Source organism: Ruegeria sp. THAF33, assembly GCF_009363615.1.
In the GTDB taxonomy this organism is placed as follows: domain Bacteria; phylum Pseudomonadota; class Alphaproteobacteria; order Rhodobacterales; family Rhodobacteraceae; genus Ruegeria.
In genome coordinates, this window is sequence record NZ_CP045384.1 from 102501 (window position 1) to 215282 (window position 112782).

Annotated in this window: 116 protein-coding genes, 2 tRNA genes and 2 rRNA genes (2 of these 120 running past the window's edge); 74 read left to right on the forward strand and 46 right to left on the reverse strand. The window is 58.2% G+C overall.

What is annotated here, in order from left to right:
- The 4 genes from FIU92_RS00490 to FIU92_RS00505 form a co-directional block, all read left to right on the forward strand.
- Positions 1-1391 (forward strand): 23S ribosomal RNA (locus tag FIU92_RS00490); it begins 1475 nt to the left of the window's first position.
- A gap of 186 nt (positions 1392-1577) precedes the next feature.
- A 5S ribosomal RNA gene (rrf, locus tag FIU92_RS00495) occupies positions 1578-1692 on the forward strand.
- Positions 1693-1809: 117 nt separating this feature from the next.
- Positions 1810-1886: transfer RNA gene (locus FIU92_RS00500), tRNA-Met, on the forward strand.
- Between the two features lie 517 nt (positions 1887-2403).
- A tRNA-Ser gene (locus FIU92_RS00505) sits at positions 2404-2493 on the forward strand.
- Between the two features lie 104 nt (positions 2494-2597).
- Here FIU92_RS00505 and FIU92_RS00510 read toward each other — a convergent pair.
- The 6 genes from FIU92_RS00510 to FIU92_RS23165 form a co-directional block, all read right to left on the reverse strand.
- A complete protein-coding gene (locus FIU92_RS00510; RefSeq protein ID WP_152456696.1) occupies positions 2598-3638 on the reverse strand; it encodes a tyrosine-type recombinase/integrase in 1041 nt (346 codons plus the stop codon).
- A 93-nt stretch (positions 3639-3731) separates the two neighbouring features.
- Positions 3732-4157 carry a helix-turn-helix domain-containing protein gene (locus FIU92_RS00515; RefSeq protein ID WP_152456697.1) on the reverse strand — a complete coding sequence of 142 codons (426 nt, stop codon included), beginning with the start codon at positions 4155-4157 and terminating at the stop codon, positions 3732-3734.
- A gap of 10 nt (positions 4158-4167) precedes the next feature.
- A complete protein-coding gene (locus FIU92_RS00520; RefSeq protein WP_152456698.1) occupies positions 4168-4383 on the reverse strand; it encodes a helix-turn-helix domain-containing protein in 216 nt (71 codons plus the stop codon).
- 81 nt (positions 4384-4464) lie between these two features.
- Positions 4465-5283 (reverse strand): hypothetical protein, encoded by an 819-nt coding sequence (locus FIU92_RS00525; protein ID WP_152456699.1) that lies wholly within the window; start codon positions 5281-5283, stop codon positions 4465-4467.
- On the reverse strand, positions 5284-6504 hold the full coding sequence (locus FIU92_RS00530) for a hypothetical protein (RefSeq protein ID WP_152456700.1): 1221 nt from the start codon (positions 6502-6504) through the stop codon (positions 5284-5286).
- Positions 6505-6786: 282 nt separating this feature from the next.
- Positions 6787-6921, reverse strand: coding sequence for a helicase associated domain-containing protein (locus FIU92_RS23165; protein ID WP_152459797.1), 135 nt, complete (start codon positions 6919-6921; stop codon positions 6787-6789).
- Positions 6922-7162: 241 nt separating this feature from the next.
- Between FIU92_RS23165 and FIU92_RS00540 the strand changes: the two genes are divergently transcribed.
- The 3 genes from FIU92_RS00540 to FIU92_RS00550 all read left to right on the forward strand — a co-directional run bounded on the left by FIU92_RS00540 (position 7163) and on the right by FIU92_RS00550 (position 9798).
- The gene (locus FIU92_RS00540) at positions 7163-7456 is read left to right on the forward strand and encodes a putative quinol monooxygenase (RefSeq protein WP_152456701.1); all 294 of its coding nucleotides are present in this window, start codon (positions 7163-7165) and stop codon (positions 7454-7456) included.
- Positions 7457-7497: 41 nt separating this feature from the next.
- Positions 7498-7956, forward strand: a complete 459-nt coding sequence (locus FIU92_RS00545; protein ID WP_152456702.1) for a GFA family protein — start codon at positions 7498-7500, stop codon at positions 7954-7956.
- Between the two features lie 249 nt (positions 7957-8205).
- Positions 8206-9798, forward strand: coding sequence for a GMC family oxidoreductase (locus FIU92_RS00550; protein ID WP_172978442.1), 1593 nt, complete (start codon positions 8206-8208; stop codon positions 9796-9798).
- A 183-nt stretch (positions 9799-9981) separates the two neighbouring features.
- Here FIU92_RS00550 and FIU92_RS00555 read toward each other — a convergent pair whose 3' ends face one another.
- The gene (locus FIU92_RS00555; protein WP_254705334.1) at positions 9982-10695 is read right to left on the reverse strand and encodes a DUF3626 domain-containing protein; all 714 of its coding nucleotides are present in this window, start codon (positions 10693-10695) and stop codon (positions 9982-9984) included.
- Positions 10696-11195: 500 nt separating this feature from the next.
- The gene (locus tag FIU92_RS00560) at positions 11196-12503 is read right to left on the reverse strand and encodes a tetratricopeptide repeat protein (protein WP_152456704.1); all 1308 of its coding nucleotides are present in this window, start codon (positions 12501-12503) and stop codon (positions 11196-11198) included.
- Positions 12504-12997: 494 nt separating this feature from the next.
- Here FIU92_RS00560 and gntH point away from each other — a divergent pair, with 494 nt between their 5' ends.
- The 8 genes from gntH (at position 12998) to FIU92_RS00600 (ending at position 20532) form a co-directional block, all read left to right on the forward strand.
- On the forward strand, positions 12998-14293 hold the full coding sequence (gene gntH / locus FIU92_RS00565) for a guanitoxin biosynthesis MBL fold metallo-hydrolase GntH (protein ID WP_152456705.1): 1296 nt from the start codon (positions 12998-13000) through the stop codon (positions 14291-14293).
- Between the two features lie 77 nt (positions 14294-14370).
- Positions 14371-15399, forward strand: a complete 1029-nt coding sequence (locus FIU92_RS00570; protein WP_152456706.1) for a GTP-binding protein — start codon at positions 14371-14373, stop codon at positions 15397-15399.
- A gap of 5 nt (positions 15400-15404) precedes the next feature.
- Entirely contained in the window at positions 15405-15752 is a 348-nt protein-coding gene (locus FIU92_RS00575) for a DUF1622 domain-containing protein (RefSeq protein WP_152456707.1), read from the forward strand.
- 20 nt (positions 15753-15772) lie between these two features.
- Positions 15773-16198: a YidH family protein gene (locus FIU92_RS00580; protein WP_152456708.1), complete on the forward strand. Its 426-nt coding sequence runs from the start codon at positions 15773-15775 to the stop codon at positions 16196-16198.
- Entirely contained in the window at positions 16198-17091 is an 894-nt protein-coding gene (locus FIU92_RS00585) for a bile acid:sodium symporter family protein (RefSeq protein WP_152456709.1), read from the forward strand. The genes FIU92_RS00580 and FIU92_RS00585 overlap by 1 nt, the downstream gene beginning before the upstream one ends.
- Positions 17092-17129: 38 nt before the next feature.
- Positions 17130-17789, forward strand: coding sequence for a hypothetical protein (locus FIU92_RS00590; RefSeq protein ID WP_216646553.1), 660 nt, complete (start codon positions 17130-17132; stop codon positions 17787-17789).
- A 40-nt stretch (positions 17790-17829) separates the two neighbouring features.
- The gene (locus FIU92_RS00595) at positions 17830-18939 is read left to right on the forward strand and encodes an HlyD family secretion protein (RefSeq protein ID WP_152456711.1); all 1110 of its coding nucleotides are present in this window, start codon (positions 17830-17832) and stop codon (positions 18937-18939) included.
- Positions 18940-18990: 51 nt separating this feature from the next.
- Positions 18991-20532: a phospholipase D family protein gene (locus FIU92_RS00600; RefSeq protein ID WP_152456712.1), complete on the forward strand. Its 1542-nt coding sequence runs from the start codon at positions 18991-18993 to the stop codon at positions 20530-20532.
- Between the two features lie 457 nt (positions 20533-20989).
- Here FIU92_RS00600 and FIU92_RS00605 read toward each other — a convergent pair whose 3' ends face one another.
- Positions 20990-22165 carry an integrase arm-type DNA-binding domain-containing protein gene (locus FIU92_RS00605; RefSeq protein ID WP_152456713.1) on the reverse strand — a complete coding sequence of 392 codons (1176 nt, stop codon included), beginning with the start codon at positions 22163-22165 and terminating at the stop codon, positions 20990-20992.
- Positions 22166-22597: 432 nt separating this feature from the next.
- Here FIU92_RS00605 and FIU92_RS00610 point away from each other — a divergent pair, with 432 nt between their 5' ends.
- Positions 22598-24580 (forward strand): hypothetical protein, encoded by a 1983-nt coding sequence (locus tag FIU92_RS00610; protein ID WP_152456714.1) that lies wholly within the window; start codon positions 22598-22600, stop codon positions 24578-24580.
- Between the two features lie 145 nt (positions 24581-24725).
- On the forward strand, positions 24726-25973 hold the full coding sequence (locus FIU92_RS00615; protein ID WP_152456715.1) for a hypothetical protein: 1248 nt from the start codon (positions 24726-24728) through the stop codon (positions 25971-25973).
- A gap of 7 nt (positions 25974-25980) precedes the next feature.
- On the opposite strand, the gene FIU92_RS00620 is transcribed toward FIU92_RS00615, so the two are convergent.
- The gene (locus FIU92_RS00620) at positions 25981-26922 is read right to left on the reverse strand and encodes a YcaO-like family protein (RefSeq protein ID WP_172978443.1); all 942 of its coding nucleotides are present in this window, start codon (positions 26920-26922) and stop codon (positions 25981-25983) included.
- Positions 26923-26990: 68 nt separating this feature from the next.
- Between FIU92_RS00620 and FIU92_RS00625 the strand changes: the two genes are divergently transcribed.
- Both FIU92_RS00625 and FIU92_RS00630 read left to right on the forward strand, forming a co-directional pair.
- Positions 26991-27302: a hypothetical protein gene (locus tag FIU92_RS00625; RefSeq protein ID WP_152456717.1), complete on the forward strand. Its 312-nt coding sequence runs from the start codon at positions 26991-26993 to the stop codon at positions 27300-27302.
- A 32-nt stretch (positions 27303-27334) separates the two neighbouring features.
- Positions 27335-28954 (forward strand): hypothetical protein, encoded by a 1620-nt coding sequence (locus tag FIU92_RS00630; RefSeq protein ID WP_152456718.1) that lies wholly within the window; start codon positions 27335-27337, stop codon positions 28952-28954.
- Between the two features lie 7 nt (positions 28955-28961).
- On the opposite strand, the gene FIU92_RS00635 is transcribed toward FIU92_RS00630, so the two are convergent.
- The 5 genes from FIU92_RS00635 to FIU92_RS00655 are packed head-to-tail and all read right to left on the reverse strand — an operon-like array spanning position 28962 to position 32934.
- Positions 28962-29345 (reverse strand): carboxymuconolactone decarboxylase family protein, encoded by a 384-nt coding sequence (locus FIU92_RS00635; RefSeq protein ID WP_152456719.1) that lies wholly within the window; start codon positions 29343-29345, stop codon positions 28962-28964.
- 17 nt (positions 29346-29362) lie between these two features.
- Positions 29363-30109 (reverse strand): sulfotransferase family protein, encoded by a 747-nt coding sequence (locus FIU92_RS00640; RefSeq protein WP_253283969.1) that lies wholly within the window; start codon positions 30107-30109, stop codon positions 29363-29365.
- Entirely contained in the window at positions 30106-30942 is an 837-nt protein-coding gene (locus FIU92_RS00645) for a hypothetical protein (RefSeq protein ID WP_152456720.1), read from the reverse strand. Before FIU92_RS00645 ends, FIU92_RS00640 begins: the two co-directional genes overlap by 4 nt.
- Before the next feature lie 19 nt (positions 30943-30961).
- On the reverse strand, positions 30962-32050 hold the full coding sequence (locus FIU92_RS00650) for an aromatic ring-hydroxylating dioxygenase subunit alpha (protein ID WP_152456721.1): 1089 nt from the start codon (positions 32048-32050) through the stop codon (positions 30962-30964).
- The gene (locus FIU92_RS00655; protein WP_152456722.1) at positions 32047-32934 is read right to left on the reverse strand and encodes a MurR/RpiR family transcriptional regulator; all 888 of its coding nucleotides are present in this window, start codon (positions 32932-32934) and stop codon (positions 32047-32049) included. The genes FIU92_RS00650 and FIU92_RS00655 overlap by 4 nt, the downstream gene beginning before the upstream one ends.
- Before the next feature lie 68 nt (positions 32935-33002).
- Between FIU92_RS00655 and FIU92_RS00660 the strand changes: the two genes are divergently transcribed.
- From FIU92_RS00660 to FIU92_RS00690, 7 genes are read left to right on the forward strand one after another with little or no spacing between them, the layout of a single operon-like run.
- The gene (locus tag FIU92_RS00660) at positions 33003-35456 is read left to right on the forward strand and encodes an FAD-dependent oxidoreductase (protein ID WP_152456723.1); all 2454 of its coding nucleotides are present in this window, start codon (positions 33003-33005) and stop codon (positions 35454-35456) included.
- Complete coding sequence (locus FIU92_RS00665) at positions 35456-36538, forward strand: alcohol dehydrogenase family protein (protein WP_254705335.1); 1083 nt, start codon at positions 35456-35458, stop codon at positions 36536-36538. The genes FIU92_RS00660 and FIU92_RS00665 overlap by 1 nt, the downstream gene beginning before the upstream one ends.
- Complete coding sequence (locus FIU92_RS00670) at positions 36535-37113, forward strand: dimethylsulfonioproprionate lyase family protein (protein ID WP_152456724.1); 579 nt, start codon at positions 36535-36537, stop codon at positions 37111-37113. Before FIU92_RS00665 ends, FIU92_RS00670 begins: the two co-directional genes overlap by 4 nt.
- Positions 37110-38216, forward strand: a complete 1107-nt coding sequence (locus FIU92_RS00675) for a mandelate racemase/muconate lactonizing enzyme family protein (RefSeq protein ID WP_152456725.1) — start codon at positions 37110-37112, stop codon at positions 38214-38216. Before FIU92_RS00670 ends, FIU92_RS00675 begins: the two co-directional genes overlap by 4 nt.
- Positions 38213-39319: a mandelate racemase/muconate lactonizing enzyme family protein gene (locus FIU92_RS00680; protein WP_152456726.1), complete on the forward strand. Its 1107-nt coding sequence runs from the start codon at positions 38213-38215 to the stop codon at positions 39317-39319. Before FIU92_RS00675 ends, FIU92_RS00680 begins: the two co-directional genes overlap by 4 nt.
- Positions 39316-40419, forward strand: coding sequence for a mandelate racemase/muconate lactonizing enzyme family protein (locus FIU92_RS00685; RefSeq protein WP_152456727.1), 1104 nt, complete (start codon positions 39316-39318; stop codon positions 40417-40419). Before FIU92_RS00680 ends, FIU92_RS00685 begins: the two co-directional genes overlap by 4 nt.
- Before the next feature lies 1 nt (position 40420).
- Complete coding sequence (locus FIU92_RS00690; RefSeq protein WP_152456728.1) at positions 40421-41692, forward strand: aspartate aminotransferase family protein; 1272 nt, start codon at positions 40421-40423, stop codon at positions 41690-41692.
- Between the two features lie 238 nt (positions 41693-41930).
- On the opposite strand, the gene hemC is transcribed toward FIU92_RS00690, so the two are convergent.
- On the reverse strand, positions 41931-42896 hold the full coding sequence (gene hemC / locus FIU92_RS00695; RefSeq protein WP_152456729.1) for a hydroxymethylbilane synthase: 966 nt from the start codon (positions 42894-42896) through the stop codon (positions 41931-41933).
- Positions 42897-43002: 106 nt separating this feature from the next.
- Between hemC and hemE the strand changes: the two genes are divergently transcribed.
- Positions 43003-44037 (forward strand): uroporphyrinogen decarboxylase, encoded by a 1035-nt coding sequence (gene hemE, locus FIU92_RS00700; RefSeq protein ID WP_152456730.1) that lies wholly within the window; start codon positions 43003-43005, stop codon positions 44035-44037.
- An 80-nt stretch (positions 44038-44117) separates the two neighbouring features.
- Here the strand turns inward: hemE and FIU92_RS00705 are convergent, their stop codons facing one another.
- The gene (locus tag FIU92_RS00705) at positions 44118-45212 is read right to left on the reverse strand and encodes a CaiB/BaiF CoA-transferase family protein (protein WP_152456731.1); all 1095 of its coding nucleotides are present in this window, start codon (positions 45210-45212) and stop codon (positions 44118-44120) included.
- A gap of 165 nt (positions 45213-45377) precedes the next feature.
- Here FIU92_RS00705 and FIU92_RS00710 point away from each other — a divergent pair, with 165 nt between their 5' ends.
- The 6 genes from FIU92_RS00710 (at position 45378) to uvrC (ending at position 52062) form a co-directional block, all read left to right on the forward strand.
- Positions 45378-46307, forward strand: a complete 930-nt coding sequence (locus tag FIU92_RS00710) for an ABC transporter ATP-binding protein (protein WP_152456732.1) — start codon at positions 45378-45380, stop codon at positions 46305-46307.
- The gene (locus tag FIU92_RS00715; RefSeq protein WP_152456733.1) at positions 46304-47065 is read left to right on the forward strand and encodes an ABC transporter permease; all 762 of its coding nucleotides are present in this window, start codon (positions 46304-46306) and stop codon (positions 47063-47065) included. The genes FIU92_RS00710 and FIU92_RS00715 overlap by 4 nt, the downstream gene beginning before the upstream one ends.
- A 114-nt stretch (positions 47066-47179) precedes the next feature.
- Positions 47180-47977, forward strand: a complete 798-nt coding sequence (locus FIU92_RS00720; RefSeq protein WP_152456734.1) for a S49 family peptidase — start codon at positions 47180-47182, stop codon at positions 47975-47977.
- Between the two features lie 171 nt (positions 47978-48148).
- Positions 48149-49108, forward strand: a complete 960-nt coding sequence (locus FIU92_RS00725; protein WP_152459801.1) for a calcium/sodium antiporter — start codon at positions 48149-48151, stop codon at positions 49106-49108.
- Between the two features lie 21 nt (positions 49109-49129).
- Positions 49130-49909 carry an SDR family oxidoreductase gene (locus FIU92_RS00730; RefSeq protein WP_152456735.1) on the forward strand — a complete coding sequence of 260 codons (780 nt, stop codon included), beginning with the start codon at positions 49130-49132 and terminating at the stop codon, positions 49907-49909.
- 290 nt (positions 49910-50199) lie between these two features.
- Positions 50200-52062: an excinuclease ABC subunit UvrC gene (gene uvrC, locus FIU92_RS00735; protein ID WP_152456736.1), complete on the forward strand. Its 1863-nt coding sequence runs from the start codon at positions 50200-50202 to the stop codon at positions 52060-52062.
- Here uvrC and FIU92_RS00740 read toward each other — a convergent pair.
- Positions 52059-52943, reverse strand: a complete 885-nt coding sequence (locus tag FIU92_RS00740) for a DMT family transporter (RefSeq protein WP_152456737.1) — start codon at positions 52941-52943, stop codon at positions 52059-52061. The two genes, uvrC and FIU92_RS00740, sit on opposite strands and share 4 nt — an antisense overlap.
- A gap of 173 nt (positions 52944-53116) precedes the next feature.
- On the opposite strand from FIU92_RS00740, the gene pgsA reads away from it, so the two are divergent.
- From pgsA to FIU92_RS00760, 4 genes are all read left to right on the forward strand, one after another.
- Positions 53117-53785: a CDP-diacylglycerol--glycerol-3-phosphate 3-phosphatidyltransferase gene (pgsA, locus tag FIU92_RS00745; RefSeq protein WP_152456738.1), complete on the forward strand. Its 669-nt coding sequence runs from the start codon at positions 53117-53119 to the stop codon at positions 53783-53785.
- A gap of 3 nt (positions 53786-53788) precedes the next feature.
- Positions 53789-54034, forward strand: a complete 246-nt coding sequence (gene moaD, locus FIU92_RS00750) for a molybdopterin converting factor subunit 1 (protein ID WP_152456739.1) — start codon at positions 53789-53791, stop codon at positions 54032-54034.
- Positions 54035-54037: 3 nt separating this feature from the next.
- Positions 54038-54481, forward strand: a complete 444-nt coding sequence (locus FIU92_RS00755; RefSeq protein ID WP_152456740.1) for a molybdenum cofactor biosynthesis protein MoaE — start codon at positions 54038-54040, stop codon at positions 54479-54481.
- A gap of 112 nt (positions 54482-54593) precedes the next feature.
- Positions 54594-55802, forward strand: a complete 1209-nt coding sequence (locus FIU92_RS00760; protein WP_152456741.1) for a PLP-dependent aspartate aminotransferase family protein — start codon at positions 54594-54596, stop codon at positions 55800-55802.
- A gap of 21 nt (positions 55803-55823) precedes the next feature.
- On the opposite strand, the gene FIU92_RS00765 is transcribed toward FIU92_RS00760, so the two are convergent.
- The 3 genes from FIU92_RS00765 to ubiA all read right to left on the reverse strand — a co-directional run bounded on the left by FIU92_RS00765 (position 55824) and on the right by ubiA (position 59104).
- A complete protein-coding gene (locus FIU92_RS00765) occupies positions 55824-56144 on the reverse strand; it encodes a hypothetical protein (RefSeq protein WP_117870533.1) in 321 nt (106 codons plus the stop codon).
- A gap of 1 nt (position 56145) precedes the next feature.
- Positions 56146-58077: an OmpA family protein gene (locus FIU92_RS00770; RefSeq protein WP_152456742.1), complete on the reverse strand. Its 1932-nt coding sequence runs from the start codon at positions 58075-58077 to the stop codon at positions 56146-56148.
- A 64-nt stretch (positions 58078-58141) separates the two neighbouring features.
- Entirely contained in the window at positions 58142-59104 is a 963-nt protein-coding gene (ubiA, locus tag FIU92_RS00775) for a 4-hydroxybenzoate octaprenyltransferase (protein ID WP_152456743.1), read from the reverse strand.
- A gap of 12 nt (positions 59105-59116) precedes the next feature.
- Between ubiA and FIU92_RS00780 the strand changes: the two genes are divergently transcribed.
- The 9 genes from FIU92_RS00780 to FIU92_RS00820 all read left to right on the forward strand — a co-directional run bounded on the left by FIU92_RS00780 (position 59117) and on the right by FIU92_RS00820 (position 68390).
- The gene (locus FIU92_RS00780) at positions 59117-59842 is read left to right on the forward strand and encodes a 16S rRNA (uracil(1498)-N(3))-methyltransferase (RefSeq protein ID WP_152456744.1); all 726 of its coding nucleotides are present in this window, start codon (positions 59117-59119) and stop codon (positions 59840-59842) included.
- Positions 59839-60684 carry a GNAT family N-acetyltransferase gene (locus tag FIU92_RS00785; RefSeq protein WP_152456745.1) on the forward strand — a complete coding sequence of 282 codons (846 nt, stop codon included), beginning with the start codon at positions 59839-59841 and terminating at the stop codon, positions 60682-60684. The genes FIU92_RS00780 and FIU92_RS00785 overlap by 4 nt, the downstream gene beginning before the upstream one ends.
- On the forward strand, positions 60681-61208 hold the full coding sequence (locus FIU92_RS00790) for a hypothetical protein (RefSeq protein WP_152456746.1): 528 nt from the start codon (positions 60681-60683) through the stop codon (positions 61206-61208). The genes FIU92_RS00785 and FIU92_RS00790 overlap by 4 nt, the downstream gene beginning before the upstream one ends.
- Before the next feature lie 66 nt (positions 61209-61274).
- Positions 61275-62645: a glutamate--cysteine ligase gene (locus FIU92_RS00795; RefSeq protein WP_152456747.1), complete on the forward strand. Its 1371-nt coding sequence runs from the start codon at positions 61275-61277 to the stop codon at positions 62643-62645.
- 70 nt (positions 62646-62715) lie between these two features.
- Complete coding sequence (gene pheS / locus FIU92_RS00800; RefSeq protein ID WP_152456748.1) at positions 62716-63789, forward strand: phenylalanine--tRNA ligase subunit alpha; 1074 nt, start codon at positions 62716-62718, stop codon at positions 63787-63789.
- A gap of 110 nt (positions 63790-63899) precedes the next feature.
- Positions 63900-64364 carry a hypothetical protein gene (locus FIU92_RS00805; protein WP_152456749.1) on the forward strand — a complete coding sequence of 155 codons (465 nt, stop codon included), beginning with the start codon at positions 63900-63902 and terminating at the stop codon, positions 64362-64364.
- A 228-nt stretch (positions 64365-64592) separates the two neighbouring features.
- Positions 64593-65387, forward strand: coding sequence for a PHB depolymerase family esterase (locus tag FIU92_RS00810; RefSeq protein ID WP_152456750.1), 795 nt, complete (start codon positions 64593-64595; stop codon positions 65385-65387).
- Positions 65388-65465: 78 nt separating this feature from the next.
- Positions 65466-67862, forward strand: coding sequence for a phenylalanine--tRNA ligase subunit beta (gene pheT, locus FIU92_RS00815; protein ID WP_152456751.1), 2397 nt, complete (start codon positions 65466-65468; stop codon positions 67860-67862).
- Positions 67863-67943: 81 nt separating this feature from the next.
- Entirely contained in the window at positions 67944-68390 is a 447-nt protein-coding gene (locus tag FIU92_RS00820; RefSeq protein ID WP_152456752.1) for a YtoQ family protein, read from the forward strand.
- Positions 68391-68440: 50 nt separating this feature from the next.
- Here FIU92_RS00820 and FIU92_RS00825 read toward each other — a convergent pair whose 3' ends face one another.
- Positions 68441-69139 carry a glutathione S-transferase family protein gene (locus tag FIU92_RS00825; protein WP_152456753.1) on the reverse strand — a complete coding sequence of 233 codons (699 nt, stop codon included), beginning with the start codon at positions 69137-69139 and terminating at the stop codon, positions 68441-68443.
- Between the two features lie 210 nt (positions 69140-69349).
- Between FIU92_RS00825 and FIU92_RS00830 the strand changes: the two genes are divergently transcribed.
- Entirely contained in the window at positions 69350-70162 is an 813-nt protein-coding gene (locus FIU92_RS00830; protein ID WP_371419725.1) for a mechanosensitive ion channel family protein, read from the forward strand.
- Positions 70163-70351: 189 nt separating this feature from the next.
- On the opposite strand, the gene ald is transcribed toward FIU92_RS00830, so the two are convergent.
- Entirely contained in the window at positions 70352-71470 is a 1119-nt protein-coding gene (gene ald, locus FIU92_RS00835) for an alanine dehydrogenase (RefSeq protein ID WP_152456755.1), read from the reverse strand.
- Positions 71471-71605: 135 nt separating this feature from the next.
- Here ald and FIU92_RS00840 point away from each other — a divergent pair, with 135 nt between their 5' ends.
- Entirely contained in the window at positions 71606-72064 is a 459-nt protein-coding gene (locus FIU92_RS00840; protein WP_152456756.1) for an Lrp/AsnC family transcriptional regulator, read from the forward strand.
- 3 nt (positions 72065-72067) lie between these two features.
- Here the strand turns inward: FIU92_RS00840 and FIU92_RS00845 are convergent, their stop codons facing one another.
- The gene (locus tag FIU92_RS00845) at positions 72068-72907 is read right to left on the reverse strand and encodes a CPBP family intramembrane glutamic endopeptidase (protein WP_152456757.1); all 840 of its coding nucleotides are present in this window, start codon (positions 72905-72907) and stop codon (positions 72068-72070) included.
- A 280-nt stretch (positions 72908-73187) separates the two neighbouring features.
- On the opposite strand from FIU92_RS00845, the gene ppk2 reads away from it, so the two are divergent.
- A complete protein-coding gene (gene ppk2 / locus FIU92_RS00850; RefSeq protein WP_371419726.1) occupies positions 73188-74105 on the forward strand; it encodes a polyphosphate kinase 2 in 918 nt (305 codons plus the stop codon).
- A 67-nt stretch (positions 74106-74172) separates the two neighbouring features.
- Here the strand turns inward: ppk2 and FIU92_RS00855 are convergent, their stop codons facing one another.
- The 3 genes from FIU92_RS00855 to rpsU form a co-directional block, all read right to left on the reverse strand.
- Positions 74173-75150: a CAP domain-containing protein gene (locus tag FIU92_RS00855; protein ID WP_254705336.1), complete on the reverse strand. Its 978-nt coding sequence runs from the start codon at positions 75148-75150 to the stop codon at positions 74173-74175.
- 83 nt (positions 75151-75233) lie between these two features.
- Positions 75234-75422 (reverse strand): hypothetical protein, encoded by a 189-nt coding sequence (locus FIU92_RS22660; RefSeq protein ID WP_172978446.1) that lies wholly within the window; start codon positions 75420-75422, stop codon positions 75234-75236.
- Between the two features lie 25 nt (positions 75423-75447).
- Positions 75448-75654 (reverse strand): 30S ribosomal protein S21, encoded by a 207-nt coding sequence (gene rpsU, locus FIU92_RS00860; protein ID WP_005614280.1) that lies wholly within the window; start codon positions 75652-75654, stop codon positions 75448-75450.
- A 111-nt stretch (positions 75655-75765) separates the two neighbouring features.
- Here rpsU and FIU92_RS00865 point away from each other — a divergent pair, with 111 nt between their 5' ends.
- Positions 75766-76458: a COQ9 family protein gene (locus FIU92_RS00865; RefSeq protein WP_152456759.1), complete on the forward strand. Its 693-nt coding sequence runs from the start codon at positions 75766-75768 to the stop codon at positions 76456-76458.
- A gap of 61 nt (positions 76459-76519) precedes the next feature.
- Entirely contained in the window at positions 76520-77506 is a 987-nt protein-coding gene (locus FIU92_RS00870; RefSeq protein WP_152456760.1) for an NAD(P)H-quinone oxidoreductase, read from the forward strand.
- A gap of 30 nt (positions 77507-77536) precedes the next feature.
- Here the strand turns inward: FIU92_RS00870 and FIU92_RS00875 are convergent, their stop codons facing one another.
- A complete protein-coding gene (locus FIU92_RS00875) occupies positions 77537-78394 on the reverse strand; it encodes a DUF2189 domain-containing protein (protein ID WP_152456761.1) in 858 nt (285 codons plus the stop codon).
- Positions 78395-78586: 192 nt separating this feature from the next.
- On the opposite strand from FIU92_RS00875, the gene FIU92_RS00880 reads away from it, so the two are divergent.
- Positions 78587-79570 (forward strand): quinone oxidoreductase, encoded by a 984-nt coding sequence (locus FIU92_RS00880; RefSeq protein WP_152456762.1) that lies wholly within the window; start codon positions 78587-78589, stop codon positions 79568-79570.
- 49 nt (positions 79571-79619) lie between these two features.
- On the opposite strand, the gene FIU92_RS00885 is transcribed toward FIU92_RS00880, so the two are convergent.
- The 10 genes from FIU92_RS00885 to FIU92_RS00930 all read right to left on the reverse strand — a co-directional run bounded on the left by FIU92_RS00885 (position 79620) and on the right by FIU92_RS00930 (position 86167).
- On the reverse strand, positions 79620-80153 hold the full coding sequence (locus FIU92_RS00885; RefSeq protein WP_152456763.1) for an outer membrane protein: 534 nt from the start codon (positions 80151-80153) through the stop codon (positions 79620-79622).
- A gap of 261 nt (positions 80154-80414) precedes the next feature.
- Entirely contained in the window at positions 80415-80891 is a 477-nt protein-coding gene (locus FIU92_RS00890; RefSeq protein WP_152456764.1) for a YHS domain-containing (seleno)protein, read from the reverse strand.
- A 183-nt stretch (positions 80892-81074) separates the two neighbouring features.
- Entirely contained in the window at positions 81075-81344 is a 270-nt protein-coding gene (locus tag FIU92_RS00895) for a hypothetical protein (RefSeq protein WP_152456765.1), read from the reverse strand.
- Complete coding sequence (gene plsY, locus FIU92_RS00900) at positions 81341-81946, reverse strand: glycerol-3-phosphate 1-O-acyltransferase PlsY (RefSeq protein WP_152456766.1); 606 nt, start codon at positions 81944-81946, stop codon at positions 81341-81343. Before plsY ends, FIU92_RS00895 begins: the two co-directional genes overlap by 4 nt.
- Positions 81946-83226: a dihydroorotase gene (gene pyrC, locus FIU92_RS00905; RefSeq protein ID WP_152456767.1), complete on the reverse strand. Its 1281-nt coding sequence runs from the start codon at positions 83224-83226 to the stop codon at positions 81946-81948. The genes plsY and pyrC overlap by 1 nt, the downstream gene beginning before the upstream one ends.
- Positions 83223-83675, reverse strand: coding sequence for a hypothetical protein (locus FIU92_RS00910; protein ID WP_152456768.1), 453 nt, complete (start codon positions 83673-83675; stop codon positions 83223-83225). Before FIU92_RS00910 ends, pyrC begins: the two co-directional genes overlap by 4 nt.
- A complete protein-coding gene (locus tag FIU92_RS00915; protein WP_152456769.1) occupies positions 83672-84058 on the reverse strand; it encodes a hypothetical protein in 387 nt (128 codons plus the stop codon). Before FIU92_RS00915 ends, FIU92_RS00910 begins: the two co-directional genes overlap by 4 nt.
- Positions 84043-84561 (reverse strand): hypothetical protein, encoded by a 519-nt coding sequence (locus FIU92_RS00920; protein WP_152456770.1) that lies wholly within the window; start codon positions 84559-84561, stop codon positions 84043-84045. Before FIU92_RS00920 ends, FIU92_RS00915 begins: the two co-directional genes overlap by 16 nt.
- Positions 84558-85493 carry an aspartate carbamoyltransferase catalytic subunit gene (locus tag FIU92_RS00925; protein WP_152456771.1) on the reverse strand — a complete coding sequence of 312 codons (936 nt, stop codon included), beginning with the start codon at positions 85491-85493 and terminating at the stop codon, positions 84558-84560. Before FIU92_RS00925 ends, FIU92_RS00920 begins: the two co-directional genes overlap by 4 nt.
- A gap of 59 nt (positions 85494-85552) precedes the next feature.
- The gene (locus FIU92_RS00930; protein WP_152456772.1) at positions 85553-86167 is read right to left on the reverse strand and encodes a scavenger receptor class F, member 2; all 615 of its coding nucleotides are present in this window, start codon (positions 86165-86167) and stop codon (positions 85553-85555) included.
- 83 nt (positions 86168-86250) lie between these two features.
- On the opposite strand from FIU92_RS00930, the gene FIU92_RS00935 reads away from it, so the two are divergent.
- The 6 genes from FIU92_RS00935 to FIU92_RS00960 all read left to right on the forward strand — a co-directional run bounded on the left by FIU92_RS00935 (position 86251) and on the right by FIU92_RS00960 (position 93742).
- The gene (locus tag FIU92_RS00935; RefSeq protein WP_152456773.1) at positions 86251-87018 is read left to right on the forward strand and encodes a uracil-DNA glycosylase family protein; all 768 of its coding nucleotides are present in this window, start codon (positions 86251-86253) and stop codon (positions 87016-87018) included.
- A complete protein-coding gene (locus FIU92_RS00940) occupies positions 87015-87614 on the forward strand; it encodes a metallophosphoesterase (protein WP_152456774.1) in 600 nt (199 codons plus the stop codon). Before FIU92_RS00935 ends, FIU92_RS00940 begins: the two co-directional genes overlap by 4 nt.
- Complete coding sequence (locus tag FIU92_RS00945; protein ID WP_152456775.1) at positions 87611-88231, forward strand: LysE family translocator; 621 nt, start codon at positions 87611-87613, stop codon at positions 88229-88231. The genes FIU92_RS00940 and FIU92_RS00945 overlap by 4 nt, the downstream gene beginning before the upstream one ends.
- 6 nt (positions 88232-88237) lie before the next feature.
- Positions 88238-88780, forward strand: a complete 543-nt coding sequence (gene moaB, locus FIU92_RS00950) for a molybdenum cofactor biosynthesis protein B (RefSeq protein ID WP_152456776.1) — start codon at positions 88238-88240, stop codon at positions 88778-88780.
- Positions 88781-88886: 106 nt separating this feature from the next.
- Positions 88887-90335: an efflux RND transporter periplasmic adaptor subunit gene (locus FIU92_RS00955; RefSeq protein WP_152456777.1), complete on the forward strand. Its 1449-nt coding sequence runs from the start codon at positions 88887-88889 to the stop codon at positions 90333-90335.
- Between the two features lie 5 nt (positions 90336-90340).
- Positions 90341-93742, forward strand: a complete 3402-nt coding sequence (locus FIU92_RS00960) for an efflux RND transporter permease subunit (protein WP_152456778.1) — start codon at positions 90341-90343, stop codon at positions 93740-93742.
- Here FIU92_RS00960 and FIU92_RS00965 read toward each other — a convergent pair.
- Both FIU92_RS00965 and FIU92_RS00970 read right to left on the reverse strand, forming a co-directional pair.
- Positions 93709-94158 (reverse strand): NUDIX hydrolase, encoded by a 450-nt coding sequence (locus tag FIU92_RS00965; RefSeq protein ID WP_152456779.1) that lies wholly within the window; start codon positions 94156-94158, stop codon positions 93709-93711. The genes FIU92_RS00960 and FIU92_RS00965 overlap by 34 nt on opposite strands.
- Before the next feature lie 4 nt (positions 94159-94162).
- Positions 94163-94975: a protein-disulfide reductase DsbD domain-containing protein gene (locus FIU92_RS00970; RefSeq protein WP_152456780.1), complete on the reverse strand. Its 813-nt coding sequence runs from the start codon at positions 94973-94975 to the stop codon at positions 94163-94165.
- A 145-nt stretch (positions 94976-95120) separates the two neighbouring features.
- Between FIU92_RS00970 and FIU92_RS00975 the strand changes: the two genes are divergently transcribed.
- Complete coding sequence (locus FIU92_RS00975; protein ID WP_152456781.1) at positions 95121-95675, forward strand: YqgE/AlgH family protein; 555 nt, start codon at positions 95121-95123, stop codon at positions 95673-95675.
- On the opposite strand, the gene FIU92_RS00980 is transcribed toward FIU92_RS00975, so the two are convergent.
- Positions 95676-96626 (reverse strand): L-threonylcarbamoyladenylate synthase, encoded by a 951-nt coding sequence (locus FIU92_RS00980; RefSeq protein WP_152456782.1) that lies wholly within the window; start codon positions 96624-96626, stop codon positions 95676-95678.
- A 138-nt stretch (positions 96627-96764) separates the two neighbouring features.
- Between FIU92_RS00980 and FIU92_RS00985 the strand changes: the two genes are divergently transcribed.
- The 7 genes from FIU92_RS00985 to FIU92_RS01015 all read left to right on the forward strand — a co-directional run bounded on the left by FIU92_RS00985 (position 96765) and on the right by FIU92_RS01015 (position 103269).
- On the forward strand, positions 96765-98468 hold the full coding sequence (locus tag FIU92_RS00985; RefSeq protein WP_152456783.1) for an acyl-CoA dehydrogenase: 1704 nt from the start codon (positions 96765-96767) through the stop codon (positions 98466-98468).
- The gene (locus FIU92_RS00990; RefSeq protein ID WP_152456784.1) at positions 98468-99514 is read left to right on the forward strand and encodes an MBL fold metallo-hydrolase; all 1047 of its coding nucleotides are present in this window, start codon (positions 98468-98470) and stop codon (positions 99512-99514) included. Before FIU92_RS00985 ends, FIU92_RS00990 begins: the two co-directional genes overlap by 1 nt.
- Positions 99515-99518: 4 nt before the next feature.
- Positions 99519-99971 (forward strand): DUF6173 family protein, encoded by a 453-nt coding sequence (locus tag FIU92_RS00995; protein ID WP_152456785.1) that lies wholly within the window; start codon positions 99519-99521, stop codon positions 99969-99971.
- A 56-nt stretch (positions 99972-100027) separates the two neighbouring features.
- Positions 100028-101869: a glycerophosphodiester phosphodiesterase gene (locus FIU92_RS01000; protein WP_172978447.1), complete on the forward strand. Its 1842-nt coding sequence runs from the start codon at positions 100028-100030 to the stop codon at positions 101867-101869.
- A complete protein-coding gene (locus FIU92_RS01005) occupies positions 101856-102395 on the forward strand; it encodes a hypothetical protein (protein ID WP_172978448.1) in 540 nt (179 codons plus the stop codon). Before FIU92_RS01000 ends, FIU92_RS01005 begins: the two co-directional genes overlap by 14 nt.
- Before the next feature lie 89 nt (positions 102396-102484).
- A complete protein-coding gene (locus FIU92_RS01010) occupies positions 102485-102619 on the forward strand; it encodes an aa3-type cytochrome c oxidase subunit IV (RefSeq protein WP_050604020.1) in 135 nt (44 codons plus the stop codon).
- A 17-nt stretch (positions 102620-102636) separates the two neighbouring features.
- A complete protein-coding gene (locus FIU92_RS01015; RefSeq protein ID WP_152456787.1) occupies positions 102637-103269 on the forward strand; it encodes a hypothetical protein in 633 nt (210 codons plus the stop codon).
- On the opposite strand, the gene FIU92_RS01020 is transcribed toward FIU92_RS01015, so the two are convergent.
- Positions 103258-103590: an AzlD domain-containing protein gene (locus tag FIU92_RS01020; protein ID WP_152456788.1), complete on the reverse strand. Its 333-nt coding sequence runs from the start codon at positions 103588-103590 to the stop codon at positions 103258-103260. The two genes, FIU92_RS01015 and FIU92_RS01020, sit on opposite strands and share 12 nt — an antisense overlap.
- Entirely contained in the window at positions 103587-104303 is a 717-nt protein-coding gene (locus FIU92_RS01025; protein WP_152456789.1) for an AzlC family ABC transporter permease, read from the reverse strand. The genes FIU92_RS01020 and FIU92_RS01025 overlap by 4 nt, the downstream gene beginning before the upstream one ends.
- A gap of 49 nt (positions 104304-104352) precedes the next feature.
- Between FIU92_RS01025 and FIU92_RS01030 the strand changes: the two genes are divergently transcribed.
- From FIU92_RS01030 to FIU92_RS01055, 6 genes are read left to right on the forward strand one after another with little or no spacing between them, the layout of a single operon-like run.
- A complete protein-coding gene (locus FIU92_RS01030) occupies positions 104353-105240 on the forward strand; it encodes a formate dehydrogenase accessory sulfurtransferase FdhD (protein WP_152459803.1) in 888 nt (295 codons plus the stop codon).
- Positions 105237-105773: a hypothetical protein gene (locus tag FIU92_RS01035; RefSeq protein ID WP_152456790.1), complete on the forward strand. Its 537-nt coding sequence runs from the start codon at positions 105237-105239 to the stop codon at positions 105771-105773. Before FIU92_RS01030 ends, FIU92_RS01035 begins: the two co-directional genes overlap by 4 nt.
- The gene (gene mobA / locus FIU92_RS01040; RefSeq protein WP_152456791.1) at positions 105770-106414 is read left to right on the forward strand and encodes a molybdenum cofactor guanylyltransferase MobA; all 645 of its coding nucleotides are present in this window, start codon (positions 105770-105772) and stop codon (positions 106412-106414) included. Before FIU92_RS01035 ends, mobA begins: the two co-directional genes overlap by 4 nt.
- Positions 106411-106902: a molybdopterin-guanine dinucleotide biosynthesis protein B gene (gene mobB / locus FIU92_RS01045; protein WP_152456792.1), complete on the forward strand. Its 492-nt coding sequence runs from the start codon at positions 106411-106413 to the stop codon at positions 106900-106902. The genes mobA and mobB overlap by 4 nt, the downstream gene beginning before the upstream one ends.
- 20 nt (positions 106903-106922) lie before the next feature.
- Positions 106923-108968 carry a gephyrin-like molybdotransferase Glp gene (gene glp, locus FIU92_RS01050; protein ID WP_152459805.1) on the forward strand — a complete coding sequence of 682 codons (2046 nt, stop codon included), beginning with the start codon at positions 106923-106925 and terminating at the stop codon, positions 108966-108968.
- Positions 108965-109558 carry a GNAT family N-acetyltransferase gene (locus FIU92_RS01055; protein ID WP_254705337.1) on the forward strand — a complete coding sequence of 198 codons (594 nt, stop codon included), beginning with the start codon at positions 108965-108967 and terminating at the stop codon, positions 109556-109558. The genes glp and FIU92_RS01055 overlap by 4 nt, the downstream gene beginning before the upstream one ends.
- Here the strand turns inward: FIU92_RS01055 and FIU92_RS01060 are convergent.
- The 3 genes from FIU92_RS01060 to FIU92_RS01070 all read right to left on the reverse strand — a co-directional run bounded on the left by FIU92_RS01060 (position 109555) and on the right by FIU92_RS01070 (position 111647).
- Positions 109555-110550, reverse strand: coding sequence for a hypothetical protein (locus tag FIU92_RS01060; protein WP_152456793.1), 996 nt, complete (start codon positions 110548-110550; stop codon positions 109555-109557). The two genes, FIU92_RS01055 and FIU92_RS01060, sit on opposite strands and share 4 nt — an antisense overlap.
- Before the next feature lie 14 nt (positions 110551-110564).
- Complete coding sequence (gene greA, locus FIU92_RS01065; protein ID WP_152456794.1) at positions 110565-111035, reverse strand: transcription elongation factor GreA; 471 nt, start codon at positions 111033-111035, stop codon at positions 110565-110567.
- Positions 111036-111266: 231 nt separating this feature from the next.
- The gene (locus tag FIU92_RS01070) at positions 111267-111647 is read right to left on the reverse strand and encodes a VOC family protein (RefSeq protein ID WP_152456795.1); all 381 of its coding nucleotides are present in this window, start codon (positions 111645-111647) and stop codon (positions 111267-111269) included.
- An 86-nt stretch (positions 111648-111733) separates the two neighbouring features.
- On the opposite strand from FIU92_RS01070, the gene soxR reads away from it, so the two are divergent.
- Both soxR and FIU92_RS01080 read left to right on the forward strand, forming a co-directional pair.
- Positions 111734-112201, forward strand: a complete 468-nt coding sequence (gene soxR, locus FIU92_RS01075; RefSeq protein ID WP_152456796.1) for a redox-sensitive transcriptional activator SoxR — start codon at positions 111734-111736, stop codon at positions 112199-112201.
- A 124-nt stretch (positions 112202-112325) separates the two neighbouring features.
- A protein-coding gene (locus FIU92_RS01080) for an electron transfer flavoprotein-ubiquinone oxidoreductase (protein WP_152456797.1) crosses the window boundary here: on the forward strand, positions 112326-112782 show its 5' end (the start). It continues 1190 nt past the right edge of the window; the window shows 457 of its 1647 coding nt (coding positions 1-457); its start codon is at positions 112326-112328; its stop codon lies beyond the right edge, outside the window.

Consider the following 112782-nt stretch of genomic DNA (forward strand, 5'->3'; position numbering starts at 1 on the left):
AAAGGCGTAGGCGATGGGAACTAGGTTAATATTCCTAGGCCAGGAGGATGTGACGGATTGCAGGTGTAGTTCAACCTTATCGGATTGGTTGGGCTGCTGAGCAGTTCCTGGAAATAGCCCTCCATCAGACCGTACCCTAAACCGACACAGGTGGACTGGTAGAGCATACCAAGGCGCTTGAGAGAACGATGTTGAAGGAACTCGGCAAAATACCTCCGTAAGTTCGCGAGAAGGAGGCCCGGTTCCTAGGCAACTAGGGGCTGGGGGCACAAACCAGGGGGTGGCGACTGTTTATTAAAAACACAGGGCTCTGCGAAGTCGCAAGACGACGTATAGGGTCTGACGCCTGCCCGGTGCCTGAAGGTTAAAAGGAGAGGTGAGAGCCTTGAATTGAAGCCCAGGTAAACGGCGGCCGTAACTATAACGGTCCTAAGGTAGCGAAATTCCTTGTCGGGTAAGTTCCGACCTGCACGAATGGCGTAACGACTTCCCCGCTGTCTCCAACATCGACTCAGCGAAATTGAATTGCCTGTCAAGATGCAGGCTTCCCGCGGTTAGACGGAAAGACCCCGTGCACCTTTACTACAGCTTCGCACTGGCATCAGGATTGTGATGTGCAGGATAGGTGGTAGGCTTTGAAACCGTGACGCCAGTCGCGGTGGAGCCTCCCTTGAGATACCACCCTTCGCACTCTTGATGTCTAACCGCGGTCCGTTATCCGGATCCGGGACCCTGCGTGGCGGGTAGTTTGACTGGGGCGGTCGCCTCCTAAAGCGTAACGGAGGCGCGCGAAGGTTGGCTCAGAGCGGTCGGAAATCGCTCGTTGAGTGCAATGGCAGAAGCCAGCCTGACTGCGAGACTGACAAGTCGAGCAGAGTCGAAAGACGGCCATAGTGATCCGGTGGTCCCGAGTGGAAGGGCCATCGCTCAACGGATAAAAGGTACGCCGGGGATAACAGGCTGATACTGCCCAAGAGTCCATATCGACGGCAGTGTTTGGCACCTCGATGTCGGCTCATCTCATCCTGGGGCTGGAGCAGGTCCCAAGGGTACGGCTGTTCGCCGTTTAAAGAGGTACGTGAGCTGGGTTTAGAACGTCGTGAGACAGTTCGGTCCCTATCTGCCGTGGGTGTAGGAGACTTGAGAGGAGTTGCCCCTAGTACGAGAGGACCGGGGTGAACGATCCACTGGTGGACCAGTTGTCGTGCCAACGGCAGTGCTGGGTAGCTATGATCGGACAGGATAACCGCTGAAGGCATCTAAGCGGGAAGCCCCCCTCAAAACAAGGTCTCCCTGAGGGCCGTGGAAGACCACCACGTCAATAGGCCGGAGATGTAAGCGCAGTAATGCGTTCAGTTGACCGGTACTAATCGCCCGATAGGCTTGATTTGATCCAGTAATGGAAAGACAAGACCAAAGCATACACCGACCTTGACAATGGATGATCGTGTCGCACCAAGCGACACTGTTGGTTGATAATTACAACCGTGCGGGAACGCGCATTCGCAAGCGAATACGCTGCCTCCCGCGCGTCGCCTTTTTGCAAAGCAAAAAGAGCGACGTGGGCTTTTCCTCGGTTTGGTGGTCATAGCGCAAGTGAAACACCCGGTCCCATCCCGAACCCGGAAGTTAAGCACTGCCGCGCCAATGGTACTTGGGCTTAAGCCCCGGGAGAGTAGGTCACCGCCAAACCTAGTAAAAGCCCACATCTCTCTAAACGATCAAAAAACAATACCCGGCCTTAAATAGCGCAAGCGATAGGCCAACCAAAGACCTCAAGTAGCGTAAGCGCTAGGTCACAAAAACTGTCGCGGGATGGAGCAGCCCGGTAGCTCGTCAGGCTCATAACCTGAAGGTCGCAGGTTCAAATCCTGCTCCCGCAACCAATAATTCCAGCAGACCGTTCGATCTATAAACAGTCCACTGGACTGTTCGCTAAACGATCAAACCTCGTCAGGCTCACAACCTGAAGGTCAGAGGTTCAAATCCTGCTCCCGTAACTAAAAATTCAAGTCAGATATCAAACATTTGGCCTCGCAACTCGCGGGACTTTTTATGTTGGGGTAATGTCCCTTAGCGAACAAGTGGGCATTTTCCAGGTTAGGCGTGGCAATGGGATCAAACTGTAACAAGAGAACTTCATCGCTTTCAGAAAATGATCTCATAATCGGCGCAACTATGCGGAACGGGGAATCGATATGCCGTGTCGCTTCGAACCTGAAGGTTTGGTGGCACCGCGTTGAATAAAGGCTTCAGAAAAAATTCTCCAAAACTGGCCCATGATCCATCTAAGTTGGCGTCTTTTACCGTGATTTCAACGGGTTCAGCAATTTTGCCAGAGAGGGGCACAAATCAGATATTTCGCCTTGTATTCCCGTCGCTTGCAAGGATATACCCGTCGATGGAGACGTGGCCGAGTGGTCGAAGGCGCTCCCCTGCTAAGGGAGTAAACCAGGAATGGTTTCGAGGGTTCGAATCCCTTCGTCTCCGCCATAAAAACTCATTAATGCATTGAATTTTATAGATAAAACTATAATTCAATATGCTGGTTCCCACATTTATTCCCACACTTTACTGTGCTTTACCCGCCTGGCGCTTCAATCACCCAAAACGTCATCATCTGCCTCGCCGGTAACAAGCGCGCGTTGGCGTTCGCGGCTGATTTGGCCGTAGCTGCGCAAAGTCGTTAAAACGTCTGTGTGGCCGAGGTTCTGGGATGTTGCGACAAGTTCGGCGACGGAGGTGCAGGTTTTGGCGACGTGGCGCGCGAGCATGTGGCGAAACGCGTGCGGGCCGAAATTTGGAAGATCTGCAGCCTTAAAGGCAGTGTTGACGATCTTGCGGACAGGTTCTGTGCTTTTCCAAGAGCGGCGATCGAAACCGGTTGCCTGAAATCCGGTGTTTGCACTGCAGGTCAGCGCGGTTGCAGGAAAAAGCGGATCGTCCGGGCCATAGAGAGCGGTTTCGTCCAGATAGGTCAGCCATGACGTCAGAACGGCTTCGGCCTCTTCAAAATCTTTCGCAAAGAACGTGTCGATAGGCTTGCCAAACTTTGTCGCAACCTCACGCGGGTTTTGGGTCACGGACTTCTCGGCAAGGTCGATGTGTTTGATGCGGAGAGAAATAAGTGCACCGACCCTGATGCCCGTCAGGCACAAAAGCGCGAAGACGGCCTTGTCACGCAACTCCTGTGGCGTGCTTTCGGGCAAAAGCGCCAAGGCGCGCTTGGCCTGCTTGATGCTCGGCGCGGGACGTGTCGTGGCGGCGCGGGCTTCGGCTTCATCACGGCGGGACAGATTGAAATACTCTGCATCCGCCGGTTTGATCCGGCTGCGGAAACCATCTTGTTGAGACAGCCAGAGCGTGAACTCGCGCAGCGTTGCCATGATGGCGCGGGTGGTGGACTTGCCGAGCGGTTTGCCCGCCTTGGTTTTGGCCTGCTCCAGATGCGTGCGAAACCCCATCGCCCATTCAATATGGAAGCGCGCAAAGTCCTTGCGCCCGTTCCAGATGTCGAACCGCTCCAAGGCAGCAAGTTCACGGTCGATTGTCTTCTCTGACAGCCGCTTTGCATATTTGCGAAACTCCAGAAAGCGGCGCTTGATCCGTTCGTTTTTCTCGTTTGGGCGTTTGGTCATGATGATCTCCTTTCTGCGTTGAAATCAGGGTTCCAAAAACCGGTCATTCGACAGGGGCCTGAAGTGGAAAAATAAGGGGCTCAGTGTCCACCACTATAATGTCGTCTCATGCCGCTTAATTGTGAGGGTGAGGGTCCGGCGAATTTCGGGGATACTCGCCTCGGTGATTGGCTTGGAAATGACCGTTTCGCAGACCTCGCAGAACGCGGTTAGTTTGACGCGGGCGCCAATGATCGTGCAATCGGCAAATCGCTCTGCCGCCTTGCGGGGTTTTCTGCAACTGACGCAATAGAACTCGTCTGGTGCGGTCTCGCATTTCCGTTCGGCGCGCTGGTTCTTGATAAACTTGCGCAGATCATCGCCCCGGATCAGCACTGGGCGTTCTCCGTCCATCACAAGCAAGCCGTTCGCGATCCAGTTACGGATCGTGCGGGGTGAGACGCCGGTAATCTCCGCCGCCTCTTGGATGGTGTAGGTGCGGAATGCCTTGATTCCGTTCAGTCGCGCTTGCTTTGGCATCTCGCGCCCCTTACCCGCCCTTCCCCTGTTCGTTGTTTTTCAACCAGTCACGCAGAGCATCGATTGTAATCAAGCGACGCGTGCCGATTTTAACGCTTTTGAGATCGCCTGAAGACAAAGCTGCATAGAGCGTGGTCCGCCCGATGCTGCACAGGCGCGCGGCCTCATTCGGGGAAACCGCAAGGATTTGTGCGGCGTGGTTCAGAAGTTCCGGTGTGTTCGTCATGGCTCATTCTCCTTTGTAAGAGCATGAGCGAACCGTGACGAATGCGACTTGGGCAGAAACAGACGACAGGTTTCTGACCAGTTATTGACCACTCCGAAACTTAGTCACGTAATACTGAACACTGGATAGAGATGGGGCGGCCTTATCGGGGTACAAGCGGCAAAACTGGTCACGGACGGCCTTTGCCTCTGCGTTGCGCCCTTTCAACGCGATGCAATCATTCACCCGGGATTGCAGGATTTGAACCAAAAGGTCCTGAAACCGATTTGGCGCCCCGCCGGGGTTTCTGCGCGGTGCTCCTGCAATGTCGTGTGGATCAGCGAGCACAGAAAACTCGGACCGATCAGCAGGAAATTCGACTACATCTATGAGTAATGCCGTTTTGGCGTATGGTAGCGGCAACGTGCCTGCCGCAGTCAGAATCACTCGAAACGCTGTTCTGACGTCTCGTGATAAGGCAGCGGACAACTCCAACGCATCCTGCTCGTCCGACAAACAAGGGTGAAAATATAGCGTGATGTCACCTCCCTCGGATGGCACCGTTCCTATGCGCCACGTCGAGCCCTGCAAGGGAGTGGATTTCCTGCGCCTGCACCCAAAGGCATCCGCAAGACCCGAAACGATGCGCGGCATATTGGGCTGCAGACTCATGATCTCGTCCCGTTCTACAGAGACAAAACCCACGTCGGGACAATGGTATCCGTACCGACCAGCTTCGTGGACGATTTCGGCATCATGTGTGGTATCGCATTCGAGGCAGTTGACAGACTGGGCCACCCCGCATTCCCGAATCAAACCTTTACGAAAGAGTGCTTGGAAGTCTTGTTGTTGATTGAAAAACGCCGCAGACGCCTTCGCCTTCAGAGTAATTATTTCACAAAGCAAATCGATTGCCGACAATCAGGCCACCTCGACAACATCGAAATCGGCGTGCGGCGCTGCTAGAAGGCCCCATCGCTCCAAAAGGTTAAAAACAAACTGACGGTCCTTCTCGGTTTTGTTGGGCAAGGTCGTGGTATTGGGCAAGCGTAAAGTAACCGTCAGCGTTCGGCGGCGCTGTCCATCTGTTGGAGTGAGAATGATACGAACAGTTGCTGCAAGAATTTGCCACCCTCCAGCGCGCAGGGGCGAATTGTGCCCGAACCGCCTTTCAATGAACTGGTAGACGGATTCACCTTCACCGCGTTTCTCAATGCGGACATATCCTCCACCAGTGGCATGGAACTCCAGCGATGAAACTTCGATCCGTTCAATCCCATCTGCAGGTTCAATATCAAAATCCGGAGCTTGCTTCAAAATATCAAGCATCACGTCCCGTCGCGGCATTTGCACAGGCGCTTCAGAATGTGGAGCAAAATGCTTGGAGAATGCTCTGGCATATTGATCACGCGCCTTTTTTCCACCCTTTGCGCTGATCTCAACGACGCGCGCTTGGACGTCACAAGCTATGCCCACTTCCAGAACCTTCGGTACAACATGACGCTCCAGAGTCGCGGATGGACCAAAACCCAATTCGCTCTCGGCGCGTTCCTCAACATAAATTGTTGCTTGGGTGAGCGTCGTCGCTTCTCCGGTGATCGGATGCACCCGGACGGTCTCAAACCAATCTGCAACGCGTTTGCGATGGTTGGGCAAGTCAAGAATTGCGACGGTATCGGTTAAAAATGCATCACGCGCAATTTGGCTGTTCAGGTCCCAGGGTTTTCTGTCATCGTCGAATTGAAAGGCTGCCCAATTCCTGCCCCCGTTTCTTCGAAGCATAGAGGCTTGTACCGAAACGCGATCTATCTCTGTGGGATGATCGATAGCTAAAAACAGCAAGACCTCCTGAATGCCCGCCAGCCCTTCAATGTCGATGTTTTGTCCAGCGCAAACCTGCTCCGCAGCAGTCATGCCATCCTTGTCAGCCAGACTGGCGAGCAGATCCAGTTCGGCCTTGACCGCATCTTGTTGCCGCTCCGGCAACCCGGCCAACAATTCCTCGACAGACTTTACCAGCGCAGTGCCGCGACCGTTGCTCGACCAGTCAAAATCATCGGGCACAGAAACGTTTCGCGTACTGAAAAAACGACGCAATCTGTCAGATGGAGATTTACGGATGAAACCGCCAAAACTTGCCATATGCTGTGCTCAAACTTTAGAATCTGCCTAAATATAGTGTTCAGCGGTGTCTCATTCAAGCCATGCGTGTGCAAATGGTTCTTTCGGCAGGATCGATAGGCCAGCCTTCAGACACTTGCTTAGCGCAGGTTGGCGGCTCCCAACGGGTTGCCGGATCGCATGACTGACGATGATCTGAATGCGGCGATTCTTGCGTGTCTCGGCAGAAGCGAATCTGATGGTCAGTTGGCAGACGGTGGAAGACAGGTCTTGACCTTTGCCTTGGTGATGCGCGGTACATCCCTATTCATCTATTGCAGTGGTCTTTAGGGTTCGACCCCAAAACCAGCCGGTCAATGCATCCAATCGGTCGTACTGTTCGGACGATAATTTATTGGACTTAGCATACTGCCTTTGTGTCTGGACCCAAGCGTACAGCTTAAATCCGTCGGGGCTGCAATATCCGAACGACGGCTCAACGGCGCTTAGCCGTCATCTGAGCAAAATACTAGGATGACCGAGTCGAGTCCAAAGCGGACCCTAATTTGACAGTACTGCGCCGCTCTGCAGCGAACGACCGCTCTGAGCCCAAAGCAGACAATCTCGGAACGAAATGATATGGTCGCGGAACCAGAGGCGCTCATACATTCAGGAACCGTACTTTACGGAGGTCGGATGAATGATCATGCGTATTTTTCAGGTCGTGACACGGCCGGGCAAAGAGGAAGAGTTCAGCAAGTTCTTCCATGAAACAGCTATCCCCTTGATGAGAGGTACCAAGGGCATCGTTCAAGTGTTTCCTGGTGCCGCACGTGCTGACACACCGCGAGAGTTCAGCTTTGTGATGATTTGGGAAAACCTGGAGTCACTAAAGGCTTTTGTCGGCGATAACTACCAGAGTCCGCATATCGATCCGGCGGAGGCCGAATTGGTCGAGTCGCGTTCGATCAAGCATTATGAACTGGTTCAATAAGAGCGATGGCTTGAATGCAAAGAAGCAATTAGGGGGAAACAATGATCAAGGGGAAATGCGGTTGCGGAGCCGTAACGTATCAAATGACGTCACCACCCATGTTCGTGCATTGCTGCCACTGCGGCGAATGTCAGCGACAAACCGGAGCGGCCTACGTCTTGAACGCCATCATTGAGGCAGATCGCGTGCAGTTTGAGGGGCCAATCACTGAACATGAGCTCTCTACTCCAAGCGGGAAAGGTCAGATCATTACGCGCTGTAGAGATTGTGGCGTCGCCGTTTTTAGCAGCTACATGATCCGCCTTGGCAAGCTAAGGTACGTGCGCGTCGGAACATTGAACAACCCGGATCAATGTCCTCCGGATGTACAGATTTTCACCAACAGCAAGCAGGCCTGGGTGCCACTCAGCAAAGACATTCCTATCTTTGAGGAATTTTACAAATTCGATGAGGTGTGGCCGCCCAATGCGTTGGACCGTTTGGAGATAGCTCTATCCTGACGGGCCAGTCGCTCGGGCCGAATGGCAGCTTTGTCCGCAATGCGGTCATTGGCACTGAGCGCAGCGAAGGTCTGCTTTCCGCCCTGGCGTCCCAAATTAGCAAGCGGCCCACAGCGGCCATTTGCGTCAGCCGCATCAAAGGTCTGGTTCGAGCCCAAAGCGGACATACCCAACCTCCGCAAAATGTGTTGCTTGATAAAGGGCAGACTGTCCGCCACTCTTTCCGGATTGGTAGTTTGGGGTTTTGTTATGACGGATAGTTTTGACGTTATTATCGTTGGCGCCGGAAGCGCAGGATGCGTGCTCGCCGCTCGTTTGACCGAAGATGTAAAGCGTTCCGTTTTGCTATTAGAGGCCGGTGGATCGAACGACGACCCCCGAGTTTCCACACCCGCAAAATTTGGCGCGCTCACTAATACACGCTTCGATTGGGCCTTTCGAACCGCCCCGCAGGGTGAACTTTCAGGGCGCCAGATCGCCTATCCGCGCGGTCGATGTATCGGCGGCACTGGTTCGATCAATTACATGATTTACCTGCGCGGGCATCCGAAAGACTACAACACGTGGTCCCAAATGGGTGCTAAGGGCTGGGGATGGGACGATGTGCTGCCCTATTTCAAGAAGGCTGAGAATTGGGAAGTCGATGGAGATCCTTCGATCCATGGAGACAGTGGTCCGCTAACTGTGACTAAGCCAGGCGAGCGGTCGCCCTTGACCGAGACATTTATCCAAGCCTGCCAGCAGGCCGGGATTCCGTTTAATGGCGATCTGAATGGCACGGAATTGGACGGCTGCGGTTATTTCCCCGCGACTTTGCAGGATAACCGGCGGGGCGGCACCGCGCAGACATACCTCTCCGCAGCGATGGGGCGTCCCAACTTAACCGTTGTGACTGGCGCGACTGTCATGTCGTTGCAACTTGAGGGCAGTTCTGTGACCGGTGTGAATTATGTCGCCAAGGGCGAACTCAACAATGCAACAGCACAGGAAACCGTCTTGGCGGCGGGTGCCATAGGTTCACCACAGATCCTGCAACTCTCAGGAATTGGCCCAGCAGACCTGTTGAACAATGTCGGCGTCCCGGTGAAGCATGACCTGCCCGGTGTGGGCGAAAATCTGCAGGATCATTTTCATTACCGCGCCCGTTGGGAAATCGATCAACCCTTGACCTTCTTTGGCCGAAGCTCTGAGCAAACTGCGGAAGTTGAGCGCCTCTACTCAGAGGAGTCGCGCGGGCCCCTGACAACGAACCACTTTGAGTCTGGTGCATTTCTGAGATCCGGACCTCATGTCGATATTCCCGATATAGAACTGCTTATGATCCCATATTTCATAAGCTTGGGAGCCCCGGAATATCGCCCACCGGATCGCCACGGTTTCACAATCTCTGGTTTTCCGACCCGTCCTTGGAGCCGAGGGCGTGTGACGATTGCATCAAGCGACCCATTGGATCGGCCCATTATCGATCCTGGATATCTTAGCGATCCGGCGGACGTCGATCTGATGCGCGCGATCATCAAAGAAGCGCGGAAGATTGTGTCACAGGAAGCCTTTGCGAAGCTCAATCCAGTTGAGATATCTCCGGGGGCGGACGCCCAGAGCGACGAAGAACTTCTTGCGGACATCCGCGAGATTTCGTCGACGTCTTTTCATCCCGTTGGCAGTTGCAGGATGGGGCAAAGCGATGATTGCGTCGTTGCTCCCAACTTGAAGGTGCACGGGCTTGAAGGGTTGAGTGTTGCCGATGCGTCTGTGATGCCGCAAATGAACACCGGACATCCCAACGCGCCGGTGATTATGATTGCTGAAAAAGCTGCCGAAATGATCGCCGCGCGGGTCTGAGTGAAAAACTGCTAGGCGTCAGATAAGAGGCATTTTTGCGAAAGGTTCACCAGTAGCTTTGTCCCGCTTATGGGGATTTGCAAAGTTTAGTTGGGAGTGTCCGGTTAGGGCTGCGACCCGCCAACCATGCAAACCGCAAAGAACGGCAATATTGAGCCCAAGGCAGACATTGTTAGTTGGTTTTCACAGAATGTGCGAACTGCCAAACTTTGCCACACAATGCCAGACACGTTTCAGCAATTGCTGATCTGCCCCATAGCTTTTCCGGGCCAACCCGATCTGTCTGGGAGTCAAAACACCATTTTCGACAAGAGAGGCGGCCATGTCAGCAGCATCCTGACCGCGAAAACTTACGCATTCAGAAATGCGGTTCGCGCACATCCGAAAACCGGAATGCCATTGAATGGGGCAACCTAATTTAGTCGCTGCCGTCTCAATTTCTGTGTCCCTGTAGCTTGAGTCGAACACTGCGGCCTCGACATCCTCAACCAAGATCAATGGCCCATGAACATGAGCTTCAATGTAGTTGTCGAGCTCGTCCAGTGATGGGTCATTCTCTGTTGCCAAGGTAATTAAGCCCATCCTGTCGGCCACACCAAAGTTGGTTGGATCGAAGTAGCTGTCCGGATAGCTAAAAGTTGATCGAGACAAGACTTGGTTCCGCATTCTTAGATGGCAGGAACCAAAGCGTGGCGAACCGCCCGTTGCATAACCCAGATGATTTAACGCACCGTATTTTGGTCGCTGTGATGACTCAACGTCGTCATAAGCCGCTCCAAAAATACGGCTCTCCCAATACCACCGATCTCCTCCGGGATGCGCTGTCAAACCACCATTGCTGTTACCAGTTTCGAACTGGGACCGATAAACCCCTTCTCGTGCAAGCGCCTCAATCATCCACTCATCTCCATGTAATGAGTCCGGGTGGAAGTTTATTGTTACCCGAAGACTATCCGGGACAGGAGGACCACTTGAACTTTGGCGCACATGGTCAATCGCATTTACGGCTCTTGGCGGAAGCATATTGTTTTTGAGCAAGTTGGATGAAATCGGTCAACGGGATACGCGCCCGAAAATTGAAATCCCATCAAATTGCGAATGTCAACTTTGTCCGCAATGCGGTCATTGGCACTGAGCGCAGCGAAGGTCTGCTTTCCGCCCTGGCGTCCCAAATTAGCAAGCGGCCCACAGCGGCCATTTGCGTCAGCCGCATCAAAGGTCTGGTTCGAGTCCAAAGTTGCCAGTGGTGCTCAGGGCGCGAAGGTCTGCGATGTGTAGATAGGAGCACTTACAGCCAAGTTGGTTGTAACAACGAGACTGAGGTTGATGTTATCGATTGGATGGAAGGTGGCGAGTTGGTCGCGCGGACTCCTTCAGCTAGCTGAACGTCTGCTGACTCAACTTGGTGAATAAAGATCAAGCACCGAAAGAACGCGCGAACGAGTTGCAGAGTCATTCACGAAAAACCGAGCTATAACTTCATGGGCAGGAAAGTCCGGCCAAGTGTCCAACATTTCGACGACTGCCTTCTCCGCCCCTGCAGTATTGCCTGTTTCGTGATAGGCGGTCGCGAGCAAAAAGAGGCTTGGAGGACTTACGGGATGGCCTCGCTCTGCTGCTTTGGAGAAGGCCTCTATGACTATGTCATAGTTCTCCAGCATTAGTTGTGAAGCACCGTAGATATTGTTGTATGCGAAACGGCCAACGCCCAGTCGAGACCGTTGTGGGTGAGACACTTCGGCCATAAACACTGGATCATCTACCACTAGGGCCGTGATGCCTATTAGATCCAAAGTGTGGCCGTCTTGAGGGCTAAGATCCAAGGCAATTCGGGCACGTCTAAGCGCTCCTTCACTATCTCCAGTCACAGCTAGGGTCCAGCCATGAGCGGCCTGAGACCAACCATCCAAGGGATCTAGCGTGGTAGCGCGTTCTGCCATTTCCAAAGCTTCGGAAACTAAAGCGGTTGATGCGTCAGCATCGCTTGTCAGAAGCGACTTAAGCGCGAGTACCTGGGCCGAACCTGCATAACCCGCAGCAAGTTGCGGATCGAGGTCAATCACATACCGAAACGTTTCCAAGTTAATGGCTTGCCGTCGGAGGTCGAATAGAGGAAAAAACACTCCCCGTGTTTGCTCAGCTAAGTTTGCAGCCTGAACACTGGTGAATGACCTCTCCCGAAGCGCAGCCAATTCTGCGGGTTTTTTAGCGGTTGCTAACTGCGTGTTCGATTGGGAACCGCGTAGTCCAAAATATCCTAGGACACATGCCAACAAAAGCGTTGTTGCGATGAGCGGTAGCAGGAATTTACGACGCCAGAAACCGCCAGAGTGCGAAGATGCCGACTGGCTTTGCCCGCTACTTGGCTTCGTCGCGACGGATGGTTCAAATTGTGGTCGATACCCCCCGGTTTGCATAGATATGCGTAAAGGGTCTGATTTGCCCGCGCCACTGTAGTAGTTCTCCAAGGCACGCCTAAGGCGACGGGCCTCAACCCGAACGAGGTTTAGTGCCCCACCGGTCTCGTCAAGCTCCTTTTCGTAGACATCAGTCGCGATAGCTTTGCCCTTTATGGAGCGCCCATGACCGTCAAGTTCCTGTTCGACAATGTATCTTAGGAAGGACTGCAGCCTGGGTGAACCAGCAAACTCTGCGGATGAAAGGACCCGCTCAAGTGCTCGACTAATTTCTTCAGCCTCTACCATTTCCCCAGAATCACATCCATTTTCTTGTTTTTTCAGTGCTTTAATGATCGCCCCACCTCTCTGAATCTAAGCTGAACTCACCCCTAGCTCACCGTAACTCACTTTCTTTCCGCTCCACCCACCTTCTAACATATTGGCTAAAGTGAATACAAAAAGGTCACATTCAACCATGGACTCTAGGGAACTCCACGCCCTCATACCTGAGCATTCCGAGGCGGCTCTGTCCCGAGCGCTAAGGAACGAAAATGTACGTGAGGCGGTGGAAGACCTTGATGAAGTTCTCAAGCATGTAGCCCTCTCACAAGAAAAGTCCCCTGTACGAAAAGAATGGGAGACTATTCGAGACGAGCTGCTGTCTGAAATTCGACGACTTACGCAGAGGCTCAGCGATGCTAGTTGATATCGGCGATGGTTTGGAAACACAGGTCCTTATCTTCAGGAACCAAGAACAAACAAAAAACTGCGCACCAAAATAACTCTCGGAGGATCCAAAAATGAGCCAATCACGCAACCCTTACGGGCAACGCCCCGGCGGTGGCATTACGCTGCCGGAGTATTTCCGGCCGACACCCGGCTGTACAAGCAACAACTTTTTCCCGCCCAACGAGCTTTTGCCAAAAGGCGAGATGCGGATTTGTTTTCCGGGTAGCACGCCTTGGCCTCCGACGATGGTACAGTCCGGTACATGCATTGTCTTGGAGCTGGGGAACGGTACTCCATTCCCGCGCCGCCTGTTCTTTGATTTCGGCAATGGCTGCGTAAGGAATATTATTCAGCTTGGCATTTTGCCGCCGATGGTGCGCGACATCTTCATCAGCCACTTGCACGTCGACCACTATGCAGACCTACCCTACTTTATGCCGTTCCGCGCATGGTCGGGAGGCTGGCGTAACGGTTTGCGCATTTTCGGCCCATCGGGTGACCGGCCAGAGACGGGCACCCAATATATGGTCGACAAGATGCATGAGATGATGACATGGCATCTTGAGAACTTTGACCACTGCCCGATTGGCGCCGGCTACGACACCGAAGTTGTCGAGTTCGACTACAAAGACGAAGGCGGTGTGGTTCTGGAAGAACCCGGTTTGAAAGTCACGCACTGGGCACGAAGCCACGTGAAAAGCGGTGCGTCAGCATATCGCGTGGATTGGGAAGAAGCCGGATTGTCCTTTGTCTGGACAGGCGACGGGCGCCCTGATGAAAGCACAATCGAGTTTGCGAAAGGATGCGACATTTTCGTGACCGAAGGACAAGCCGATCTACCGCAACTACTCAACTACAAATACGGCACGCCAAAAGAAGTTCTGGAATTCACTCTGGATACCTACCACACGCCTTACTATGCGGCGGGATATCTGATGAACGAAATTCAACCGCGGGCTGGTGTGATCTGCCACTACACCGAGGAATCGGCGGGCGAAGCCATCGCGGAAATTCGCGCGCATTGGGATGGTCTATTCCTCTTTGGTGGACCAGACACCAAGGTAATCAACGTCACAAAGGATCGTATCTGGGAACGCATGGCCCTGCGTCCGGAAATGCCGGCGATGCAACCACCAGATCCCAGAACGATACCGTTCCCGGATGGCGAGATGCCGGATTACATTCAGATTCCGAAACCGCGTTTGCCGCGTGAGGAACAACAGGATGCCTTCCTGCGGGAACGGGAACTAGATCCGGCTCTCTACATGCCTGAGGACGTACTCCGTCCACTGACGCAGCACTACGACGAAGAAACGTTCCGCTTCGACCTCCACGCCCTGATTGCTGCACGCGATCATACGGATTGATCTGGTTATTGACTAAAAATACGCGCCGCGTTTCTGAGCCACGCGGCGCGATCACAGTACTTGCCAAGGATGCAGCCATGAATAACGCCCCAAAAGAACCTGTCCCGCTGACGATCCTAACAGGGTTTCTGGGTGCGGGAAAAACCACGCTTCTTAACCACATTCTGACAGGCGATCATGGGTTGAAAGTCGGCATACTTGTAAATGACTTCGGCTCGATCAATGTCGATGCAGAACTGGTTGTTGACGTCGAAGATGGGATGATCAGCCTCGCGAACGGCTGCGTCTGTTGCCAGATCCGAGATGATCTCGTTGAGTCGGTCGCAGCGTTGATCGAGCGTGATGATCCCATTGAGTACATACTGCTTGAAGCCAGCGGAGTTGCAGATCCGGCAAGCATCTATATGACCTTCGTGGATTCAGCATATCGCGATCTGATACGGCTTGACAGTGTGACGTGTGTCGTCGACGCCGATCAAGTCTTTACTTATGACGACCCGGACCTTGCCAAGCTCAAGCTGCAGCAGATCGGATTTGCGGATCTTGTAATCCTTAACAAAGTTGATTTGGCAGGAGTCGAGGAAACTGCAAAGGTAAAGAGGTGGATAGACGGCTTCTTCTCAAGGGTTCGCATCGTTCCTGCCGTCAAATGTAACGTTCCACTCGAAATCCTGCTATCTGTCGGTCGTTTCGATGTTTCTCGCGCAATGGCTGATCAAGCGCATAGCCACGACCACGAACATCATCATAAGCACAATCACGGTTCTTTCTTTAGCACCTGGAGTTATACGCGCGACGCGCCATTGCAGCGCAAAGCACTGGAACGAATGATCAAGAGAGAACTGCCTTCAAACATCTATCGCTGCAAGGGATTTGTTTACCTGGATGACGACCCGAACAGCCGTTATTTGCTGCAAGTTGTCGGGCGGCGGGTCGAGTTGACAAAAGACCGCCCTTGGGGGGGCGAGGATCCGGCAAACCGGATCGTTGCCATCGCACACAAAACAACTCTTGATCAAGCGCACTTGTGTGAGTTGTTCGATGCTTGCTCTGGTTCGTCTGTCGGGAACGAAAATAGCGAAGTTGTAACTGTCGCAACAGGATAGTTACCATGCATGAGTTGGAAATCCTGATCGTTCAAGCGGCGAGTTACATCCAGGTTCTATTCGAAGCGGCGAGCGTCATCGTTGTTGCTGCTGGAGGCATCGCCTTTGCACGAGCGTTCATTATGCATCGAAAGTCGGATGCCGAGCCAGTCGCACGGCGCATCCTTGGAAAATACCTGATTGTGGCGCTCGAACTGCAACTAGGCGCGGATATTATTGCAACTGCAACAGACCCAACAATCGAAGAATTGGCGAAACTGACAGCCATCGCCTTCGTCCGAACCTTTCTCGACTATTTCCTCGTTCGGGAAATTCGCGAGGAGAGAGTCGAGGATAAACCAAGTGAAACCTGATTTTCTAACTGAGGCCTCCAATGGACTTTGACGACGAGGACATGCCGCAGCGTTCTAACAATCAGTTGGCCGGCGAACGAACAGATCTGGCGTTCGAGCGGTCCCGGCTCGCGTCGGACAGGACGACCATGGGATATATGAGAACGGCTACGTCGCTCGTTGGTTTTGGCTTCTCTATACCCGCACTATTCAGAATTTTGACTGATGTGCCTGGGTTGGAAGAGGTTCCGATAGAACATGCACGTTTTGTCGGATTATTCATGCTGATACTGGCTGTAATAATGCTATCTGTCGCCATCATACAGCAAATTACTTTTCTTAAGCGGATCTCTGATATCTCAGGAAAGCCATTTCCGATTTCACCTGCGCTGGTCTCAGCCGGGTTGATCTTGGCGGTCGCTATTTACGCTACAATCAGCATCCTTTGGAATGTGGAACCATTGTGATGGAGTCGCCGCTGCCCTTTGAGCAATCCGTCACCCTGTTCATCCATATCTTCATTACTCTGGCCATGCTTTGCATCGGGATGAGCGCAACGCTGCGCGAAATGGGTGCAACAGTTCTGGAACGCGAAAGACTAACGCGCCTTCTTGCTGCAAATGTCTTCATACCGCCCGTCATTGCAATCCTGATTATCGGGGTCTTCCCCCTACCACGATCAGTTAGCGCCGTCTTGTTTTTGTTGGCGGTCGCTCCCGGCGGCATCAACGCCGTCCAGTTTTCAACCAAAGCGCCAGGGCAAGTCAGCGCGGCCGGGGCCCTATTGGTCTTACTTTCAATTATCGGCTTGGTTCTTGCACCTTCGGCTGCACAGGTCGTTCTTCCAACCGCCGCGCTGGAACGTGTCGCTTGGGACCAGCTACTGATCCGCATCGTGGGTGTGATCGGAATTCCCTTGCTTCTGGGGATTTTGATCCGACGATTTTACCCGGATGTCGCCGAGCATATCTACAAACCGGCGATGCTGATATCGACAGTCTCATTCATTGCATCTGTCGTAGCAAGCATCAGCATCCGGCAGGAAGCGGCTGTTGGATTGGGACCTTCGAGCCTGATCGCCATATTGGTTTTCATTCTGTCCCTAATGGCGCTCGGCTGGTTTTTAGGCGGCGAGAATAAGGAGTATCGGCAGGTCCTTGCAACCTGCACAAACCTTCGCAATGTCGGTCTTGTCTATCTACTTGTGGATGCGTGCTGCTTTGATCCGGCCTATTCAGCGAGCGTTCTGGCCTGCATGATGCTGATGGTTCCAATCAACTTTGCATTCACTATTGCCTGCGCAGTGGCAAGAAAACGGCATAGCCAATCTGGTAGTGATGACAGAGGCACCAATACATGACGATTGGGCGAACAACATCGCGAAAATATCTTGCAACCATGCTCGCTATAGCTGCTTCCGCTTCTTGGGCGCAGACCGGAGAAAACGAAAAACTATCGGATGATCCGACCAAAATTGTTACGAAAATCGGCGTTCGTTATAGTGACTTTGGCACTCTTTTCGGTTCGGTTGCTTTTGGGCCTGTCATAAAGATCAATATATCGGTCTCAGAAGACGATCAGTTGCGCATTGGTGGCTCTTATCTCTTCGATTTTGGGATAGTTAATTTTTCAGCGTCCGAGCAGGAGCTGGAAAGCGGCGTCAAACAAACGCAATACGCAATAGGGACCTTCGTGCCGCTTGCCGCGTTTGGCGTTCAACCGAAAGGATGGCTTTTGTTCCCGGCACTTGGAGCAAACTATACCGACGGTCGGATCAGCAACAGCGACTTTGAATTTGCTGATGCCTTTCCCGCTGAAATTGCCAGCAAGGGCGGTTATATCGGAATACTTGGCCTCAAGCCGTTGTCTGAACGATGGGTTGTAAAGACCGGTGGTGTCCTATCTGCCGGTTCCAACGACTATTCTGGTTACACCATTGGTGCGGTTGTTACCTTCAATGCGTCGCCGGACGACAGCATCAGCGTGTTTGGCAGCCATATCGACAATAGTTTCGGAACACGTGATCTTGTTGGCATCAGCTACACGCACGAGTTTTGACGGCAACGGATCAAAAGAAACACAGTGAGGGCGATTAACGATGCTCATTATTCTCGGTCTTTACTTTGGCATTGTCTGGCTGGTTTTTGCGAAGCTCAAAATCCTGCCTTGGAACGGGTTCTTCAAGACAATCGTGTACGGTGGAGCTTTGGTCATCGCGTTGGTTGTTGTTGGAGCCTTAAACCACACGACACCATCCGGGACTGTGTCCGTGCAAGGTGCTGTCATCAACATTGCACCGAACGTATCCGGCCCAGTCACTGAAGTAGCGGTCACGGCAAACCAACCGGTGGCGAAGGGTGATGTGTTGTTTCGAATAGATGACACCACCTACGCGGCTGAAGTTGCCCGACTTCAAGCCTCGCTCGCATCAGCACATTCCGCAGCAGACCAGTTACAGACAGACTATGAGGCGGCGCTTGCAGAAATTGATTCTCTTGAAGCCCAACTTTCTTTCGGTGTGCAGCGTCGCGATGACATCGTCCAGCTTACCGGACGCGGTGCTGCAGCTGAGTTCCAATTGCAGGAAGCCGTTTCAACGATTGAGCAACTTGAAGCCGGGCTGCGAGCAGCACAAGCGCGTAGGCAGAGCCTTGAACGACGCATCGCGGCTCAGGTGGACGGAGTCGACGTCGGTGTCGTTGAAGTTCAGGAGACGCTGGCCCAAGCGGAGTGGGCATTGCAGCAGACGGTCGTTCGAGCGCCGGATGACGGTGTTGTAACGGCGCTCTCACTCCGCCCAGGCAATCGTGTTACGACGTTACAAGGCGCCGTGAATTTTCTACTCCCTTCAGATCGGCTGCTCATTGCGGCGTTGCCGCAAAGCAGCTATCCCAACGTGGCAGTTGGCGATACGATCCGGATTGCTTTGGGCACTATGCCAGGTCAGGAATTTGAGACCACAATACGGTCAATCCCTCCGGGAACACGAGAGGGCGCGTTGGATACGAGGGGCGGGCTGCCTAGCCTGCGCGAACTTACAGGCGCGTCGAGCTACATCGTAACTATCGATATCCCAGAAGGCCTTCCGTCTGATCGTGCACAGCTTGGTACATCAGGAACCGCACTGGTAGTCACGGAAGAGGCCGGTGCAATTTCAGTGCTGGCTGAAATCCTGTTTTGGATCAATAAGAAACTCAACTACATTTGAGCTCAAGTTCAACAAACCGGGCAACCCGGTGCACCAAATACAGGAAACTGAATGCGGCTGATCAGAATTTGTTTGATTTTGATAGCGGTGATTGCGCTAGCCGTTGTTGTGTTAAGGTTGGCTTTTCCACTGCCTGAGGAGAATTTTTCGCAGCAATCGCTTAAACAAGACGCCGATTGGGCTGGACCCTTGGGCGAAACCATTCAAAACTCGATTGAACGCAGCCGCGGACTCGATGGGGTGCGGACTTTGGGCGATGGACGCGCCGCATTTGCGGCCAGGGCTATCCTTGCGAGAGAAGCGACCTCCTCAATTGATGCGCAATACTATATTTGGCAAAATGACGTCACCGGCCTTATGCTTCTTGACGAGCTTAGGGCGGCAGCCGAACGCGGTGTTCGGGTCAGATTGCTGGTCGACGACAACGGTATCTCCGGGTTGGACGAACTGCTTTCAGAGCTAAACGCTCTTACCAATGCGAATGTGCGTATTTTCAATCCGTTTACGCTGAGAAAACCCAAGCTCCTGTCTTATGCATTTGACTTCAGCCGACTGAATCGGCGGATGCACAACAAATCAATGACTGTAGACGGGGTCGCCACGATTGTTGGGGGGCGCAACATTGGCGACATCTATTTCGACTATGGGGCTGGAACGCACTACCTGGATTTAGACGCGATAGCCATTGGCCCAATTGTGGACGAGGTTTCACAATCGTTCGACGCCTACTGGAACAGTGCCTCGTCTTACGATGCTGGACTATTTTTAGATCCTCCAGCGGTAGACAGCCTGCAATCCAAGGCGGATGCAGCACGGCAAACCGCCGTTGGCGCAGGTTACCAAAAGGCTATTCAGGAAAGTGAACTGGCCGACCACATCGCGGCACATAATCTGAAGTTTGATTGGAGCGAAGTCACCCTTTTTGTTGACGATCCCGCGAAGGGATTGGGCGAAGCTAAAAGTGAAGACCTGATGGTCGAACAACTGATCGAATTCGCTAAAAGTTCACAGACCTCACTGGACCTTGTTTCGGCATATTTTATTCCTGGCGAACGAGGTTCTAAAGTCTTGGAGGAATTGGCCAAGTCGGGCGTTAGGGTCCGTGTCTTGACCAATTCCTTGGACGCGACAGACGTGATGCCGGTTCACGCTGCGTATATGCGTTATAGATATGATTTGTTGAACAGCGGGGTAGAACTGCTGGAGCTGCGAGCCTTGCGGCGGGAACATCGCGACAGAAGCCTGCCAGAGATCCTGGCTGGATCGGCGTCAGGGCTGCATGCAAAAACCTTTGGCTCAGACGGTAAGCGGATCTTCATTGGCTCATATAACCTCGATCCAAGGTCTGCGCATCTCAACACTGAAATGGGCATCATGATCGAAAGCCCAACGATTACTGCATCACTGGCTGAGCAATTAGACAAACCGGAGTTTTCGTATCGCGTCGATCTGAAGGAAGACGATGAGATGATTTGGATTCAAGAAGAACAGGATGGGACAGTCACTGTGCATACCACTGAACCGGAAACCAGTGGCTTTCAGAGAGGGCTTACTGCAGTCGTCAGGTGGCTACCGGTCGAATGGATGCTGTGAGCGGTTTTTCGAATGTGGTAGTTTCATCATACACGGGCTGACTACCCATTCACCGGTCGGTTGGGCCGACGGAGACTTTGATTTTGGCCTTCACAATCTCCATCCTATGAGGAAGCGCCTGCTGCGTTCCTTGGGAGTACCATCCCAACCAAACTAGACAGCCCGACACATCACCAGACACTGCACCCCATAGGACCTAGTGGTTCGTGTTGCGGTTTGCGAAACCGCATAGTTCAGTTTTGAATGCCCGCTTTGAGCTGGGCAGCATTCATTCACAAGCACATTCCAAATGGCAGCTTCGTCCGCATGTGAGACATTCATGCCCGGTGCAGCGAACGTCCAGTGCTAGCCAAAGCGGCCTTTCAGAACCAAAACTCTGAGTTTCCAGTCGCGAAAGCGCAAATTTAAGCCTTTGGTGAGAGCTCTCGCAGTAGCAGAACGCTCCCCATTGGCTCTATCACGACAAAGTCACAACATTGCCGCCCAGTTCGCGTTTCATTGCGACCGAAGCCCACGCTTCCATCAGATCGCGCCGCTTGTCGAACAAATCTGATCGTGCGTAGGCTGCTTCGGCCTTGTCTTTTATGCCATGGGCCAGCGCCGCTTCAATAACTTCGCGTGGGAAGCCAGTAGTCTCGCCCGCCCAATCGCGAAAAGTGGACCGAAAGCCATGTACTGTGATGTCGTTGCGCTTCATTCGGCGCAGGACCGCTGTCATGCTCATGTCGGAAATGGGTCTTCCAGGCTTGATTTCGCTTTCAAAGGCCAGCACCGTATCATTACGGCGCGCACCAAGACACGCGATAGCCGCGTCGCTCAACGGCACACGATGTTCCTTGCCCGCTTTCATCCGTTCGGCAGGAATGGTCCAGAGTTGTGCGTCCAGATCGATTTCGGCCCACGTCGCCCCGCGTGTCTCGCCGGATCGCGCCGCGGTTAAGATAGTGAAGCCCAATGCGCGCGCGGCGACGCCACTCCGGGTGCCTAAGTCGGACATGAAAGCTGCAATTTCGGCATGAGGCAATGCTGGGTGATGCTTGACCGCTCGCACCTTTGTAGGTTTGGGCAAGAGGTGATCCAGATGGCCCCGCCAACGTGCTGGATTGTCTCCGGCACGGATGCCAAGGGCGGTCGCGTAGTCCAGAACTGACTCAATCCTTTGGCGCACACGGTTGGCGGTTTCGGGTTTTTCAGACCAGATCGGTGTCAGCGTGCCGATGATGTCAGCGGTTTCAATCTTGCTAACCTGTATTTGCCCGATCTTTGGAAACACGTAGGTTTCGAGTGTCGACGTCCATTGCGCGGCGTGCTTTGCATTCTTCCAACCGGACCTTTTGCTTTCGATCAGTTCCTGCGCCGCTTCTTTGAAAGTTTTGGCTTTGGTTTGTTGTTTCTTGGCGATCGGGTCTTCCCCCTCGACAATGAGCCGCCGGGCTTCCGTTGCGCGGTCGCGGGCCATTGCAAGGGTCACGTCAGGATACGACCCCAAACCCAGGTCGCGCCGGCGTCCTTGTACTTGATACCTCAACACCCAAGAGCGTGCGCCTGACGGCTTCACATAGAGAAATAACCCGCGGCCGTCGCCATGCCTTCCTGGCGGTGCCGATTTGACCTTTTGAACACTTAGCGACATTTCGTTCCCACGTTCGTTCCCACATATTTTCTTGATTTAGGATGAACGCGCGTGAACGTCAACGAGTGAGGATGAAACTAATGCACTATAAAACATGCGATAAAACGAATTGTAACGAATTACAGCGAACGCCAGAAAACAGGGATTATACGGACTTCGTCTCCGCCATCCAACTTTCTTTATCTTTCTGTTCGGGGAGATTCAGCCCGAAGATGGCTGGGCCCCAGATATCCTGTTTTGCATTGGATTCTGCGATTTCTCGAAAGATCGGAAAGCGGCGGCGGGGCTTGGTGTCCAGTGCGATCGAAGCCCTTTCTATCCCGAATATTCCCAATCTCTTTCAGAACAGGGCAAAAACCCTGTCGGAATGACCGGTCACGATCCGGTAACGGCGTCGTGCGAATCGTTGTCTTCGTCGATCGGGAGAGCAACATGCCGCAACATATCATTCCGTCTGAACCCTGGCAGGACCTGGAAAAGCCCAATCGTGGATTGAACCGGGATCAGTGTCATTCGAACACGCCGATTGGCGTCCGGGAGAGGGCTGCCGATGGACACAACGGCGAAGCAGACCTGTTTGCCGGGACTTGGCCCACGAGCTTTTCCAAGGGCTTGCGGCATGACGAAAATGGCATTGTCGACGCGCAGGTTTATACCGAATTTCTGGAAGAAGTGGCTGACCCTACCTGCACCGACAATCAAGGAAACAGGCTGACGCTGTTTGACACGCCAGCCTATTCCGGGCCCTTCCGCACCGCGCCATCAGCGGGTGGTGAATTTAGATGGCGTGCGTGGGAAGGGCCAATCCTGGGTCATCGGTTGGGGTTCAATGGATTGGACGCCGGCGGTTTGGGTATCGCGCCGGCGCCCAGGCTTGGGTCAGATGAATTGGCGGCAGAGATGGCCGAACTCTATGCGATGGCCTGTCTGCGAGATGTGTCCTTCGAAACCATTCGGGATGGTGCCGAGGGAACCGACAAGGTGCTTGGCGCCCTTGGCCGGTTGGAGTGGTTCCGCAAAGACGGTTTCCCAAAGGATGCCAGCGGCGTCGAGATCGGGAAAGTACCGGCGGCGCGCCGGGTCCGAGATGGCGAAGGTCTGTCTTCGCGAACTTTGTTCCGCGGCTCGAGCCAAGGCTGTTCGGACGGGCCTTACGTGTCGCAATTCCTTTTGCAGGGTTACGACCCGCTGACATCAGACGCGGCGCATGTGCAAGGGCGGTGGTTGGCAAATACAACTGCGCCAAGGGCAATGCCGTTTGGTTCATTTCGGGTTGACCAAAGAGTTGCCCCACAGGCCGTTGGCGTGGACTATTTGCGGGACTGGGCCGAGTGGCTGGACGTTCAGAACGGGGCGGACGCGACCGGCGAACAAGCCTTTGAGGCCTGTGGCCCGAAGTTTATTGAAACACCTCGCGACCTTGCCACCTATGTGCATTTCGACTCGATCTATCAGGCTTTTTTCAATGCCTGCCTGTTGATGTTGGGCCGAGGTATTCAAGCAGATGACGGTCTGCCCGAAGTCTGGAATTCCCGTGCGGAGGATAGTGGGGCCCATTGGGGCGGATCACACGCGCTGTCAATGCTGGCAGAAACCGCGACCAGGGCAATGCGGGCCGTGCGACGCCAGACCTTTCAGGTGCACAACCGCGCCCGCCCTGAAAAGCTGGGCAGCGTTGCAACCTTGGTGGCGAATGGTCATGGCGCGGTGCTTGGGGCAGCGGAACCGTTTGCCGCAGCCCATCTTGAGAAATTGGAAAGCGCCGCCTGCGAAGATTTCAGTCTTGTGGAAGCCATTGCCTCCGCGCCGGCCACTAAGCGGTTCGCCCACAACGCGGTTTCTCATAAGGGGCTGCCACAAATCGATCGCAACCTGCTGTTGCCTGTTGCTTATCCCGAGGGCTCGCCAATGCAGCCGTCCTACGGGGCGGCGCATGGCGCAGTTGCCGGGGCGTGCGCGACGCTGCTCAAGGCGTTCTTTAAAACGCACGCGCTGGACGGGTCCCGGGTAACTTTGGCAGAGGCGGGTATGGAGCGCGTCTTTGTTCCGGCTCCGGGTGGAATGAAACTGGTTGAGTCCGTGCGGCCAGAGGACAGCGCAGCGAAGCTTACGCTGAATGGCGAGCTGAACAAGTTGGCTGCAAATATCGCGATCGGGCGCAATTTTGCAGGGGTACATTTCTACAGCGACTATTTCGACAGTATCCGAATGGGTGAACGCGTTGCAGTGGGCATTCTGGCCGAACAGATGGCGAATTTCCGGGGGGCCGCGAAAATGTCGCTTGAAACATTTGATGGAGATCGCCTCAACATCGTTGGCGGTCGTTCTTGCGGTAGCGAAATCCACATTGTGAACAGTACGCCCGAATTGTGGTGGACCCGTCATTTGCCTGAACAGGCGGGGTGGGCAGGATGAATGTATCAGACCCCATGACAGGTCGGTCTACATGATGCTTCCTTGTGCGTCACCGGTGGCGATCGCCCCGTCGGAATTGAAAACCTACGGGCATCGACCTCTGACTTTCCATTCTAGTGTCTCTGAAGCCCAACGGTGTTCTTTGATGTCTGTATTCCAATCGCCGGGACTTGCTGATCAAGGCGTGAACGAAGCCACCCGGTCAGCGTGGAACTCAAGCATTCAGAACATATTCGACGTGCAGGGCGTCAGCCCGTTTCTGGTCATGGATCCGCGTGACATCGAGGCGGGCCAACCTTCGAATGGGTTCAGATGGCGCGCCGATCCCCGGGAACCGCGGGACTGTCTGGGCGATGAGCTGGCGGCGCGCGTGTGTGACCAAGGCTGGTCCGGCAGGGTTGAGCTGCACAATGAATATCTTGAATACACGTTGGTAATGCGACCCGATGCCGGTGGCAGGCTGCGCCCGAAGCGATTTGTGGCCACTACCGAGTTTGTGGAGTGGTGGCAGTTCATGGCGGTGTTCGATCTCGATCACTTCCTGTCGGTGGTCGCATCAGTGACCGGGCGCTTCTACTCCTGCAAGGATCTGTTTGAAGTCTCACGGTCGGTATGGATGTCGATGGATGTGTCCGAGCGCGCGGCCCGCTTTCACAAAAGGCTGGTGGGTAGGGATCACGCGCATCCGCCGGAACATCCGTTGAATATCCAGCATGCCCTGTTTCTGGCCAAGGGCACGAACCGTTTGACCGGTCTGATCCAGACCATACATTTTTCTTCCTTCCCGTATCTCGTGAAGGACGGCGAGAGCAACCGGCGCGCCCGGCTTGAAGAAGTTCTTGATTTCGCGAACCGGCAGGATCTGTACTGCGGGCATGCAGGGATCCGCCTGGTGAGCGATACGCTTGAACTGGCCGCGGGGAACTGTGGCACGTCACATGCGGGTCGGGCGATGGCATTCTCTGATCCGCTTGGGCTGTATATTCAGGCATTCCATACATCACGACTGTTTGTGGGTGCGGGCAGGTTGCCTCGGGGCTGGGTCCGGTTCAGTCGCGGTGCGTCGGGAATGCACATGCGCCTTGAATTCGGGCCTGCCGACGACGATCCCCGGTTTCTGGATGATATCACGCTGGGAACAGGCCCTTCGGCGCGCCCTGTCTCGGGCTATGCTCTGGCCAGCCTGATCGAGGTCGGCCCGATGATCACAGTTGCCGCCAGGCCACGCGTGATCACCCGTGTCGAATTTGTTGAAATTCCGCATGTTGATTCAGGGCGGGTTGTCCGCAGCCTGCCCGAGACCGAACGTTGCAGGCAGCTTTTGGAATTCGCGGACCGTTGCAAGGCAGAGACCAACGGCGACACGACACGCTTTCTCAGAGACGGATCCTGACAGGTGCTCAAACTGCTACGGCTTTGACCACCGGCAGGGGAATTTCAGGTGCGGTCATGTCAAAAACCGCAACCGGACGACCGAGGGCGCGACTTGCCGCTGTCAATACCGTCGTCAGCGATGGGTTCGGGCTGTCCCACGCCTGCACGTCGTACAACCGCGTCGGAGCAACAGGCCGGTCATTCTGCGCGCCACGATAAAGCCGGAACAGACGGGCCTGTTCAGCATCCATGCCGTGATCCGTTACACCGTTGTGTTCAAGCATCACCATGTTGCGCCAGGACACCACCGCCTCGGATGCTGCGTGCCAGACGCCCTGCGCCAGATTTGCGGAAAGCGCCGATCCATAGGTCGGCCTGCCGCCATCCGCATCTGCGCAGACCGCGCGCAGCAGAAGGCCGATGCCCGGAACTTCGAGGATGTGAAGGCTCAGTTGCCGCAGTTGGACGTGCAGCCACTGCGTCAAATCATGGGGCAGGACCGTGTCCGGCGCCAGGTGGTCAAACCCCTGCGATCCAAGAGCGTGTTCCAAACACTCCAGCGCCGCCCACAGCGCGGCGGCTTCATGTGTCGGGCCAGCCGCGGCACCTTTCGAAGTGACCTTTCCGTCACTGCCCGGAACACCCAGTGCAAGCGCGTCGTTTGGCATCACATGGGATGCGCCATCCGACGCGATCAGGCTTTCGCGGGTTTGTGGTGCTTCGGTACTGTATTGCAAGGCATAGCGCTCAATCGCCTCGAACCCGGCCAGCCGCGCCGCCTCTTCCGGTGTGCGGCCAGTGCCGAAAGACACGCGATGACCCATCCCGCCCTTAGGGGGCAGAGCTCCGTCGCGCAGCTCGATCAAGCGAAAAGCCGCGTGGATCGGCGCATCTTTGGGGAATTCGGCAAACGAGGGTTTGGAAATTAGCCGAGCAGTTTCAGCGCGTTCTATCAACGTGTCGGTCATTTTCATTTCCGGATAAGCATATAACGGGGTATACAAGTGGGCATTGTTGTTTGAGAAGGAGATTTTACATGGCTCGTTTGGCAATCAACCCGAATTATTCGTTGAAAGACTTGGGGTGCGAAGTTCTGAATGCCGCGCGCGGCCGTGCGCTGGGGTCGCAAGATGATCAGGACGCGGCGGAACGCAAAATTCAAGAAATCCTTGCGGACAGTGGTAACCCAGAGGTCAGGTTTGTCTATGACACGAAGGATCTGGTTCATATCGTTGTTCCGGACCTGAGTGACAAAAAGCCGGATCCGAACCCCGATCACGAGTCATGGTGCTGCAAACTGGCCTATGAAGCGATGGGCGGTATCGTCATATTTGGATGCAGCGGTTAACGACAACCCCCGAACGTTTTTGAGGGCCGTTAGTGACTGAGGCAAAAACCAAGGTTTTTTTGACCGGACCGTTTCAGATTATCCGTGACGACGGTCAGGATGTGACGCCTCGGGGCACCAAAGCGAAAGCTCTTCTTGCTTTGGTGCTTCTGTCGAAAAACGCGATACGTAGCAGGGCTTGGTTGCAGGACAAGCTCTGGAGCGAGAGTTCGCCCGCACAAGGCGCGGCGTCGCTGCGCAAAGAGCTGAGTGTTCTCAGCAAGCACTTTTCCAAGCACAGACTTGATATTCTTGAAATCACCCGTGAAACGGTGTCGATCAATCTGGCAGCAGTCGAGGTTGATCTGTTTGACGAGCAGCTCAGTCCCGATCGGGCTGAATTGCTGGAAGGGTTGGACGTTGCCGACCCCGAGTTCGAGGCATGGCTGACGGTTGAACGGCAGGCCTATTGGGACATCGATACAGACTCAGACGGACCGGTTCTGGCGGGCCGCGGTTTACCGGTGCATTGGGGGCGTTTGCGTCCAGCGGTTGTGGTTGAGCCTTTTGAAGTTGTCGGGGAAACGCCGGATATCAGCATCGCTGCCTCCTCCATACGAGACGAACTCATGTTTCTTCTCGGCACAATGTCTGACGTAATCGAACTGCGTGACGCGCGCAGGCAGGAAGGCCCGGTTGAAGGTTATGTTCTCAGCGGCAGCGTGGTTGGCGCGGAAGGCTTGCGGGTGGCCGCTCAATTGACGTCAACCGCGGATCAGGTGTGCCTTTGGACACAGCGGTTCCGCTTTCGTGCGAAGGAAACATTCGACGCGGTCGAAGAAATCGCCATGAAGGTCGTCGAGGCGCTCCAACTGCGATTGCGCGACGGGTATTGGTCAGAAATCTGGTCAAGCCGTGTCACTTCGACCGAGGCCTGGTCTGCGTTCCAGAAAGCGCGCATATTGGAAAGCCAGGCAACGGAAGACGGGTTGCAGGATGCCATCCGTCAATACCGCGCCTGTCTCGAGTTTGACCCCGGATACCTGCCGGCCCGTGTGGCGATCGGTTTCTGTCATTTGGACATGATCCGTCTGGGCATGGATGCAAACCCGGCCGAGACGCTGGCAATGGTAGAGGCCGAATGCAAACAGTTGCGCAACCTGAACCCGACTGACCCGTATTGCTCGGCTCTCCATGCTTTTACCCACAGTGTTGCCGGCAACACGTCAGAGGCTTGCAGCTTGATGCTTGCCGTCGTGGAACGTTTCAGTGGAAGCCCGGAATTGTTGGGATATTACGGCATCCTGTTGGTGTATGATGACCGGGCCGAAGAAGGTGTTTCGGTCTGCAAGAAAGCGTTGGCGTTGACGCCGCATCCGCCCATTTGGATCGAAGCAAATCTGGCAATCGCAATGATGATGACCGGGGACAAGGCCGCGTGGCAGCATGCCCATAACGTGTTGCGGGTTGACCCGGGACGCGTTCGCCCCAGGGTCGTGCTGTGCATGCTGTCCGCCGCCGCCGGGAACCATTCCCTGGCGCGTCGACATGCCCGGCAGATTCTGGAATTGCAGCCGGGCTTTACGGCCGAACGCTGGGCCTGGCCCGGCTGTTTCAAGAACAGGCAACACTACGAAAAAGGCGTGCGGCTGTTGTCGGCGGCCGGTTTGTGACGGGTCGTCAGGTTTCTTCCAACACCTTGCGGGCCACGCGAAAACACTCCAGCGCCTGAGGAACACCGCAATATATCCCGACCACGTGGATGATGGCGCGGATTTCTTCCTTTGAAACCCCGTTGTTGATGGCGCCCCGGCAGTGGATTTCCCATTCATGCATCTTGCCCAGTGCACCGATCATCGACAGGTTCATCATCGACCGGGTCTTGGCGTCGATCACGTCGTCGCCCCACCCAAACCCCCAGCACCAGGCCGTCATGGCTTCTTGAAACGGGCGGGTGAAGTCGTCGGCGGCAGCAAGGTTTTTTTCCACATACTCTGCGCCCAGCGTGTTCTTCCTTTGCTCCAGTCCTTTCAGAAACAGGTCTTCGTCGAAAATGTCGGCCATTGCGGGTCTCCGGTGTGTCAGTGTGTCAGGCGGTGTCTGTAAAGGTGATCGTAATGCGGTTTCATCCTGCGGTGCACCTGTTTCACACGGTCTGGCGCGTCCGCGATGTCGATATGCGTGCGGGGCTGCGGGGCAAGCCCGGTCGATTTCGCCAGGTTGCCATGGAACGACCCGCCGTCCCACCAACTGAGGGCGGACGGATCACCGCCCGGTTCCCATGTCAGCGCCTCTTGGATGAATGGGATTCCCACCGCGTCACAGAAGGCCCGGGTCATGCCGTGTGGGTCTTCCAGCAGGTCATCGCTGTCAATGACCGGCGGCGGCGTTCCGTTCAACGCCGTCAACAGATCGAACAGCGCGCGCTGTTCGGGAAAGCCAACCTCGCCTTCGGCAAAGTCCGGCCATTGCTTGTACATCGAAGTGATGGTCTTGGCCGGGTCCCGGATCAGGAAGGCGTGGGTGAAATGCGACAGAAACTCGGCATCCCACATGTGGTTGATGTAATGCGGAAAATCCTTGAGAAAGACCGGCCCCCGTTTCGCCCGCTGCTGAATGTCCAGCCACACGCTGTCCAGTGTCAGGCCCGGTGTTGTCACATCACCCGGTTGGAACCGATGCCAAAGCGGGTCTTCACCCTGATACCACGCCTCGCCGAAGGGCTCGTGCAGGCAGTCGAGATCACCGCGTTGCCGCATCATCCACTCGAATGCGGTTGACGTGGATCTGGGCACGGCCCAGAGCGCGAGGATTTTGTGCATGGTCATGGCCTCTCGAATAACTCAAGACGTTTCAGCAATTGCCCGTGCGGTTTGTCGGGTGCGATACCGAGGGATTTGAAGATGCGCCAGTAAAGCGCGATGTCGTGGCCGATCACCGGTTTGCCCAGCGCGTCTTCTAGCGTATCGGCCAGATGCAGCGGGCGCTGGGGCAAGCCACCGGGTCCGGTGCGGAAATTGCACATGCCATTGATCAGGATCGCTTCGGCCTGAGGTGCCTTGTCGGCCACATATTCAAAGCTTTTCAGTGCCAGATCGCCGTCAAAGACCCAGCGACAGGAATTGACTTCTTCCTGACTGTCGAACCAGCCCTGATCGTGGAAATTCCCGGCCCAGACCACATCAAACCCGGCTTCTTTCAAGAAACCGACCGTGCCCTGCCACCATTCCGGCCAATGATAGGCGGCGTTCAGGGCAACCTTTTCGACATTCAGGTCACGCAATGCCTCGACCATGGCATATCCTGCCATGTGAAAGCGGGTTTCATATTTGTCTGACAGGTCTTCGCAGTGTTGCCGAACGCCTTCCACGCCCAGCCCGCAGGCATGGACCCAATTCGAACCGACCTGACCGCAGACATCCACACCGTTGCGGGACATGCAGTGCACGAAGTCTTCGAGCATGCCAAAGTTCTTTCTCCGCTGATCCAACCCGTGCACATAATCCGGCACATGCAGCATCCACCCGTGAACGCCCACCGTTTCGGGGCACATGCGCAGGAAATCCGAGGGCGCGGCGTCAAAATCGAACGGCGGGCAGGTGAACCCGACCTGATGGCGGAACAGTTTGTGTTCCGGGCGCCAGACTTCAGGCATCAGCATCAGCGTGCAACCTCGGCCACTAATCCACAGCCTCGCGCATCCATTGCTGAAGCCGCGCGATGGAATGTTCCGACATCACCCCACAGCCCGGATCCAGAACAAGCGGTCCGGGGCGATAGCCCCGCGACTTGAGCCCGCGATGAACGGATTCCACAAGGCGGATGTCTTCCTCAACCGTCGTTTCACGGTCCTGGACCGCCAATTGCCGGATGACCGCACTGTCCGAGCCTCCCTCGGTGTACCAGCCGCGCCAGACGGTGCAGTGATCGGCATCAACCGCGCGCCAGTGATAGGTGTTCAGCACATTGCCGGGGTAACACTGGAACGAGAACATCGGCCACAGGAACCACGATTGGTAATCGCCTGCGTGCGGTACCGACAGGTCGATGGGGTAGGTCATCTTGTCGAGGCTCTGGCATTCCGTCGTGTGACGCAGGACGTAGCCGCCGCCCGCGTCGGGCTGAATGTCATAGGTCTCGGGCTTGACCACACCTTCGGCAAAGGTCGGGTGGTTGGTCGGGCAGTGATAGCATTCCGAGTAGTTCTCGACACTGACCTTCCAGTTGCAGTTTTCGGGGATCTCCACCCATTCCAGCGGTTCCAGATCGTCGATATGCGGAACGAATGCGCGGATTTCCTCGCGCACGCCGGGGTACCATTCATCCATCGGCGCGGCGTCGTCATCGAGGTTGACGAAAATGAAACCGTTGAACACTTCGGTGCGCACCGAGGTCAGGCAAATGGCGCTGCGGTCGAACCCGGGGACGGATTTGATGTTCGGTCCGGCGCGCAATTGGCCGGACAGCTCATAAGTCCAGGCGTGGTAGGGGCAGACGACGACACGCGTGTTGCCCGCGCCGGTGACCATTTCATGCGCGCGATGCTGGCAGACGTTATAGAATGTGCGGATTTCGCCGTCGCGGCCGCGAATGCAGAACAAGTTCTGGCCGGCGATCTCAAACGCAAAGTAGTCCCCCGTTTCCCGGACCTGCGCGACATGGCCCGCAAACTGCCACGTTCGGGCCAGAAGCCCCTGCATTTCCTGCTCGAAAATCGCAGGGTCGACATAGTATCGCGCGTCCAGGGAGTGGGTCAGGGGTGCGTTCATTCGGGCTCCTCCGCGTAGAGGCCAAGTTGGTGTCTGCGTTGGTGAAACCGTTCCACCCGCTCGACGATCTCATCGCTGGACACTGCGATCACGAAGGACAGCAGAGTTTCCAGCAAGGCAATCGTCGAAACGGAGGACGGAAAGAATTGCGGCGTGTCGGCGGCGACGACAAAACCATGATGGGCGTTCAGGATCACCGGGCTAGCCGGGCTGTCGGAAATACCGATGACGGTCAGACCCTGTTGACGAGCCAGCTTGATCGCCTCGATGACTTCGGTGCGATAGGGGTGGCAGGTGATCGCGATCAGCACGTCCTGTTCATCGGCCCAGGCCAGATCATCCACCGGGGTCGAGCCGGGGCGCGGAATCGCGTGGAACTGCTTCATCCCGGTTGACGCAAGATAAGTGAAATTGCGCGCGTTCGAGTTGTTGACGCCGACGCCCAGCGTGAAGATCTGGCGGCAATTCCAGATATCCTCGGCAGCGGCTTTCAGAGTTGCGGCATCGATCCCGGCAAAGGTTTCTTCGATATTGCGGATCGCCGCACCCACCATATCGGCATAAAGCCCACCCAGTTCCCCTGACTTGCCAATGTCCTGCAACCAGCGCGCGCGGTCTGGAAACGACACGTTGCCCCGTCGAATCGCTTCGCGGAAGGGGGCCCGGAAATCTTCATACCCTTCGAAGCCCACCTGCCGGGCCATGCGCACGAAGGTATTGGGTTTGACCTTGGCCGCCTCGGCAATCTCGCGCACGGTTGAAACCCCAACATCCGTTGGGTTTTCCAGCACGTACCGAGCGGCTTTCTGCGCCTCGGGGGTAAGGGCGTCCCACTCCTGGCTCAGGCGGTCCAGAACGATTGATGATACATTTGTGTCATTCATGATTGACGATGGTACATTTGTGGAATTAGCCTGTCGAGCAGAAACGCGACTCGGGAAGAGGAAAAATCATGTCCGAGAAGAATCTGCCGTCACATGCCCGCGTGGTCATCGTGGGCGGAGGTGTCATGGGGGTCGGTCTGGCCTATCATCTGGCGCATGAAGGGTGGGGCGCTGACACCGTCCTGCTGGAAAAGGCCGAGCTGACCAGCGGCAGCACCTGGCATGCAGCAGGGCAGATCACGCATTCGACGTCCAGCTTTGGGCTGGGGAAATGCGTGGATTACAACATTGGCCTGTACTCTGGTCAGTTGGAGGCCGAAACCGGCCAGCCCGTCACATGGCATGGCTGCGGTTCGTTCCGTCTGGCCTATACCGAGGATGAGATGGACTGGTTGCGTCACACCTTGTCGGTTGGTCGGTCTCTGGGCTTCAATATCGAGCTTGTCGGCCCCGAAAAGGTGGCTGAACTGCATCCGTTCTACAATCTCGAAGGCGTTCTGGGCGCGCTGCATACGCCGGATGACGGGCATGTGGACCCGACCAATGTGACCATGGCCATGGCCGCTGGAGCACGGCAAAAAGGTGTTCGCATCTTTCGCAGCTGCCGCGCCACCAACATCACGCAAGCCGAGAATGGCGAATGGGTGGTTGAGACCGAGCAAGGCACCATCACCTGCGAGCATGTGGTGAATGCAGGCGGCACCTATGCAAGGCAAATGGGCGAGTGGTCGGGGCTGCAACTGCCGATGACCTCGATGACGCACCATTACTTCGTGACCGAACCGGTGCCTGAATTCCAGAACTTGGACACCGAACTGCCGGTGATCCGTGATGACCGCAAGGTCTCGGGCTATATCCGGATGGAGCAGCAGCGCGGTCTGATCGGGATTTACGAAAAAGAGAACCCGAACTCGGTCTGGCATGATCACTGCCCATGGGAATACGAAAACTGGTTGTTCGACGCGGATTACGACCGGGTGATGCCGTGGCTTGAGGAAAGCCTGAACCGGATGCCGATCTTTGCCGAACTGGGCATTCAGCGCGACGTGCACGGGGCGATCTCGCACCCGCCGGATGGCAACCCTTTGATCGGACCAGCGCCGGGGGTTCGGAACTATTGGTGCTGCTGCGGGACGCAGATCGGCATCGGCTGGGGGCCGGGTCTGACCCGCGAACTGGCGCGCTGGATGGTGCATGGCGCAGCTGACATCTCGATGCGCGAATACGACCCGCGCCGGTTCGGCAGCTATGCCACCAAGGACTGGCAGGTGATCAAGGCCGAGGAAGATTACTGCTTGCGCCACGAAATTCCCTTCCCGCATTTCAACCGTTTGGAGGGGCGACCCATCAAGCCGTCGCCGCTGTATGAACTGCTGAAATCCAAGGGTGCGGTGCATGAAGAGGCCTATGGTTTTGAGCGCCCCCGCTGGTTCGCGCGGGACGGTGTGGAGCAGCGCGACCACTATTCCTTCCGCCGCACCCCCGCTGACGACATGGTCGCGGCTGAGGTCAAAGCGGTGCGCGAAAGCGTCGGCATCATGGATGTTACCGCCTTTACCAAGGTCGAGGTCACGGGTCCGGACGCTTACGCTCTGCTGGACCGGCTGACCGCCAACCGAATGCCGCAAAAGGTCGGCTCGATCACACTGACCCATATGCTGAACCGCCGCGGCCGTATCGAATTGGAGACCACGATTGTCCGCATGGCCGACGACCGATTCTATCTGGTTTGTGCGGCGTTCTTCGAACAGCGCTTGCTGGATCATCTGGCGCAGCAGCGCGCGGATGAGGATGTGCAGATCACCGCTCTGTCCTCTGACTGGTCTGCCCTGTCCCTGAACGGCCCCCGCTCGCGCGACGTGCTGGCGCGCTGCACCGATGCCGATCTGACCAATGCCGGGTTCCGCTGGCTTTCCGCGCAGGAAATCACCATCGCCGGTCACAAGGTCTGGGCCTTCCGCATGTCCTATGCCGGGGAACTGGGCTGGGAACTGCACATGCCGAACGCCGCATGCCTCGACGTCTACAACGCGCTTTGGGCGGCAGGTGAGGCGCATGGCATCACCGACTACGGCAGCTTTGCCATGAACGTGATGCGAATGGAGAAGGGCTTCAAAGGCGCGGGCGAGTTGACCAACGAGGTCACTCTGGCCGAGGCCGACGTGCTGCGTTTTGCGCGCACCGACAAGGATTATCTGGGCAAGGACAAGACGCTCAACACCGACCTGCCCTGGATCTGTGCCTATCTTTCAATCGAACCGGATGGAGAGATTGATGGGCATGGCGGAGAGGCGGTGCTGCTGGACGGGCGCGTCGTCGGGTCCACGGCGTCGGTCGCTTATGGCCACACCGTCGGCAAGATTCTGGCCTTTGCATACCTCAAGCCCGAAGCGGCCAAGGCCGGGACACAGCTGGAGGTCGTGATCCATGGCCAACCCCGTGCCGCCCGTGTTCTGGACAAACCTGCTTACGACCCCGACAGTTTGCTGCCCCGCAGTGACGCCATACTGGAGACCGCTTGATGAGCCTGCCCGATACGATGAGAGCCATGGTCACAATGGGCCATGGTGGTCTGGAACAGATGGTGATGCAGGAAGACTGGCCGCGCCCCGAACCCGCGGCCGGTGAAGTTCTGATCAGGGTCGCAGCCTGCGGCCTGAACAATACCGACGTCAATACGCGGTCCGGCTGGTATTCCAAGACCGTCACGGATGCGACCACCGGTGGCGCATTCGAGGAAGTCGGTGAAGAAGACCCGACATGGGGCGGCAACCCGATCACCTTCCCGCGCATTCAAGGCGCAGATGTCTGCGGCCGTATCGTGGCCGTTGGCGAGGGCGTGGACAGCGCTCGTATAGGCGAGCGTGTCATCACGGATGGTTGGCTTCGAGATCCGGCTGATCCCGGCAACATGAACAAGACAGGGTATTTTGGTTCGGAACGCGATGGCGGGTTCGCCGAATATACCACGACTCTGGCGGTCAATGCGGTGCCGATCACTTCGGACCTGTCGGATGCCGAACTGGCCACATTCTCCTGTTCCTATTCTACCGCCGAAGGGATGCTGTCCCGTGCCAACGTGACGGAAAAAGACACCGTTCTTGTGCCCGGTGCCTCTGGCGGGGTGGGTGGTGCTTTGGTTCAATTGGCCAAACGCCGTGGCGCGCGTGTGATTGCAATGGCATCCGAATCCAAACACGCCGACGTCGCCGATCTTGGCCCTGATGTGATATTGCCCCGCACACCTGAAGATCTGCGGTCGGCGCTGGGCGACGAGAAGATCACCGTGGTCGCCGATGTGGTAGGTGGCCCTTACTGGCCGAACCTGATCGACGTACTGGAGCGCGGCGGGCGCTACACCTGTTCGGGGGCCATTGCAGGTCCGATGGTCGAACTTGACCTTCGGACGTTCTATCTGCGCGATCTGACCTTCACCGGTTCGACCGTGATCGGACCCGAGGTCATGAAGAACCTCGTGGCATATATTGAAGCCGGCGAAATCAAGCCGGCTCTGGCCGCAACCTATCCTTTGGAGGAGTTGCGGGAAGCTCAAGCGGCGTTCATCGCCAAACAGCACACCGGCAATATCGTGGTGGTGCCATGACGCTGGATGATGTTCTCGAGGCGGCCCGCCAATTGCATCAGGCGCATCCTGACCTTGCCGCGTTTGCATCATGGCCGGACGATCTGACACCGACGGGTTTGCAGCCTGCTCACATTCCGGCGACCGATCTGGTGGGCGATTTTGGCCTTGATGGCGTGGCGCCAACCCGTGATCTGGTCGCGGCGATCAAGGCCAGCGCGCATCTGGCGCAATGGAAACACACATATACAGAAGAGGAAGTCGGTGCGGATTTCCTGAATCGGTACGGGTATTACGAACTGTTCGGACCGACCGGGCATTTCCACTCGACCCAATTGCGCGGCTACGTGGGATATTGGGGCGCGGGTCTGGACTATGACTGGCACAGCCATCAGGCGGAAGAGCTGTATCTGACCCTTGCGGGCGGAGCGGTTTTTCGCAGCAACGAGGATGAAACCTTCGTCGGCCCGAACCAGACACGACAGCACAAAAGCTGGCAAAGCCACGCCATGATAACGACGGACCAACCGATCCTGACCTTTGTCCTGTGGCGAGGCGAAGGGATGGGCGACCTGCCCAGAATGGACGCCGCATGAAAATCACCCGCATCCGAATTTACCAGACCGGGCTTCCCTATGTCGGCGGTACCTATGCCTGGGGTGCGGGAAACGCGATTGAAACGGCCATCGCATCGGTGGTGGTAATCGACACTGACGCGGGTTTGCGGGGCTGCGGTGAGTTCACGCCCTGTGGCGAAAACTACATGGTGGCCCATTCCGAAGGTGTGGCTGCGCTGGCGCGTCTTGTCGCCGGCAAACTGCTGGGCGAGGATCCGCGTCAGGTGGGGCGGATCGAGCACTTGATGGACCATCTGGTACAGGGGCATGGCTATGCCAAGGCGCCGTTCGATGCGGCATGCTGGGATATCCTGGGTCAGGCGTGTGATCAGCCGGTCTGGATGCTGTTGGGCGGCAAGCTGACGGATGGCGCGCCAATGTACCGGGTCGCGCCGCAGAAAGCGGTCGACGAAACCGTGGCCGAGATGGACCGGTACCGGGAACAGGGTTATCGGCAGTTTCAGGTCAAAGTGGGCAGCGACTGGGCCAGTGACATTGACCGGATCCGCACCACTGTGCCGTTGCTGAAACCCGGCGAGAAAGCCATGGCCGATGCCAATCAGGGCTGGCGCGTGGACGATGCGATCCGCGTTGCACGCGAGACCCGGGATCTGGATTTCATTCTCGAACAACCTTGCCGCACGTATGAGGAATGCCAGCAAGTGCGCCGGATTGCCGAGCAGCCATTGAAGTTGGATGAATGCGTGACCGGGATCCATATGGCCCAGCGTATCGTCGCAGACCGGGGGGCAGAGATTTGTTGTCTCAAGATCTCGAACCTTGGCGGCATCAGCAAAGCCCGGCGGGTACGGGATTACCTGATCGACAACCGCATCCCTGTGGTCAGCGAAGACACCTGGGGAGGAGAGATCACGTCTTCGGTTGTCGCCCATTTTGCGGCGTCGACCCCGCCTGAATACCTGCAGAACACCACGGATCTGATGAACTACAACACGCGATCTACGGGCGTCGGCGGTCCTGTCGTTAAAGACGGAAAGCTTTATGCAAACAATACGCCGGGATTGGGTGTAACCCCCGATTTTGAAAGCCTCGGCGCACCCGTGGCGGAGTATGCTCTATGAAGATTGAAACCATTACCGTTTTTCAGGTCGATTTGCCGCTCGAGCATCCCTATTGGCTTTCCGGGGGGCGCCTGAAGTTCGAAACGCTTGATGCGACGCTGGTCAAGCTCGAAACCGATACCGGTCTGGTCGGCTGGGGCGAGGGCACGCCCTGGGGGCACACCTATGTACCCGCGCACGGGCCGGGCATCCGGGCCGGGATCGAAACGATGGCCCCTTTCATCCTGGGCCTTGATCCGCGTCGCGTGCTGGACGTGGAACGGGCCATGGATCTAGCCTTGCCCGGACATCTCTATGCTAAAAGCCCCGTAGACATGGCCTGCTGGGATATTGCCGGTCAGGCGGCGGGCTTGCCGATTGCCGATCTGATGGGCGGCGGATCGCGGACACCGCGCCCGATCGCGTCCTCGGTCGGGGCAAAAACCGTCGAGGAAACACGCGAGGTCATGGAGCGGTATCGCAAGCGCGGCTATGTCGCGCATTCGGTGAAGATCGGCGGTGATGTCGCGCGGGACATTGCCCGAGTGCGGGATGTGGAAAGCATCCGGCAACCCGGAGAGATTGTTCTGTATGATGTCAACCGTGGCTGGACACGCCAGCAGGCCTTGCGGGTGATGAGCTCCTGCGAAGACCTGAACGTGATGTTCGAGCAACCCTGCGAAACACTGGATGATATCGCGGCGATCTCGGGGCTTCATGCGTCCCCTGTGTCTGTGGACGAGTCCCTTGTGACCTTGCAGGATGCCGTCCGGATTGCCCACGATGGTCTGGCCCAGATATTCGGGATCAAGCTGAATCGCGTGGGTGGCCTGACCAAGGCCGCGCGGATGCGCGATATCGCGCTGGCCCATGGAATAGACATGTTCGTAATGGCCACCGGTGGAACGGTTCTGGCCGATACCGAGGCGCTGCATCTGGCCGCCACGATCCCGGATGATCATTGCCACGCGGTTTGGGCCTGTCAGGACATGATCACGGTTGATGTTGCAGGTGGTCGAGGGCCCCGCAACGTCGATGGCCATCTGCATCTGCCCGAAGCGCCGGGGCTGGGCGTGCATCCGGACGAAGCCGCATTGGGTGATCCAGTGGGAGAATATGCTTGAGAATTGACAAGATAACACTCTGGTCCGTCGATCTGACCAGTCATGAAACCTATCACATGGCTGGCGGCAAGACCTGCGCGACCGTGACGTCTCATATCCTGCGCCTTGAGACGGATACAGGTCTGACAGGTTGGGGCGAGGTCTGCCCGATCCCGCATTATCTGCCCGCCTATGCAAGTGGAGTACCGGGGGCCATCGCTGAAATGGGTCCCGAGATTCTCGGGATTTCGCCAATTGGGGTCGACGCACCGATGCGAAAGCTGGACGGGTTTCTGCAAGGCCACAGCTACGCGAAATCGATCGTCGACATTGCACTGTGGGATCTGTTCGGCCGCGCGGCGGGGGTGCCGGTTTACGCGTTGCTGGGCGGGTGGACTCGGGCGGATATGCCGCTTTATCATTCGATCACATGTATCGCGCCGGACGAAATGGCGCGCATCGCTAAGGCAGCCTTCCAGACGGGCATTCGGCAATTCCAGGTCAAGCTGGGTGTCGAGGGTGATTGGCAAGCCGACGCCGAGCGGCTGATCAAAGTGCGCGAAGCCGTTGGAACCGGACCGCTTGTGTATGGCGACTGGAACTGCGGGGCATCGCGCCTTCAGGCAACGCGAACCGGGCGCGCGGTGGCGCATCTGGATGTGATGCTGGAACAGCCCTGTAAAACACTGGAAGACTGCGCCGCTGTTCGTCAGTCGACGGGTTTGCCTATGAAGATCGACGAAAATGCATTTGATCTTGCATCGCTGATGCGGGCGCATGAGTTGGGTTGCATGGACGCGGTGGCGCTGAAACTGTCGAAGTTCGGCGGTCTTTCGGCAATGCGCCGCGCACGCGATCTGACCGTGCAGCTGGGTGCCGAGATTTGTGCAGAATGCACCTGGGGATCGGATATCGTAACGGCGGCTTCGCTGCATTTTGCGGCTTCGACCCCGCATGGATCGCTGATGAACACTTGCGACTTGTCCTCTTACGTTGCCCCGCGCCTGTGTCCTGACGCACCAAACCGTGAAAACGGCCGGATTGCACCGCCCGAAGGCCCGGGTTTAGGTGTGACACCTGACCTCGAAATTCTTGACGCCCCGATTTTGGAGATTGATTGAGATGCTGAAGATCCAGACACAGTCCGAGTGGATAGCACGCGCAAAAGAGGTTCTGCCAGCTGGCGGTTTCGGCAACTTCGATCCGGGCATCATCATCGCCCGTGGCGAGGGCTGCCATGTCTGGGACGAGGACGGGAAGGAATATATCGACTATCTGATCGGGTCCGGCCCGATGCTGCTGGGCCATGGCCACCCCGAGGTGATGGAAGCGGTGCTGGAGCAACTGCCCAAAGGAATGACCTTCTTCGCCAACAACAGCAAGGGCATCGAACTGGCCGAGGCCATCATCGAAGCCGTCCCCTGTTGCGAGCAGGTGCGTTTTGTTGCCTCTGGGGGCGAAGCAGACATGTACGCTTTGCGGCTGGCGCGTGCCTATACCGGGCGCGACAAGATCCTCAAGTTCGAAGGGGGGTATCACGGAATGAGCGCCGAGGCGCAGATGAGCCTGGCCCCCAGCCGCCGGGTCAATTTCCCGCAGGCCGTTCCCGACAGCGCCGGTATCCCCCAAAGCGTGGCCGAGCAGATGCTGATCGCGCCTTTCAATGATCTTGACGCGGTGGCGGCGCTGCTGGACGAACATGATGATGTCGCTGCGATCATGGTCGAACCCTTGCAGCGGATCATCCAGCCCGAGCCGGGGTTTTTGCAGGGCTTGCGGACCTTGTGCGACAAATTTGGTGTGCTGCTGATTTTTGATGAGATCGTCACCGGGTTCCGTCTGGCTTACGGCGGCGCACAAGAGCGATATGGCGTGACCCCGGATATCTGTACGCTTGGCAAGATCACCGGTGGTGGCTTCCCTCTGGCGGCATTGGGTGCCAGCACCGAGATCATGAAGCATTTCGACAAATCGAAAGTCGGAGAACAGGGCTGGCTGATGCAGTTGGGCACTTTGTCCGGCAACCCCATAGCCTCAGCGGCGGGGCTGAAGACGATGGAGGTTTTGCGGCGCGACGGCACCTATGAACACCTGCGCTCGATTGGGAGGCAGTTGCAGCAGATGCAATCGGACGCTTTGAATGAGGCGGGCATCGCCCATCGCATCTGCGGTGACGAGACCTTGTTCGACATTTATTTCACCAAGGCCGAATGTCGGGATTATCGCAGCGCAAACCATGATGATCCGCAGCGCAATGCCACTTACAATGCAACGTTGCGGGCGCATGGGGTCTTCAAGGCTCCGGGCAAACTGTACCCGTCGCTGGCGGTTACCGAAGCGGATCTGGAACAGACCAGAGAGGCCGTTCGTCACGCCGTTGACGCGATTTCCTGAACGCGGGTCTGGCACAACGCAATCTGGCACAACGTAAACGGGTCGCTGTTAAACTCAACAGCGACCCGCTACCTTTGGAAGCCGGGGGTCAGCCTCGCCCCCTCGAATACTGATTAAAACACCGGCAATCTGAAAACTTTTCGATACTTTCGAGACTGACCCGACTTCCTCTTCGGTATGTCACAGTAATGCCTGATCGCGCCGCCTGCTACAGTGATCAAGTTCACACTAAACGAATTTATTTTGAATTTTTCCAATCGAATAGATCAGGCCCCGCCTGTTCAAGCAGTTCAGCCGCCATCGCGCGGGCCATCTCAGGCCCATCCTCGACGGGGCCGGTCATATCCCTGCTGGCGGTTTCCGTTCCGTCCGGGCGTAGCACTTCGCCCCGCAACCTTAGGGTGTCGCCGTCAAGTTCGGCAAGGCCGGCGATCGGGGTTTCGCAGGACCCGTCCAGCGCGGCCAGCAATGTGCGTTCAGCCGCCAGACGCCATCCCGTTTCGGTGTGATGAATCGCGTCCAGCATTTCGGCCGCGCGCATGTCGTCGCTGCGCCGTTCGATGCCGATGGTGCCCTGCGCGATCGCCGGCAGCATGTCGTCAGGGGAAATGGCGCTGGCCGGAACCTCATCCATTCCCAAACGGCGAATGCCTGCCATTGCCAGAAACGTGCAATCGGCAACCCCGTCTTCAAGCTTTTTCAGCCGTGTCTGCACGTTTCCGCGAAACTCGACCACTTTCAGATCCGGCCTCCGGTTCAGCAGCTGCGCCCGCCGCCGCAAGGACGAGGTGCCCACAACGGCGCCTTCGGGCAGATCGTGGATCGAGCCCAACCGCGGTGAGATGAAGGCGTCGCGCACATCCTCGCGCGGCAGGAACGTATCCAGGACCAGCCCTTCGGGTTGTTCAACGGGCATGTCCTTTGTTGAATGAACGGCGATGTCGATCTCGGCGCGCAGCATCGCCTCTTCGATTTCCTTGGTGAACAAGCCCTTGTTGCCGATTTCCTTCAGCGGTCGATCCGCGTCGATCATGGCGCGATTGTCACCGGTCGTCTTGATCACTACGATTTCGAACGCATCCTGTGGCAGATCAAAGGCATCGCTCAGGCGTTCGCGCGTTTCATAGGCCTGAGCCAGAGCCAGCGGCGAGCCACGAGTGCCGATTCTGAGGGGCGATGCGGGGGTGGGCAGGGTCAAAGTCATGTGCACAGCTTTAGTCGCGTCACATTGCCCTGACAATGGGGGCTGAGCTTGACAAATTGCCGCCGAAGGACGACCCGTTGCCAAAACCTGAATGCTGGGGACAAACATGGCCGAGACAAAGAAGCTGCTGCGGGCGCTGGCGGGCGAAGTACAGGATGTGCCGCCGATCTGGATGATGCGTCAGGCGGGTCGGTATTTGCCGGAATACCGGGCCACACGTGCTCAGGCCGGGGATTTCCTGTCACTGTGCTACAATCCTGAACTGGCAGCAGAAGTTACCTTGCAGCCAATTCGGCGATATGGGTTCGATGCGGCGATACTGTTTGCCGACATCCTTCTGGTGCCACAGGCGCTGGGGGCTGATCTTTGGTTCGTGACAGGTGAAGGCCCGCGTTTGTCCACCATCACGCAGCAGGCCGAGTTTGATGCGTTGAAGCCTGTTGACGCGATTCACGAGACATTGTCACCGGTTTACGAGACGGTGCGCATTCTTTCGCGGGAATTGCCGTCGGAAACCACCTTGATCGGATTCGCAGGTGCGCCGTGGACTGTGGCCACGTACATGATTGCAGGGCGCGGCACGCCGGATCAGGGTCCCGCGCATGCGTTGCGCGAAGGTGATACCGCTTTGTTCGAGGCGCTGTTGGACCGCATCACCGCAGCAACGATTGAATATCTGTCCGCTCAGATCGACGCCGGTGCCGAGGTGGTCAAGATATTTGACAGTTGGGCGGGGTCTTTGAAGGGCGAAGCCTTCCGAAAATACGCGGTCGAGCCGTGCCGGGTGATCACGCAGGCCATCAAGGAACGTCATCCCGGCATCCCCGTGATTGGATTTCCGCGGGAGGCAGGCGACGGGTATATCGGGTTTGCAAGGTCGACCGGCGTGGATTGCGTGGCGCTGGACAATTCCGTGTCGCCCGAATGGGCGGCTGAGAACGTGCAGATTGATGGCTGTGTACAAGGCAATCTGGCGTCGTCGCACATGGTTACAGGCGGGCAGGCGCTGGTGGATGAGACCCGGCGCATCGTTGAAGCGTTTTCCAAGGGGCCGCATATTTTCAACCTCGGCCATGGGATCACTCCGGATGCCGACCCGGACAACGTTCAGCTGATGATCGACACGGTGCGCGGCGGATAGAGCGCGTGGGAGGGGGCCAGCCCCCTCTTGGCCGCTGGCCAATTCACCCCCGGGATATTTCTGGCCAGATGAAGAGTGTGTCAGGTGCTTTCCGGGGCTTGGAGTTCGTTCAGGATCTCGGCGGTGTGTTGACCGCGCGCCGGGCTGGGCTTTGGTTGCCACTGGTGTGTGGAAAAGCGTGGGGCGGCGGCGGCTTGTAGGGTGCCGTCGGTCTGGCGCCAGGATCGACGGGCTGCATTCATCGGGTGGGCTGTGGCCTCGTCGGGGCTGAGTACCGGTGCGACGCAGGCGTCTGACCCGTCGAACAGTTTGGCCCAATGGTCGCGCGGCCTGGACGAGAAGATTTCGGCCAGGCGCTGGGTCAGGTCGGGCCAGAGCTTGCGGGTGTACTGCTGTTGGAATGCCCGGTCCCGGGACAGCCCCAGGATTTCAAGAAATCGGGCGTAGAATTTTGGTTCAAGGCATTGGACCGAAACAAATCCGCCGTCCGCGCAGGTGTAGGTTCGGCTCCAATGCGGACCGTCCAACAGGCTTTGGCCGCGGGTTTCAGACAGGTTTCCGGTTTGGCGCATGGTCATCAGAAGGTTCATCATATGGGCCGAGCCGTCGTAGATAGCGGCGTCGACCACGGTGCCTTTCCCGGTTCTTTGTGCGTTGATCAAACCTGCCAGGATGCCCGTGACAAGGTACATGGCGCCTCCGCCGATATCGCCGACCAGGGTTGCAGGGGTTTGAGGCGGCTGATCCGGGAGAGAGGCGTACCAGAGCGCACCGGACAAGGCGATGTAGTTCAGGTCATGCCCAGCCGTGTCGGCCAGCGGACCATCCTGCCCCCAGCCTGTCATGCGGCCATATATCAGTTTTGGGTTGCGGGTCAGGCAAAGATCCGGGCCAAGTCCCAGCTTCTCCATCACGCCGGGGCGAAAGCCTTCGATCAGTGCGTCTGCCGTGTCAATCAGGCGACGGGCGGTCGCCAGATCTTCGGGATCCTTCAGATCAAGCGCGATCGATCGTTTGCCGCGGTCCAGAAGCGAGCGGTCCGGCATGCCCGGTGTTACTGCCTGGCCTTTGCGGTGGATCGTGATGACGTCGGCGCCCAGATCAGCTAGCTGCATGGCGGCAAACGGGCCGGGGCCCAGCCCTTCGATTTCGACTATGCGTATTCCATTCAGCATCGGCGCCCTCCGTTGTGGAAGAGTTTGCGGGTGGGTTGACGGATTGCAAGTTGGAATTGAGCATGGTTCTGACAACCATTACAGAATGCGCAGCACGTTGTGCGAAATTGACCTGTTACAGGCTGGTTCCGCGCGATAGGGTCTCGGTCGGAACGGGGAACGGATATGACGACCATTTTGTCCATCAAAAACCTTCGCAAGTCTTACGCGGATGGGTTCGAGGCGCTGAAAGGTGTGTCTCTGGATATTGAAGAGGGTGAGATACTTGCGCTTCTGGGACCAAATGGCGCCGGAAAGACAACCCTGATTTCGACGATTTGTGGAATTACGACTCCGACCTCGGGGGTGGTCACGGTTGGCGGGCATGACACACAGTCCGATTATCGCGCAGCGCGCAGGATGATAGGGCTTGTGCCGCAAGAGATCGCGTTGGAACCGTTTGAAAAGGTCTGGAACACGGTCCGGTTGTCGCGTGGGCTGTTCGGGCTTGGCAAAGACAGCGCGCGGATCGAAGAGATTTTGCGCAAGCTGTCCCTGTGGGACAAGCGCAACAACGCGATCAAGGAATTGTCCGGCGGCATGAAGCGGAGGGTGCTCATCGCCAAGGCCCTAGCCCATGAACCTCGGGTGCTTTTTCTGGACGAGCCGACTGCCGGAGTGGATGTCGAGTTGCGCAAGGACATGTGGGAGCTTGTGGCGGAACTGAAACGGGACGGTGTCACCATCATTCTGACCACACATTATATTGAAGAAGCAGAAGCGATTGCGGATCGTGTCGGCGTCATCGACAAGGGAGAGCTTTTGCTGGTGCAGGACAAAGACACACTCATGTCGCAGATGGGAAAAAAGCAGATCGAAGTCATGCTGACCGAACCCATCGACCGAATTCCCGATAGTCTGGTCAGCCACAATCTGGCTCTCAACGGCGCGGGTGATTGTCTGATCTATACCTACGATACCCATGCGGATCGTACCGGCATAACGACCTTGCTGAATGACGTGTCCGAGGCCGGGTTGGTGTTGCGCGACGTGCAGACCAGGCAATCAAGCCTGGAAGAGATCTTTGTCAATCTGGTATCTGGAGAGGCCGCATGAACTGGACCGCGATCGCTGCCATCTACCGGTTCGAAATGGCCCGTTTCTTTCGCACTCTGGCACAGAGCTTTCTGTCGCCGGTTCTGTCGACGTCGCTTTATTTTGTGGTGTTTGGCACCGCCATCGGCAGCCGTATCCAAGAGGTCGAGGGCGTTTCATACGGTGCGTTCATCGTGCCGGGGCTGATCATGTTGTCGGTGGTGATGCTGTCGATTTCGAACGCGTCGTTCGGAATTTACTTCCCCAAGTTTCTGGGCACCATCTACGAGCTGTTGTCCGCTCCGGTCAATTTCATCGAGATCGTGATCGGATATGTCGGTGCCGCCGCAACCAAGGCGTTGTTCGTGGGGTTGGTGATATTGGTCACCGCGACGTTTTTCGTCGATATTCGGATCGAGCATCCATTCGCCATGGCCGCGTTTCTGATCCTGTCCTGTCTCAGCTTTTCGTTGCTGGGATTCATCATCGGCATCTGGGCCAGCAACTTCGAGCAGATGTCGCTGGTGCCGCAGTTGGTGGTGACGCCACTGATCTTTCTGGGGGGTACGTTTTATTCGATCTCGATGCTGCCGCCATTGTGGCAGACCATCACGCTGTTCAATCCCGTGGTCTATCTGATTTCGGGTTTCCGCTGGTCCTTTTACGGGCTGGCAGATGTGCCGATCGTTTTCAGCCTTCTTGCCATTGTCGCGTTTACAGCTCTGTGCTTGGCGGTTATCGGCTGGATATTCAAAACCGGCTGGCGCATTCGCAGCTGACCCTCGCCAAGGCGTTGCATTTTTGCCCATCGGGTGTGTGAATTTGGTTCACGTCGCGTTTAACGCCGGCAGAGTCCCTTGTTTACGGGTTGGGGGCACTCTACATCGGCACCCATGAAGCTCAGCCTGCCGTTCGTAAAAAAGCACCCTTGCGTGGCCGTTGTCCGTTTGTCCGGTTCCATTGGAATGGCCGGTCGCGGGTCCTTGAACGATACCACCCTGGCCCCGGTTCTCGACAAGGCGTTTCGAAAGGGTAAACCTGCGGCTGTCGCGCTCGAGATCAACTCTCCGGGCGGGTCGCCCGTACAAAGCTCTTTGATTGGCGCCCGAATTCGGCGCTTGTCGGAAGAGCTGGACGTGCCCGTGATCGGGTTTGTCGAAGATGTTGCGGCATCCGGAGGGTATTGGCTGGCGGCCGCCGCGGATGAGATCTGGGCCGACGACAGTTCGGTTCTTGGCTCGATCGGAGTCATTTCGGCAGGTTTTGGCGCGCATGTCTTTCTGGCGCGGCAGGGGTTTGAGCGGCGCGTGCATACGGCGGGCCAGTCGAAATCCATGCTGGACCCGTTTGCGCCGGAAAAGAAAGAGGATGTGGCCCGCCTGCAAGGTTTGCTGGGGGATATCCACGAAAACTTCATCGCGCATGTCAAAGCCCGCCGAGGTGACAAGCTGGATCACAGTGCCGATCTGTTCACGGGTGAAGTCTGGCTGGCGCGTCGCGCGCATGAACTGGGTTTGATCGATGGTATCGCCCATCTGAAACCCAAAATGCAGGAACGCTTTGGCGACAAGGTCAAGTTCCGCCGTTATGGCTTGCGCAAACCAATCTGGTCGCGGTTCGGGGCCAACCTGGCAAAGGATGCCATCGCCGGATTAGAGGAGCGTGCGGCCTACGCGCGTTTTGGTTTGTGACGTGATCATCAAGGCTGTCACACTTTTTCTGATTGGCATGGGTGTCCTGGCGATGTTCGGCAAACTGCGCTTTCCGGGGCAGAAGAAACTGAGTTCCGCCAAGTGTCCGCGCTGCGGACGGTTTCGCATAGGCAAAGGCCCCTGCGCCTGCGAAAAAGGAGGTCGGACTTGATCACCACTTGGCTGCTGTCTGGTCTTGGGCTGTTGATCCTGCTGCTTGCAGGCGATGCGCTTGTGCGCGGTGCTGTAAACCTGAGCCTGCGTCTGGGTGTTCCGGCGTTGATCGTCAGCCTTACGATTGTGGCCTTCGGCACGTCTGCGCCCGAGTTGCTGATCGCCATCAGCGCATTGAAAGAGAACGCGCCCGGTATTGCGCTGGGCAACGTTGTCGGATCGAACACGGCCAACATCCTGTTGGTTCTTGGATTGCCCGCATTGCTGGCAACGCTTCACACCAGTGAATGTGACAGCCGCCGGAACTATGTCTTCATGCTGATGGCGACGGTTCTGTTCATTGGTTTGGCATTCTTGGGAACGTTCACGTTCTTCAGCGGCCTGATCTTGCTGGCGGCGTTGGGTCTTGTTCTTCTGAACGCCTTCCGCGAGGCAAAGGCCCATCGCAAAGCCTGCGGTGAAGCCTGTGTGGACGAAGAGCTTGAGGGGCTGGAAGAAGCTGATCCTGACATGCCTTATTGGAAGGTGTCGGTGTATCTGATCCTCGGGCTGATTGGTCTGCCAATGGGTGCGCATCTTTTGGTAGATAACGCAACGATCATCGCGCGGACCTACGGGGTCAGTGAGACGGTCATTGGTTTGACGTTGATCGCAGTTGGAACGTCTTTGCCCGAATTGGCGACAACAGTTATGGCCGCTTTGCGCAGACAGGCCGACGTTGCGCTGGGTAACGTGATCGGTTCGAACATGTTCAACCTTTTGGCCATCATCGGGATCGCAACCTGGTTTGGTCGTATCCCGGTTGATCCCGAGTTCCTGCAATTCGATCTTTGGGTCATGCTGGGCGCATCGCTGCTGCTGATACCGTTTGTATTCCTCAAACGCGACATCTCGCGCGTCTGGGGGTTGGTGTTGACTTTCCTTTATGTGCTTTATGTCATCGTACTGCTGGTGTGATCTGACCAAACGAGGTGAAGCATGACCCGAGCCCTAGTCACCGGCGCCGGTATTCGTCTGGGCCGGGCCATGGCACTGTATCTGGCAGATCGAGGTTTCGATGTGGCCGTGCATTACGCCTCATCCGAAGGTCCGGCGCAGGAGACGGCGGCAGAGGTACAGGCCCTGGGCCGAAAATCCGTGACCCTGAAGGCCGATCTGCTGGACGAAGCTCAGGTCCAGGCGCTGCTGCCCAAAGCGGCCGAGGCGCTGGGCGGGCCGATCACGTGTCTGGTGAACAACGCTTCGATCTTCGAATACGACAACATCCACACGGCAACCCGGCAAAGCTGGGATCGACATCTCGACAGCAACCTGCGCGCGCCCTTTGTGCTGACGCAGGCCATGGCAGGTCAGGGGCTGAGTGCTGGAACAGATGAAAATGGCGAACCGCTTGCAACCGGCCTTATCGTCAACATGGTGGACATGCGCGTGCGCAAACTGACGCCCGAGTTCATGTCATACACCATCGCAAAAATGGGTTTGTGGGCACTGACCCGAACGGCGGCGCAGGCGTTGTCTCCGACGATCCGTGTCAATGCGATCGGGCCCGGCCCAACGATGCAAGGCCACCGCCAAAGCGAAGAGCATTTCCAGACACAGCGTTCAAATACCGTTTTGGAGCGGGGATCCAACCCGTCTGACATAACCGCTGCGCTTGGGTACTTTCTGGATGCACACGCGGTCACCGGACAGCTTTTATGTGTGGACGGCGGTCAGCATCTGGGTTGGAAAACTCCGGATGTTCTGGGTGTAGAATAAGTAATTCTGCTGCAAGTTTTGCACCGCTCGCAATTGTGTTACACGCGCGTTACAAAAATGTCTTTTTTTTCATACACTTGCTAAGTATACAAAAAAATAACATTTAAAAACAAGTACTTGATAAGTTGCCTATTTTTTGTGCAAGTAAAGGAAAAGGCAAGGAAACAAGGGGATTTCCGATCTTCCGGAATTTTATCTTCACACTTATCCACAGAAACCGTGGATTTGTTTTCTCTTGATCTGAAAGGCGTGAGATTGCAGCCATTGCCAGAGAATCATATCTCAGGATCATGACCACCGACAGCGAATCATCCCCCACCGGCTATGCCTGCATTCAGCGCTATGTAAAAACGCTGGACAGTTCTCCGGGCGTTTACCGCATGCTCGATGCAGACAGCCGGGTTCTGTATGTCGGCAAAGCCCGAAATCTCAGGGCACGGGTGTCGAATTACACACGGCCGGGTCATTCGGGGCGGATCGAAAAGATGATCGCCGCGACGGCCTCGATGATGTTCCTGACCACGCGAACCGAGACCGAGGCCCTGCTGCTGGAGCAGAACCTGATCAAGCAGCTCAAGCCGAAATACAATGTATTGTTGCGGGATGACAAAAGCTTTCCGAACATACTGGTCGCCAAGGATCATGACTTTCCGCAGATCAAGAAACACCGAGGGGCGAAGAAGGAAAAAGGTGCCTATTTCGGCCCCTTCGCCAGTGCCGGTGCGGTGAACCGGACGCTGAACCAGTTGCAAAAAGCGTTCCTGCTGCGCAACTGCTCGGATTCGATGTTCGACAGCCGAACGCGGCCATGCCTTCTATATCAGATCAAGCGGTGTTCCGGGCCGTGTGTCGGCCTGATCTCAGAGCAGGATTACCGTGAAAGCGTGAAGGACGCCGAACGCTTCCTGTCGGGCCGCTCGACAAAGGTGCAAGAGGAATTGGCCGAGCAGATGATGGCCGCATCTGAGGCGATGGAGTTCGAACGCGCCGCCGGTCTGCGTGACCGCATCCGGGCTCTGACGCAGGTGCAGACCTCTCAGGGTATCAACCCGCGCGGTGTGGCCGAGGCGGACGTGATCGGCCTGTATATGGACAGCGGTCAGGCCTGCGTGCAGGTGTTTTTTATCCGTGCGAACCAGAACTGGGGCAACAAGGATTTCTATCCCCGCGTCGGCCCGGATGTTTCACCTGCCGAGGTGATGGAGGCCTTTCTGGGCCAGTTCTACGACAACAAGGAACCGCCGCGGCAGCTGATCCTGTCGGATGGGATCGAAAACGTGGATCTGATGCAGGACGCGCTGACTGAAAAAGCCGGGCGCAAGGTTGAAATCCTTGTGCCGCAGCGTGGCGAAAAACAGGAACTTGTTGCCGGTGCCTTGCGCAACGCGCGCGAGGCTCTGGCCCGCCGCATGTCGGAAAGTGCCACGCAGGCCAAGTTGCTGCGCGGGCTGGCCGAGGCGTTCGATCTGGATGGCCCACCGGGACGGATCGAAGTCTATGACAACTCTCATATTCAGGGCACCAATGCTGTCGGCGGCATGATCGTGGCCGGCCCCGAGGGGTTCATGAAGAACGCTTACCGCAAGTTCAACATTCGCGGTGATGACCTGACACCGGGTGACGATTTCGGCATGATGAAAGAGGTGCTGAACCGCCGCTTCACCAGACTTCAAAAGGAAGACCCGGACCGCGACAAAGGGTTGTGGCCCGATCTGTTGCTGATTGATGGCGGCGCCGGGCAGGTTAGCGCGGTGCATCAGATCATGGTCGAACATGGGGTCGAAGACATTCCCATGGTCGGCGTCGCCAAGGGGGTCGACCGCGACCACGGCAAGGAAGAGTTTCACCGGATCGGCCAGCGCCCCTTTGCGCTGAAACGCAACGACCCTGTGTTGTATTTCATTCAACGCCTCAGGGACGAAGCGCACCGGTTCGCCATCGGCACCCATCGTGCGAAACGCGCCAAGGCCGTGGGTGCAACGCCGTTGGATGAAGTCCCAGGGGTAGGGGCTGCGCGCAAGCGTGCTCTGTTGACCCATTTCGGCAGCGCCAAAGCCGTCAGCCGGGCCAATCTGACCGATCTGAAAGCGGTCGAAGGGATTTCGGCCGGGTTGGCGCAGAAGGTTTACGATTTCTTCCACGACAAGGGCTAGGCCTGCCGGCCCCGCCACAGGATATATAGGCCCGACGCGACGATCAGCGCGCTGCCGATCCACATGTTGGGATCCAGCCTCTCACCAAACATGGCTACGCCAAGCCCAATGCCGAACAACAGCCGGGTGTATCTGAACGGGGTCACGGCGGACACTTCGCCGGTGCGCATCGCCTTCATCAGCGACGCATACGCTATTACGCCCATCAGCACCGCACCGATCAGATGCAGGCTCGTGTGAAGGCCAACCGGTGCAATCGGCGCGCCCTCCCAAAACCGATAGGCCACGCCAGCCACGATGATGCTGAGGAAGCCGTAGAACCCCAGGACTTCGGTTCCAAGCGTGGCAGGTGCTGCGCGGCTGGCCAGATCACGTCCGGCAAATCCCAGCATTCCCAGCACCGCCAGTATCGACAGCAACGAAAAGCTGTCTCCGGTGGGTTGCAGGATGACGACAACGCCGATCATGCCGACAAAGATAGCGCTCCAACGCCGCCAACCGACTGTCTCGCCAAAGAACAACGCGGCGCCTGCAACAACGACCAAAGGCGTGGCTTGCAGGATCACCGTGGCCGAGGACAACGGCGTCAGTGCGATGGCCAGAACATAGAACAACCGACCAAAGACCTCGAACAGCACCCGAATTTTCATCGGGCGGGACAGAACGTCAGGTTGCAACAGCCGCTGCCCACGGGCCCGGGCCACCGCAGCGAAAATCACCGACCCGCCCGCGCCGAAAAGGACCAGGACCTGCCAGATCGGCAGCGCGGCTGAGGCTGCCTTCAGCAACGCATCCTCCAGCGCAAAACCGGCCATCGCGGCGACCATCCAGAGGCTGCCGATCATGTTTGACCGTGTGTCGGTTTGAATATGCGCTGTCATCTGGTACTTTCCGGCTGGGCTTGCGCGGCAATCTGACCGCAAAGCCGGGAAAGGCCAAGAGGTACTGTTCTGAGACGTCGGGCCTGCGGCGCTTTGACCAAGCGTTTGTGAGTGATGCAGTTTTTTGTCTGATTGGCTTTTCTGTCCCGGACCGGCGATATAGGGTCCAAGCCATGAAGTGGAATTTACCTAATCTCCTGACCGTCCTGCGCCTGCTGGCCGCGCCCGGGCTGGCAGTCATGTTTCTGTATTTCACCCGGCCCTATGCGGACTGGTTTGCACTGATCCTGTTCCTGTCGGCGGCGATTACCGATTGGTTCGATGGGTATCTGGCCCGCGCATGGAAGCAGGAGACCAAGATCGGAGCGATGCTGGATCCGATCGCCGACAAGGCCATGGTGGTAATCGCGCTTATGATCCTTGTGGGCTATTCGACCGAGCACTGGACGCCGTGGCTTGTCCTTCCTGCAACCGTGATCCTGTTTCGCGAAGTTTTTGTCTCGGGCCTGCGGGAATATCTGGGCGATGTGGCCGGGACGCTCAAAGTCACCAAACTGGCCAAATGGAAGACCACGGCCCAGATGGTCGCCATCGCGGTTCTGTTTTCGCAGGGTATCTTCGAGCACTATGCCGTGATGGCGAGTTTTGGCATGGATGCCGAGCTGGTCGAGCAGATCATTGCGGGTCAGGTCGACGACGTGAACCACCTGCGCCTGAATGTCGATGGCATGTATTGGGCGGGTCAGGTCGGGCTGTGGCTGCTGTGGATTGCGGCAACGCTTACATTGATCACCGGCTATGACTACCTACGTAAGGCCATGCCTCATCTGAAGGAGAGCTAACCGATGGATGTTCTGTATTTCGCCTGGGTGCGCGAACGCATCGGCTTGCCAAAGGAAAAGGTCGAAACGCAAGCGGTCACGGTCAGCGAATTGGTGACTGAACTGAGCGCTCGGGAAGAGCGCTATGCCGCGGCATTTGCCGATCTGTCCGCGCTGCGCGTTGCGTTGGATCAGGAGCTGTCGGATTTCGATGCTCCGCTGGCAGGTGTTCGGGAAGTTGCGTTTTTCCCGCCGATGACGGGCGGTTGACCGATGCGGATCGCGGTTCAGGAAGAGGCATTTGATCTGGGGGCCGAGGCCAATGCCTTTGCCGCCGGGGATGATTCCAACGGCGCCATCGTCACCTTCACCGGCGTTGTGCGTGACCTGGCGAGCGGTGATCTGGATGTGATGGAGATCGAGCACTATCCGGGTATGACCGAACGCGCCCTGACCAAGATCGCCGAAGAGGCGCAGGCGCGTTGGGCATTGGGTGACGTGCTGGTCATACACCGTTTTGGACGCTTGGTTCCGGGGGATCGCATCATGATGGTGGCCACGGCGGCCCCGCATCGCAAGGACGCGTTCGAGGCGGCCGAATATCTGATGGATTACCTGAAATCCCGCGCGCCATTCTGGAAAAAGGAAATTACCCGTTCCGGCGCCGAATGGGTTGCGGCCAAAGATCAGGACGAAGATGCTCTGACCCGCTGGTAGCGTCGCGCGCCCACCGCGGTGGTTCTGGAAACCGAGCGGTTTCAATTCTTCTCTGGACGCCGGTTCACGAGCCTGCGCTAAATCTGCGCAAGCGGATCAAGAGGATGGCGGCATGCATGACGGGCTGAGAAACAAGGGCCTAGCGACACGGGCAATCCATGCGGGCGAAGCCCCGGACCCGACCAGCGGTGCGTCTGCGCCGGCCCTGCATATGTCTTCGACATTCGTCACGGATCAGGTGGCGGGGTTCTCGGCCCACGATCTGGAGGAAGAAGCCCCTTATCTTTACGGGCGCTGGGCCAATCCCAACGTCAGGACGCTGGAAGCCAAGATCAGCATGTTGGAAGGCACCGAAGATTGCCTGTGTCTGGCGTCCGGTATGGCGGCGGCCACCGCCATCTTCCTGACGTTCCTGTCGGCCGGGGATCATGTGATCGTTTCCGACGTCTCTTACGCGGGTGTGGCAGAGCTGGCGCGGGACACGCTGCCGCGTCTGGGGATCCATGTCAGCACGGTCAACATGTCCGATCTTTCGGCGGTATCAGCAGCCATCAGGCCGAACACGCGTCTCATCCACACGGAAACACCCGTGAACCCGATCGGTCGTCTGACCGATCTGGCATCGGTTTCAGCAATTGCCAAAAGCGCGGGGGCGTTGCTGTCCTGCGATGCGACTTTTGCGTCTCCGCTTGGTCAGCCAAGCAAAGAGCTGGGCGTTGATCTGATTATGCATTCGGTGACCAAGTACATCGGCGGGCACGGTGATGCCATCGGTGGTGCGGTGGCCGGGCGAAAGGACCTGATCGAGAAAATCCGTAACGAATCCGCGATCCACCACGGCAGCATCATGTCCCCCTTCAACGCGTGGATGATCGCGCGGGGCATGGCCACTCTACCACTGCGGATGACAGCGCATCAGGCGGGTGCCACCGTCGTTGCCGATTGGCTTGAGACACGCGCGCGCGTGACCAGAGTGATCTATCCGGGGCTGAAGTCGCATCCCCAATACGAGCTGGCCCAACAGCAGATGCGCAACACATCCGGCATGATCGCTTTTCAGGTGGGTGATCACGCAACAGGCGAGGCACTGGCCCAGCAGATGATCGATAAACTCCGGATCGTTCACTATGCCGTGTCGCTTGGCCACCATCGCAGTCTGATATTCTGGATGGGAACCGAAGCTTTGATGCAATCGTCCTTCCGATTGGAAGGGGCGCAATTGGCAAGTTACCGGGATTTCGCAGGCGACGGCGTGTTCAGGCTGTCGGTTGGACTGGAAGACTCCGAAGATCTGATCGCAGACTTGGCGCAGGTCCTGTGAGCCGTCCGGGAAGGCGGTTTCTCAGTCGGCGTTGTTGATCCGACCGCGCATTTCCTCGGCCTCTTGCCGCGCGGCGCGCAGACCGTCCATGGCCGCGGCCAGCTCTGCCTCTGTCTGGGTCAGCTGATTGGTCAACTCGGCTTCACGTTGCTGAAGATAGGTTATGGCCTGATCGCGGGTTTCTTCCGCTTCGTGCAGTTCCTGGCTCATGCGATCCAGATCGGCAACGTCGCTTTGGCGGACGCGGGACAGGCGGTGTGCCAGCCAGTTGGCAAACCAGCCCATGCAGAAGGCCGCAAACAGAATGACGGCTGTGGCGATGATGAATTCGGTTCTGTTCAACTTACTGGTCCTCTGCGTCCGTGTCTGGTGCGGTCGATTCGGTCTGATCCGTTTCAGGCGCGTCAGCCTCAGCCCCAACCTCGACCTCGAGCGCTTCGAGGCCTGTTTCGGAGGCTTCGACCGGTTCGGGACGAATCAGCCGGAACTCGATCCGCCGGTTGGCTTCGCGGCCTTCTTCGGTGTCGTTGTCCGCGATGGGCTGTGTTTCACCGTATCCAACGGCAGTGTAGCTGCTGGTGGGAATGCGCCGCCCGCGCAGCTCGTTCAGAATCGATTGCGCCCGTGCCTGGCTGAGCTGCTGGTTCATCTCTTCGCGGCCCTGGCTGTCCGTATGGCCCTGGATCTCCAGCCGGATCGGCCCGCAGTCACGCAGGATGTCGGCGATCTGGTTCACCGTATCGCGCGAGTCGGATGCGATCGTCGCTGATCCGGGTTCGAACGCAATTTTGCTGACGGTCTGGATTTCGGCGATCTGCGCTTCGCAGACTTCAGGATCGGGCAGCGCGTCTTCGGGCTCTGGCGGAGGCTGATAGGTGATCGTCAGAGTGAATTCCTGCCCTTCGCCCAGCTTGTCCGACAACTGACCTGCGATACGGGCTTTGGCATCCTCTTCATGGCTGAGGCCGGTCAGTTCGACCGAGCCTGGTGTTACGGTCAAGGCCCCGTTGTGAAGCTGGGCCAACGCCTCGAGGCCGGCCAGAACACGCACCGGCCAATCTGCCGGAAGCCCCGGCGCGATGCGGGTCGCGGTATAGACCTGATCCGAGCCGAAGGCCGCGCGGGCATAGCTGTCGACCATGTCCCGCAACGTTTCATCCCCCAGACGCCCTCGCAGTTGCACAAGCCCTTCGGGGCTTCGGGTCGCCGAGAACTCAACGGGTCCGGTCTGTTCGCTGGTTTCAGGTTCCGGCAGCACGGCATGCAGGGCAAAGACCTGAGGCAACGCTGTTTCAAGTTCACCTACAACCCGGTCGAACAAGGCTGGATCCGTGCCTTGCGCCGCAACCAGGGTGATGTCCGCATCCGACATCGTGACCGAGCCTTTGCCGATTCTGGCCAGTGCCTGAATGCTCTTCTCGGCGGCTTCGGGCCAGCGTGGCGAGGGCTCGCCCAGACCGATGGTGCAGGAATATGTTCCCGACAACCCGGCATCGCGCGCAGCGGTCACGATCCGGTCGCGTGCCTTTGCATCCTGTGCCGAACAGGCGTCAAATTGCCCACCGTCTTCGTTGATCAGAAAACGCAGCGTAAAGGGCGTTATTACGGGACGAGGCGCCGAGATCGCCAGCCCGATCCGCAGGCTGGGCGGCGCGGCGCGGGTCAGATCGCGTTCGAGACGTTGTTTTTCCTGTTGGCTGTCCGCAATGGCGGTGATTTTGACCAAATCGGCGTTTGCGGAAATTTTGGCACGCGGCAGGCTGGCCAGCGCCTCGATGGCATATGATATCGCGGCATCCCAACCGTCGGGCTTGGGGTAATCCGCGGTTTCCATCAGGTCCGAAACTGCGATGTTGGGGTCGAGGTTGCTCAGCCTTCTGATCAGGTCATCTCTGTCTTCGCTGGCGGGGATCAAGCCGATGATCGAGATGCCGTGATCGTTGCGCAGAATTTCCGCTGAAAAGCGCGGCGGCGCCAGGGCAGAGGTTGCTTCGACCTCCATTTCATCGATTACGCGGGAAGCATCGACCTCGGTTCCGGCTGCGGTCAGTGCGTTGAATCGTGTCGCCTCATCGGGTGCAATCCCGGTCAGGACCACGCGCAAGCCGTCTGACTCGACCTCGGCCCAGTCGTGTCCTTTGAGGTCAAGCGCCCGGCGCACGGCGAACTCCGATGTCTCTTCGATCTTTGTGACGGCATAGCTGGCTGCCAAAAGCGACAGCCCGGCTGATACAAGAAAGATCAGGGAAACAACGATAAAATACGGCAGACGCATATTTGGGTTTGACACTCCTCAGGCGGTTGGGCCGATCTTTACAGGCCGCGTTCAGCAGGTGCAATCAGAGCAACAGGGCGACGCAGAGGAAGATCAGCGGAATCAAGCCAGTGTCGCGGTTGAGCCTGAACAATTGCAACAGCCTGGCATTGTCTTCGATGTCCAGCGCGCGGAGTTGCCACATCATGTGCCAGCCCATTGCCCAAGGCCCACAGAGCGCAACGCCCAATGCCAGCATCGAGGCATCCGGCACCCCTGCATCGACGATGGCCAGCCCCATCAGCGACACGGTCGCCACCAAAAAGTACTTCAGCCACCGCGCTGTATCAGCTCCGAACAGACGGGCGGTTGATTTGATGCCGATCAGTTCGTCATCCTCGGCATCCTGATGCGCATAGATTGTATCGTAGAACAGGGTCCACGCGATTCCAGACAGGTAAAGCGTCACCGCTGGCCATCCCACGGAACCGCTATGCGCCGCCCAGGCCAGTAGGGCGCCCCAGTTGAAGGCCAGCCCCAGAAACACCTGAGGCCACCAGGTAAACCGTTTGGCAAACGGATAGATCGTCACGGGCAGCAGGGACAGAACACCCATTGCGATCGCCGCCTGATTGAAGCTGAGAAGGATGCCAAGCGCCAGAATGCATTGCAGGACCATCCAGACCGCGGCCTGCCGGACACTGACCTGACCCGAAGGAATCGGGCGCGAGCGTGTGCGTTCGACCTGCCCGTCGAATTCCCGATCCGTAATGTCATTCCACGTGCAACCGGCGCCCCGCATCAGGAAGGCCCCAAATGCGCATCCCACGGCGATCCACAGATCTTCCCAACGCGGCTGACCATCATGCAGGATCGCCAGAGCCAGCCCCCACCAGCAGGGAATCAGCAGCAGCCATGTCCCGATGGGCCGGTCGGCGCGGCTGAGGCGAAGATAGGGGCGGGCAAAGGCCGGGGCGTGGGTGTCGACCCAGTTGCCGCTGACGGCATCGGCGACTTGACCATCTGGTGTTGGGGCATTGCCTTGCATATGTAGGGTCTCATGAGTGCGAAGATCAGACTGTATGTAGAGCAGCCCTTGGGTCAGGGGCAATCGGTTCCTTTGACGCGCGACCAGGCGCACTACCTCTTTGGTGTCATGCGCCTTGCGGTCAAAGGGCAGGTCGCCCTGTTCAACGGGCGGGACGGAGAGTGGTTGGCCGAAGTCTCCGAGGCGGGAAAGCGTGGCGGGAGGCTGACTTGCCTTGAACAGACGAAACCGTTGCAACTGCCGCCCGATCTGTGGTTTCTGTTCGCGCCCATCAAAAAGGCCCGCACCGATTTCATCGTGGAAAAAGCCGCCGAAATGGGTGCGGCGCGTATCCTGCCTGTTCAGACCGAGTTCACCAATTCCGAACGCATTCGTCAGGACCGCCTGCAGGCCCATGCGGTCGAGGCGGCCGAGCAGTGCGGCGGAACCTTCGTGCCCGAGGTGGCCGATTTACAGCGGTTGGATCGGCTGCTGGATGCATGGCCCGAAGATCGGCAACTGATGTTCTGCAACGAAGCCGAGGTTGGATCGGCCCTGCGACTGGCCGCCAATGAAAAAGGACGGCCCTGGGCGATTCTCATCGGCCCGGAAGGCGGGTTTTCGGACCAGGAACGCGCGCGTTTGACAGGGTTGCCATTCGCGCATGTGGTCAGCCTTGGCCCTCGTATCCTGCGGGCCGACACGGCAGCGGTGGCTGCATTGACCATGTGGCAGCAGGCGTTGGGGGATTGGGCGTGATCCAAGAAGCCTCGCCGTCTGATGCCCCGGCCATTGAGGCGTTTTTGGCCAAACATCCCGATACTTCCATGTTTCTGCGCAGCAACCTGTTGGCGCACGGGATTGGATTTGGAGACGATGACCACTCTACCCGGTTCTTCATTTGGGGGCAGGATCGCATCCAAGGCGTATTCGGCCTGACCAAAAAGGGCTACCTGATGGCGCAACTGCCCGATTGTTCGCCAGAGGCCGCTCAGGCATTAGCGGGTCGGATCGCAGGTCAGATCGTTCTGGGCATGACAGGGGCTGCACAACAGGTTGAGATGATATTGGACGCGCTAGGGCTTGGACAGGCCGGTTATCGCCTGCATCATGATGAACCCCTGTACCGCCTGGATCTGGGCGAAATCCCAGAGGCACCGATTCCATTTCGTGCCCTGTCCGAAGCAGACCGGCCGTTACTGACGCGTTGGTTTGCGGATTACTTCGAGGATACCGACCAGGCCAAAGGGCAAGAGGCGCGTGAAATGGCCTCCGACCGGATCACCACCGATATTCAATCAGGCAGGGCGATTGTCATGCTGGAAGACGACGCCCCCGTAGCCATGGCCGCCATCAATGCATCAGTCCGGGATCAGGTTCAGGTCGGCGGTGTATTTGTGCCGCGCGAGAACAGAAATTGTGGACTCGGGCGCAAGGTCACAACAGCTGTGCTACAAAAGGCGAGGACCGAGGGCGCGAACAAGGCCATCCTGTTCGCCAACAATCCACCTGCCGCGCGAGCCTATGAGGCGATGGGGTTTCAGCAGGTCGGCTGGTATCGGGTCGCCCTGTTACAAACACCACAAAAGGTGATGTCATGAGTTTCATCCGACCCGAGGCCAAACTGGCCCTGTGGCGCTGGCGCGAAGTGCTGGTTGCCGGGTTTGTCCTGATCCTCGGTCTCAGCTGGATCAACGGGCCCGGTGGTCTGCTGGGGTGGATCGGCTGGCTGCTTGTCGCTGTCGCAATAGCCCTGGCGGTGATCGGGGTGCAGCGCGCGCGGTTCAGAACCGGCACTGGCGGACAGGGTGTCGTGACCGTCGATGAAGGTCAGATCACCTATTTCGGCCCACTGGATGGCGGCATCATCGCCACTCGCGAGATTGAGCGGCTGGCGCTCGATCCGACCTCGACGCCGGCGCATTGGGTGTTGGAACAACCGGGTCAGGCGGTGCTTCACATTCCTGTGAATGCGGAAGGGGCCGAGGCGCTGTTCGATGTCTTCTCGGCGCTTCCGGGCCTGAAAACCGAGCATATGCTGGCCGAACTGAACGGTGGATCGGCCCACCCGGTCGTGATTTGGGAGCGTACGCCCTCGCGCCCTCTACACCTTCGGCTGCATTGACACCGGCGCGGTTTGCCCCCACGACTGGCCAAAAGACAGACACATCAGGATCGGAGCACGGGTCTCATGTCCATCCCCCAGTCCGGCGGCGGACCAATCGAACGCCACGAGCAATTGGCCGAATATCTGGAGTCGGGCTGCAAGCCCAAGGCAGACTGGCGCATCGGCACCGAGCATGAGAAATTCGGCTACTGCAAGGACACGCTGAAACCGTTGCCGTTCGAAGGTGCGCGATCCATCGTGGCGGTGTTGGAGGGCCTGCGTGACCGGCACGGTTGGGCCGAAGTCCGTGAAGCGGGTCATCTGATCGGTCTGGAAAAGGACGGCGCCAATGTCAGCCTGGAGCCGGGCGGCGCGCTGGAGCTGTCGGGAGCTCCGCTCGAGACCATCCACGAAACCTGTGATGAGGTGAACACCCACCTGCGCGAGGTAAAGGACATCGCAGATGAGATCGGCGTGGGTTTCATCGGTCTGGGCGCGGCACCGACCTGGACACATGAGGAAATGCCGTTGATGCCCAAGGGGCGGTATCGGCTGATGAACGACTATATGGAAAAGGTCGGCACCATGGGCCGCGCCATGATGCGACGGACCTGCACGGTTCAGGTCAACATCGATTTCGGGTCCGAGGCCGACATGGTGCAGAAACTGCGCGTGGCGCTGGCCTTGCAGCCGGTGGCAACGGCGTTGTTTGCGAACTCGCCCTTTTTCGAAGGCAAGGTAAATGGCCAGAAAAGCTGGCGCAGCTATATCTGGCGGCATCTGGACGATGCGCGTACGGGCATGCTGCCTTTCGTGTTCGAAGACGGCTTTGGGTTCGAGCGTTACGTGCAATATGCGCTCGATGTTCCGATGTATTTCGTCTATCGCGACGGCCAGTACATCAATGCGCTGGGCATGTCTTTCCGCGACTTCCTGAAAGGCGAACTGCCCGCTCTGCCGGGTGAAACGCCCACGCTCAGCGATTGGGCCGACCACCTGACCACCGCCTTCCCCGAGGCGCGGATCAAGAAATTCATGGAAATGCGCGGGGCTGATGGCGGCCCGTGGCGGCGCCTGTGTGCCTTGCCCGCCTTCTGGGTCGGCCTGACTTACGATCAAACGGCCCTGGACGCGGCCTGGGATCTGGTCAAAGGCTGGGACACCGAGACCCGCGAGGCGCTGCGTGTCGCGGCTGCCAAAGACGGTCTGCAAGCGAAAGTCGGCACCATCAACATGCACGATCTGGCGCGTGAGGTTGTGGCGATCTCCGAGGCCGGCCTGAAAGCCCGCGCCTATCCCGGTGCCGGTGGCCTGGTGCCGGACGAGACCCATTTCCTCAACGCGCTCAAGGACAGCATCCAAAGCGGGAAAGTGCCTGCGGATGAGTTGCTGGAACACTACAACGGCGACTGGAACGGTGATCTGACCCGGATTTTCCCCGAATACAGCTATTGATCCGCCCGGTCCCGCTTGCATTCGCGGGGCTGGCCCGATAGCAGGTTGGCGACCAAATTCAGAGGGCGTCATGGACGATCTTAAGGCAAAATATCTGGGCCAAATCGCCGAGGCAGGCGACGAGAACGCGCTTGAGGCGATCCGTGTCGCCGCCGTGGGCAAAAAAGGCGAGGTCGCGCTGAAGATGCGCGAGTTGGGCAAAATGACGCCCGAGGAACGCCAGGTGGCAGGCCCCGCGCTGAATGCCCTGAAGGATGAGATCAATTCGGCCCTGTCCGCCAAAAAGGCCGCTTTGGCCGATGCCGCGCTGGATGAACGTCTGCGCACCGAATGGCTGGACGTCACCCTGCCGACCCGCCCGCGCCGTCAGGGCTCGATCCACCCGGTCAGCCAGGCGACCGAGGAACTGACCGCGATCTTTGCCGAACTGGGATTCTCGGTGGCCGAAGGGCCGCGGATCGAGACCGACTGGCACAATTTCGACGCGCTGAACATCCCCGGCCACCACCCCGCGCGGGCCGAGATGGACACGTTCTATATGCACCGCGCCGAGGGCGATAACCGCCCGCCGCATGTGCTGCGGACACACACATCTCCGGTGCAGATCCGCTCGATGGAGAAACAGGGCGCGCCGATCCGCGTCATCTGTCCGGGCGGCGTCTACCGCGCTGACTATGACCAGACCCACACGCCGATGTTCCATCAGGTCGAGGGGCTGGCGATTGACAAAGAAATCTCGATGGCGAACCTGAAATGGGTTCTGGAAGAGTTCGTGAAGGCGTTTTTCGAGGTCGACGACGTCGAGCTGCGCTTCCGCGCCTCGCACTTCCCCTTTACCGAGCCATCGGCCGAGGTTGATATCCGCTGTTCCTGGGATAACGGCCAGCTGAAGATCGGCGAGGGCGACGACTGGATGGAGATTCTGGGCTCGGGCATGGTCCACCCCAAGGTGATCGCCGCCGGTGGCATCGATCCCGAGGTCTATCAGGGCTTTGCATTCGGCATCGGGATCGACCGTCTGGCGATGCTGAAATACGGCATTCCCGATCTGCGGGCGTTCTTTGACAGCGACCTGCGCTGGCTGAGGCACTATGGGTTTGCGGCGCTGGATATGCCGAACCTGCATGGTGGTTTGTCGCGGTGATTGAAGTAGCCTCGTCAATCTGGGCGACTCTTGATCCAATTCACGACGAACTAATCGGGCTAGCGTTCACGTTATTGGCCGCTTGCGTGCTATTCTTGTTTAGGCCGCGCGTGAAACTGATTTATGGGCGCGCCAATAACTCCCGCAATATCATTTCTGTGCCAACGGAGGATAACACCAGCAACGGCAACCACACAGAAATCTATACTGAAAAGTTCTTTCTCCAGAATGTTGGAAGTAAGCCAGCTACAAACGTGGAGTTTGTGTTGTCGGATTTTCCAGCGGACATTTCAGTTTGGCAACCGCGAAATGTAGAATACAAAAATGTCGAAAAAGGACATTGCTTGGTCACGATACCGCAAATGGCCCCTCGTGAGTTGGTTATTGTCGATTGCGTATACTTAAACCAACGGGCGGCCTTTGTCGCATCTGTTAAATGTGCTGAGTGCATAGGAAATGAAGTTCCATTTTGGACAGTTCGTCGCTTTTCATGGTGGATCAACACATTGATAGCCGCTCTCATGTTTTTTGGAGTTGCTTATCTATCTCAGATTGTTTTCAAGCTTTTCGCTTGATGTCCGGTCCGCACGGGCTGGCGATTTGTCTCCGCAGGCACCCCGTTTGAACGTCAAGCGGACTTGGCCAGCATAAACTGCCCACCATAGCCCGAGGATCGCCACCCCGCGGTCTGGCAATGGCGCGGCTTGTGATCTAGCCTGACAGACGGGCGACAGCGCGGCTTGTTACAGGTTCCCACAGGGTTGTGACGTGACTTGGCGCTCAGGCTGGGTAGGGTCGAGCGCATGATCCATCGACTTCTTTGCCTCCTGTTGCTAACTGCCACCCAAGCCCTCGCGGTGGATACCTGTCATGGCGATACGGCCTGTGAGGTCGGCGACCGCTCGTACCATGTGCTGGAACCCGATGGCTGGGACGGTGTAACGCCTCTGCCCGTGCTGCTGCATTTCCACGGCTGGGCGCGGCAGGGTAATGTTGTCGTGAACCACGAACGCATTGCCGGCGCGACGAAGCTGCGGGGCGTGTTGCTGGTGGCCCCGAACGGTCTGGGCAAAAGCTGGGATTTCTGGACCCCGGACACGGGCGATGTGCCCTTTGCCGATGCGGTGCTGGAGGATGTGGCCAAGCGCTATCCGATTGATCCGGACCGTATCTATGTCTCGGGATATTCCTTCGGAGGCGCGATGGCGTGGCGCTATGTCTGTCAGTCAGGCAATGACATTGCCGCCCTGCTGGCCGTTGCAGGCAGCATCCGCCAGACTGAAGCCTGCCCCGAAGCCCCGCGCGAGGTGCGCCATGTGCATGGGCTGGACGACACGGTGATGGATTTTCCCTTTGGACCGGGCGGCGATACCACCTACCCGGTGGCGCTGTGGCGAAAGAAATACAACTGCAACGGTGCCACCCCGCGCGGGGATTGGAGCGTGAGACCGTTCCTGACGCTCAGCCGGGTGGAATGGGCCGATTGTGCGCAGGGGCAGGTGGTGCTGGACACCCATCCGGGCGGGCATTTCATCCCGCATGGCTGGATCGGGCGGCAATTGGACGAGCTTTTGGGCCGCACCCCCACCTATCCGTGACCCGCAGCGCTTGCACCTTGGCGCATTCTTTGTCATTGCCTGTGCCGACTGGATATCTGCCAAAAAAGGCCCCGAGCAATGAAATTCACTCTGTCCTGGCTGAAAGACCACCTCGACACCGATGCGTCGGTTGATGAGATCACTGAGGCGCTGACCGACCTTGGCCTTGAGGTCGAAGAGGTCATCAACCCGGCTGACAAGCTCAAGGACTTTACGCTGGGCTATGTGAAACACGCGGAAAAACACCCTGACGCCGACAAGCTGCGTGTCTGCAAGGTGGACACGGATGAAGGCGAGTTGCAGATCATCTGCGGCGCGCCCAACGCCCGCGAAGGGATCACTGTCGTCGTCTGCAAGCCGGGCATGTATATCCCCGGTCTGGACCTGACGATCAGCGTCGGCAAGATCCGCGGCGTCGAAAGCTTTGGCATGATGGCGTCCGAGCGCGAGCTGGAATTGTCGGACGAACATGACGGCATCATCGAATTGCCCTCGGGCGAGGTCGGTGACAGGTTAGTTGATTGGCTTGCCGAGAATGACCCGTCGAAAGTCGATCCCGTAATCGAGATCGCGATCACTCCGAACCGACCCGATGCACTGGGCGTGGAAGGCATCGCGCGTGATCTGGCGGCGCGTGGGATCGGCACTCTGAAACAGCGCGACTACGTGCCGGTGCCCGGTGATTTCGAAAGCCCGATCAAATTATCGATTGACGAGGACACGCTGGATGGCTGCCCGCATTTCACGGGCCGCCTTATCAAGGGCGTCAAGAACGGCCCCAGCCCGCAGTGGTTGCAGGATCAGTTGAAGGCGATCGGGCTGCGTCCGATTTCGGCGCTGGTGGATATCACCAACTATATGACCTTTGACCATAACCGCCCGCTGCATGTGTTTGACGCGGACAAGGTGCAGGGCAATCTTCGCGTTCATCGCGCCAAAGGCGGTGAAACCCTGGTGGCGCTGGACGAGAAGGAATACACCCTTCAGCCCGGCATGATGGTTATTTCAGATGACAAAGGCCCGGAATCCATCGCAGGCATCATGGGCGGTCAGGAAACCGGCTGCACCGAGGATACTGTGAATGTGTTCCTGGAAAGCGCGTTCTGGGATCATGTGCAGATCGCGTTGACGGGTCGGGCGCTGAAAATCAATTCGGACGCGCGGTACCGGTTCGAACGCGGCGTGGACCCTGAATACACGCTGGAAGGGCTCGAGCACGCAACCCAGTTGATTCTGGACATCTGCGGCGGCGAAGCATCCAAAGTGGTCGAGGCGGGCAAAGCGCCGAACCACGCGCGTGCGTACAAGCTGGATGCCGAACGGGTGCAGTCTCTGGTCGGGATGGACATTCCCGAAAGCGAGCAGCGTCAGACGCTGACCCGTCTGGGTTTCCGTCTGGAGGGCGAGATGGCCCACGTGCCAAGCTGGCGTCCCGACATCATGGGTGAGGCCGATCTGGTGGAAGAGGTCGCACGGATCGCCTCGTTGACCAAGTTGCAGGGCAAGCCCTTGCCGCGTGTCACAGATGGTATTCCCAAGCCGGTGATGACACCGACACAGCGCCGCCAGTCCATGGCGCGCCGCACCTGCGCCGCTCTGGGTTACAACGAATGCGTCACCTATACGTTCATCGATCAGGCTTCGGCTGCTTTGTTCGGTGGCGGGGATGACGCGACCATGCTTGAAAATCCGATCTCGTCCGAGATGAGCCACATGCGCCCGGATCTGCTGCCCGGATTGTTGCAGGCCGCGGCGCGCAATCAGGCACGCGGATATGCCGACGTCGCCCTGTTCGAAGTTGGCCCTGTTTTCCACGACGGCGAACCCGGCGACCAGAAAACCCAGATCGCCGGCCTGCTGGTTGGCCGCAACGGCCCCAAGGATGTGCACGGGGCCTCGCGCCCGGTGGATGTCTTTGATGCCAAGGCGGATGCCGAGGCCGTTCTTGCGGCGATCGGAGCACCGGCCAAGGTACAGATTCTGCGCGACGGCGATGCCTGGTGGCATCCGGGTCGTCACGGCAAGATCTGTCTGGGTCCCAAAAAGGTGCTGGGTGTTTTTGGTGAGCTGCACCCGCGCGTGTTGCAGGCGATGGATATCAAGGGTCCGGCAATGGCCTTTACGATCTGGCCCGACGAGGTTCCCTTGCCCCGCAAGTCCGGTGCCACACGTGCCGCATTGGAATTGCGTGACTTGCAAGCGGTTGAACGTGACTTTGCCTTTGTCGTTGATGAAAACGTCGAGGCGCTGACATTGGTGAACGCGGCGGCAGGTGCCGACAAAGCGCTGATCGAAGATGTGCGTGTCTTTGACGAATTCATCGGTGGCAGCCTGGGTGAAGGTAAAAAATCGCTGGCCATAACGGTACGTTTGCAGCCGACAGAGCAGACGCTGAAGGAAAAGGACATCGAAGCGGTGGCCGAAAAGATCATCGCCAAAGTCTCCAAGGCGACCGGCGGTGTTCTGCGGGGCTGATGCAGGGCCGCCTCCGGCGGGAGTATTTCAGAAAAGATGAAGGGGCGGTGGCGCCCTTTCCGTGTTTACGGAGGACGAAAGATGCTGAACGTGTACCTCTCTGGCGAAATCCACACCGATTGGCGCGAACAGATCATCGACGGCGCGCAGGGGTTGGACATCACATTCAACAGCCCGGTGACGGACCACGCGGCCAGCGACGATTGCGGCGTTGCCATTCTGGGGGAAGAGCCAAACAAATACTGGCATGACCACAAGGGTGCGATGGTCAACGCGATCCGGACCCGCAAGGGCATTTCGGATGCTGACGTGGTGGTTGTCCGGTTTGGCGACAAGTACAAACAGTGGAACGCGGCTTTTGATGCGGGCTATGCCGCAGCGCTGGGTAAATCCATCATCGTGCTGCACGGCCCCGAGCATCAGCACGCGTTGAAAGAAGTGGATGCATCCGCGCTGGCCGTGGCGGAAAAGCCCGCGCAGGTTGTCGAAATTCTGCGGTATGTGCTGACGGGTGCACTGCCGGGCTGAGTTTTTCAATGCGGGTGCCGGTTTCGGCACCCCGTCGATTGCGAAGCAGATCAAGCGCGTGGGGGTATGGTCTTGCCGCGCTGCACCGCCGGGCGTTGCATGAAACGGTCGACATAGGCGACGACATTGGCGTAGCCGTCCCAGCCAACAACCTCTTTCGCGCCGTAGAAGTCCAAAGCATTCAACCAGGGGGCAAGCGCGATATCGGCGATGGAGTAATCGCCGGCGATCCAGTCTTTCCCTTCCAGTTGCGTGTTGACCACGTTCAAAAGGCGTTTGGCCTCGTTGACATAGCGTTCGCGCGGTCGGGGGTCTTCGATTTCGCTGCCCGCGAATTTGTAGAAGAAGCCAAGCTGGCCGAACATCGGCCCTACGCCCCCCATTTGGAACATCAGCCATTGTGTAATGCGATGCTTGTCTGCTGCGCTTTGTCCCAGCAACTTGCCTGATTTCTCGGCCAGATACAGCAGGATTGCCCCGCTTTCGAACAGGGCCAGCGGCTTGCCGTCCGGCCCGTTGGGATCGATGATCGCTGGGATTTTGTTGTTTGGATTCAGCGACAGAAACTCGGGGCTTTTGACATCCGCATCCGATAGCGTCACCAGATGGGGCTCATAGGGCAGGCTGGTTTCCTCCAGCATAATCGATGCCTTTACGCCGTTTGGAGTCGGATAGGAATACAGTTGAATCTTGTCCGGGGACTGCGCGGGCCAGCGCGCCATGATCGGATGAGGTTTGTTGTCCAGCATTGGGGGCTCCTGTTTGGCTGTCCCTGTAAAAGCTAGGGGCCACGCCTGATTTATATAAGCCCTTGGCGATGTGCATTTCCGGTCAGGCCGTGTTTTCTGGTGAACAAAGGGGAAATCCAACGCAACTCGCACCTAGACCGGAAGCCAAACTTGGCTCACAATCTGGTGACCCCCGCGAAAACCTCGCGGGTTTCTTGCTGTTGAAAGGAGATGGGCGTGGATGAGGTCGTAACACAGGTGGGCGCATTTGCCCCGCTGATCATGAGTGCCGTCAAGGCGCTTGTCGTTCTGATCCTGGGCTGGATCGTGGCTGGTGCAATCGGGGGCATGGTTCGCCGCCGGATCAATTCGACGCCGCATATTGATCCGACGCTAGGGAACTTTTCGGCTAGCCTGGTCAAATGGGCCATTCTCGCCATGGTTCTGGTTGCCGTTCTGGGCATCTTCGGAATTGAAGCCACCAGCATCGTCGCCATTCTGGGTGCCGCGTCTCTGGCTATCGGCCTGGCGCTTCAAGGCACGCTCAGCGATCTGGCGGCCGGTGTGATGCTGGTTGTCTTCCGGCCCTACAAGCTGGGTCAATTCGTTGATATCGGCGGCACGTCAGGCACCGTAAAGGACCTGAACCTGTTCACCACCGAGCTGGTGACGCCGGACAACGTGCAGATCATCGTTCCGAACGGTCAGGCATGGGGCTCGATCATCACGAACTACTCTGCCCATGACACGCGTCGTGTCGATCTGGTGTTCGGAATCGACTATGGCGACAGCGCGGACAAAGCCATGCAGATCATTCTGGATGTGGCCAAAGCGGACAGTCGCATTCACAGCGACCCGGAACCCTGGGTTCGGGTTACGAACCTGGGTGACAGCTCGGTGGATCTGACGGCACGGCTGTGGTGCTCGGCGCCAGACTATTGGGATGTCAAATTCGAGCTGACGAAAATGATCAAGGAAGCCTTTGACGACAAGGGTATTTCGATCCCTTACCCTCATTCGGTGGAAATCCAGAAACAGGGGTGACGGCTCCCGCCCGTCGATCGGGCATTCGAAAATGCCCTCCTCCTGTTGGGCCGGGCACCGCGCAAGGGCGCGGTGCCCTTTTCTTTGTTCAAACCGTAGCTTTGGGTCCGACCGCGCCACGCCTGTGGCGTGGCGCTATGCCCAACGCTGGAAATCGCTTTTCAAAAGCGATTTCAGGGGCGGGAGTGGTTACGACTTGACGATCACGTTGGGCGAGACGACGTCGATACCAAGGGCCTTGCCGACCGCGTAGTAGGTCAGCTTGCCAGCGTGGACGTTCAGACCTTCCAGCAGATGCGGATCGTCCTGACACGCCTGTTTCCAGCCTTTGTCCGCCAGAGACAGCATGAACGGCATTGTTGCGTTGCCCAGGGCGATGGTCGAGGTGCGCGCCACCGCGCCCGGCATGTTGGCAACGCAGTAGTGCATGATGCCGTCGACGTCGTAGATCGGGTCGGCATGGGTGGTGGCTTTCGACGTCTCGAAGCACCCGCCCTGATCGATGGCAACATCGACAAGTACGGCACCGGGTTTCATAGTCGACAACTGGGCGCGCGAGACAAGTTTTGGGGCCGCAGCGCCGGGGATCAGAACGGCACCGATGACCATATCGGCATCCTGGATCAGCTCGGCCGTGGCACCCGCCGTCGAATACTGGTTCTTGAAGGTGCCGCCAAAGACGTCGTCCAGATAGCGCAGCCGCGGCAAGGAGCGATCCAGAACGGTGACATCCGCGCCCATTCCGGCAGCGATCTTCGCCGCATGAGTCCCTACGACGCCGCCGCCGATTACGACCACTTTGGCAGGGCCGACACCGGGTACGCCACCCATCAAAACGCCGCGCCCGCCATTGGCCTTTTGCAGTGTCCACGACCCGACCTGAGGGGCCAGACGACCGGCAACTTCGGACATCGGTGCCAGCAGGGGCAGGCCGCCGTTCGCATCGGTCACAGTCTCATAGGCGATTGCGGTGCAACCCGATTCCAGCAGGTCATGCGTCTGGTCCGGGTCCGGGGCCAGGTGCAGATAGGTGAACAGCAACTGCCCTTCGCGCAGCATCTTGCGTTCCACGGCCTGGGGTTCCTTGACCTTGACGATCATGTCGGCGGTAGCAAACACCTCTTCCGCAGTGTCAATGATACGCGCGCCAGCCGCGACATAGGCGTCGTTGTCAAATCCCGCGCCGATGCCTGCGCCGGATTCGATCAGAACTTCGTGACCACGTGCAACTGCTTCCTGAGCAGCATTGGGCGTCATCCCGACGCGGAATTCCTGGGGTTTGATTTCCTTGGGGCAACCGATTTTCATGGGGTTCTCCGTACATAAACTGCTTAAATTATGTGCATTTCGCAGTGCAATTTCTGTGAAAGAAAACGTGTCAGTGCATTTTTCTTTGGAAGAATATCGCGTAATATACAAAAACCTTGCAAAGGAATTGCATAAATGAGCTTGGATACGACTGATCGCAAGATTCTGGCGGCATTGCAAAAAAACGGTAGGATGTCGAATTCGGAATTGTCTGAACAGGTCAACTTGTCTCCGTCGGCTTGCCACCGGCGTGTTCAGCGGCTGGAGGTTGAAGGCTACATTCGCAACTACGTGGCGCTGCTGGATGCGCGGAAGATGAACGTGCCGACAACGGTCTTTGTCGAGATCACGCTACAGGGTCAGGCCGAAGAGGTTCTGGATGCGTTTGAAAAGGCGGTGGCCCGGATACCGGATGTGCTGGAATGCCATCTGATGGCCGGTACGGCGGATTACATTCTGAAAGTTGTGGCGGAAAACACCGAAGATTTCGCCCGCATCCATCGGCAATACCTGTCGCGCCTGCCCGGGGTGGCGCAAATGCAAAGCTCGTTTGCCTTGCGTACCGTGTTCAAGACCACTGCCTTGCCCGTCTAAATGTCATAAAGGTCCGGGATAGGTGAACAGAAAAAGATGGGTCAGGTTGAACCCGAAATGCATCATCACAGGCACCCACAGGCGTCTGGTTGCATAGTATCCCAATCCGCAGGCCAGCCCGAGAATGGAAGCAAAAACCACCAGCGCCGGCCCCCCGGAGAAATGGGCCAGCCCGAACAGCAGGCTGGCAGCGATCACGCTGCAAGTGGCCCCAAAACGCGACGAGATGGCCGATTGCAGATAGCCACGAAAGAAGGCTTCTTCCGTCAGGCAGGTCAGAAACAGGTTGGACAGGGCAAATACCAGCCACCAGGGCGGGACCGTAAATTCCGGCTGTACCGCGCCGAAGGAAAGCCCCAACAGAAACAACCCCGGCAGGAGCAGCAACCCTGCCAGCAAAGCCGTGCGTTTGATCTGCGTTTTGCCGCGCAGCATCCCGGGCCAGGCCAGAAGAACGGCAAAGAAGACCATCGGTTTGTCCAGGTTCAGATGCAGGGTGAAACTGGCACTTCCCGCGCCTGCCTGTACCTGATCCAGAATTTTCACATTTTCGAATCCCGGCAGCAGATGTGCACCCATCACCAGACACCACAGGATCAACAACAAGTGTCCGGCGACAGCAGGCCATCCTTTCAGATGGGGCAGCAACAAAGCTCCGACCAGACCAAAAACCGCCGCAGCGATCGCCATGGGTGACATCAATCCTGTCGCCGAGGCAATGCTGATGAACAAAACCAGCAGCGACAAGCCGATGCCTGTCCGCCGGGTCAGCACCATCAATTGCGCTGATATAAGAACAAGCCAGGGCCAGATCGCGGGCATCACGGAAAGAAGGAATGTCACAATCGCCTCGCCTTTGTCATGCGCACCGTGATGCCGCACCAAAACGAGGCAATGCAAGCATCCGTGGCCAAGCGCCGTGCATTGCGTCAATTCAGACGCTTGTATCCCCCGGGCCAGATGTACAAATTCAACGGAAAGACCGTATACCCGCGCTGGACCTGATTTGCAGGCACGACAACAGCCGCAGGACTCGTGACCCTAGCGTCAATTTATCTGGTGGCATCAGGTTGTTACACGGGCCCGATATGGTCGGAACCCGAAGACCGAGAAGGAGCTGACCTTGGACAACGAAAACACTGGCGCCCCCAAAGACTGGCTGGAAGCCGAGCTGGAGGACACGCTGGACGAAGATTTCGAGATAGAATTCAGTGAACCGATGCTGTCGATGGAAGTCCGGAAAATCTATCGGGAACAGCATCCGGACATGTTGGATCGCAAGGTTTACTTCCGCAATCTGCTGCGCCTGCAAGCCGAACTGATCAAGGTTCAGGACTGGGTACAGCATACCGGGGCCAAGGTCTGTATCCTGTTTGAAGGCCGTGACAGTGCCGGTAAAGGGGGCGTGATAAAGCGGATCACCCAGCGTCTGAACCCGCGTGTCGCGCGCGTGGTGGCATTGCCGGCACCCAGCCGCCGAGAGCAAAGCCAGTGGTATTTCCAGCGTTACGTACCGCATCTGCCGGCGGCGGGCGAAATCGTTCTGTTCGACCGCTCCTGGTACAACCGGGCCGGCGTCGAGCGGGTGATGGGTTTTGCGTCCGAGGACCAGGTTGAACAATTCTTTCAGGACGTTCCTGAGTTCGAGCGGATGCTGGTGCGGTCAGGGATCATTCTGCTGAAATACTGGTTCTCGATCACGGACGAGGAACAGCAGTTGCGATTCCTCATGCGTATTCACGATCCGATGAAGCAATGGAAGCTGTCACCGATGGATCTTGAATCCCGCATCCGCTGGGAATCCTACACAAAGGCCAAAGAGGATATGCTTTTCCGAACGAATATCCCCGAGGCCCCGTGGTACATCGTCGAAGGCAATGACAAAAAACGCGAAAGGCTAAACTGTATCGAGCATCTTTTGACAAAAATCCCATACGAGGACGTGCCTCAGGAAAAGGTCAATCTGCCCGACCGCAAGTACAACCCGGAATATGAACGCCGCGTTTTGCCGGATGAGCTTTACGTACCAAAGATCTACTGAAGCAAAATCAGGCTCTGAGCCGGAATATGCGAGGCCGACACGACCGGCCTCGCACGGGGTCAACTGATCAGGCTGCATCCATCATGCAGTCAAAGTGAAAGTAGTTGACCATTGTGATGTCACAGTCATCGACGTCGGCTGTTTCGGTGCCCGCAGGCTCGGATTCCGTTTCCGGCGTGACGTCGACGGTCGGCATCATGTCGATATCATCGGTGTTTGCCACGTCCGTGTCGCCGTTCATATCGTCACCCCAGTTGAACTCGTCAAACTGCGCTTGCAGGTTTTCGAGGAAACTGGCGATTTCATCCAGGAAGGCCTGAACGTCAAAGCAGAACGTCTCGGCCTCACCTCCGTCAACCACGTCCACGTCCGGCGTTTCGAGTTCCGGCTCTTCGGTCTCGGTGACGTCGGTGTCGGGTGTTTCGGGCTCCGGTTCCTCGGTCTCGGTGACGTCGGTATCGGGCGTTTCGGGTTCCGGCTCTTCGGTTTCGGTGACGTCGGTGTCGGGTGTTTCAGGTTCCGGGTCTTCCGGAACGGCAACTTCGTCCGGTGTGGTTGGCGGAACGGGCGGTGTGTTCGTATTGCCGTTGTCCAGCATGACTGCCGCGTCGGTTGCGGCAAAGTTCTGGGTGACCATCACCGCATCAAAACCCTGCATATCGCCGGTTTCGATACCGATTCCGATATATTTGAAATCCGGGTTCAGAATATTGGCGCGGTGGCCCGGGCTGTTCATCAGGTTCTGGTGCAACTGAGCCACGTCATCGCTGATGCCGGGCTGTCCGCGTTCGGACTGCCATGCGATGTTTTCGCCGGTCCGCCAGTTGCCCTCAAGATCGAACCCGGCGTTTTGCATCCGCTGAGTCGCACTGGAACCGCCCGAGCCGGTGTGGCTGAACGTGTCTGTGTCCAGCATCCAGGTGCTGTGATCTTCGGATGAATCGTTCAGCTGTGTCTCAAGCTGAAGCGGGTTGAGCCCGCGGGATGTGCGTTCCTGGTTTATCAGCTCCAGCATCTCGCGTTCGAATGTACTTGCAGTCGACATTTTTGCCTCCGTTTGTGTTTGTGCCCTTCCGGACGGGCTCACTTAGAGGTCGGGATATCGGCGGTGGTAGGGGGTGGTTCACCTCAGGCGAGTTTTGGCAACGCGATGCTACCGATGCGGGATTCGCTGCTCTGCAAAATGCCGGGCAAAATGTTGCTGGCGAGGAAATGGCGGCTTGTCGCACAGCCGGTACCACGAGTCGGCGGATTGAAACCGATCGCCGAAACGACAAACCCCCGGGCGATGCCTCGGGGGTCGTCAAATAGTGTCATCCAAAGCTGGACGAGACCAAAGGTCTTAGAGCAAACCTTCGCGCTGTGCTTTCTTACGTGCCAGTTTACGGGCACGACGGATCGCTTCAGCCTTCTCGCGCGCTTTTTTCTCGGACGGTTTCTCGAAATGTTGCTTAAGCTTCATTTCACGGAACACGCCTTCGCGCTGCAGCTTTTTCTTCAGGGCACGAAGCGCCTGATCGACGTTGTTGTCGCGAACACTAACCTGCATGTGGTTGTCACCACCTTTCTAGATAGAGTTGCAAGGAAATTGCAGGAGTTGGCCGTATAGCAAAGCCGCTCTAACTTGTCTAGTACTGGGCCCGACAACCGGAGAACCGCCATGACGACCACATATGAAGATGCAAAACAGCAGCTTTTGGATGCGATGCTGATCCATGTTCCCTTCGACGGGTGGTCGGAATCCAGTTTCCGCGCCTCCATTTCCGACTGTGGTCTGGATGACGGTCTGGCACGCGCGATTTGTCCGCGCGGCGCGGTGGATCTGGCGCTGGCCTACCACGCGCGCGGGGATCAGGCGATGCTGGACCGCATCAGGTCCGAGGACCTGAGCGAACTGAAATTCCGCGACAGGATTGCCGCTGCGGTTCGGTTCCGGTTGCAGGCCGTCGAGGACAAAGAACTGGTGCGCCGGGGCATGACGCTGTTTTCTTTGCCAACCCATGCGGCCGACGGTGCCAAGGCGGTTTGGCAGACCTGCGATCTGATCTGGGATGCGCTGGGCGACAGCTCGGATGATGTGAACTGGTACACGAAGCGGGCCACTTTGTCGGGTGTCTATTCCTCGACCCTGCTGTTCTGGCTGGGTGATGACAGCCCGGATCATCAGAACACGTGGGAATTTCTGGATCGCCGGATCGCGAATGTCATGGAGTTTGAAAAGCTCAAGGCGCAGATGCGCGACAACCCGGTGCTGAAACCGTTTCTGGCGGTTCCGAACTGGCTGGCAGGTCAGGTGAAGGCCCCGGTCAAAATGCGGGCCGATCTTCCGGGAATGCTGAACCCCCGAAAGTAGCGCGTCTTGATGCTGGGCCTTGGCCCTGATGCCTGCTAGGCATTGGGCAAAGGAGGTGCCTATGACCCAGATGATGCGCGCTGTTGAGATCACCGAACCGGGTGGTCCCGATGTTTTGCAACTGACCGAGCGTCCGATTCCCGAACCGGGTGCGGGGCAGGTCGTTCTGAAAGTGGCCTATGCCGGGGTGAACCGCCCGGATGCGTTGCAGCGCGCGGGCGCTTACGATCCGCCGCCCGGTGCCAGCGACCTGCCGGGGCTTGAGGCTTCGGGCGAAGTGGTCTCGGTCGGGGCCGGGGTCGAAGGACTGTCCGTCGGGGATCAGGTCTGCGCGTTGCTGCCGGGCGGCGGCTATGCCGAATATGTCGCCACCCCTGCGGCCCATTGCCTGCCGGTTCCTGCCGGCATGGGAATGAAAGAGGCGGCCTGCCTGCCCGAGACCTTTTTCACCGTCTGGTCCAACGTGTTTACGCGGGGCGGGCTGAAGGCCGGTGAACGATTTCTGGTCCATGGCGGCTCGAGCGGGATTGGCACGACGGCCATCCAGTTGGCCAATGCCTTTGGCGCCCGCGTTTTTGCCACCGCAGGGTCGGATGAAAAATGTCAGGCTTGCGTCAAGCTGGGTGCGGAAAGGGCGATCAACTACCGCGATGAGGATTTTGTGGCCGTCATGCGGGCCGAAGGCGGGGCAAACCTGATCCTCGACATGGTCGGAGGCGACTATATCCCGCGCAACGTCAAAGCTTTGGCCGAGGATGGGCGGCTGGTCCAGATCGCCTTCCTGCAAGGCCCGGTGGTCGAGCTGAACTTTGCCCTCATGATGGTCAAGCGCCTGACCCTGACCGGCAGCACCCTGCGCCCGCAAAGCGATCTGGCCAAGGCCCGGATTGCGCAGGACCTGCGCGAAGCTGTCTGGCCTCTGCTTGAGGCAGGCAAGGTTGCGCCTGTCATGGACAGCGAATTTGATCTGGCCGAGGCTGCGGCCGCCCATGCACGCATGGAAAGCTCGGGCCATATTGGCAAGATCGTCCTGCACGTCGCGGGCTGAACTCTGCGCGCGCGGGGCAGACCCGCGCGTTCACGCAACCGCGCGGCGGTACAGGTGCCATGTGGCATGGCCCAGAACCGGCATCACTATGATCAGGCCCAACAGCATCGGCACGGCACCCAGAAACAGAAGGGCCGCCACGATGAAACCCCAGGTCAAGATGACGCCGGGGTTGTGACGCAACACTCGAAACGACGTCACGACCGCCACCGGCAATCCGACTTGCCGGTCCAGAAGCAACGGAAAGCTGACGACGCTGATCGCCAGAGCGCAAAGAGCGAACACGAACCCAACGGCGAGTCCGACAACCATCATGGTCCAGCCGGCAACCGTAGTGACGGCCTGCTTGGCAAAAGTGCCAAGTGACGCGGGGGCTTCTGGCCCCATTGTATGCGTGTAAATGCTCTGCGCCACCATCAGCCAGATCAGCAGAAGCATCACCAGATAAAAACCCAAAACCAGAATTGCGCCGAAAGCCGGAGAGCGGAATACACCGAACGCATCCAACCAATGCACCGTGCTGCCTTGTTCTCGTTTGCGGCTGATCTCATACAGCCCCACAGCTGCGACTGGACCGATCAAGGCAAAACCGGCGACCAGAGGCGCCAGAAGTGGCACCATGTTGACGTTCAGGGCAAAGCCGAACATCAAAAGCCCCGCGATCGGGTAGATCAGCACAATGAATATGGCATCCGCCCGTGTTTCGACAAAGTCGTGATACCCCGCCTTCAGGCAGGCGCGCAGATCTTGCATCGTCAATGTCTGCACCATCGGCAAATGCGTGGTATCCGCGCTTCCGAGTTTTGAAACGCTGTCCGAGACATGATCACTGGCCGCCCCCAGATTCTGGGCTGCCCAACTGATCGGATTTCCGATTGTTTTAGCCATTTTCATCCCCTTTCCTGGCGAGATTTGCGCCGCGGAATGGATCCGGCATTAAGTTGTCCGTGGCCGGACCAGCCGACAACGCCTGATCGCAGTATAGCACAGTTTGGCGGAATCCTGATCAACACTCTGATATCTGACGATTGCTCCGCATCGCAGTCATGTTAGCTTGATGTCAGGCAAGAGGAGGTCAGGATGCAGACAACAGCGAAAACGGTGGTATTGCACGAATTCGGCGGGCCCGAGGTTCTGCGGATCGAAGACAGGCCATTGGGCGACCCCGGACCGGGTGAAATACGTATCCGTCATCATGCCTGCGGTCTAAACTTTATCGATGTTTATCAACGCACTGGATTGTATCCCCTGGAGGTCCCCCATGCTTTGGGGATGGAAGCGGCGGGTGTCGTCGAGGCCGTCGGGGAAGGGGTAACGCACCTGAAACCCGGTCAACGGGCCGCGTATGCCGCAGCCCCACCCGGCGCGTATTGCGAGGCCCGCGTGATGCCTGCGGCACAGGTGTGCCCTTTGCCGGATGGCATCTCTTTCGACGCTGCTGCGGCAATGATGTTGAAGGGTTTGACGGTTGAATACCTGTTTCACCGAACCACTCCGCTGAAACGCGGGGATACGGTGCTGTTCCACGCAGCGGCGGGTGGGGTCGGACTGATCGCCTGTCAATGGGCGAAGTCAGAAGGGATCACTCTGATTGGCACGGCGGGAACCGATGAGAAGTGCAGCCTCGCCCGGTTCAACGGGGCCGCGCATTGCATCAACTACCGCTCTGAGAATTTCGCCGAACGGGTGGCCGAGATCACCAAAGGCAAGGGTGTGGATGTGGTCATGGATTCCGTGGGGGCGGACACGTTCGACGGATCGTTGAACTGCCTGAAACCCTTGGGAATGATGATTTCCTTCGGCAACGCCTCAGGGCCGGTGCCGCCATTCGATATCGGTGTTCTGGGCCAGAAAGGATCGCTCAAGATTACCCGCCCCACTTTGTTCACCCATATTGCGGACCACTCCATCTGTCAGGCAATGGCACGCCGCTTGTTCGGCAAGGTCGAGGGCAGAGAGGTCAAGATCCACATTGATCAGCGCTTTGCGCTGGATCAGGTGGCCGATGCACATCGCGCGTTGGAAGCGCGGCAGACGACCGGCAGTACGATTCTGGACCTTTGATGCGAAACCCGGCCTGTCAGGCCGGGTTCAACTTTATCCGGAGTGCCGTTCAGAACCGGTAAGAGACACGAACCTGCAATGTGGTTGCGTCGACATCCACATTGTTTCCGTTGAAGTTATCGAATTCGTGGTACAGAAGTTCTCCGCCAATACTCACATTTGGGGCCACGATCTGTTCATAGCCTGCGCCGATGAACCACCCGTCATCACTGCCCAGGGTGTCGGTGCCCGCTTCGGCGTAGCCTGCCGTGCCGTACAGCAAACCTTGCGGGTTTACCTTGTAGCCGGCGCGCGCCTTCAACCGCCAGACATCTTCGACAGTTGCGGCGCCGGACAGGCCCACGTCAGTCCAGTCATAGTCAAATCCGCCGCCAACGACCCAGTCGCCCAGATCATAGTCGTAGCCCAGGATGATACCACCGATCGCGCCATCGCCATCGACACCGGACAGGCTGGTGTCTACATCGGCATAACCCAGTTGCAGACCGCCATAAAACCCGGTCCAGTTGCCCGAGGATTGTGCCATTGCCGATCCCGCGACCACGGTTGCGACAGTAGTGATGAGAGCCAATTTCAAAGTCATCTCATTTCCTTTCGATTGTCACTCTGCTCCAGTGAAATTCGGTTCACTTATGCAGACAGTTACGATCCGCGAACGTCATCGGATCAGTGATACCTACGAACCCCTGCCCGAATTCTGGCTCTGAAACGTGAATAGACACGCCGGGGGGCCTTTGAAATCGGGCACTTCTGATACTGATGAGATAGGAAGAAACGAGAGGTCTTCAAACGATATGCGGCGGCGGAACACTCCGCCGCCGACACATCTGAAGATTTAGGCGGATTATTGCTTTTGCAATTCAGCAGGGGTCTTGTCCGCGATGTTTTCCCAGTTTGCACTTGCGCTTTCGATAAAGCCCGGGATGTCGCCTTCCCAGCGATCCTGGATGTCTTTCGACAAGTTCAGGTACAGTTTGTTGTCGACGATTTTCCAGTGGTTCGGGTCACCGTCGAACTTGAAGCCCATGGCTGTACCGAAGGCGCAATAGCCGCCATAGGCAGGCAGGTAAGCTTCCGGGTTGGCTTCAAAGGCGGCTTTGTTTTCCTCGGACGAGAAACGGTACAGCGCATCGTCGTGTAGCGCGGTGATGCGATAGTCGCCCTTGGTCGCTTCACCGACGGTGAAATAGGCAACCGGGTCATAACCCTGCATGGCCAGACCGGTCGAGCTTGCGTTGATGTCCACCCCAGCGGCCAGTGCGGATGTTGCCAGTGCAACGGACAGAGCGACGCCACCGATCAGAGATTTAAACTTGTTCATTGTTCCACCTTTCGTGAAAGGAGCCTCGTCTGTGTGCGGATCGAAGGCCCCGGATTGTTGTCCTGTGTGGCCCGTAATTGACCGTCACGACAGCGATCTGGGAAGCAGGCGGATCACGTTCAAAACAATGAATCGTGATTGTGCGTCAGAGAGGAACGTCTGTTCAAAATTTCAGGCCTGACATTACGCGTCCGGTTCAAAATCCAGAACAAACGCGATGACTTTGCTGGCCGCCATTTCACAAGGTCTCAGCAGCGCGCCGCTGATGCGTGTCTGATACAGGTTCATGCTGATATAGTCGGTGCCGCCCAGTTCGCGCGCAACCAGCTTGTGGGATTTCCCCTTTGCCAACTTTTGGCGCACGACGACATAGCGCCGATCCCCCGATGTACCTGTAAAACTGCCCTCGAGCAGCGCGAAAAACGCGGAAACGAAAGCGTCCGGCGGTGTCACGACTTTCCGATTTTCGGTTCAGTCCCGGCCTTGATCCGTGCGACGTTGGTGCTGTGACGCCAATAGATCAGAAGGGTCAGGATAATCCCAAGGATAAAGGATTGTCCGTTTGTCAGAACCAGCACCCAGGTCGTTGAAAGCGCGGCCGCAGCCAGCGCGCCGACCGAGGATATCCGCCAGATCGCCGCCGCCACCAGCCAGCTGAGACAGCAGGCAACTCCGACGCGCCAGTCCAGCGCCAGCCAGAGGCCCAGAAAGGTGGCCACGCCTTTTCCGCCCTTGAAACCCAGCCAGATGGGAAAGCAATGACCCAGAAAGGCAAAAAGGGCTGCGATCTGCGCGGCGTCTTCTCCGGCATAAGCACGGGCAATCAGAACCGCCGCCGCGCCCTTGGCCGCGTCGAACAGCAAGGTCAGCGCCGCGGCGGCTTTGTTGCCGGTGCGCAGGACATTGGTTGCGCCGATATTTCCGGATCCGATTTCGCGCAGATTTCCCAGCCCCATGACCTTTGCAAGCAGCAGGCCGAAGGGAATGGAGCCCATGAGATATCCAACCACCGCCCACTGGAGCAGTTCGCTGGTCGAGTTGTCGATCGGGGGCATTAGGAACTCCGGAACACTTCTTTACCTGCAACATAGGTCGAAATGACCTTACCTTGCATCCGCTGGCCGTCAAATGGCGTGTTCTGAGATTTGGATTTTAAGGCAAAGCGATCAAGCACAAAAGGCACATCCGGGTCGAACAGAAGCAGATCCGCCGGCGCGCCTTCCGACAATCGGCCGCTTTCCAGACCAAGCCGTTTGGCCGGGTTCAATGCCATCACCCGGAACAGGGTCGGCAGGTCCAACTGGTCGGCATGATACAGGCGCAATGCCGCCGGCAAGAGCGTTTCCAGCGCCACCGCGCCCGAGGCGGCCTCTTCAAACGGCAGGCGTTTGCTTTCTTCGTCCTGCGGCGTGTGCATCGAACTGATCGTGTCGATCAGGCCGGTGCGCACCGCCTCGATCACCGCCTGCCGGTCATCCTCGGACCGCAGCGGAGGCTTGACCTTGAAGAAGGTACGATAGTCGGCCACGTCCAGTTCGTTCAGCGTCAGGTGATGGATCGAGGTGCCGGCAGTGATGTCCAGCCCGTTGCGCTTGGCCCGTTCCAGCGCGGGCAGGGCGCGGGCGGTGGTGATCTGGTCGGCGTGATAGGCCGCGCCCGTCATTTCCAACAGCGCGATGTCACGGTCCAGCCCCATGCGCTCGGCCATGGGCGAGACCGCAGGCAATCCGCGCAGGACGGCGAATTTGCCGCTGGTGGCCGCGGCGCCATGGCTCAGGCCCGGATCTTGCGGGTGGGCAATCACCAGCGCGCCGCAGGATTTCGCATAGGTCAGTGCGCGGGAAAACACCTTGGTATTGGTGATGACGTGATCGCAATCGGTAAAGGCCACGGCGCCTGCGTCCTGCAAGAACCCGATTTCCGTCATCTCACGCCCTTCGCGCCCCTTGGTCAGCGCGGCCATCGGCAGCACGTTGACCGGCGCATCCGCCTGCGCGCGCCGGGTCGCGAATTCCAGCGTTTCTGGCGTATCGACCGCGGGCAGTGTATCCGGGCGGGTGACAATGGTGGTGACACCACCGGCTGCGGCAGCGAGGCCTGCGGATTTGTAGCTTTCCTTGTGCCGTTCGCCCGGCTCACACACCTTGACGCCGATATCGACGATGCCGGGGGCGAGGCACTTGCCCCCGCAGTCGATGACCTGGGTGTCAGCAACGGGCGCGTCGCCGTTGCCCTTGCCGTGAATGAGGCCGTCGGCAATGTGCAGCCAGCCAGGACTGTCCGTGCCGGTTTCAGGGTCGATCAGGCGGGCGTTGGTGAAGATCAAGGCGGTCATGTATGGGTCTCTCGGGCTTGGGTCAGCGCGGCCAACGCGGCATCCGGGTCGGGCAGATGGTCGAATCTGAAAAAGGGGTGGCGGTTAAAAACCACCGCTGAGGGCACAGTGCGGAAATTCAGGAACCGGTTGATTTCAAGTTTCTTGGTTTTTAGTTCTTTGTTGACTTGCCACGCGTTCTGCGGCGTCACAACATAAACGCGTTGCGAGCGAACAAAGCGGTCCGCCCACATCACGAATGCCAGCACGCCCGTGCAACTGATCAGCTTCCAGAAATCCCGCACCGAGTCGACAATCCACGGGCTGGCGAACCACGCCAGACCGACAGAGCCGATCAAAATCCTGTAGGACCAACCCAGATGAGGTGGGAAGAAACCGTTATGCGGCCGCCCGAACCATAGAACCTGTTCGCCCTCTGGTATCTTCTCGCGCCACCATTCGTCGCTCATCCCATCGCCCTTTCAATCGCGGCTTTGGTGGCGGCCGGGTCTGACTGGTATTTGATCAGATGCTTGTCGCCGGTTTTGGTGACAACCTGGACGAAGCTGCCCATGATATTCACGGCGGTGATCTGGTTCAGCGGCACGCTGCGTCCGCCGGGACCGGTCAGTGCGGTGTCTGACAATTGCCAATTCGAGACCAGTTCTTCCGAGGCCAGATACCACGCGCGAAAGCCGATGGCGGCCAGGCCAGCTGGGGCTCCGGTCCAGACGTAAGGATTGCCGATCAGCCACAGCACGGCCATTGCACCGGCCATGGCCACAGCAGCCAGCCATGCATTTGTGCGGATATAGGCCCCTTTGTCCGGGGCGAAGATCACAGGATCAGCCATAAGATGCCTCCGATGACCACAAGCGCGACCAGTGCGAGAATGGCAGATCCGACGCGGCGGGGGGTGTCACTTGCTGTGGCGGTTTGCGGGGCGGAAAAGGGTTTGGCGCTTTCGGTTTCGATGATCCCCCCGGTCCAGTTCGTGGCCTCTTCCGTGAACAGGCCGATCAGGCGCAGGCGCGGATCGGGGTTCAGCGTCGCCGGGTGCCCGTTGAAAGCCGCGCTGCGAACGACCATGACCCAACCGTCGACAGAGGCCAGAGCGTTCCGGTCCAGCTGGTCCGCAGACACGCCGCAGCCTTCGGTCAGATAGCCGTAAAGCCCAAGGTCTTCGAGGTCGGAGACCGGGAAAATATCGATATGGCTGGAATCCAGCCCGTCGACCCCAAGCACCTGATCGGCGGCACCCGGTTCGCGCAGGAACTTCGCCTCTTCCGGGCGCATGTCCAGCGTGAACAGGCGCAGAACGCCGCGTTCGTGGGGGGCGACGGTCAGATCGCTCATGCGGCCTCGCGCAGGTTGCGCGCCAGCAAATCCATCGCGGCCATGCGGACGGCGACGCCCATTTCCACCTGTTCCTGAATGACGGATCGATTGATGTCGTCCGCCAATGTGCCGTCGATCTCGACCCCGCGGTTCATCGGGCCGGGATGCATCACGATCGCGTCCGGCTTGGCCTGCGCCAGCTTTGCGGCGTCCAGCCCGTAGCGGTGGTAATATTCGCGTTCCGAGGGGATGAACCCGCCATCCATCCGCTCTTTCTGAAGGCGCAGCATCATGACGACGTCAACGTCCTTGAGGCCCTCATTCATGTCGTCATAGATCTCGGCCCCGAACTCGGCGAATTGCGCGGGCACCAGCGTCGGCGGGCCAATCAGGCGGATGCGGTTTTCCATCTTGCCCAGCAGGATCAGGTTCGATCGGGCGACGCGGGAATGGGCGACATCGCCGCAAATGGCAATGTTCAGCCGGTGCAGGCGGCCCTTGGCGCGACGGATGGTCAGGGCGTCCAGCAGGGCTTGCGTGGGGTGTTCATGTTTGCCGTCACCGGCGTTCAGAACGGCGCAATTGACCTTTTGCGCCAGCAGATCGACCGCGCCGGAATGCGGGTGCCGCACCACCAGAAGATCCGGGTGCATCGCGTTCAGCGTCATCGCGGTGTCGATCAGGGTCTCGCCCTTTTTGATCGAGCTGGCCTGCATCGCCATGTTCATCACATCCGCACCCAGACGCTTGCCCGCCAGTTCGAAACTGGCCTGCGTGCGGGTCGAGTTTTCGAAGAACATGTTGATCTGGGTCAGCCCCGACAGAACGTCCGAATGCTTGGTCGACTGGCGGTTCATGTCGACATAGGTCTCGGCCAGATCCAGAATGTCGGTGATATCGGATTGCGACAGATGCTCGATGCCAAGAAGGTGACGATGGGCGAAACGCATGGGCGGGCTCCTGTCTGACAATCGCGCCGCTTATAAGAAGCCGGGCGGCGCAAGGCAACCTAAGGTTCCGTACCCTCAGGCAGTTTTTCGCAGCCGCCTTCGGGCAGGCATTGCTCGCCCGGCTTGCACCACTTTCCATAACCGCAGTCGATGGCCTTGATCGGTACGCAGCCTTGATGCGCCGAGCATTTGAAACCGGGGCGGCATTGTGATCCGGTTTCCTCGCACAGGAACCACCCCGGACGCGAGCAGCCCCCGCCGGGCAGGCAGGCCGAACCGCGCGCGCAGGTTCTGCCATCAGCGCATGTGGTCGGTGGCGTCGTATCCAGTTCGGGTGCGCTTCGTTCACACTCGCCACGGCCATTGCAGAAACTGTCGCCCGGACAATCCAGCCGCGATGCGCATTTGTTCAGGCCTGCGGGCGCACATCTGAGTCCACCGGCAACGCAGCGTTCGAACGGACCGCAACTGCGCCCGCCGCCGCAATAGGTGCCGCCCAGTGGAATGCAATGGCCATCAAAACTGCATCTTTGCCCGCCTGAACAACATGTGCTGCCGCATTTGAACTGACCCGCACGGCATTGCCCGTGTTTGTCATGAAATGTGGCCCATGCCGGATCATCGGTGACAACCAGCACTAATCCAATGATGAGGAATCGCAGAAATCTGAGCATCGCATGCCGATGGTCGGCGCGACAGAGCGACCGATCAAGCCCTATTCGCTTTCCCTCAGCCCTCAGGCGGGTAAGTTATCCCTATGGAATCGGGCTTGGACTATTATTCTGCGCGGGCGCTGCTGGAATGGCAGATCGAACTGGGTGTGACCGAGGCAATCGGTGATGTGCCGGTTGACCGGTACGCGTTGCCCGACACCACGGCCAAACCCAGGAAACCGGAAACGCCCCCCGCCGCCCCGGCTAAGCCCAGCGATTTGGACCCGGTAGCAATCGCGGGATCCGCAGCACGGGGCGCGGGATCGCTGGATCAGCTGCGCGCAGCGATGGACGCGTTCGAGCATTGCGAGCTCAAGCGCGGTGCGCGGCAGTTGGTCTTTGCCGACGGGACCCCCGGCGCGCGCGTGATGATCATCGGCGAGGCGCCGGGTCGCGATGAGGATCGCGAGGGCAAACCCTTTGTCGGCCGTGCGGGTCAGTTGCTGGACCGGATGCTGGCGGCAATTGATCTGGATCGTCGCGAGAATGTCTATATCACCAATGTGCTGCCATGGCGGCCCCCGCAGAACCGCGACCCCAAGCCCGAAGAGATCGGGATGATGAAGCCGTTTCTGGAACGCCACGTGGCCCTGGCCAGACCCGAGGTTCTGGTTGTGATGGGGAATATCAGCTGTCAGGCGGTGCTGGGCAAACGCGGCATCACCCGCCTGCGCGGCAAATGGGATCAGGCAATGGATCTGCCAGTGATTCCGATGTTCCACCCGGCTTACCTGCTGCGACAACCGCAGATGAAACGGCAGGCCTGGGCGGATCTGCTGGACCTGAAAGCGCGGCTGCGAGGTGCAACATGAAAGTTCTGGCATTCTCTGATCTGCACATGGCGCGCAACCGGGCAGCCGATCTTGTTGCCGCCAGCGCCGAGGCTGATCTTGTCATCGGTGCCGGTGATTATTGCAATTCGCGTCAGGGGCTGGACAAGGCGATGCAGATGCTGTCCGGCATTTCGGCCCCGCTGGTCCTGATCCCGGGAAACGCGGAAAGTTTAGAAGAGCTGGGCAATGCGGCCCCGGACGGTGTTCATGTCCTGCACGGATCTGGCATGACCATAGACGGCTTGCGCTTGTTTGGTCTTGGCTATGGCGTACCACCGACCCCGTTCGGAGACTGGTCCTGTGACCTGACGGAAGGTGAGGCGACCGAGATGCTCGACCGGTGTGAAACGGCTGATGTCCTGATCGTTCATTCTCCGCCCAAAGGGTATGGGGATCAGACATCGCAAGGCCTTTCGGTCGGATCGACTGCCATACGGGATGCGGTGGAACGCCTTCAGCCGGGATTTGCGTTCTTCGGTCATGTGCATGAAAGCTGGGGCTATCGCGGGTCCTTGGGGCGAACGCATTTGGCCAATCTGGGCCCGATGCCAAGTTGGTTTGAGGTGGATGCGTGATCGAATTCCAGACTTTGCTGGTCTTTGTTCCAGCGGCACTGGCACTGAACCTGACGCCCGGTGCTGATATGATGTTCTGCTTTGGCCAAGGGCTGCGATCCGGGGCGTGGCCTTCGGTATCGGCAAGCGCCGGCGTGTCCGTGGGTTCGATGATTCACGTGCTGCTGGCAGGGCTTGGGCTGGGCGCTGCGGTGTCGGCGCTGCCCTGGCTTTTCGAAGTGATCCGCTGGATGGGTGCCGCTTACCTGATGTTTCTGGCTTGGGGAGCGGTCCGGAACGGCGCTTCGACAGGGGATGCGCCTATGCGGTCGACGCGCATGGCATTTCGGGATGGGATGTTGGTCAACCTGACCAATCCCAAGGTCATTCTGTTCGTGCTGGCGTTCATACCGCAATTCGTCGACCCGACTGCGGGATCGGTTCTGGTGCAGTTCCTGATCTTTGGGCTGATCATCGCGTTTGGCGGGTTCTTGGTAAACGGGCTGGTCGGAATTTTTGCCGGCGGGGCAGGCAAGGTGCTGATCGGCAACCCGCGCGCCTCGCGTATTTTTGGTTGGGTCACAGGGGGTATATATTCCGCCCTCGCGATCCGGCTTGTCATGATGGAAAGGGCCTGACGCAAGATGTCACGCATTGACGAAACCAAGGAGTTCATCCCCGTCAGAATTGCCGTTCTGACCGTTTCGGATACCCGATCGATGGACGAAGATCGCTCGGGGCAGACATTGGTGGACCGGATCGAAAAAGCGGGCCATGTTGTTGCGGATCGCCAGATCATCCGGGATGAGCGCGACCAGATCGCCGATCAGTTGCGGGCATGGGTGGCTAATGAACAGATCGATGTCGTGATCTCGACCGGTGGAACGGGTCTGACGGGGCGGGACGTGACCGTCGAGGCGCATCGGGACGTGTACGAAAAAGAGATCGACGCATTCGCTACTGTCTTCACCATCATTTCGATGGAGAAAATCGGCACTTCGGCGGTGCAGTCCCGTGCAACCGGGGGGGTTGCGGGGGGAACATACCTTTTTGCATTGCCCGGCAGCCCGGGGGCCTGCAAGGATGCGTGGGATGGGATTTTGGAAAAACAGTTCGATTACCGGCATCGCCCCTGCAATTTTGTGGAAATAATGCCCAGATTGGACGAACATCTGCGACGGAAGTAGACTGGTCGTACGTTCAATTCCGTATAACCGCTTTGTGGCTTGGCATAATTCGTGATCCGGCTACATGTTGTGGACGGCAGCTTGGTGCAACCGGGGTAACTGTTTGATGCGATTTCTACGGCAGAGTCTTGTCGGTATCTTTCTGGCGTTCCTGACGCTTGCTCTGCTGTTTATTGCCGCGCAGATCATCATGGGTGCCGTTCAGGACGTCCTGACGCGTGAGGACCAGGCGCCCGCCGCCCGCGAACGGGTCTTTGCGGTTGCCGTACGTCAGGCCGAAGCGGAAACCGTAATCCCATATCTCGAAGCATTCGGAGAGGTCCAGAGCCGGCGCAGACTTGAATTGCGCGCGGCACTGGGTGGCCGCGTTGTCGCCCTGGCAGAGGATTTCGTGGATGGCGGAACGGTGACTGCCGGGGAAGTTCTGGTTGAACTGGATCCGGCGGATGCCCAATCCGCGCTGGATCGGGCCAAGTCCGATCTATTGGACGCACAATTCGAAGAACGTGATGCCGAACGGTCTTTGCTGCTGGCGCAGGACGAATTGAAATCGGCCGAGGCGCAAGCCGAACTGCGGGAACGGGCGCTGCAACGGCAACGCGATCTGGAGTCCCGAGGGGTAGGCGCCGCCGCCAGCGTGGAAGAGGCGGAACTGGCGGCTGCTTCGGCACAACAGGCTGTGCTGGCGCGCCGTATCGCGCTTGCGCAGGCTGAATCCCGCGTCGATCAGGCAACGACGTTGTTGGCGCGGGCGGTGATCGCCTTGGAGGCAGCCGAACGCGATCTTGACGATATGACCATTCGGGCCGGATTCAGCGGTACGCTGACCGATGTGACGCTTGTGGAAGGGCGGTTGGTGTCGGCGAATGAAAAACTGGCTGAACTGGTTGATCCAAACGCTCTTGAAGTGGCGTTCCGGGTGTCGACGGCACAATATGTACGTCTGTTGGACGAGAATGACAGGCTGATCAACGCACCGGTCACGGTTTCGCTTGAGGTGACGGGCACCGATCTGACCGCGACTGGTCATATCAGCCGCGACAGCGGCTCTGCGGGCGAGGGTCAGACCGGACGACTGATCTATGCGCGTCTGCAAGAGGCATCCGGTTTCAAGCCCGAAGATTTCGTCACCGTCTCGGTTCAGGAACAACCGCTTGCCAATGTGTTCCGCTTGCCGTCTTCGGCATTGGACGCATCGGGAACGGTTCTGGTGCTGGGTGCGGATGACCGCCTGGAAAGCTTGCCGGTGCAGCTTGTCCGCAGACAGGGTGACGAGGTTTTGCTGCGGGGCGACGGGTTGGAAGGGCGCGAGGTTGTGATCGGGCGCACGCCGTTGCTTGGATCTGGCGTGCGGGTGCGGCCCTTGCGGCTTGAGGCCGGGGCAGACCCGGGTATGGTCGAACTGTCAGATGCGAAACGCGCTGAACTCGTGGCCCGGGTCGAGGCCAGCGAAACCATGCCTCAGGATGAGAAAACTCAGGTTCTCGGTCAGTTGCGGGAAGCGCGCGTCCCTTCATCTCTGGTGCGGCGCATTGAAACCAAGGCCGGGGGCTGAGCGTCATGATGCGCGAGATACCTGGCGCAGCGGGTGGCCTTCTCAGCTATTTCACACGGCACCGGACGGTCGCCAATTTGCTGCTGCTGGTGATGCTGGTTCTGGGTGCAGCGGCTATCCCGAACATGCGGGCGCAGTTCTTTCCGGATGTCATTCTGGAACGCGTTGATGTCACCGTCTCGTGGGAAGGTGCAGGCCCCGAGGACATGGATGCAGGTATCGTGCAGTTGTTGGAACCTGCACTGCTGGCCGTTGAAGGGGTAACCAGCACCGAGGCCAGCTCACACCCAAGTTGGACCCGCGTCAGACTGGAGTTCGAGCCGAACTGGGACATGTCCCGCGCGGTCGAAGACGTCCGGACCGCGATAGACGGTGTGACGGATCTGCCCGAAGGTTCGGAAGAACCTGAAATTCGGCGCGGCGCTTGGCGGGATCGGGTGACGGATGTCGTTATCAGTGGCCCCACAGACACCAATCAACTGGCGAAGCTGACGGATGAGTTCATCAACCGCTTGTTCTCGGCAGGGGTTACGCGAACGGAAATCAGGGGCATTGCCGCGCCTCAGATCATTGTCGAAATCACCACGGCGCAATTGATCGCCAATGACATCACCATGGAAGAGATCGCGTCGGCGATTGCGGCCGAGGTCAGCACCGATCCCGCTGGTGAGGTTGAGGGCGCAGGTGCGCGTATCCGGGCCGGAACCGAAAAGAGGACCCCGGAGCAGATCGAAGACATCGCGCTGCGGACCTTTGCCAACGGGGCTAAGCTGAAAGTCGGTGATATCGCCAGGATTCGGGTCGAAGGTGTCACACGGCATCGCAGTTATTTCGTCGGCGACGATCCGGCCATGTCCATCCGGGTCGACCGATCAAATCTGGGCGATGCGATAGACATCCAGCACACGGTCGAAGATGTTGCCCGTGAAATGCAGGCCAGCTTGCCCGAAGGTGTGAAGATTGAGCTGATCCGCACCCGCGCTCAGGCCATAACCGACCGATTGAACATTCTGGTCAACAACGGGTTGATGGGTCTCGGCCTTGTCGTCTGCCTGCTGTTCTTGTTCCTCAACGCGCGCATCGCCTTCTGGGTTGCGGCGGGTATCCCCGTGGCGATGTCGGCCGCAATCGCATTGATGTATCTGGGGGGCTTGTCGCTGAACATGGTCTCGCTGTTCGGCCTGATCATCACGCTGGGCATCGTGGTTGATGACGCCATCGTGGTGGGAGAACACGCGGATTTCCGCGCCCGGCGTTTGGGTGAGCCGCCTGTTGTGGCTGCGGAACGTGCGGCGCGGCGGATGGCCATGCCGGTGCTGGCTGCGACTGTCACGACGGTAATCGCGTTTTTCGGTCTGACCCTGGTGGGCGGACGTTTCGGAGAATTGATCCGCGACATTCCCTTTACGGTGATCGCCGTTTTGATCGCTTCGCTGGTCGAATGCTTTCTGATCCTTCCCAATCACATGGCGCACGCCATCGCGCATTCGGCCAAGGAACACTGGTATGATCTGCCCAACCGGGTCGTCAACCGTGGTTTCCGTTGGGTTCGGGATCACTTGTTCCGTCCCTTGATCGCCTGGGTGATATGGGCACGCTACGTGGTCGTGGCGCTGATGATCGCGGTACTGGCCAGCCAGGTGGCACTGTTCATTCGCGGCGACGTGAATTGGCGTTTTTTCAATGCACCAGAGCGAAGTTCCGTGACCGGCGGCTTTATCATGCGCGAAGGTTCGACGCGATCAGATACGCTGGAAATGATGCGCCTTCTGCAACAGGCGGTCAATGACTTGGGCCAGATCTATGAAGAGCGTCATGGGCGCAATCCGATCGACTATGTCCTGGCCGAGGTTGGCGGCAATGCAGGCCGACAGCTGGCTGCTGCGGATGGTAAGGATGGCAGTTTGTTGGGTGGTATCTCGATCGAACTCATCGATGCCGATCTGCGCCCTTATTCAAGTTTCGAATTCGTCGGAGAGTTGCAGGAATTCGCGCCGCGCCATCCCAAGCTCGAAGTGATCAGCTTCCGGGGGTGGCGGTCCGGCCCGGGTGGCGACGCCATCGACGTGCAGTTTTTCGGCTCTGACGTGAGCGTTCTAAAGGCCGCGTCCGAAGACTTGCAGGCCGAGCTGTCGAAATTTCCCGAAGTCTCGGCGCTGGAAGACAACCTGGCTTATGACAAGGAAGAGTTCATCCTGGACCTGACTGCACAGGGAGAGGCGCTGGGTTTCAGGATAGAAACGCTTGGTCGCGCCTTGCGCAATCGCCTGAACGGTATCGAAGCTGCAACTTTCCCGGACGGGCCACGCAGTGCCGAGATCCGTGTGGAACTGCCTGAAGGCGAACTGACGGCTGATTTTCTCGAGCGTACGCTCATGCGGTCTCCTGATGGGGTTTACGTACCGCTGGCCGACATCGTTTCGGTCGAGCGTGAATCCGGTTTCTCGACGGTTCGGCGCGAAAACGGTCTGAGGGTTGTTTCGGTCTATGGCGACATTTCCGAGGATGACCCGGCACGCGCGGCTGAAATCGAACGGGCGATGCAGGAAGAAATCCTGCCGAATATCGCTGCCGAACGGCAAGTCGAGTGGCGCATGTCGGGCCTCAGCGAACAGGAAAATGAATTCCTTGCCGAAGCCCGCACCGGTTTGATCCTGTGCCTGACAGGTATCTACCTTGTTCTGGCCTGGGTGTTCGCCAGCTGGACAAGGCCAGTGGTTGTCATGGCAATCATACCTTTTGGCCTCGTTGGTGCAATCTGGGGCCACTACATCTGGGATGTGCCGCTCAGCATGTTCACGGTGGTCGGGTTGCTGGGCATGACGGGGATCATCATCAACGACTCGATCGTTCTGGTGACGACGATAGATGCGTATCAAAGAGACCGTGGTCTGGTTCCGTCCATTGTCGAAGGTGCAGCGGACAGGTTGCGTCCCGTGATGTTGACCACTTTGACCACGGTTCTTGGACTTGCACCGTTGCTTTACGAAGGCTCGCAACAGGCGCAATTCCTCAAGCCGACCGTGATCACGCTGGTTTACGGGCTTGGGTTCGGGATGTTGCTGGTTCTGATCCTGGTGCCTGCTCTGCTGGCGATCCTCAATGACGTGGCGCGTCCTATGACAGCCATGCGCCGTGCCGCGCGGGCACCCGACCGGGTGGTTCGCGGGGCGCTGGCGGCAACCGGGGCCGCATTGGCTGTTTGGTTCGGCCTGACGATGATTTGGCCCGCGGTTACAGGCGCACCGCTTGGCGTGCTGCAAGGCCTCTATGCGGGTGGAGATGGCATTGCGGTGCTGCGAATGGGGTTGGGTGCATTCCTGGCCGGGGCAATTCTGATCGTGGTCCTGAGCGTGATCCTGTCAGGTTTGCTTTATGGGCGGCTGACAAGATCGGCCGATGCCTGATCCGCGCGGATCGCGTGTTCCAAAAGGTCGATGACCCGCGCGCTCATCGGCAGGTCGCCCCGGCGTATCTGCTCGATGGCAAACCAGCGGGCATCCAGCGCGTCGTCACCAGCTTGTGGCGTGCCGGAATGATAGCGGCAGGCAACGCCGACCAACAGGTAATGGGACAAAACCTGCCCCGCCTTGTCGTGACGCAGCAGATCCAGATTTCTCAGGTAGTGTGACGGTTCCGCAATCACCGAGGTTTCTTCCCGCAACTCGCGCTGCGCCGCCTGCAAAACGGTTTCACCCCACTCTACATGGCCGCCGGGGAACCCCCACAGCCCTTTGTCCGGCTGTTTGCTGCGCTGAACCAGAAGAACCTTGTCCTGATGCAGAACAATCGCCAATGCACCGATCTTGGGGGATTGGCTCATGCACTCAGCCCGCGCTACAGCCCAGAATATCCACCGCGTGGTCGGATCCCAGAACGGTGATCCGGATCTCGGACCGGTCCAGCGCAAAAGGTGCACCTGATGCGTGTATGATTTCAGCTTCGGCCACCAATGTATCCCCCTGCCTCTGAGATACGGGTTGCGAGGCCCATAGCAAAGGATTGCCGGGTTCGATCACGGCGACTTCTCGACCACCCGCGGACGGCATCGTCATCCGTGCCTCGATCCGCATCCCATCTTTCGTGGGCGTCAGATTGCAGGTGGTCTTGGTGACACGGGCTTCGCGCGCGGAATAGGGCCTTTGCGCCATCGCTGCGGCAATCGCCGGGTTGCGATCAGCTTCGGCGTCCAGCGTGTGGTCGAAATCCAGGCGTTCCGGGATGCAAACGTCTTTGCAGACCCCCAGATCCATCTTACCTTTCAGACGGACCGGTTTTGCCGGGTTGCGCGGAGTGACCTTGATGGGCAGGACCAGCTGATTTTCATAGCCAATCGATTGCAGTCCATTCTGGTCAAAGACTTCGGGCGAGGGCCAGATGATTTCCACCTGGCCGACATTGCTGGATCGCTTCCAGTCGAACTCGGGCGGGATGCCGGAATCTCCTGGCGCGCGCCAGTAGGTCTTCCAGCCATCCTTGAGCGTCAGTTTCAGCGCGGTCATGTAGGTGCCGTTGGTCGTCCGTCCACCATCCAGAACATCCAGCCGAACCACGTTGTCCAAGTCTTGCGCGGCAACTGGAACGGACAGGCTCAGACACGCGAGCGCGGCGACGGCGGTGAGTTTGATCGGCATCTTCATACCCCATAAATGCGCGTCGATGGCGCGGATTCCAAGTCACGATCCGGTCACTGCGTTGAAATCTGTCGAAATACGGGTTGGTCTCTTGCAAACTGGGGTGCGGCAGGGCCATTGTTGACGTGAACTGACAAAGAGATGACGGCCCATGGACCTGACCGGAAAACTGTTGATTGCGATGCCCGGAATGGGCGATCCGCGATTCGACCATTCGGTGGTGTATATGTGCAGCCATGGCGACGATGGCGCCATGGGATTGATCGTGAACAAGCCTTCGGATCTGCGAATCAAGACGTTGCTTGGGCAGCTGAACATCGCCTGCCGTATCCCGGTGATCGGAGAGCGCCTTGTGCATTTCGGTGGCCCGGTCGAGATGTCGCGCGGATTTGTCCTGCACAGCGCCGATTACGAGGCCAATCTGCATTCAATGCATATTTCCGCGGATTTCAGCATGACGGCGACACTGGATGTGCTTGAAGATCTGGCCTCTGGCAGCGGACCACTGAATTCGATGCTGACGCTGGGCTATTCCGGCTGGGGCCCGGGTCAGCTTGAGGACGAAATCGCGATGAACGGCTGGCTGACCACCGAAGCGACGACGAAACTTGTCTTCGACGTGCCTGATGACGAAAAATGGGAAGCTGCCTTGGCGACGCTCGGGGTGGATCCTCTGACGTTGTCCGCCAGCGCAGGCCGGGCCTGATCAGCTGTCGCGTGGCGCAGCGGCGCGGCGCAGCCTGTCGTTGATTGCGGCCCCCAATCCGGTGTTCGGGATCGGAGATACGGCAATTGGTCGGCCGGTCTCGTTCAATCTGTGAAGGGCTGCAAAGAGGTTCGCGGCCGCCTGGGTTAGACGTCCATCGACAGACAGGTTCAGGTCGCAATCCACCGCTCCAAAGCCCAGCAGAACCTCATCCCCGTGACGCGCAGTGGCGTTCAGGCGGACCGGGGCGTCGGGCGCATAATGCGACTGCAACTGCCCCGGAGCGGTCAGCAGATCGCCGGATTGGTGCAGGTGCAGGTGCAGGTTCAGCACGCTTTCGATCCGGTCCAACGCAACGCCGCCCGGACGCAGCAATGTGGGCTCTCCGGCCAGACCGACAATGGTGGATTCCAGCCCCACCGCACAGGGACCGTCGTCCAGAACAGCCGCGATCCTTCCGCCAAGACCGGACCACACATGAGCCGCCGTCGTGGGGCTGATCTGACCCGAGGGATTAGCCGAAGGGGCCGCGACCGGTCCGTCAAAGTCGGCCAGCAGCGCACGCGCCGTCGGATGCGCAGGTACCCGCACGGCCAGAGTGTCCAGCCCGGCGGTCACCAGCGAAGAAACCCCGTGCCCTTCGCGCAACGGCAAAACCAAGGTCAGAGGACCGGGCCAGAAGGCCTGTGCCAGCTGCTCGGCCAGATCCGACCATTGCACAAAGCGCTGGGCCGCTTCGACCGAGGCGACATGGGCGATCAGCGGGTTGAAGCTGGGCCGTCCCTTGGCCTCGTAAATCGATGCGACGGCCTGTCCGTTGCTGGCGTCGCCGCCAAGGCCATAGACCGTTTCGGTCGGAAAAGCGACCAGAAGACCCTGGCGCAAAAAATCGGCAGCCTGCGCGATGCCGCCGGGATCTGCCGTCAATTCCTGTGTGCCGGATGAGATCATATCTGATGACGCCGCGTTTTGGTTGCCTGGAACTTGAGGTAAGGTACGTAATCGGTTCAGGCCCACACGCTTACCGGCGCTTGCATTTGATTCCAAGCCCGCCGATGCATTCTGATCCGTTAGACCCCGAGAGAAATCATGCCATATCGCGCCCCAATCTCAGATTATCAATTTCTGCTGGACCATGTCGTCGGGTTCGACCAGGTCGCCGCCACCGAGACTTTTGCAGATGCCAGCGCCGATGTCGTCACGGCCATCCTGACCGAAGCGGCCAAGATGAGCGAAGAGGTTCTGGCCCCGTTGCAGCGTGCCGGTGATCTGGAACCGGCGCGGCTTGAGAATGGCGTGCTCCGCAGCTCTCCGGGTTATGCCGATGGCTGGAAGGCGATTGCCGAAGGCGGGTGGATCGGGATCAGCGCTGATCCCCAATTTGGCGGAATGGGCCTGCCGATGGCTGTCACCACTGCCGTGAACGAGATGATGAGCGCCGCTTGCCTGTCGCTGCAACTTGCTCCGCTGATGGCGCAGGGCCAGATCGAGGCGTTGGAACATCACGCCAGCGACGAATTGAAGTCGCTGTATCTGCCCAAAATGATTTCGGGTGAATGGTCTGCTACCATGAACCTGACCGAAGCTCAGGCCGGATCGGATGTGGGCGCGCTGACCTCGAAGGCTGAGCCAAATGGTGATGGCACATACTCGGTGACCGGGCAGAAGATCTTCATCTCCTGGGGCGACAACGACTTTGCTGAAAATGTCTGCCATCTGGTTCTGGCCCGCCTGCCGGACGGTGTGCCCGGCACCAAGGGCATTTCCTTGTTTCTGGTGCCGAAATACATCCCCGATGCGGATGGCAATCCCGGCGTGGCCAACGACCTGAAGGTTGTTTCCGTCGAACACAAGATGGGCCTGCATGGCTCTCCCACCTGCGTGATGCAATATGACGGCGCCAAAGGATGGCTTGTCGGTAAGGAACATGGCGGTATGGCGGCCATGTTCACCATGATGAACAACGCCCGCCTGGGCGTGGGTGGCCAAGGTGTGGGCGTTGCGGAAGGCGCCTATCAGCATGCTTTGGCCTATGCGCTGGAACGCAAGCAGGGCAGGACGCCTTCAGGTAAGATCATCGATCATGCGGATGTGCGTCGCATGATCATGGATATGCGCGCCGATATCTTTGCAGCTCGGGCGATTCTTCTGGCCAACGCGACCGCGATTGACATGGCGAAAGCCACCGGCGACGCCGATTGGGCCGCGCGGGCCGCGTTGTTGACGCCAATCGGCAAGAACTTTGGGGCCCGGACCGGGATACGCGTGGCCGAAACCGGCGTACAGGTGCATGGCGGCATGGGCTTTGTCGAAGAAACAGGTGCGGCGCAATATTCCCGCGATGTTCGCGTGACCGCGATTTACGAGGGAACCGACGGCATTCAGGCCATGGACCTTGTTGCGCGCAAAATGATGGACGGGGGCGAGGCGGCTTCGAACCTTCTGGACGAGATCGAAGAACAGGCCGAACACGCGCGTACGACGATGCCCGATCTGGCCGGTCCAGTGTGGGAGGCAACAGAAACCCTGCGCGAGGCAACCGAATGGTTGGTGGCGCAAGACGACATGAACGACCGATTTGCAGGCGCAACGGCCTATCTTCAGGCGTTTGCCCGGGTTCTTGGCGGGCATTATCACCTGTCCGCGGCTCTGGCTGATCCGGAAGGACCACGGGCCAAATTGGCGCGCTACTACATCAACGCCTTGTTGCCCGAGCATTCCGGGCTTCTGGCGCGGGTGCAAAGCGGCGCGGATGACCTCTTCTCGCTCAGCCCCGATGAGTTGGCGGCGTGATGGACGGGGATCGCGTATCGGGGATCAGATATCCGTGGGCGGAACCGCCCGCGCCGGGTGAAGCCGTCGAGGTTGCCGAGGGTGTACTGTGGATGCGCCTGCCTCTTCCGATGGCGCTGGATCACGTCAATATCTACGCGCTGGACGATGGTGAAGGTTGGACGGTGATTGACACCGGGCTGTCGTCGAACAAGACGCGGCGTATCTGGGAAACCCTGATGGGCGGGCCTTTGAAAGGTAAACCGATCACCCGTGTGGTGGTGACGCATCATCATCCTGACCATGTCGGCAATGCCGGGTGGTTTCAGTCGGAACACGGGGCCGAGCTGGTCACAAGCCGCACCTCATGGCTGTTCGCGCGGATGCTGACGCTGGATGTGCAAGAGACATGGCCGCAGGAAACGCTTGATTTCTATCGCAGCGCCGGCATGGCGCCCGAGGTTCTGAATGCGCGGATGAAGGATCGTCCGTTCAACTTTGCCGACACGGTTTACCCCATGCCGCTGGGCTTTACCCGGATCAAGCAGGGCGACGTGATCCGAATGGGAGGGCGCGACTGGGATGTGCATATCGGCAATGGCCACGCGCCGGAACACGCCACTTTCTGGAGCCGTGACGACAATCTGGTGTTGAGCGGCGATCAGATTCTCAGCTCGATCAGTCCCAATCTGGGCGTCTATGCCACGGAACCGATGGCCGATCCGGTTTCAGCGTGGCTGGAAGCCTGCGAGCGGTTGCAGACACTTGCCCGGCCCGATCATCTGGTTCTGGGCGGGCACAAGCTGCCGTTTTCGGGCCTGCCGCTGAGGATGAAACAGCTGATCGACAACCACCACGGCGCGTTGGACCGCCTGTTGAAGCATCTGCATCAACCCAGAGCGGCCGCGGATTGTTTTCTGCCACTGTTCAAACGCACGATCCGCGAAGGCGAATATGGGCTTGCGCTGGTTGAGGCGGTTGCGCATGTGAATCATCTCTACCACATTGGTGCGGTAACCCGGACGCAACGCGCTGACGGGGCATGGCTGTACCAGCGCAAAGGGTAGAAGAATGCAGGACCAGATCGAAACCTCGGCCGAGGCCGCCGAAGCCGCCGCTTTGCCGCGGTGTCACGAGGTGCACGCGGATCCCAACGCCGAGTCCGGAGCCAAGGACCTGCCCGAGGGGTTGAGGAAGCCTGTTGCCAACAAAAGCCCGGCGCAATGGGCTTACGAGCGTCTGATCATGTATATCCAGAACTTTGAAAAGACGCTGGACGGCGATCACGAAGTCGCCATGGGCTTTACCGGTGGCGATGCCGGCGTCATGCGGATCGAAGGGATGGGGTATTTCGACCCCGACATGATCACCTTTTACGGATCTGACGGAACCGGGGCCCGCACGCAATTGGTGCAGCATGTCAGCCAGTTGAACGTGATGCTGCGTGCCCTGCCCAAATCGGTCGAGGACAAACCCGCCAACCGCATCGGTTTCCGTCTGGCGGCGGATCTGGAAGACAGCTGACTTGCAATTCACGCTTGTGCGCCTTTGAATGACTGCATCAGTCCGGAGGCGCACACGTGACAAGGTTTTTTCAAGCAGTAACACATGCCTATGCAGGTGCCTGGGAACGGCGCCGGGTCTTTGTGCCAATCTATATCGCTGTGCGCTTGCTGCTGGTGGCGCTGATCGCGCCGGGTGTGGCTGTGGCTGTCAATCTGGCGGTCTCTCTGTCAAATCAGACCGCTCTGACCGATCAGGACATTGCGATGTTCCTGCTGTCTCCGGCAGGGTTCATCGCGGGTGTTGCGGTGCTCAGTCTGTTCTTGCTGGCCGAGGTGCTTGTGTTCGCGGTCATGGCCGGGTCCTTGCGTATGGGAGAAAACGACCCCTGGCGCGCAGGCAGCGCGGCACTGGCACTGAACCTGTCCCGCTTTCCGGCGCTGTTCGGGTTTGCCGTTCGGTTCATCCTGCGCGTTCTGCTGCTTGCCTTGCCGTTTGTGGCCATCGCGGGGTTGATCGCATGGTGGACGCTGACGGAATATGACATCAATTATTACCTGACATTCCACCCTCCGGCCTTTCAGGTGGCCGTGGTTCTGATCGGGCTTGTCGTTCTTGCGTTGGCATGGGTGTTGATCCGCCGAATGTCGGGATGGGCGCTGGCGTTGCATCTGGTCCTGTTCGAGGGGGCCTCACCACGCGGAGCATTCGCGAAAAGCGAACAAAAGATGGAAGGCAAGCGAGGGCGTTTGAAGATCGAGCTTGCCCTTTGGCTGGGACTGCGGCTTTTGATTGCGGCTCTGATTGCGGCGGTGGCCAGTCTGTTGTTTGCGGTTGTGCCCTTGCAGGAAGGCGGCAGCCTCAGACTGGCATTGATCCTCAGCCTGATCATTGCGGGGCTTTGGTCCCTGGCGGGGTTGGTTCTGGCGGCCACGGCGCTGGGCGCATTGGCGGTCTTGCTGGACGGTTTCTTTGAAGCTGAGACCAAGGACGTTCCCCATCCCGAACCCCGAAGGATCCGCGTGCCGGTTCTTGTGACTGTCGTGGCGGCCTTGGCCGCGTTGGGCGTGGGCTTCTGGCTTGGGCAAAGCTTGCTGGAACGCGTGCAGGCGCCGGATCAAGCCGAGGTCATCGGCCATCGGGGCGCTGCGGCCTTGCGACCTGAAAACACAATGGCCTCGGTCCTGAAAGCGATCGAGGATGGTGCGGACTGGGTTGAGATAGACGTCCAGGAAACGGCGGATGATGTGGTTGTCGTGGCCCATGACAGCGATTTCATGAAGTTGGCCGGCGTCAACTTGAAGGTCTGGGATGCGACGATGCAGGATGTGGCTGATATCGACATCGGAAGCTGGTTCGGACCGGAATACGCCGCAGAGCGGACCCCGACCCTGCGAGAGGTTCTGGAAGCGGCCAAGGGCAAGTCGAAGGTTCTTATCGAGCTGAAATATTATGGTCACGACGTCGATCTGGAAAATCGGGTGATCGGCCTTGTCGAAGAGCTTGGGATGCAGAACGACGTTGCCACCATGTCGCTGAAATACCCGGCCGTGCAAAAGATGGAAAAGTTGCGGCCCGACTGGCGCTCTGGTGTGCTGGCGGCCACGGCCATTGGGGATCTGTCGGGGTTGGAAGGTGAATTTGTCGCCGTCAATGCAGGCATGGTTACACCTGGGCTGATCCGCAAAGTGCAGGACGCTGGTAAGGATATCTATGTCTGGACGGTGAATGATCCGTTGCAGATGTCCAGGATGGCCTCGATGGGTGTGGATGGTTTGATTACCGACCGCCCGGCCATGGCCAATGAGGTTTTGCGCATACGCGCTGAAATGGGGCCGGGCGAGCGGCTGTTGCTGTGGCTGGCAACCACCTTTGGATTGCAGGTCGATACAGAGGCGATGCGCGATGAAAGTCCTTAATATGGCCCTGTTTCTGTCTCTGCTGCCACTATCGGCATGGGCACAGAATCTGATGCGCGGATTTGAAATGCCGGGCCACCGCGCCCTGATCGAGCAAAGCAAGGACGCCGAACTGACGTCGTTTGAAACCGATGGCTGTTCAGGCGGGTTGTCAGCCAGTTGGCGCTGGGTGGCAAAGCAATTCCCACAGGTTGGCGCGCTATATCAAGAACACCCGCCGTGGGAGTACTGCTGCGTCATCCACGACCGGGCATATCACAATGCTGGCGGTGCAGAGACAGCTAACGAAAGCTATGAGGCACGTCTGGCAGCGGATGACGCCTTGCACGCCTGTGTGGTGCAGCACGGAGACAACCATGCCGAGGACTATGCCGACCAGTACGACATGTCGCCTGAACAGATTCGCAGCGTGCACGCGATCACTGCGGATGCAATGTACGGGGCGGTGCGATTCGGTGGCGGGCCGTGCAGCGGCCTGCCCTGGCGGTGGGGGTTCGGGTATCCCGGTTGTTCGGTTCTCAAGTAACAGCGTCCTGCGCGCGAATGACGTCGTGACAGGCGTTCTGTTTTCCATTATCCAACAGATCAAACACGCGAATTGGGAATCTGAGACTCATGGCTGAACACAAGCACGGCGAAATGGACATCACGGTCCAAACCAAGACATTCAACGGTTTCATCAAGGCCACCACGTGGTGTGTGGTCGCCATTGCCTTCCTGTGCCTGTTCCTGGCGGTTTTCGCCTCCTAATCGTTTCGGGGGCTGACTTGTTCAGGATATTGATTGCCTGCTTGCTGGCAGTGACAGTGGCGGGCTGCGCCAATTCGAACCGTCCACAGGCGGATCGGAACGAGATCGTGTCCCGGTCCTACCGTGATCCGGGGCCAGCGACCCTGACGCTGTACACAATGATCAATACACGCACCGGATCGGGCGCGCATACGTCGCTGATGATCTCGGGCAGCGAGCGGGTGATCTTTGACCCTGCCGGTTCGTTCCGGGCGGATGTGGTTCCGGTGAAGGATGATGTGCTTTACGGCATTACCCCGGCGGTCGAACGAGCTTATCGCAGCTCGCACGCGCGCGAGACGCATTATGCCCGCATACAGACTATTCAGGTGAGCCCGCAACAGGCTGAAATCGCCTTGCAACTGGCAAAGCAATCCGGTCCGGTCGCTGGCGCATTCTGCACTAACTCGACTTCTCAACTGTTGAAGCAGGTGCCGGGGTTCGAGCAGATTGATGTGACGTTCTATCCGGTGAACCTGTCGGAACAGTTTGCGCAGATTCCGGGCGTCGTGACCGAAGAATATCGGGAAAATGACGATGCGGATCTGCAAAAAGGTTTGGCGGCAAACAATGCGCGTCTCAACCAGCTCGACGCTGTCTCAACTCAGTAGATAAAGCAAACCATAGAGCGTGGCGGCCCCGGAAAAGATGGCCGCTATCACGTTTTTGCTGATCACTCCGACCGCCAGGGCAACGGCTGCCGCCGACATACGTGGCAGATCAGGCTGCCCTTCGGTGGCAGAGGGCCAAACGACCAGCGGTGCGATCAATGCGGGAAGGATGGCCACCGCTGTATATCGCAGGTGACGCAGCAGCCAAGGCGGCATCGGGCGATCACCCACAAAACCGATAAAGACAAAGCGCAGCGCATAGCTGCCGATGGCAAGCCCGATGATAATGGTCCAGATGGTGACGGAATCGGGCTGTGTCATTGTCGCGCCTTTCTGCGTTCGAGGATCAGTTCCGCCTGTGCACCGGCAACCATTCCAGCGCATCCGGCGATCAGCAGACCCAGATTGAACGGGATTACGACGGTCAACAACGATACCGCGATGGCCACAAGGGCCGCGACCACATGTGCAAAGGTCCGCATCATCGGCCCTATCATGGCCAGAAAGGTGATAGGCAGGGCAAAATCCAGCGCCCAGCTTTCCGGTATTTGCGCACCCAGCACTGCGCCTAGATAAGTGCTCAGAATCCAAAGCGGTGTGATCGGCGTGACAGAGCCCACGAAATAGGCCATGCGTAGTGGCACTGACAGGTCGGGCTCTTTCTCGAACCGCACGATTGAACAGGCATAAGATTGATCCACGGTCAGATATGCCGCAAAGGCACGCTGCCACATGGGCGCGGAACCCAGGTAAGGTGTCAGTGATGCGGAATACATCGCCATACGCAGATTCACGGCCAGCGCCGAGATTATGATGATCACGGTCGGGGTGTTGTCCTGCAACAATTGCAACGCCGCGAATTGCGCGGCACCTGCAAAAACGGTCGATGTAAAGGCCATCGTCTGGACAAGGGTCAGCCCGGCTTCGGTCGCAAAAACACCAAACAGAAGGCCAAAGGGCACGGCGACGAAGATAAACGGCGTCCCGTCCCGAAAACCTTTCCAGAAGTATGACTTGGATGTGGCAGAGGCCATGGCTAAATCCTATGGTGATTCATGCAGCAGTAACTGTCTTGGGAAGGGGTTGCAATTGGCCACGGAATTCGATCTGTCGGACTATCTTATCGCCCCTGATCCGGGTGCGATGCGCCTGACCCGAGCGGTCGAGGGTGTGGACCAGAACGGTGAAATCAGCCAGATATCTGTGGTCGAGGAACGCCCGCTGACGATCTTCCTCAATTCGCAGGAAATCGTGACGGCGATGACGATTGGCGATTATCCCGAATATCTTGCGCTGGGCTTTCTGCGCAATCAGGGGATGCTGCTGTCGGATGATGAAATCACGCGCGTGGAATATGACGACGACCTTGAAACCGTGATCGTCCGAACCGCGCGCGAAACATCTTATGAAGACAAACTGAAGAAAAAGACCCGCACCAGCGGGTGTGCCGTGGGTACTGTATTTGGCGACATGATGGAGGGGCTGGAAGACGTACAACTGCCGCAGGTTCAGGTGCGCACCTCCTGGCTGTATGATCTGGCCTCGAAGATCAACCGCACTCCGTCGCTGTACCTCGAGGCCGGAGCGATTCACGGCACGGTCCTGTGCCGTGAAAACTGCCCGCTGGTCTATATGGAGGACGTGGGCCGCCACAACGCCGTCGACAAGATCGCAGGCTGGATGCTGTCAGAAGATGAGTGTGCGGCGGACAAGATCCTCTATACCACTGGTCGCCTGACATCCGAGATGATAATCAAAACGGCGATGATGGGGATTCCGGTACTGGCGTCCCGCTCGGGCTTCACCGCCTGGGGCGTCGAGATCGCGCGCGAGGTCGGGCTGACGCTGATCGGGCGGATGCGCGGCCAGCGCTTTGTCTGCCTGTCGGGTGAGGATCGCCTGCTGCGCGACGTGGACCCGTCAACCGTAGCGATCGAAGACAGGAAACACCGCCGGAAAAGTGCAGGATGATTTTGGAAACCCTTAGACTTTTTTTCCTGTTTGTCGTTGCAGCCAGTATCTTGCCGCTAAGCATTCTTGCTGCGCGAAACTACGCACGCAGCAAACGGACAATCGTAGAGGGCATGGCACGGTTGGACGAAGAAACTCTGGATCGATTGGGGTGGGAGGCAAGAGAATATATCGGCACATTCGACCTGTTTGCCCCATTCCGGATGGGATGGGCAGCTTGGGGATTGGCGGTGCAAAAACAAAGCGCCGTGTTGCAACGTACCCTTCTTCAAGGTTTGCCAGACTCAGTCGTTTTGCCAAACGAAATCAGACGATCACTTCGCAGGTATCGGTGCTATTTCTGGTCGTTTTTCGCGCCTGTGGCGGTTTTGGTGCTCTTTTTCGCTTTCATTCGCTTGAGCCATGTCCTGGTCGACTTTTCCGGACTTCCTTTGAGCCTGTGTTTCATTTTGCTTGGTGCGGGTAGTGGGGTTTGGATTTTTTCACCGCTGGAGAAATTCCAAAAATGGCCGGAAATCGAGGACCCATCATGACGAAACCGCTTGGCGTCATTCTTGCAGGCGGGCAGGCCACACGTATGGGTGGTGGCGACAAAGGTTTGCTGCAGATCGGGGGGCAGAGCCTGCTATCCCATGTGATTGACCGTCTGTCCCCACAGGTAAGTGGGTTGGCGTTGAACGCGAATGGCGACCCTGAGCGCTTCGCTGATCTGGGCCTGCCCGTCCTGCCTGACACGATCGAAGGGTTTGCCGGGCCTCTGGCCGGTGTGCTGGCCGGGCTCGACTGGGCGGCAGAGCAGGGGGCGGACTGCATCGTGACAGCTGCTGCGGATACGCCATTTTTCCCGCGCGATCTGGTTACGCGACTGACGCAGGCTGCGGAAGGGCAGGTACACCCGTTGGTCTTGGCCACCACGCCGCGTACGGGCGACGAGGCGCTGAAATCCGGAGGCGGCAAGCGAGTCAACCGACACCCGACATTCGGGCTTTGGCCCGTGGCGCTGCGCGATGATCTGCGGGCGGCGCTGATGGACGGGTTGCGCAAGGTGGTGCTGTGGACCGACAAACATGACGGGCGCGAGGCATTGTTCAGCGCCGACCCGTTTGATCCGTTTTTCAACGTCAACACGCCTGAAGATCTGGACCGTGCCCGAAAATTGCTGGAGCAGGCATGAGGGTCTATGGCGTCACGGGCTGGAAGAATGCCGGCAAAACCGGGCTGATGGAACGGCTGGTGGCCGAGATCACCAGCCGGGGCTTTACGGTCTCTACGGTCAAGCACGCGCATCACAGCGTCGATGTGGATCAGCCGGGCACCGACAGTTACCGGCACCGCGTTGCGGGGGCCAGCGAGGTATTGCTTGCCTCGGGGCAACGCATTGCTTTGATGCAGGAATTGCGGGGCGCGCCTGAACCGCCGCTGGCCGAGCTGCTGGCGCGGCTCTCGCCGGTCGATCTGGTGTTGGTCGAAGGCTTCAAGCGCGAGGACCACCCCAAAATCGAAGCGTATCGTGTTGAGGCGGGCCATGCGCTGATGGCACCTGAAAATGGCACCATCCGCGCGGTGGCCAGCGACACTCCGCTGGATCTGGACCGCCCGGTCTATGATCTGGACGATACCGCCGGGATTGCTGACTTCATCCTGAAAGAGGTCGGTTTGTGAGTCTGTTCCAGACCTTTGCAATGGTGGATTGGTCTGGCGGAAACGACACCGGGCCGACCCCGCGCAAGGATGCGATCTGGGCCTGCATTGTACGAAACGGAAAAGCGCTTGACCCCGAATACCTGCGCAACAGGCAGATAGCCGAGCAGAGGTTGGATGCTCTGATCCGCGCCGAACTGAAGGCCGGTCGCCGCCTGCTTCTTGGGTTCGATTTTCCTTTTGGATATCCTTGCGGCTTCGCACGGGCGATGACCGGAACGGACGATCCGCTGGCGTTGTGGGATTGGTTCGACCAACAAGTCGAGGATTCTCCGAAGGCCAATAACCGCTTTGATCTGGCGGGTCGGATCAACCTTCAGTTTGGCGGCCGTGGTCCGTTCTGGATGAATGGATTGCGCCGAGATATTGACGGCCTGCCGCGTACCAGATCGGACTATTCCAACCCGTTCCCGAACCGTCGTGTCGTTGAGACTTTGGCAAAAGGAAGCTTCACCTGCTGGCAGATGGCAGGGGCAGGCGCGGTTGGTGGCCAAGTCATGATGGGGCTGCCGATTCTGAACCGGCTTCGCCATCGGTTTGCCGGGCAAATCTCGGTCTGGCCGTTCGAGCCGCTGGATAAACCTGTCGCCTTCGTGGAAATCTGGCCGTCTTTAACACTTGGCGCGGCACCGGATGGGCGGATCAAGGATGCCTGGCAGGTTGAACAGGTCGCCTTGACTCTGTCGCGTTTGACAGAGCAGGAGTTGGATGCGCAATTGAACGTCTCAGCGGCAGAGGAAGGTTGGATATTGGGTGTGCCACAGGACAAGCCGAACATAGCCCCGCCCCCGTTGCGGAACGATTGCTTCGCGTTGCCCGCCGGGGTCAACTGGACACCGGTGGATGAGGCGTTGGCCTGTTTGCGTGACAGGCTGCACCCGATTACCGCATCTGAGACGATGGCGCTGACCAAGGCATGCGGGCGCGTTCTGGCCGGGGATGTGGTCGCCCGACGTTCGAACCCGCCGCAACCGAATACGGCCGTCGATGGGTACGGTTTTGCCGGTCCCGCCCCTGATGGCCCGCAGATCATGCCATTGGTTGACGGGCGCGCGGCGGCAGGGATCCCGTTCGACGGTGTCGTGCCTGAAGGTTGGGCCTTGCGCGTGCTGACGGGGGCGGCGCTGCCTGCCGGTGTCGATACGGTCATTCTGGAAGAGGATGTCACGGTCAAGGACGGCCACATAGCCTTCCACGGCCCGCTGAAAAAAGGCGCCAACACACGGCGCGCGGGAGAAGATGTGACCGCAGGCGATGTCGCCCTTCCTGCAGGGCGCAGGCTGACCCCTGCCGATCTTGCGCTGCTGTCTGCCGTGGGGATCGCCGAAGTCAACCTGCGCAAACCGCTTCGCGTGGCCGTGGTCTCTACGGGTGATGAATTGCTCGAAGCCGGAGAGAGCGCTGGTCCGGGTCAGATTTTCGACGCCAATCGCCCGATGCTGCTGTCCTTGATCGACCGGATGGGGTTCGTGCCCGTGGATATGGGGCGTGTTTCGGATGATCGGGACGCTTTGCGGGATCGATTGGATCAGGCCGCGAAACAGGCGGATGTGATTTTGACCAGTGGTGGCGCGTCAGCGGGTGAGGAAGACCATGTTTCGGCCCTGTTGCGTCAGGCCGGTGCGATGCAGCACTGGCGCATTGCGTTGAAACCCGGGCGGCCGCTGGCTTTGGGTTTGTGGTCTGGCGTGCCGGTGTTTGGCCTGCCCGGAAATCCGGTTGCCGCCATGGTCTGTACGTTGATCTTCGCGCGTCCGGCTTTGGGGTTGATGTCCGGTGAAGGCTGGGCTGAACCGCAAGGTTTCGAAGTGCCTGCCGCCTTTGAAAAGCGCAAGAAGCCCGGTCGCCGGGAATATCTGCGCGCCCGAATGCGGGATGGGCGGGTCGAGGTCTTCCACTCGGAAGGATCAGGCCGGATCAGTGGCCTCAGCTGGGCTGAAGGGTTGGTCGAAATCGAGGACGGTACGCGTCATGTCAAACCGGGCGATATGGTCCGTTTCCTTCCGTATGGAAGTTTCGGGTTGTGACGGTCACGATTTCCAGAGGGTTCGCCGATCAGGAACGCGCGCAAGCGGCGGCACTGTTCTGGCAGGCATTTGCGGCCAAGCTGGGCAAAGTCATGGGGCCGGACGAAAAAGGATTGGCTTTCTTTGAACTCGCATTGAACCCGGATTTCGCGCTGGTTGCACGGGATGAAACGGGCCGGATGCTGGGTCTAGCAGGTTTCAAGACACGTGACGGCTCTTTTGCGGGGGGCAATATGTCTGATCTGGCGCAGGTCTATGGTTGGTTCGGGGCGACCTGGCGCGCCTTGGTTCTGAGCGTGCTGGAGCGCGAACTGAAACCGGGCGTGTTCCAGATGGATGGCATTTTTGTCGCTGCCGAGGCGCGCGGCAAAGGAGTGGGCACGGCATTGCTGAATGCCATCAAGTCCGAGGCCCGCAACCGCAACATGTCAGAGGTTCAGCTTGATGTCATCGACACAAACCCCCGCGCCCGCAGCCTTTACGAGCGCGAGGGATTCCAGCCTGTGGGTCAAGAAAAAACCGGGCCGCTGAAGTATCTGTTCAATTTCAGCAGCGCGACCAAAATGTCGTGGATAGTCGGGCCGGATTAATCAAACGTGCCCGCCACGCGACCCAGCAACATGAATGCGCGGGCCGTTCGGGTTTCACCCAGTTCACTCAGTTCCGCATCGCTTGCCGTGGGTTCGAACTCGGCCATCATCTTGTCAAACCGGCGCAGGAAATGGTGCGCGGCGTCGCGGAAAATCGGATCCTGTTTCATCCGGGCTGCCGTCAGCGCAAGTGAGGATCTGTCGCGTACGCCGCCCAGCGCCGCCACGGCGCGCCCGCGTGTACCTTGGGCGAACTGGCGCCAGATTTCTGGCCGGGCCTTGTCGGGCCGCAGGTCATCCATGTAGATGCCTTCCTGGCTGAGCAGCGTCAGAACATCCTGCGAAGCTTGCACAAGCTGTGCCGTCTTGCGGTCCTTCAATGCAACACGCAGCGCATTGAACCCCTCAGTGTCATCCTGCGTTTCGGGGAAGTTCAGGGCGCGGATGAAAACCTCGGTACTCAGCGGCGGTGTGATCTCTTCCGCAGGTGTGCCCAGTTCCAACGAGGTCTGGTCGCCCTGAGAGGAACTCTGCGTGGCCGTAGCAGAACGCGCCGTGCGTTTGGTCGAGAACGTCGCCAGGGCGTCTTCGGTTTTCCGTGTGGCCGCAGCGATTTCATCCAGCTTTTTGGTAACCGCAGGTTCATAGGTGCTGGAGGCGCGCTGCTGCTGCGCCACATAGGCCTGCCGGATCGCGTCGATTGCCGTTTGCAACCGCGCACTTTCCTCTCGCATCACCCGGCTGGCGCGCATCGCGGTGGCCGCAACCCAGATCATCGCCACGGGCATGAACACGGCCAGAAAGGCGACGACAAAGCCACCGTTCTGCCCCTGACCGGGCAGCACGAGAAAGACGACCGACACCACCAGCCAGATCAGGCTGAGCACCAGTGCGGCAATCTCGATTTCGGTGACAGCCGGAGTCTTCGGGCGATCATAGATGCCCAGCGACGTCGGCTTTACGGTTTCCGGGTCAGGTTTTGGCCCCGACATTACATGCGCTCCGGTCAGGCGTACTCGATACTCAGAATTTCGTAAGAGCGCACGCCGCCGGGTGTGCGCACTTCGACACTGTCCCCTTCATCTTTGCCGATCAGGGCGCGGGCGATGGGGGATTTGATGTTCAGCAGGCCGTTTTCGATATTGGCCTCGTATTCACCGACGATCTGCCAGGTCTTTTCTTCCTCGGTATCTTCGTCGACCAATGTGACTTTTGCGCCAAACTTGACCGCACCCGACAATTTTGCCGGATCGATGACATCGGCCAGCGACAGAATACCTTCCAGTTCTTTGATGCGACCTTCGATGAAGCCCTGTTTTTCACGGGCAGAATGATATTCGGCGTTTTCCTTCAGGTCGCCCAGCTCGCGCGCCGAGGCGATGGCTTCGATGATCGCCGGGCGTTCAACGGATTTGAGGTTCTTCAGCTCAGCCTCGAGCGCGGCATTGCCCGCAGGCGTCATCGGGATCTTTTCCATACTCTCTACGTCCACGCATAAATTGAGTCGCCCCGCCGCACAGGAGCGTCGGGGCGAATGTTAGATTGGCAGTTACCTGACCCAAATGCCACGTGAATTGCAAGAGGTGACAGCGTCAGCAGCGATCAATTCGCGACTTCGCGCCGTTTTGATTTGGGGTGGGGCCTGTGCCGATGATCGGGATGCCGCGACCTGCGCCAACGCTGCGATGGGGTGCAAAGCCAAATCATCTCAATCATATTGCACCACTTCGAACTCGATCCCGTTGTCATCACGGAAATAGAACCGGCGCCCTGGTTCGTAATCGGCATGGTTGTGGGGCTCGAATCCTGCCTTGCGAACCTTGTCTTCGGTGGCATCGATGTCTTCGACCAGAACACCCACGTGGTTCAGCCCGCCGATCACATCATAGCTGCTTTCATCCGACTGCTTCGGGTCGTCAGGTTTGTACAGTGCCAGATACGTATGGGCCGAACCGACATGCACGGTGTATCCGCCGGCAATTGCGGGGCCTTCCCAACGGGTTTTCCAGCCAAAGACCTTTTGCATCCAATTGGCCGAGGCCTTCGGGTCGCGGACAGTGAAGTTGGTGTGTTCAAGCGTCGCCATCATGGGATCTCCTGTGTTTTTTGGCTTGTCCCGACTCAGCGTAATTTCTAAACCTAACTTTAGGTCAAGGAATTTTTCATGAGGGTTTGATGGCGGCATCAGAGGGGCTGGCGATTGGCGCATTGGCCCGGCGCACAGGTCTGGCCGTGTCGGCCATCCGGTATTACGAAGCGCAGGGTCTGATTTCGCCCTGGCGCAACGCGGGCGGACAGCGGCGCTATCAGCGGGCCGATATTCGGCGGCTGAGCTTTGTCATGATTGCGCAGCAGTTCGGCCTGACGCTGCCGGAAATCCGGCGGGTGCTGTCGGGCCTGCCCGGAAACCGCACGCCGACGCCTCAGGACTGGAAGGCGATCAGCGTACAGCTGAGGGCCCATCTGGATCAGCGAATCGACACCCTGAAACGGTTGCGCGACAATCTGGATGGCTGCATCGGATGCGGGTGTCTGAGCCTGCCGAAATGCGCGCTCTACAACCCCGATGACCGGGCAAAATCGCATGGTAGCGGTCCCAGGTACCTGATGGGGGATGCACCAGAGGGGGGATGTGTCGAATAGCGCCCTTGTTACGCCGTGTTTCGATTGACCAATGTCTTTCCGACCATGTAATCAGCCGTGAAACAAAATTGCGCAGATCATGCGGTGACAGCGCCAATTCGGAAAGTTAGCTAGGGAGCCCGCGATGGCCGAGATTGAACGCGAAGCGATGGAATACGATGTGGTGATCGTGGGTGCAGGTCCTGCGGGACTGTCGGCGGCCATTCGTCTGAAACAGCTGGATGCCGACCTGAACGTTGTCGTTCTGGAAAAAGGGTCCGAGGTTGGCGCGCATATCCTGTCGGGCGCGGTTCTTGATCCCTGTGGTCTGGACGCGCTGATCCCGGATTGGAAAGAAAAAGGCGCGCCGCTGAATGTGCCCGTGAAGGACGACAAGTTCTACATGCTGGGTGAAGCAGGCCAGGTCCGCATCCCGAACTTCCCGATGCCGCCGCTGATGCACAACCACGGCAACTACATCGTTTCGATGGGCAATGTGTGCCGCTGGATGGCGGAACAGGCTGAAGAACTGGGTGTCGAGATCTTTCCGGGCATGGCGTGCTCGGAAATGGTCTATGGCGACAATGGCGAAGTCAAAGGCG

Coding starts and splice junctions, on each gene's coding strand:
- FIU92_RS00810 (WP_152456750.1), top strand. CDS start 64,593: ATGATCCATCGACTTCTTTGCCTCCTGTTGCTAACTGCCACCCAAGCC.
- ald (WP_152456755.1), bottom strand. CDS start 71,470: ATGAAAATCGGTTGCCCCAAGGAAATCAAACCCCAGGAATTCCGCGTC.
- FIU92_RS00760 (WP_152456741.1), top strand. CDS start 54,594: ATGCATGACGGGCTGAGAAACAAGGGCCTAGCGACACGGGCAATCCAT.
- FIU92_RS00520 (WP_152456698.1), bottom strand. CDS start 4,383: ATGACGAACACACCGGAACTTCTGAACCACGCCGCACAAATCCTTGCG.
- FIU92_RS01025 (WP_152456789.1), bottom strand. CDS start 104,303: ATGGCCTCTGCCACATCCAAGTCATACTTCTGGAAAGGTTTTCGGGAC.
- moaB (WP_152456776.1), top strand. CDS start 88,238: ATGTCACGCATTGACGAAACCAAGGAGTTCATCCCCGTCAGAATTGCC.
- FIU92_RS00935 (WP_152456773.1), top strand. CDS start 86,251: ATGGAATCGGGCTTGGACTATTATTCTGCGCGGGCGCTGCTGGAATGG.
- FIU92_RS00960 (WP_152456778.1), top strand. CDS start 90,341: ATGATGCGCGAGATACCTGGCGCAGCGGGTGGCCTTCTCAGCTATTTC.
- pheS (WP_152456748.1), top strand. CDS start 62,716: ATGGACGATCTTAAGGCAAAATATCTGGGCCAAATCGCCGAGGCAGGC.
- pyrC (WP_152456767.1), bottom strand. CDS start 83,226: ATGACCGCCTTGATCTTCACCAACGCCCGCCTGATCGACCCTGAAACC.
- FIU92_RS00985 (WP_152456783.1), top strand. CDS start 96,765: ATGCCATATCGCGCCCCAATCTCAGATTATCAATTTCTGCTGGACCAT.
- FIU92_RS00830 (WP_371419725.1), top strand. CDS start 69,350: ATGGGCGTGGATGAGGTCGTAACACAGGTGGGCGCATTTGCCCCGCTG.
- FIU92_RS00865 (WP_152456759.1), top strand. CDS start 75,766: ATGACGACCACATATGAAGATGCAAAACAGCAGCTTTTGGATGCGATG.
- FIU92_RS00585 (WP_152456709.1), top strand. CDS start 16,198: ATGGAGTCGCCGCTGCCCTTTGAGCAATCCGTCACCCTGTTCATCCAT.
- FIU92_RS00610 (WP_152456714.1), top strand. CDS start 22,598: ATGCCGCAACATATCATTCCGTCTGAACCCTGGCAGGACCTGGAAAAG.
- FIU92_RS00570 (WP_152456706.1), top strand. CDS start 14,371: ATGAATAACGCCCCAAAAGAACCTGTCCCGCTGACGATCCTAACAGGG.
- FIU92_RS00705 (WP_152456731.1), bottom strand. CDS start 45,212: ATGCTGAATGGAATACGCATAGTCGAAATCGAAGGGCTGGGCCCCGGC.
- mobA (WP_152456791.1), top strand. CDS start 105,770: ATGACGAAACCGCTTGGCGTCATTCTTGCAGGCGGGCAGGCCACACGT.
- glp (WP_152459805.1), top strand. CDS start 106,923: ATGGTGGATTGGTCTGGCGGAAACGACACCGGGCCGACCCCGCGCAAG.
- FIU92_RS00635 (WP_152456719.1), bottom strand. CDS start 29,345: ATGGCCGACATTTTCGACGAAGACCTGTTTCTGAAAGGACTGGAGCAA.
- FIU92_RS00820 (WP_152456752.1), top strand. CDS start 67,944: ATGCTGAACGTGTACCTCTCTGGCGAAATCCACACCGATTGGCGCGAA.
- FIU92_RS01020 (WP_152456788.1), bottom strand. CDS start 103,590: ATGACACAGCCCGATTCCGTCACCATCTGGACCATTATCATCGGGCTT.
- FIU92_RS01060 (WP_152456793.1), bottom strand. CDS start 110,550: ATGTCGGGGCCAAAACCTGACCCGGAAACCGTAAAGCCGACGTCGCTG.
- FIU92_RS00930 (WP_152456772.1), bottom strand. CDS start 86,167: ATGCTCAGATTTCTGCGATTCCTCATCATTGGATTAGTGCTGGTTGTC.
- FIU92_RS00540 (WP_152456701.1), top strand. CDS start 7,163: ATGATCATGCGTATTTTTCAGGTCGTGACACGGCCGGGCAAAGAGGAA.
- hemC (WP_152456729.1), bottom strand. CDS start 42,896: ATGACTTTGACCCTGCCCACCCCCGCATCGCCCCTCAGAATCGGCACT.
- FIU92_RS00550 (WP_172978442.1), top strand. CDS start 8,206: ATGACGGATAGTTTTGACGTTATTATCGTTGGCGCCGGAAGCGCAGGA.
- FIU92_RS22660 (WP_172978446.1), bottom strand. CDS start 75,422: ATGACACTATTTGACGACCCCCGAGGCATCGCCCGGGGGTTTGTCGTT.
- FIU92_RS00605 (WP_152456713.1), bottom strand. CDS start 22,165: ATGTCGCTAAGTGTTCAAAAGGTCAAATCGGCACCGCCAGGAAGGCAT.
- FIU92_RS00670 (WP_152456724.1), top strand. CDS start 36,535: ATGACGCTGGATGATGTTCTCGAGGCGGCCCGCCAATTGCATCAGGCG.
- FIU92_RS00730 (WP_152456735.1), top strand. CDS start 49,130: ATGACCCGAGCCCTAGTCACCGGCGCCGGTATTCGTCTGGGCCGGGCC.
- FIU92_RS00980 (WP_152456782.1), bottom strand. CDS start 96,626: ATGATCTCATCCGGCACACAGGAATTGACGGCAGATCCCGGCGGCATC.
- gntH (WP_152456705.1), top strand. CDS start 12,998: ATGAGCCAATCACGCAACCCTTACGGGCAACGCCCCGGCGGTGGCATT.
- rpsU (WP_005614280.1), bottom strand. CDS start 75,654: ATGCAGGTTAGTGTTCGCGACAACAACGTCGATCAGGCGCTTCGTGCC.
- FIU92_RS00655 (WP_152456722.1), bottom strand. CDS start 32,934: ATGAATGACACAAATGTATCATCAATCGTTCTGGACCGCCTGAGCCAG.
- FIU92_RS00965 (WP_152456779.1), bottom strand. CDS start 94,158: ATGAGCCAATCCCCCAAGATCGGTGCATTGGCGATTGTTCTGCATCAG.
- FIU92_RS00880 (WP_152456762.1), top strand. CDS start 78,587: ATGCAGACAACAGCGAAAACGGTGGTATTGCACGAATTCGGCGGGCCC.
- FIU92_RS00955 (WP_152456777.1), top strand. CDS start 88,887: ATGCGATTTCTACGGCAGAGTCTTGTCGGTATCTTTCTGGCGTTCCTG.
- FIU92_RS00840 (WP_152456756.1), top strand. CDS start 71,606: ATGAGCTTGGATACGACTGATCGCAAGATTCTGGCGGCATTGCAAAAA.
- hemE (WP_152456730.1), top strand. CDS start 43,003: ATGGCCGAGACAAAGAAGCTGCTGCGGGCGCTGGCGGGCGAAGTACAG.
- FIU92_RS00770 (WP_152456742.1), bottom strand. CDS start 58,077: ATGCGTCTGCCGTATTTTATCGTTGTTTCCCTGATCTTTCTTGTATCA.
- FIU92_RS00660 (WP_152456723.1), top strand. CDS start 33,003: ATGTCCGAGAAGAATCTGCCGTCACATGCCCGCGTGGTCATCGTGGGC.
- ubiA (WP_152456743.1), bottom strand. CDS start 59,104: ATGCAAGGCAATGCCCCAACACCAGATGGTCAAGTCGCCGATGCCGTC.
- FIU92_RS00615 (WP_152456715.1), top strand. CDS start 24,726: ATGTCTGTATTCCAATCGCCGGGACTTGCTGATCAAGGCGTGAACGAA.
- FIU92_RS00650 (WP_152456721.1), bottom strand. CDS start 32,050: ATGAACGCACCCCTGACCCACTCCCTGGACGCGCGATACTATGTCGAC.
- FIU92_RS00970 (WP_152456780.1), bottom strand. CDS start 94,975: ATGAAGATGCCGATCAAACTCACCGCCGTCGCCGCGCTCGCGTGTCTG.
- FIU92_RS00595 (WP_152456711.1), top strand. CDS start 17,830: ATGCTCATTATTCTCGGTCTTTACTTTGGCATTGTCTGGCTGGTTTTT.
- FIU92_RS00600 (WP_152456712.1), top strand. CDS start 18,991: ATGCGGCTGATCAGAATTTGTTTGATTTTGATAGCGGTGATTGCGCTA.
- FIU92_RS00580 (WP_152456708.1), top strand. CDS start 15,773: ATGGACTTTGACGACGAGGACATGCCGCAGCGTTCTAACAATCAGTTG.
- FIU92_RS00620 (WP_172978443.1), bottom strand. CDS start 26,922: ATGACCGACACGTTGATAGAACGCGCTGAAACTGCTCGGCTAATTTCC.
- FIU92_RS00910 (WP_152456768.1), bottom strand. CDS start 83,675: ATGAGCGACGAATGGTGGCGCGAGAAGATACCAGAGGGCGAACAGGTT.
- pheT (WP_152456751.1), top strand. CDS start 65,466: ATGAAATTCACTCTGTCCTGGCTGAAAGACCACCTCGACACCGATGCG.
- FIU92_RS01070 (WP_152456795.1), bottom strand. CDS start 111,647: ATGATGGCGACGCTTGAACACACCAACTTCACTGTCCGCGACCCGAAG.
- FIU92_RS00675 (WP_152456725.1), top strand. CDS start 37,110: ATGAAAATCACCCGCATCCGAATTTACCAGACCGGGCTTCCCTATGTC.
- FIU92_RS00740 (WP_152456737.1), bottom strand. CDS start 52,943: ATGACAGCGCATATTCAAACCGACACACGGTCAAACATGATCGGCAGC.
- FIU92_RS01035 (WP_152456790.1), top strand. CDS start 105,237: ATGATTTTGGAAACCCTTAGACTTTTTTTCCTGTTTGTCGTTGCAGCC.
- FIU92_RS00995 (WP_152456785.1), top strand. CDS start 99,519: ATGCAGGACCAGATCGAAACCTCGGCCGAGGCCGCCGAAGCCGCCGCT.
- FIU92_RS00870 (WP_152456760.1), top strand. CDS start 76,520: ATGACCCAGATGATGCGCGCTGTTGAGATCACCGAACCGGGTGGTCCC.
- FIU92_RS00975 (WP_152456781.1), top strand. CDS start 95,121: ATGGACCTGACCGGAAAACTGTTGATTGCGATGCCCGGAATGGGCGAT.
- pgsA (WP_152456738.1), top strand. CDS start 53,117: ATGAAGTGGAATTTACCTAATCTCCTGACCGTCCTGCGCCTGCTGGCC.
- FIU92_RS00515 (WP_152456697.1), bottom strand. CDS start 4,157: ATGCCAAAGCAAGCGCGACTGAACGGAATCAAGGCATTCCGCACCTAC.
- FIU92_RS00990 (WP_152456784.1), top strand. CDS start 98,468: ATGGACGGGGATCGCGTATCGGGGATCAGATATCCGTGGGCGGAACCG.
- FIU92_RS00790 (WP_152456746.1), top strand. CDS start 60,681: ATGAGTTTCATCCGACCCGAGGCCAAACTGGCCCTGTGGCGCTGGCGC.
- FIU92_RS00720 (WP_152456734.1), top strand. CDS start 47,180: ATGAAGCTCAGCCTGCCGTTCGTAAAAAAGCACCCTTGCGTGGCCGTT.
- FIU92_RS00915 (WP_152456769.1), bottom strand. CDS start 84,058: ATGGCTGATCCTGTGATCTTCGCCCCGGACAAAGGGGCCTATATCCGC.
- FIU92_RS00640 (WP_253283969.1), bottom strand. CDS start 30,109: ATGACCATGCACAAAATCCTCGCGCTCTGGGCCGTGCCCAGATCCACG.
- FIU92_RS00780 (WP_152456744.1), top strand. CDS start 59,117: ATGAGTGCGAAGATCAGACTGTATGTAGAGCAGCCCTTGGGTCAGGGG.
- uvrC (WP_152456736.1), top strand. CDS start 50,200: ATGACCACCGACAGCGAATCATCCCCCACCGGCTATGCCTGCATTCAG.
- FIU92_RS00625 (WP_152456717.1), top strand. CDS start 26,991: ATGGCTCGTTTGGCAATCAACCCGAATTATTCGTTGAAAGACTTGGGG.
- FIU92_RS00825 (WP_152456753.1), bottom strand. CDS start 69,139: ATGCTGGACAACAAACCTCATCCGATCATGGCGCGCTGGCCCGCGCAG.
- FIU92_RS00510 (WP_152456696.1), bottom strand. CDS start 3,638: ATGACCAAACGCCCAAACGAGAAAAACGAACGGATCAAGCGCCGCTTT.
- FIU92_RS00560 (WP_152456704.1), bottom strand. CDS start 12,503: ATGGTAGAGGCTGAAGAAATTAGTCGAGCACTTGAGCGGGTCCTTTCA.
- FIU92_RS00715 (WP_152456733.1), top strand. CDS start 46,304: ATGAACTGGACCGCGATCGCTGCCATCTACCGGTTCGAAATGGCCCGT.
- FIU92_RS00855 (WP_254705336.1), bottom strand. CDS start 75,150: ATGTCGACTGCAAGTACATTCGAACGCGAGATGCTGGAGCTGATAAAC.
- FIU92_RS00530 (WP_152456700.1), bottom strand. CDS start 6,504: ATGGCAAGTTTTGGCGGTTTCATCCGTAAATCTCCATCTGACAGATTG.
- FIU92_RS00875 (WP_152456761.1), bottom strand. CDS start 78,394: ATGGCTAAAACAATCGGAAATCCGATCAGTTGGGCAGCCCAGAATCTG.
- mobB (WP_152456792.1), top strand. CDS start 106,411: ATGAGGGTCTATGGCGTCACGGGCTGGAAGAATGCCGGCAAAACCGGG.
- FIU92_RS00545 (WP_152456702.1), top strand. CDS start 7,498: ATGATCAAGGGGAAATGCGGTTGCGGAGCCGTAACGTATCAAATGACG.
- FIU92_RS00555 (WP_254705334.1), bottom strand. CDS start 10,695: ATGATTGAGGCGCTTGCACGAGAAGGGGTTTATCGGTCCCAGTTCGAA.
- FIU92_RS00890 (WP_152456764.1), bottom strand. CDS start 80,891: ATGAACAAGTTTAAATCTCTGATCGGTGGCGTCGCTCTGTCCGTTGCA.
- FIU92_RS00645 (WP_152456720.1), bottom strand. CDS start 30,942: ATGCTGATGCCTGAAGTCTGGCGCCCGGAACACAAACTGTTCCGCCAT.
- FIU92_RS00920 (WP_152456770.1), bottom strand. CDS start 84,561: ATGAGCGATCTGACCGTCGCCCCCCACGAACGCGGCGTTCTGCGCCTG.
- FIU92_RS00680 (WP_152456726.1), top strand. CDS start 38,213: ATGAAGATTGAAACCATTACCGTTTTTCAGGTCGATTTGCCGCTCGAG.
- FIU92_RS00590 (WP_216646553.1), top strand. CDS start 17,130: ATGCTCGCTATAGCTGCTTCCGCTTCTTGGGCGCAGACCGGAGAAAAC.
- soxR (WP_152456796.1), top strand. CDS start 111,734: ATGGCGGCATCAGAGGGGCTGGCGATTGGCGCATTGGCCCGGCGCACA.
- FIU92_RS00575 (WP_152456707.1), top strand. CDS start 15,405: ATGCATGAGTTGGAAATCCTGATCGTTCAAGCGGCGAGTTACATCCAG.
- moaD (WP_152456739.1), top strand. CDS start 53,789: ATGGATGTTCTGTATTTCGCCTGGGTGCGCGAACGCATCGGCTTGCCA.
- FIU92_RS01005 (WP_172978448.1), top strand. CDS start 101,856: ATGAAAGTCCTTAATATGGCCCTGTTTCTGTCTCTGCTGCCACTATCG.
- FIU92_RS00755 (WP_152456740.1), top strand. CDS start 54,038: ATGCGGATCGCGGTTCAGGAAGAGGCATTTGATCTGGGGGCCGAGGCC.
- FIU92_RS00665 (WP_254705335.1), top strand. CDS start 35,456: ATGAGCCTGCCCGATACGATGAGAGCCATGGTCACAATGGGCCATGGT.
- FIU92_RS00885 (WP_152456763.1), bottom strand. CDS start 80,153: ATGACTTTGAAATTGGCTCTCATCACTACTGTCGCAACCGTGGTCGCG.
- FIU92_RS00710 (WP_152456732.1), top strand. CDS start 45,378: ATGACGACCATTTTGTCCATCAAAAACCTTCGCAAGTCTTACGCGGAT.
- FIU92_RS00940 (WP_152456774.1), top strand. CDS start 87,015: ATGAAAGTTCTGGCATTCTCTGATCTGCACATGGCGCGCAACCGGGCA.
- FIU92_RS00795 (WP_152456747.1), top strand. CDS start 61,275: ATGTCCATCCCCCAGTCCGGCGGCGGACCAATCGAACGCCACGAGCAA.
- FIU92_RS01010 (WP_050604020.1), top strand. CDS start 102,485: ATGGCTGAACACAAGCACGGCGAAATGGACATCACGGTCCAAACCAAG.
- greA (WP_152456794.1), bottom strand. CDS start 111,035: ATGGAAAAGATCCCGATGACGCCTGCGGGCAATGCCGCGCTCGAGGCT.
- plsY (WP_152456766.1), bottom strand. CDS start 81,946: ATGCCCCCGATCGACAACTCGACCAGCGAACTGCTCCAGTGGGCGGTG.
- FIU92_RS00925 (WP_152456771.1), bottom strand. CDS start 85,493: ATGCGTTTCGCCCATCGTCACCTTCTTGGCATCGAGCATCTGTCGCAA.
- FIU92_RS00690 (WP_152456728.1), top strand. CDS start 40,421: ATGCTGAAGATCCAGACACAGTCCGAGTGGATAGCACGCGCAAAAGAG.